Origin of the sequence: uncultured Pseudoalteromonas sp. (assembly GCF_963922945.1) — a bacterium.
Taxonomy (GTDB): Bacteria; Pseudomonadota; Gammaproteobacteria; order Enterobacterales; family Alteromonadaceae; genus Pseudoalteromonas.
Genome location: NZ_CAWUKC010000005.1, coordinates 1 through 97,412, shown reverse-complemented (window position 1 = coordinate 97,412; position 97,412 = coordinate 1). Strand labels below are relative to the sequence as shown.

The window sequence follows — 97,412 nt, the reverse complement described above, 5'->3', positions numbered from 1 at the left end:
TTTTACTTCTACCGTTAAGCCGCCTGCGGCGGGGCCTAAATAAAACCATTTTTGTGAGGTGCTTTCATCTTCTAGGCACACGAGTGAGCTTATAATCACTTTATTGTAAGTAGGCTCTTTAAAAATGGCTTCAAACTGTTTAATGCTTTTATAGCAATCGTTTACGCGCTCAGCTTGGCCTTGTGCTAAATAAGCGGCTTCGAGTCCTAGGGTGTCGTATTGCGTTTCTGCCACGCTTTCTTCGTGAGTTGCAGCGTCATGCGCGGTTTTGGCTGCTTGTTTAGCGCTGCTTAATTGTGCTTCTAGTGCAAATTTAAGGTGTTCAATTACGTGGGTTTTATTCATGAGGGAGCGCTAATAATCAATGCTGTAAACTATGCGGTTAATTTTAACGTTATAAGGCGCTTAAAACCATGATTTTAAGCGCCAATAAATTTACTCAGTTATGTAAGCCCAGATTTAAGGCATATCCATTAATGCTTGGGTTTTTACATCGAGTTTTTCTTCGTAGTTTTCAGCGCTTAATCCTAAAAGCTCAGGCAAGGTCGCGGCAATACAAATAGATGAGAACGTACCTACGACAATGCCTGTAAATAGCGCAATAGCAAAGCCTTGTAATGGCGCGCCCGCGAGGAGCCAAACACTTGCAACCGTAGCAAGTGTGGTGCCCGATGTAATAAGTGTGCGAGTTAAAGTACTTTTTATCGCGCTATTAATAATACTTGCAGGGCTAAGCGCATTATTAGAGTTAACCCTTAAAAGCTCGCGTACTCTATCACCGACTATTATAGAGTCGTTAAGTGAGTAGCCTATAATGGCCAGCAAACTGGCAAGTACGGTTAAATTAAACTCAATGTTTAATAGCGAAAATAGCCCCAGTACCAGTAATAAATCATGCACAAGCGCAACTACTGAGCCCACAGCTAAACGCCATTCAAAGCGCACCGCTAAATAAAGCATGACTGCAACCATAGCTGAAAAGAGTGCTAAACAGCCTTGCTCAAACAGTTCATTACCCACTTGTGAGCCTATATAGGCTGATGATAAAACCTCTGCGTTTATATCTGCGTTTTGAGTAATGGCACTTTGCCAATCATTACTATTTAGAGTTGAAGCGCTGGGCGCTTCGCGTAATTGATAATGGCTATTGCCTTGCGCGGTTAATTCAAACTCGCCATTGTGATTTTTAGCAATAAATGATTGAAGCTCTTTTAGCTCAACACCTTGGCTGGTGGTAAATTCTGTTAGGTAGCCACCGGTAAAGTCGAGGCCAAAATTAAGCCCTTTTTGACTAAGCGTAAAAACCGATAGCAGCATAAATATGGCGCTCAAAAGCATGCCAGAAAAACGCAGGCGTGACCCTGCCTCGCCTTTTAAAAAAGTGTTAAGCATGTGCGTTTACTCCTGCTTTTTTAGCCATTTTTAAATATAACGTTTGGCTGAGTACTTTTGATACGTACACGCCAGTAAATACAGAGGTTATTAAGCCAAGTGCCAATGTAATGGCAAAGCCTTTAACTGGGCCGTAACCTATTCCATATAAAATAAGCGCGGTGATCATAGTGGTTATATTGGCATCAAATATTGTATTGGCCGCCTGTTTATAGCCTTCTTGAATTGCTTGATAAGCAGAGCGACCTTTTCTGCGCTCTTCTTTAATTCGCTCAAATATAATAACGTTGGTATCTACCGCCATGCCAATAGTAAGCACAAGCCCAGCAATGCCCGGCAGGGTTAACACAACCCCTGGTAATAACGACATTAGCCCGACAAGCGACGTTAAATTTAATAACAGCGCTACGTTTGCAATAAGCCCTAAGCGGCGATACCACATTGCCATAAAGGCAAGTGTAATACCCATGCCCAGCATTAATGCAGCTAAACCATTACTAATATTTTCGCTGCCAAGGCTTGGCCCTATTGTTTGCTCATGCACAATAGTAACCGGCGCAGTAAGCGAACCTGCGCGTAATAACAGGGCTAGGTCGGCCGCGGCTTGCTGGCTTTTCATATTAGTAATGCTAAAGCGCGAACTTAAATGCTGGGCAATATTAGCCACATTTATAACTTCACTTTTTTTAACGGTTTCGCCGTTTGCATTTTGAGAATACTCAGAGTAAACCGTGGCCATAGGCTTACCAATATTGGCTTTTGAAAACGCCGACATAGCATCGCCACCCTGCCCATCTAGGCTAAGTTGTACCAGTGGTTTCCCCCAATCGTCGCGCCCTATGTTTGCATTATTGATGTGATCGCCGGTAAAAATAGGCACAGGATCAAGTTTAATAGTACCGCCCGACTGCATGTTAAATGTTTTACCACCCACTTCTTTTAATTGGTAAAACCCAAGTGATGCAGTTGCACCTATGATGCGCTTAGCCTCTGTTGGGTCTTGCACTCCAGGCAGTTCAATACGTATACGTTGTTTACCTTGGCGCTGAGTGACGGCTTCGGTAATGCCTAACTCTTCTATGCGTGAGCGAAGCGTGGTGAGTGTTTGGCTCATTACTTCTTTATCAAAGCTGCTGCGCCCTTGCTCTGAATAGCTAAATATTGCGTTTTTAACCTTGCCGTTATTAGCGGTTGTAACCGCTAAATTAGCAAAGCGACTTTGTAGTTCATCAATCACGGGGTTAAGTTTTTGCACCGCATTTGGCAGCGCGCTAATTTCAAAGCCATGAGCTGTTTGCTGCACTTTAAGGCCGTGCGCTTTTTGCTTTATGATGATTGATTTAGCTTGTTGATATGCACTCACTAATTGCTCATCAACGGCTTTGTCTAAATCTACGTCGAGTACAAATAGCACACCGCCGTTCAAATCAAGGCCGAGCTTTATTGGTGATAAACCAAATTCTTGCAGCCAAAGTGGACTTGTTGCATGTTCTACAATTTTAACTTGCGTATTTGGGAACTGCGCCTTTATGGCCGCTTGCGCTTGGGCGCTTTTAGTTGGCTCGTTTAATAAAATATTGATAGTTGATTGCTTATCAAGTCCTTGTTCAACGTTAAAGCCTTGGTTATTTAAAAAAGTAACTAACGCGTTAGTACTTGGCACAGCTTGAGTTTCGCTATGTAGTGTATTGCTTACATGCAACCACGATTTGTTAGGGTATAAGTTGGGTAAAGCGCTAATAGCTAATAAAATCAGCACAACAAGCATGGCTATATAGCTCAATTTAAATTTAGCCATAAATGGCTTTTGATCTTTTTTTACACTTAACATAATTTTCCTTATTGCCAGTAAATTACTGGCAATGTGCTTTTTAAAGCACAATTAATCTTAAGGCTTAAACGTAAAACGTTAAAACCTAATAAAAATTAAATAAGAAAAATTAAGCGTGGTAAGTAGTGACGGCTCTATAGAGTAAGTTGGCATCTTTCCAGCCACTTAACCGAGACTTTTTACTATGGTACACAAGCGTATACCAAGGCTGAATAGCATTTACAGCTTGAGGGCGTATGAATATTTGTCTAACAAGGCGCTGCGCAAAAAACTCAAAAACAACATCGTACTCTGGTTCACTTTGAGCGGCATGTAAAAATAGCGAAGAATTACTGGCCGTTAACCTTGGTTGATGCGCGTCAAACCCTGTTTGATGTGTTCTTTTGTGCTCATTTCCCTTTACCGATTTTGATATAGGCAGCGTTTTAGCTAAATCAACACTGTCAGCAAGCATACTCAATGAGCTGGTTGCCGTGTTTAATTTATGTGTGGCGCACTGCGCACTACTTTGCACACTAAAAAGCGCACAAAACAGCAAAAAAGCAGTTATAAACACACGAACGTTAAACATGGTTGCTTCAAACTAAAATAAGGGATGCGTAGTATATATGGGCAAGTATTTAAAATACAATGCTAATTAATTAAGTATTTGATATAACTGAGACCCTTAATGCGCTCCAAGCACAGTACAGAAAAACGCGCCGATGCCATGACCTTAAAGCAAAGCATTAAAACACTGTGGCCTTACATTACTAAATTTAAAGGGCGAGTATTTATTGCACTTTTAGCGCTTATAGGTGCTAAAGGCGCGACACTGTTAATGCCTTGGGCATTAAAAGAGATTATCGATTCGGTAGATAAATCAATTAATCCCGTTTTAGTTATCCCAGCGCTACTACTGCTAATGTATGGTGGGCTAAGATTCGCCAGTGTATTTTTAGGTGAAATTCGTGATGCGGTGTTTTCACGTGTAACAGAGCACGCTATGCGTGACATTGGCTTAAAGGTATTTAAACATTTACATTCGTTAGAGCTTGCCTTTCACCTAGACAGACAAACAGGCGGAATAAGCCGTGATATAGAGCGCGGTACTAGTGGGCTAAGCTTTTTAATGCGTTTTTTAATGTTTAATATTGTACCCACCCTTTTTGAAATACTCACCGTTGCTATTATTTTTGGGTCGCTATTTTCTGTGTGGTTTGCGTTAATTACTTTATTAGCGGTTGCTATTTATATAACTTTTACCGTAACAGTTACGCAGTGGCGAAACCGATTTATACGCGAGGCAAACACAGCCGATAATTTAAGTAATACCCGCGCCATAGACAGCCTGCTTAATTTTGAAACCGTAAAATATTTTAATAACGAAGAATTTGAGGCAAAAACATACGACTCCTTTTTAGCAAACTGGGAAACCGCTCGTTTAAAAAATAGAATGTCGTTACTGGCGCTTAATTCTGGCCAAGCATTCATTATTGCAAGCGCCATTACAGCGCTTATGTGGTTAGGCGCCAAAGAAGTAGTAACAGGCGCTTTAACAATTGGCGAACTTGTTATGATAAACGCCTACATGATCCAATTATTTTTACCGCTTAACTTTTTAGGGTTTGTGTATCGCGAAATAAGGCGCGCCCTAACCGATTTAGAAAACATGCTGGGCTTACTCAATAAAAAGCCACAAGTCATTGAGCGACCCCATGCCCAAAATCTCATAGTTACTCGCGGCGACATAGCGTTTAATAATGTAAGCTTTAGTTACAATGCCAATCGTCCAATTTTAAAAAACATTAGCTTTAAAATAAAAGCTGGCAGTAAAGTCGCCGTTGTAGGTGCAAGTGGTGCAGGTAAAAGCTCATTGGCACGATTACTTTATCGCTTTTACGATGTGAGCTTAGGCACTATTACTATAGATAACCAAGCAATAGACTCCGTTACACTTAATAGCCTGCGCAGTGCTATTGCTATAGTGCCACAAGACACTGTGCTATTTAATACCAGCATACGAGAAAACATCGCTTATGGCAGACCCACAGCAAGCGATGCTGAAATAGATAAAGCGATAGAAATGGCTCATTTAAAAGACTTTATATCAACATTAGAAAACGGCGATCAAACACGCGTTGGTGAACGCGGTTTAAAAGTATCTGGCGGAGAAAAACAACGTATTGCCATCGCACGGGCAATTTTAAAGCGCTCTCCTATTTTAATTTTTGATGAGGCAACCTCAGCGCTCGACTCGCATGCCGAGCAGGCTATATTGAACGCAATGCGTGCAGTTACTCAAAACCATACCAGTATTGTCATTGCACATCGGCTTTCTACCATTATAGACGCCGATAACATACTGGTATTTAATAAAGGTGAGCTGGTAGAGCAAGGTACGCACTCAGCGCTTTTATCAAAAAACGGGCAGTACGCTCAAATGTGGCATTTACAACAGCAGGAAGATTAATTAACTTGAACTTTGGTTAATTACAGCCATTTACTGGCGATACTGCCGCTTTACCTTTAGAATACGGCCTTGAAATTTTATTCAATAATTTACATATATTAAGGCGAAACGCAGATGGGAAGAGCTTACCAAAACAAAAAAGATTCAATGGCTAAAACTGCGGGTGCTAAAACTAAAGTTTATTCTAAGTACGGTAAAGAAATATACATTTGTGCTAAAAATGGCGGCGTAGATACAGACGGCAACCTTGCACTACGTCGTTTAATTGAACGCGCTAAAAAAGACCAAGTACCTGCACACGTTATTGAGCGCGCAATAGAAAAAGCCAAAGGTGGCGGTGGTGAAGATTATGCAGCCACACGTTACGAAGGCTATGGGCCGGGTAACTGTATGATTATTGTTGACTGTTTAACAGACAACAACAAACGTACGTTTGCTGATGTACGTATTTGTTTTACCAAAGCAAACGCTAAAATTGGCGCGCAAAATTCGGTATCACATTTATTTGATCACCTTGCAATTTTTGTGTTTGACGGTGATGACGACGAAGCTGTATTAGAAGCATTAATGATGGCCGATGTTGATGTAACTGATGTAGAAGTAGAAAACGGTAAAGTGACCGTATTTGCACCGCATACAGAATACAACAACACCCGTACAGCGCTTGAAGAAATGGGCATTAAAGACTTTGACGTGGACTTGATCTCGTTTGTACCACAAGTTGAAGCTCCAATCGAAGGCGAAGACGTAGAAGTAATGGAGCGCTTTTTAGCTATGCTTGAAGATTGTGACGACGTACAAAATGTATATCACAACGCGCAATTTTAAACTTTACTAAACGTATTTATTTTAAGCCAACAGCCATGTTGGCTTTTTTATTGTAAAAGGCATGTAAAAACCTATGAATACCCTTGCAGAGCTTAAAGCTGGCAAACTAAAAGGCGCTAAACGTTTACAACTCGTTGAAGAGTTAGTTGAATTTCCTGCTGAAATTTTTACCCTGGCAAATACTCTCGAAGTACTCGATTTATCAAATAATAAGTTATCGGATTTGCCTGCTGAGTTTGCGTGTTTACACCGTTTAAAGCGGGTATTTTTATCGTTCAATCAATTTAAGCATATCCCTGATGTACTCGCTAAGTGTCCTGAATTAATTATGGTTGCATTTAAAGGCAATAAAATTTCAGAGTTTGCATTAAACAGCCTACCTAAAAATATTGAGTGGTTAATATTGACCGATAACAGGTTAAGCGAATTACCAACGGATTTTGGTAATTATACCCAGCTTAAAAAGCTCGCGCTGGCTGGCAATGAGTTAACACATTTACCAACAAGTATGGCTAACTGTACTAATCTAGAGCTTGTGAGGCTCTCTGCGAATAATCTAACAAAACTTGATAATTGGCTATTAGCATTACCAAAACTTGCATGGCTTGCCTTTGCAGGTAACGAGTTTAATAAAGCGCAATGCTTAACAAAAAGCAGCTTACAAAACACGCCTCTTGAAAATTTTCAACTTGAAAAAGTTATAGGCACAGGCGCATCAGGCGTTATACACCTTGCAAAATCACAACATCAAAACGTAGCGGTAAAACTATTTAAAGGGGCTATAACAAGTGATGGCTACCCACTCGATGAAGTAAACTGCTGCTTACAAGCAGGCAATCATAATCATTTAATTAATGTATTAAGTTACATTGAGCAAGGTGCTGATCTTGGCTTAGTAATGGAATTGATAGGTACCAATTATGCTAATTTAGGTTTACCACCAAGTTTAGAAACGTGCACACGTGATACATTTAATGACGGTTGTAATTACCCTATTGAAGCTGTTTATAAAATAGCAAAACAGATGGCTAATACGCTTACTCACCTGCATGCTAATAACGTAAGCCATGGCGATATTTACGCCCATAACACCATGATAAATGAACAATACGATGTTTTATTTGGCGATTTTGGTGCTGCTACTAATTTATCCATGCTTAGCGAACATCAGCAACAAAAAATACAGTTAATAGAAGTACGCGCTTTTGGATGTTTAATTGAGGATTTACTCAGTACTGTAAGCTTTAGCAATAAGCAAACCGAACTGTTTGATAAAATGTCCGATATAGCAGCGCGTGCTCTAAATAGCACTATTGTATCTCGCCCTAGTTTTAAAGCGCTAAGCGCTGTATTAAACAACTTGGTATAAAGTAATTAAAACAAAAAAAGCCTGCATAACGCAGGCTTGGTTGGATAAAGCTAAACTTTTACAGGGTCAATTATAAGTACTGACCTAATGCTTTAACTTGGTCTAACATGCGGTTTGAGAAACCCCACTCGTTGTCGTACCAGGCCATTACTTTAACTAGTTTGCCTTCAGCTTTGGTTTGCGTTGCATCAAAAATAGATGACGCTGGGTTATGATTAAAATCAATAGATACAAGCGGAAGCTCGTTGTATTCTAAAATTTCTTTCATTGAACCTGTTGCTGCGGCTTTCATTACGTCGTTGATTTCTTCAGCAGTTGTTTCGCGCTTAGCGATAAACGTAAAGTCTACTAAAGAAACATTAATAGTTGGTACACGTACCGACATACCGTCTAATTTACCCGAAAGCTCAGGAAGTACTAAGCCAACAGCTGCTGCAGCACCTGTTTTAGTTGGGATCATAGATTGTGTTGCACTACGCGCACGGTATAGGTCTGGGTGATAAACGTCAGATAAGTTTTGATCGTTTGTGTAAGCATGAATGGTAGTCATGCTACCTTGCTCAATACCTACTGTATCGTTAATTGCTTTAGCAATTGGCGCTAAACAGTTAGTAGTACAAGAAGCGTTAGAAATAATATTGCTATCAGCGTTAATAACATCGCTGTTAACACCGTGTACTACCGTTGCGTCTAAATCTTTACCCGGAGCAGATACGATTACTTTTTTAGCACCTGCTGCAATGTGCTTAGCGGCGTCTTCACGCTTAGTGAAAAAACCAGTACATTCTAAAACGATATCTACGTTTAGCTCTTTCCACGGTAAGTTTGCAGGGTCACGCTCTTGCGTCAAAGTAATTACGTCGTCACCAATCAGCATCGTGTTATCTGATAACGTTACTTTTTGAGAAAATTGACCGTGAACCGAGTCAAATTGTGTTAAATGCGCATTTACGTTAGCCGGTGCTAAATCGTTAATTGCTACAATTTTGATTTCACTGTTTTGTGCTGACTCGTAAAGTGCACGTAATACGTTGCGACCGATACGGCCATAGCCATTAATTGCTACATTAATCATTTATTAGACTCCTATTTAACTTCACTTGCTTGTCGAGCAAGCGCTTCAATGGCTTGCCAGTCTTTGTTTTCAATTAGTTGTTTATCTAGCATCCAAGTACCACCAACACAAATAACATTGTTAAGCGCTAAATAGTTAGGCGCCGTTGCTAGACTAATGCCACCTGTTGGGCAAAAAGTAATGTGTGGTAATGGGCCACCAATCGACTTAAGCATTGCCGTACCGCCTGCAGCCTCTGCAGGAAAAAACTTTAAGTACTTAAAGCCGTGGCTTGCAAGCTGCATAACTTCGCTTGCAGTTGCCGCCCCAGGTAAAAAAGGAATGTCTGAATCTTTAGCTAACGCTAATAATTCATCACTCACACCTGGGCTCACCATAAAATCTGCACCCGCTTCTACTGAAGCATCAAAGCTTTTTTTATCAACCACGGTACCTGTACCAACATAAGCCTCTGGTACTTCTGCTTTCATTAATTTTACAGCTTCAACTGCAACGGGTGTGCGTAGCGTAATTTCGAGGGCTTTTAAACCACCGTTGTATAACGCTCTAGCGAGTGGTGCTGCATCTTCTAGTTTTTCGATTACAACCACTGGCACCACAGGTGCCGACGCTAAGATTTTTTCAATACTCATTACTTGTTCCTCATTACCCAGTGTGTGGCAATTATTATTCAAGTCCAAAAGCACTCGCACCTAAATCGGCGCTGCTTACAATATTTCTAAATCCAGTAAATAGTTCTCGGCCAGTACCAAAGGTTAAGCTTGGTTGGCTAAGTTGTACGTCACGCTTAGCAAGGTCTTCGTCACTAACGTGTAGTTTTAATATTCCCTCAGGTGCATTGAGAGTTACTAAGTCACCTTCATGAATTTTTGCAATAATGCCGCCTTCTACCGCTTCTGGCGCTAAGTGAATAGCAGCAGGCACTTTACCTGAAGCACCCGACATGCGGCCATCTGTTACAATAGCGACTTTAAAGCCTTGATCTTGTAGGGTGGCCATTACAGGCGTTAACTTATGAAGCTCTGGCATGCCTTTCGCTTTAGGGCCTTGCTCTTTAATGACGGCAATAAAGTCTTGGTTTAACTCACCACGACTGTACGCGTCTTGCAGCTCGCCTTGTGAGCTAAATACCTTAGCTGGTGCAGTCACCACTTGGTGCTCTGTGGCTACCGCAGAGACTTTGATTACGGCTTTACCTAAGTTACCAGTTAAAAGCTGCAGACCGCCTTGCTTACTAAATGGGTTATTAATAGGACGCAGTACTTCTTCATCGAGTGAGTTTTCTGGGCAGTCTACCCATTTAACTTTTGAAGGACCTGTTGAGTCGCTCATAATTAAGTTGACGTCTTTATCTAAACGCGGCTCCATCATGTAAGGCGCTAAGCCTTCGCCAAGCATCGTTTTAACATCGGTATGCAAGTAACCTGCGCCGGCTAGTTCACGGATTAAGAAACCCATACCACCTGCAGCTTGAAAATGGTTAACATCGGCTGAGCCATTAGGGTAAATACGCGTAAGTAGTGGAACGACTTCTGATAAATCAGACATGTCTTTCCAGGTCACTTGTATGCCTGCCGCTTTTGCAATGGCAACAATATGAATAGCGTGGTTAGTAGAGCCACCTGTTGAAAGCAGGCCAACTAGGCCGTTAATAATGGTTTTTTCGCTAATAACATCTGCTAAACACGGGCTTTCTTTATCGTCTGTAAGCTGCTTAAGCATGGTTTCTACAGCATTACCTGTAAGTCCATCACGAAGCTCTGTGTATGGGTTTATAAAAGAGCTACCAGGAAGGTGTAAGCCCATTATTTCCATAAGCATTTGGTTTGAGTTAGCAGTACCGTAAAACGTACACGTTCCTGCGCTGTGATACGAGGCGCTTTCAGCTTCTAGTAAGTCTTCGCGGCTTACTAGGCCTTGTGCAAACTTTTGACGAATACGTGCTTTTTCTTTATTAGGGATACCCGATTGCATTGGGCCAGCAGGCAAAAAGAACACAGGTAAGTGACCAAATGATAAAGCACCAATTAATAAACCAGGGACAATTTTGTCACACACACCTAAACAAAAAACGCCGTCGAATACATCATGTGATAGTGATACCGCAGTAGACATTGCAATAACGTCACGAGAAAAAAGCGATAATTCCATGCCATCACGCCCCTGCGTAACGCCATCACACATTGCTGGTACGCCGCCTGCAACTTGTGCTGTTGCGTCGTACTTAGTTGCAAGGTCTTTAATTAAATCTGGGTAGTCTTTGTATGGCACATGGGCCGAAAGCATATCGTTATATGAGTTGATAATAGCAAGATTAGGCTGCTCATCAGCCTTTAAGCGTGCTTTGTCATCGCTGCTACATGCAGCCATAACGTGAGCGATGTTTCCGCAACCTAGTCCAGCACGGACTCTTGTTTGTTTTTTTGCGTGCGAAATACGATCTAAATAATCTTGACGGGTTTGTTTACTGCGTTCAATAACGCGCTGGGTGACTTCTTCAATGCGAGGGTGCAACATAATTTAGCTCATCTCTATTAGTTAGAGGAAAAAGGCTCAGTAGCAATTACAGACTCCACGTAAATAACTGCACTGAGCATCTTTGATTTACCCGTTCAAAGGTACGCTATCAGGGAGCCTCTCACAACAACCCTGACACCGGTGTCACTGTATTAACTCATAGCATTGACACCGGTGTCAACCCTGAGTAACAAAATTAGTGTAAAATTTTAACGTGACTAATTAATGACCATGCTAATTTTAGTGTATTTGTTAAATTACGCATAAAAAAACCCGAATAAGCGTCACTCATATTCGGGTTTACTGTGAAAAACAAAAATTATTTTAAAGTGGCTGTCGACTCGCGAGTGATTAGTCGCGATTCAAGTGTAACTTGAAACGGCTGCTCTTGAGGTTGCGAGATATGCGATATAAGTTGGGTTACCGCTTGCTTGGTCATTTCTTCTACAGGTTGTGCAATCGTCGTTAAGCCTGGCCATATATGGCGCGCAATAGGTGCATTATCAAACCCGGCAATAGATATATCATCCGGTACCCGCAATTGGCGCTGTGTGGCAAGCTTTAGTACCGCCGCGGCCATGTAATCATTTGAAGCAAACACTGCAGTGGGGCGTGGCGATAAGTCTAAAATACTCCGTGCGCTGTCAACACCTGAGTGATAACTAAAATTACCCTCTTCGACTAAACGCTCGTCAAATTCTATTCCATGGCTTGCCAGTGCACGTCTGTATCCTTTAAAACGTTGCTGAGTTGCACTGTGATCAGGGTGACCTTTAATAAACGCAATTGATTTATGGCCAAGCGAAATTAAATGTTCTGTGATCTCAAAGGCGCCCTGCTCGTCATTACTACGTACAGAAATTGAATCATCTTCTAATAGTGCAGATGCAACACGGGCATAAGGAATTTTTTTAGTTTTTAAAAAGTTAACCAGTGTTTCAAAATCCCCAAACGGTGGCGTAAGCACAACGCCATCTAGGCGCGAGGTTTGGAGTAACTGGTCTATATCGTTAATTAAATCTTCACCCCGTAATTCACATGGGTGAATCAATAAGTTGTAATTATTTTCTTTACAGGCAGCAAGCGCACCAGTTTGTACGCGTGTGATATAGCTTTTACTGGGGTTGTCGTATAAACAGCCAATAATAAAGCTACGATTTTGAGCCAAGCCGCGCGCAATGGGATTAGGTGTGTAATCAAGCTCTTTAAATACTTTGAGTACTTTTTCTCGCGTCGCAGCACTCACATTAGGCTCATTATTTAACACTCGAGATACGGTTTTTTTAGAAACCCCCGCATGGGTGGCGACACTATTTATGGTTACTTTTTTCATTTGTCCGTTATCCAAATACAACCATTAAGTAAGTTTATTTGCTGTTATATAAACACGCACCCGCCCCAATTAGCGGTATGTTATCTTGCGTTACTAGCGTAACAGGTATTTGCCCTGCATATTGCGACATAACCCCTTTTTGCGAAAATCGTTCTACAAAACGACTTTCAAGTAAGCGAGATTGCATGCGCGGTAAAATACCACCGCCTATAAACAAACCACCTAATGCGCCATATACAACGGCTAAATCACCGGCAACACTGCCAATCCAATCACAAAACTGATTAAGCGTTGCATCACATACCTCGCACTCACCACTGTTGGCAAGGCTACTAATTTGCGCTGCATCTAAGTTTTTAGCTGGAACCCCTTTCACTGCTGCCATTGCTTTGTATAAATGAGCAATACCAGGGCCTGAAAATACAGTTTCGATTGACACGTGTGGGTGTTCTTTACGTAGCTCATTTATTAATAAAGAGTCAAGCTCGTTTACTGGTGCAAGCGTCATATGGCCGCCTTCAGAGCTCAGTACGGCCGTAGATTGCGCTGTACGCACCAAGCACGCAGCACCAAAACCAGTGCCTGGGCCCATTACACCAATATTGGCATTCGCGTCAGCTTGGCCAGGCTTGATTGTAATATTTTGAGTAGCATCTAAATAAGGCGCTGCGTAGGCAAATGCTGCAAAATCATTAATGACTTCTAATTGTGTTAAATTAAAGTGGGCTTTAAACTCATTTACACTAAAATGCCAGCCAAGATTAGTTAGGTGAACCTGCCCTGCTTTTATTGGCCCCGCAACGGCTAAACAAGCACGAGTTGGCGTAACATGAGGAATTGTTGCTAAATATTGTTCAAGTGCGCTTTCTAAAGAGCCAAAATTAGCACTGGGAAATATGTTAATATGCTCAATAACAAATTGGTTTGATTGCTCGTTAAAATCGGTGATTAATGCAAAGCGAGCGTTAGTACCGCCTATATCGGCGACTAAAATGGGAGTAAACTGGGCAGACGAATTTTGGCTCATGGTATTATCTCTTTTGTGTAAGCGGCTTATGCTTATTATTCTACAACGACAATACGTTGTTATTTATACACTTTGAGCTATCACCTCAAAGTAGCTATCACAGTAAAAAAGGCTGCTATATAAATAGCAGCTAATACGTTTTGACAACAAAATGATAAAACGTGGGCATTATGACACCGGTGTCAGGATTAGATCAATAATAAATCGTAAAAAGCTTGAAATAATTCATTAATAGTCGAAAATGACACAATTATTTAGCACTTAATTAAGTTGTAACAATGAAAGGTAAAGCCACCTCTTTTGACATTGCCCATTATGCAGGGGTTTCACAATCAACGGTATCTCGCGCTTTACGTAACAGCCCGCTTGTTAACGAAGAAACGCGAAAGCGCGTTCACGATATAGCAAAGCAACTTAATTACAAAGTTGATAAAAATGCCAGTAATCTTCGCACTCAGCAAAGTAGTACACTCGCGCTTTTATTATTTGAAGACCCAACATCAGACGAATCACAAATAAACCCTTTCTTTTTGTCTATGTTGGGCAGTATTACCCGTGCCTGTGCAAAAGAAGGTTACGATTTATTAGTGTCGTTTCAATCAGCCAGCGCTGATTGGCAAGCTGATTACGAAGATAGCCACAGAGCCGATGGCATAATTTTACTCGGCTATGGTGATTACATAGACTTTCAACCCAAATTTAAAACCTTACTAGAGCAAAACACCAAATTTGTATGCTGGGGCGCCACCGTCGATAACCGCCCTGATCTGACTGTATGCTGCGATAATTACGGCGGAGGTAAACTAGCCGCCGGTCATTTGATAGCTAATAACCGTACCGATTGTGCATTTATTGGTGATGCGTCTGATCATAGCCCAGAGTTTTTTGCTCGCTTTCAAGGGTTTAAAGACGAGTTACTGACACATGGTATAGCTGTAAATGAGCGAAAAATGGCCAATGCTATTTCCACTGAAGAATCTGGTTACCATGCCACACGCTCACTTATTGCTAATAACATTAAATTTAACGCTTTATTTGCAGCCAGTGATCTGATCGCTATTGGCGCAATTCGCGCTTTAAAAGAAGCAAATATTAATGTTCCAAACGATGTAGCCGTTGTCGGTTTTGATAATATAGCCATTGCTAGCTACATAAATCCACCCCTTACTACCATAGCGCAAGACACCACCGTTGCAGGGCAAATGCTGGTAGAAAACCTTCTTAAATTGATTCGTGAAGAAGACGTACAAAGCACCCTTTTACCACCCGTATTAATTGCTAGGGGGTCTAGTTAATAACTTTTAACTCAACTTCTTCATGCTTTTTAAGCATTAAACCTCTATTTAAGTACAAAAAAGCCACGGCTATTAACCGTGGCTTTAAGTTTAGATTTTGAACTAGCCTTATTTCAAAGCTTTCTCAACAACAGGGTAATGATCCCATACTTGTTTATCACTGAGTGAACGGACTAATTTAATATACTCAGCGTGAGTCCATGCCAATGGGGTTGCTGAATTAGTCCCCTCGCCTAGCTTGTAACCTGCTTTATTTACGCCTACGCCATCCCATACTTGCTCGGGTAACATAAGGCCGTTATTAGCAAATTGCTCTAAGCCTTTTACATAGCTGTTTTTAATTTGTGCTTGTTTAGCATCATCCAGTGCATTGTTTGCATTGGCAGCAGCTATTTCGTAATGCCCGCGCTCACCGGTGAAAAATGGCCAAACACGTCCACGTTGTCCAGGGGTATTGCTGCCGCCCTCTGCGTAATTTGTGCCGGTTACTTCATCTTCACCGTAACCATCATTACCGTAGCGGCGGTAGCCTGCAAATGTGCCGCTGCCATCGTCAAAGCTAAAGCTATATTTAACTTGTAGGTTATCTTCAAGCGTTTCGTCATCATACTCAGGCAATGTTTTAACAATGCTTTCATCATTTGCACCGCGTACGCCATAGCGTACTAGTTCTAAAAAACCGCCATCTAAAATTTGCTTTTTATTAAATCCTTCACGGCCATTATTCGCATTAATTTTAGTGTCTGAGTTTGCATCAGTGTCTTGGCCTATACGAATAAAGTATTCACCATCGCTATTTTCGCCCTTTAAGTTGCCTTTCGTGGTAAACATTTGCGATTCTATGTTATTGCTGTATTTTTTAGCCGTAGCCAGGTAGCGTTTTGCGTTTTTATCATCGCCACTGAGTGTTGCAATATCACTGGCTGTAATTAGGCCTGCCACTACAGCCGCCGTTGTTGATGGTGAATAACCCTCTTGCTCCTCCCAACGCTCTTGCTGTGTTGCAGGTGGTGTAATTTGCGTGTCGTTCCACAAAATCTTAGCAAGGCCACCCTCAACTAAAAAATCTGCCGCTGGTTTTAACATTTTGCCATACCAACTTTTTAGCTCTTCATCGCTAAGTACATTGGCTTTGTGTAACTTCCAGGCAAGCATAATAGGCATAGCGGTTTGATCAAGCTGAACACCTACCCACTCAAGCTCACCATCTACGTGTGTTTTTTGTAAAAACCAGCCTGTATCGCCTTTGTTGCCCGGAGTTTTACTATTTACTTGTACTTTTTCAAGGTATTCGAATGCTGTTTTTGCGGTGGCAGTATCGCCAAGCGCCATAAACGCCATAGCGACTTGATAAAAGTCACGCACCCATACCGCTTTATAACCGGTTGAGCCTTCTTTTGCCGAAACGGTTTCGCCCCACGGGTTAGATAAAGAGGCTATTAATGCCCCTGCATGTGTTTTATCTTCTTGCGCCTTTAATACCATGGCGCTGGTGTATAAAAGCTTGCCGTTATCGGCAGTTTGCTCAACCATGTTATTTAGCGGCTTAAGGCTTTGTAAGTAATCTTGCCAGCCCAGCGCTTCACCTTTGCCGTTATAATGATCAAGTACGGCTTGATAGCCTTTTGCTAAGCTTTTTTTACCTTCATTGAAACTTTGCTGCTGCGTTTTACCAAAACTCAATGCTAAATCAAAGGTGGTGTTAGCGCTTATTTCGCCAAGCTCTGCCAGCATGCTTACGTTACCTGCAGTTTCGCCAGTGTTAGAGTACTGAGAATTTAACGCTTGAGTTGTTTTAAGTGCGTTAATGCCGTCACTTTTGCCTGTAAATCCAACTGTTTTAGCCGTAAAAGGAGTTGCTGATTGAAGTGTTAAATAATTATCACCTTCCCATGCAACTAGACCTTGCTCTGTTGTTTTAGCAAAGTCACCAAGTCCGTTGTTGTTAATGTACGGATTAACTGACACATACGCTTTTAACCCTTCAAGTTCAGTGTTAAAAACACTGCGAACAAATAAAGTTTGCCCGTCAGGATCAGTAAAAATGTGTTTTTCTAGGCTAAAACGCCCTTGTTTATCAGTGCTCGTTACTTTGTAGGCAAGCGAAAGTGGGCGGCCTTGCGCATCTTTGTATAAATAATCAATGGTGACATCTAAATCATCGGCTTCACTAACGGTAAAATCTTTACCCGTTACAACAAACTGCATGTCTTTTATTTGCGCTTGGTGAATAAGCCCAAACATGGTTTCGGTGATCATGCCTTTAGCAATTGAAAACCATACTTTAGACACATCGCCCGTGGCAGCTAAATCGCTATATTGGCCGTTTTGGTATTGCTCGTATGATGTACCAATACCGGTTTTACCCGCATAAGCCCAAAATGGCTCTACACCTGGTGCGCCAGGTGCCGATTTAACTTGTGCTGTGGTACTTTCATTCGTTGTACTTGTGTTTTGAGCGCCACAAGCTGTTAAGCCTAATGTTAAAAGTGAGGCGGTTATAAGGTTATATTTTTTCATTGTGTGTCCTTAATGTGAATTTTTAACGCGCATTACAGTAATAGCAGCAACAACAAACGAGGCTGCACCAATTAATAATGCGTAAATAGGCTGATTTGAAAATGCGTGACGTAAAATAAGCCCTAAAATACTGGCGGCAAGTAACTGAGGTATAACTATAAAAAAGTTAAAAATACCCATGTAAACGCCCATTTTGTTACTCGGTAGAGCATTACTTAACATGGCGTAAGGCAGCGATAAAATAGACGCCCACGCAAAGCCCACACCAATCATAGGAATAAGTAACATTTTAGGGTCTTGAATAAACATAAAGCTTGCAAGCCCTAATGCGCCCAGTAATAAATTAAAACAATGCGCGCCTTTTAATCCCATTTTTTTAACTAGAAACGGAATACACATCGCCGCAATAGCGGCAAAACCATTGTACGCGGCAAATAGAATGCCTACCCAGTCTGCACCATCGTTAAATGCTTTAGAGGTGGCATCGCTACTACCATAATGAAAGCTTGTTACTGCGGCTGTGGTATAAATCCACATAGCAAATAACGTAAACCAGCTAAAAAACTGCACCCAGGCAAGCTGCTTCATGGCCTCTGGCATAGTAAATACATCTTGTATTACTTGGTAAAAACCACCTTGTGTTTTATTGGCACGTTTAAGCGCTGCTGCAATCCACTGCACAATACCAAACGCAAGTAAGCCACCAGCAAGTAGGTAAAGCTCTTTTTCAAGGGATAGCCCCATTACTAATGCAAGGGTTGTTAAACCCAGCACCACAAAAATAATGGCCCCCTTATTAAAGTTAATATTAACCACGTTACTAGTTGTAGCTTGAGCGCTTTGTTTTTCAAAAGCCGCTAGTTGCTCTGGGCTGTATTCTTTAGTTCGCGCCACGGTCCAAAGCACCGCAACAAGTAATACCACCCCACCCCAATAAAATGAGTATTTAACAGACTCAGGAATTTGCCCTGGCGCTGCGGTATTGCTTACATCAAACCAGTTAGTCATCATCCATGGTAATGCCGAAGCTAACACCGCACCAATACCAATAAAAAAGCTTTGTAAACCGTAACCTGTCGCACGTTGTTTTTCAGGCAAGTTATCGCCTACAAGTGCTCTAAACGGTTCCATGGTTACGTTGATTGACGCATCCATAATCCATAACATACCCGCGGCAATCCAAAGCGTTGGTGAATGCGGCATAATAAATAGCGAAAGCGTTGTGAGCACAGCCCCAACAAAAAAGAACGGACGACGACGGCCAAAGCGCCCCCACGTTTTATCGCTCCAATAGCCTATAATAGGCTGTACAATTAAGCCTGTAAGTGGGGCTGCAACCCATAAAATAGGAATATCATCAACTTGTGCGCCTAATGTTTGAAATATTCGGCTCACATTGCCGTTTTGCAGGGCAAAACCAAACTGTATGCCTAAAAAGCCAAAGCACATGTTCCATATTTGCCAAAAACTTAAATTTGGCTTATCGGTATTATTATTCTGATTATTCATTATTAGCCTTATTTGTTAATACTGCGCTGCTAAATGCATCAAGTGTGAGGTTAAATGTAGCGCCTTGCGCATGAGCTTTAAGCTCGGTGGTGTGATTCTCAAGTAAATCATTTAATAGCGTATTTTCACTCATTATACCTAGTTGTGCCTTTGATAAATTAACCGTAACTGTTTGTGGCTGCGCGCTAAAGTTACTTAACACATACACACTTTGCTGCCCTAAAGAGCGAGTAAAACCAACTACACGTTCACTGCCTTCAGTCTTAAGAGGTGACATTTCCCCCCCTACGACAGCAGGTAAATTGTTAAGAGACATAACGGCTTTGTAGTAGTCGCGAAGTGCTGCTTGTTCTGCAGTTAAATTAGCGCCATCAAATTTTCCGTTATTCATCCATGCTTGGTGTGCTGGTACGCCAATGTAGTCAAAAATACTCGTGCGTGTAGGCGCGCCAAATCCTGCGTTTTCAGAGCCGTCTTCTCCCACATCTTGTGCAAAATATAAAAGTGTTGGCGCGCGGCTAATAAGGTTAGAAACAACTAAAGCAGGTTTGCCCCACTGTGCATTACCGGCAAAGTCTGGGCTTGCAATACGTTGTTCGTCGTGATTTTCTAAAAAGTGCAGCATATGTTGCTCTATATCGAGCACACTTTCATGCGCATCAAAAATACTATTGGCAGGTTGTTTACCTTGCATTATCGCTTTTAAGGTATCGTAGAAGCCGACTTTATCGTAAAGATAATCCATTTTACCTTGCTGAATATAAGCGCGATACATTAGCGGGTTATACACTTCGGCTAATAAAAAGGCGTCACTTTTTTGCATTTTTATTGACGAGTTTAAAAAGCTCCAAAATTCAACGGGGACCATTTCGGCCATGTCATATCTAAAGCCATCAACGCCTTTATCTAGCCAAAAAAGCGCAATATCTCTAAACTTGTACCAGCTATCGGGTAGTTCTTTATCTTGCCAAAACGCGTAATGAGCACGGTAGTCTTTATCTTTAAAATCGTCTGGCAACTGAGCAAAATCATAACTACCATCTGGCTTTACACCATAATTTACTTTTACAGTTTCATACCAATCGTTGATATCGGGTTTTGGTGCACGGGCTCCGTTACCAGTCCATTTAGCAGGTGTTTCGTCAAAAAAACCATCCGCAAGGGGGTGAGTATCTCCACCTAGCACTGTGTATGTGGTAGAGGTAGGCACTTGAAAGGATTGGCCTGGAACATAATAAAAGTTATTGTTTTTAGTGTACACTTTAGTCGTGTCGTCTTGCTCGCCAAAGTCTTTTACCCCTTTAGGTTTACCAAGCGATTGATAGTTGCGAGCAACGTGGTTAGGCACTATATCAATAATGACTTTCATACCGTGGCTATGTGTACGCTCTATAAGTGCAGTAAATTCATCCATGCGGTTTGATACGTTAACGGCTAAATCGGGGTTAACGTCGTAGTAATCTTTAATCGCATACGGTGAACCCGCGCGTCCTTTTACTACATCGGGGTCATCTTGTGAAATACCGTAGTCGGTATAATCGCCAACTAGGGCGTGGTGTAACACACCAGTATACCAAACATGCGTGGTACCTAGCTCTTTAATACCTTCAAGAGCTGCATTGTTAAAGTCGGCAAATTTACCTACGCCGTTTTGCTCTTTAGTGCCCCAAGGCACATTGGCTGTTTCGGTATTGCCAAACAAACGAGTAAACACTTGATAAACAACAGGTTTTGTAAGCTCATTTTGAGCCTGTGCTGGCGCTTCGCTCTGTTCTGATTTGTTACTCTCTGAACACCCAGCACCAACAAGTGCACTGCACAGTACTGCGGATATGTAAACTGAATTTTTCATTGTGTGTCTTATTGTCGGTATTGTTATTAACTTTATATTAAAGATTACTGCAGCAACCATACAGTTGCTGCATACGTATTCACGCCATTATTGTGATGCATTTATAACAAGTACCGTTGCGCTCATAGCGGGTAATTCAATGGTTTTACCAAGCTTCTGTGTTTTTTGAGTAAATAGGTTAAATGCTGTTGTGTTGTGAGGCATCACCTCTTGCATATACTCAATGTTTTTTTGTAGCGCTTGTGTATTTTTATTCATAAATACCAACACAGTTTGCTCGTCGCTAATACGGGCATAACTATACACACCTTGTTGAGGTGTAAAATGTACAAGCTTTCCTTTATCTAGTGCTGAGCTGCTTTTTCTAAAGTTAAGCAAGGTGCTAATTGTTTTGTGCATGTCTTTTTGCTGCGCCGTGAGCCCTTTACCTGTAAATGCATTACTCGTTTGGCCTTTAAAGCCACCCGGGAAGTCGATTCTAATATCACCATGATCTTTACTTGGGGTGTTATCTAATAGTACTTCGGTACCGTAATACATTTGCGCTATGCCACGGGTTGTTAAAAACAAGGTCATCGCCATTTTTGTTTTAGCAAGGTCTTGGCCAAGTTCAGTATATACGCGGCTCATATCGTGGTTATCGGCAAATACCATAATATTATTGGTATCTGGGTATAAAAAATCATTTGCTAACGATTCATACACTTTAACCCAACCGGTATTCCAACTTTCATCTTCATTTAGTGCTTGAATTACTGACTCCTGTAAAGAAAAGTCCATCACGCTTGGTAAGCTTGATGTATAGCCATCTTGGTTATGCTTGCCACGTTGCCAGTAAGAGGCAATAGCTGGGTTAGATGTCCACTCTTCGCCAACAATATTAAAGTCTGGGTACTCTTGCATTATGGCTTTTGTCCAATCACTCAAAAATGCTTTATCTGAATATGAGTAGGTATCAACACGTATGCCGCTTAAATCGGCGTATTCAATCCACCAAATCGCATTTTGAATTAAGTATTCACTTACCAGTGGTTGGCGCTGATTTAAATCAGGCATGGTTTCTACAAACCAGCCATCGTTAAACTGGCGCTTATCGTATTCACTGGCGTGTGGGTCTTGTATGGTTTGGCGAGCATGGCTGGTGGCATTTTTGCCTTTATTAAACTCACCATTAAAGTTAATCCAATCTTTAGTGGGTTTATCTTTAACCCATGTATGCTCAGAGCCAAAATGGTTAAGTACCATGTCCATTACCAGCCCTATACCTTGCTCTTTTGCTTTTACTGATAACGTTTTGTATAACTGGTTTGAGCCCATACGAGGGTCAACATTATAAAAGTCAGTAATTGCATAACCATGATAAGAGTAATCTGGCATGTTGTTTTCAAGCACTGGGGTAAGCCAAAGCTGTGTAACACCTAAATCGTTTAAATACGGTAATGCGTTTATCACACCTTGAATGTCACCACCGTGGCGCCCGCCTTTTATACTTGGGTTTGCCGCCTCCAACATGCTTGGCACCGTATCGTTTTGCTCATCACCATTAACAAAGCGATCCGGATTAATTAAATAAAGCGTATCGGCCGATGTAAAACCTTGGCGTTTTGCGCTGTTTTTATCGCGTTCAAGCAGTGGAAACTCAAAGTTATTGCTTGTTTTGCTGCTATTAAATTTAAGCGTTCCTGCTTTAGCGGCATCGGTAATGGTAATATTTAAAAATACATAATTTGGGTTATCGGTACGGGTTACCTTATTTAACTTAACGCCGTTATATTTAGCTAATTTAATTTGCTCGTTTGCAATATTTTGCTCATGCACCATGATGGTTATAGTGTTTTTGTTCATACCAACCCACCAATTGGCAGGTTCAACGTCAAGTGCATAGCTAATGGTTGGTAAGGTGCACGCACTTACAAGTAAAAGTTTATTTAAAAATTTCATCATTAGGCCTTTTTAATTTTTGCTAAAAATTCTTTATGAGTGGGTAACTGCTCTACCGTTGAGGAAATAAGCGTTTTTAATGTGGAAAATAAATCGTTAAGTTGTTCACTACTGAGTGAGTCAACAATACTATTGTAATCATCGGGAGTAAGGCCTTGGCCTATAAACACTTGCTGCCAAGCAACTTCGGCAAATAGTTCATCGTTTTCTCGTACTACTTGGCCCGTGTGTTTAAATAGATTAAGTTTATGTGCTAATGAGTCGGGAACATCCATTTGCTTGCATTGACGCCAAAACGCCGAGTCTTCTCGCTCTGTTAACTTATAATGCAAAATTATAAAATCACGAATGTGTTCTATTTCGTTTACACTTTGCTTATTAAATTCACTAACTAACACATCGCTAATCCCATTATGTGGGAACAACTTTATTAATCGGGTCACGGCGCTTTGTATTAAATGAATACTGGTTGACTCTAACGGCTCTAAAAAGCCACTGGCAAGGCCAACCGACACCACATTTTTATGCCATTGTTTTAACCGCCGCCCTGTTTTAAATTTAATCACGCGTGGCTCAGTAATCGGCTCGGCGGGTAAATTATTTAATAATAACTGCGTTGCCGCATCGTCAGATAAATAACGACTACAGTACACCAAGCCGTTACCGATTCTGCTTTGCAGAGGTATTTGCCACTGCCAGCCCGCGCTGTGTGCAATTGAACGCGTGTAAGGTTTTAGCTCGTCTATACCTTTTGACTGCACCGCCACCGCGCTATCACATGGTAAATAATGAGACCAATCTACATAGCCTGTGTTTAATGTTTGCTCTATTAACAAAGCACGCTGACCGGTACAGTCTATAAACAGATCGCCGTTGATTTCGGTGTCATCATCAAGTATGAGGCTTGTAATATTGCCTGAGTGCGTACATTGGTTAACCTGCTCAATTTTAGCGTCTACGAGTTTAACGCCACGCGAAGTAGCAAGCTTTTTTATGTACTCGGCATAGCGTGTTGCATCAAAGTGATACGCATAACTTAAACCTGGTAATTGCGTGTTAGGTATAGTATTTAAAGGTGCAAATTTATGCTGTTTGGCTGCCTGGTAATTTAACGAAAAATTCCATAGGCTATCTTCTGAACCACTAATATGCCCTTTTACCCAAAAATTGTAAAAATCGCAAAAGGGGAAATCTTTTCCAAATGAGCCAAAAGCATGCATGTAGCTATGAGAGGTGTTTTTCCAATTTTCGAACTCAATTCCTAATTTTATAGATGCATGTGTAGCGTTTATAAAATCTTGCTCGTTTATACCCAGTGCGTTGTTAAGTTGAATAATAGGGGGGATAGTTGCTTCACCTACGCCTATCGTGCCAATAGTGCTTGATTCTATAAGCGTTATGTTAATCACTTTACCTAACACTTTATTAAGTAGTGCTGCGGCTATCCAACCGGCTGTTCCACCGCCTGCAATGACGACGTGTTGTATTGGCTTCATATTGTTGCTCACTTTTTTAAATCAGAATTTAAAAAGGTTGATAAAACTTAGGTAAAGTAGCTATAAAAAAGCCCTTGTAAAACTAATTACAAGGGCTAATATCTTAACTAAATTTCAGTTAAAGCTTGTAGCTAAATCCAAGAATAAAGTTACGCCCATAATCTTGGTAATCACGCACTTGTAAAGCATTATCACCACTTAGTGTTGTAAATGGTTCTTCAGTGATATTTTGTACTTGGAATGTAACATTTAAGCCATCTAAGCTCTCAACACCTGCTTCGCCAAAATCGTAACCAACTTGTACGTCCCAAATTGTTTCACCTAAGATATTCACTTGCTGAGTTTCATAACCTGCGTTGTAAATATCACCTTTAAAGTCACTACGTTTACGCATACTAGTACGTGCTTGGAAGCCATAGTTTTCATAATAAAAAGTTAAGCTTTCAATTTTATCCGACAAACCAGGTAATTCGTATTCATTACCGTTTTGATCTTCAATATCTTGTTCAATTCCTGTATGGCTGGCAATTAAACCAAAACCTTCTAATGAATCACTAAAAATATTAAACGGTAGAGCAAGAGACAATTCATAGCCCCAAAGATCTCCACCACCGCCATTCACTTTACCTGATCCAGTACCGGTACTATTCTCTGGTATCTCACCCGTTGAAGGGTTAGCAACTCCTGACATATCAACTTCGTATACACCATCAAATATCCATTGGCTTAAGTCTTTATAAAATACAGCCGCTGAGAAGTATCCTTCTGCACTAAAGTAGTTTTCATAAGTAAAATCAAAACCCGTTGCTTCTTTTGGTTCAAGTGTAGGATTACCACCAGATACTGACCAATAGTTGCCATTCTCATCAGGACGCTCAGAATTATAGCTCGCATTAACAGAAGCATTCATTTCATCTAGGCGGGCTCGTGAGATAGTTTTAGCGGCACCAAAACGCACAGTTTGATTTTCATCTAGCGCTAAAGATAAATTAAGACTAGGTAAAACATGACTATAATCGTGTGACACATTGTTAGGAACGGCTTCAACTAGACCAGTCACGTCATTCGGCACAGCCGCAAAACCTTTCGAAGATTGCTCAGTTCTAACATAGCGAACACCAAAGTTACCTGTTAATGGTAGTTCACCTACTTCAGCATTAATATCAGCTTGAACAAAAAACGCCGTAACTTTTTCTTGAACTGTGTACGACTGCGTAGTGTGTTTTATATCCGTTAAACTTTCTTGAATTGAGTCATAATATCCATCGTCAACTAGTGCACGGGTATCATAGGCAATCATATCCCCCATACCGATAAAGCCTAAGCTAGCTGTTCCGAGGCGATATTGCTCTGGAACGACAAGCGTACCAGGATTATCTAATGAGAAATCGCTTAATGTTAAGTAATACCCTTCAGACTTTTTACTCTTCTCGCGGTCGCGATATGACATACCAAAACTTACTTTGCTTAAGTAATCGTTTTCTAATAGCTTACTTGCTGCTAGTTTTAAAGTATGTAGTTCATCATTAACTTCAGGTGCATTAATAAAGCCATCTTGTGCGGTGTTTTGATAAGCCGTATCATTTAAGCCGTACTTATTATTTAGCGCTGAGCTGGTTCCCCATGACAAAGGGCCACCTAACTGAATTAAAGCATAATCACTATAATCTAACTCGTGGCTAAATTTGGCACCGGTATTGCCGCCATCAAGTGAGTAACCAATGTTGTCAGCAATACCGTTTGCATCGCCACGGCCTGTGCCAGAATAACTTTGTAAGCTCCAGTCCTTACGCTCAACTTCAGATAAGCTCGCATCAAACTCTACCGACCATGAATCGTCAATGTCATATTTAGTATTAAATCCAAATTGCGTTAATTCAGCATCACGTTCTTCAACATCATTGCGAACTACAACGCGTTGACCTTGCGTTGTTGCACTGGTGATAAAGCCAGACTGTTCATCTACAGTAACACTATTCGGGTCGATGCTACCTTGACCCCAGGCGAAAGGTACTTCAATACCACGTAAGATTTTTTCATCGTTAAAATCTACATATAACGCATCAAACGTCATGTTTAGACGATCATTTGGTGCAGCTTCCACTACTAGCATCGCTGAATCACGTTCAAGTGTTGATGAACGTACGAATGGTTTAGCTCCGCCTAAGATTGAATAATTCTGTCCATCAACGTCGAATTCAGGGTATCCCCAAGAATTCCAGCGTTTTTCTTGGTTTGGTGAGCTCATCGTGTTGTAAGCAAATGCAACACCTATAGTGTCATCTGCAAACTGATCAATGTATGAAACCGTGCCACGAAAGCCTTTATCATCACCATCAGGATTTAGCTTATCAAAACCTGACTGCTCTAACTGACCATTAAACATGATCACGCGCTCGCCTTTACTTAAAGGCTTTACCGTTTGCATGTCGATTACACCGGCAATACCTTCAGCTTCAATACTGGCACTTGGTGTTTTATATACAGTAACGCCGCTCATTATTTCTGATGGGTAAAGGTCAAACTCAACACCACGGTTGTCACCAATCGATACTTGCTCACGACCATTAAATGTTGTTGCGCTTTCGTTTTCGCTAAAACCACGAACACTTACACGACTAGCACGGCCATCAAGACGCTGGGCTGTTAAACCTGGTAAACGTGCGATTGACTCTGCAATAGATGTATCTGGAAGTTTACCAATGTCTTCAGCAGAAATTGACTCAACCACCTGTGTTGAAAAACGCTTAGTATTTATTGATTCTACAACACTACCACGAAAGCCTTTTACTTCGATAACTTCTACGTCATCGTTTTTAACTATTTCTTCTTGTGCTGCTACAGGGGCAAAGCTTGTAAAACCTGCAGTTGCCATTGCTAACGTTAATATACTTGGTTTGAACATAGACATGATGTTTTTCCCGTTACCCATATTGTGATACTCGCTTCTTTATTTGAGTGATAGTCAAACTGGCGAGCTAATTTTGTTGTCAGCGTCAATATTAACGCTCGAATTATTTTATTAACAACTTTATGCATACGTATTCAGAACTATGCAACGCCTTTCAAATTAACAATTAATTCACAAAGTGAGAGCTAACCTATTGATTTTATATTTATTATTATGGTGCAGCATGATTGTTAATGGGTTTAATAAAAATACATATATTCGCACTGTAGAAAACCCATGATACAGCGTGTAAATAGCGTTAAATAAAACATTTTTTAATATTTACATAAGTTATTTTAATAATTTCTATTTATGAAATTGGTAAGACCAATCATCGCTTTCACCAATACCGTGCAAGCCTTTTAAAATAAGCACCAAAACAGATCGTGCTATTTTATTTATAAGTAAAAAGCATGATTGGTAAAGTTAGCAATAAAAATACATCACCTTAAATACACCTTCTTAAAAGTACATTTAACTAAGTAAATTAGCTGCATACGTATGCAGGCTTTTTACAGAGTAGCCCCCTTCACGTATGCTTTTTGAAAATTTAGTGATTGTGTTAATCAAACTAATAACAATATAAATACTGTGTGGAACGACGGAGAAAAGCATGGCCCAACAGCAGTGGTATAAAGGTGCGGTTATTTATCAGGTTTACCCGCGAAGCTTTCAAGACAGCAATAACGACGGTATTGGTGATCTTAAAGGGATAATTAATCGCATCGATTACATCAAAAGCTTAGGTGTTGATGCAATTTGGATTTCTCCTTTTTTTAAATCACCAATGAAAGACTTTGGCTACGATATAAGTGATTATCGCGATATAGACCCACTGTTTGGTGACTTAAACGACTTTGACGAATTAATAAAAGAAGCCCACGAGCGTGACATCAAAATTATAATTGACCAGGTGCTCAGTCATACATCAGACCAACATCAATGGTTTTTAGACAGCCGCGAAAATCAAAACAATGATAAAGCAGACTGGTATGTATGGGCGGATGCTAAAGACGATGGTACAGCACCTAATAACTGGCTATCTATTTTTGGTGGCGGTGCATGGCAATGGGAGCCTCGTCGTGGTCAGTACTATTTGCATAACTTTTTAACCGAACAGCCCGATTTAAACTTTCATAACCCTGATGTAAGAAAAGCAGTACTTGATAATGTTGAGTTTTGGCTTAAAAAGGGCGTAGATGGTTTTAGGCTTGATGCTATTAACTTTTGCTATCACGATGCTCAGCTACGCGATAATCCAGCAAAGCCTAAAGATAAGCGCCAAGGCCGTGGCTTTAGTGAAGATAACCCATATGCTTTTCAATATCACTATTACAACAATACACAGCCAGAAAATATTGAGTTTATGCAAGATATACGAGCATTACTTAATAAGTACCCTGGTACAGTATCGTTAGGTGAAATTTCATCAGAAGATTCATTAGCCACAATGGCAGAGTATACTCAAGGCGGCGATAAGCTGCACATGGGTTATAGTTTTGAGCTATTAACAGATGATTACTCAAGTGAGTACATTAGAGAAACAGTGCAAACACTTGAACAGCGTATGACTGAGGGTTGGCCATGCTGGGCGTTTAGTAATCACGATGTGGAACGTGTTGCGAGCCGCTGGAGCCAAAATGGTGAAATAAACCCAGCACAGTGCAAAATGCTTACTGCCCTACTAGCCTCGTTACGTGGTAGTGTATGTATGTACCAAGGTGAAGAGCTTGGCTTAGGTGAAGCTTCTGTTGCATTTGAAGACTTACAAGACCCTTACGGCATTACTTTTTGGCCAAACTTTAAAGGCCGTGATGGCTGCAGAACACCAATGCCGTGGGATGACAATGGCTCAGAACATGCAGGCTTTAGTGATGCAAAACCGTGGTTACCTGTAGATAACGCGCACACTCAACGTGCTGTATCTGTTCAAGATAAAGATTCAGACTCTATACTTAATGCTTACCGGGAGTTTATGGCATGGCGTAAACAGCATGCTGTGTTACTAGAAGGTGATATTGAGTTTATTAATACACAAGAGCCTATACTCGCCTTTTACAGAACGCTAAATGAGCAGACAATGCTGTGTGTGTTTAATTTAGCACAAACCAATCAAACACTTGAGCTGACTAAAACAGTGACTGAAGCGCATGACTCACTATCTCATTGTAGTGCTACTTTAGAAGGTAATACGTTAAGCATAAGCGGTTTTGGGTGCTATTTTGCTTTTGTAAATTAATAACGCCTTACATATAACTTAAAGCCCGATTTTATCGGGCTTTTTTGTGCGCTCAAATTGTGGGCTGCTATAGCTGGCATTAAGACGAAATACCGGCCACTAAAACACTAATTTAACCTTTTTAATGTGACTGTGTTTTACTATTTAAATAATCAGTAAGCGCAAATAATACACCAGAGCTGACAAAGGTTACGTGGATTAACACTTTCCAAAATAACTCATCACTTGAATGAATATTTGAATTAATAAATACTTTTAAAAGCTCTACTGCCGATATAGCGACTATTGCACTGATCAACTTCATTTTTAAACCAGAGAAGCCAACCTTGCCCATCCATGATGGCCTATCTTCATGGCCATCAATGTTAAGCTTAGATACAAAATTTTCATAACCACTAAAAATTATAATAAGTAATAAACCTGCCAATAAGGCGGTATCAACCAGCGTAAGTATACCTACTAATAGCTCTTGGTTAGTCGCGCTAAAAGTGGCAATTCCCATTAAATAAAGCTGCTTAAAAAACTTAATAAGCAGTAGTATTACAGCAAATAGTAAGCCCACAAAAAACGGCGCCAGTAACCAACGACCTGTAAATATAAATGACTCTAAGCCCTGCTCTACTTTATGTATTTTACGGGCCGTATTAGTTGCTTTTGCTTGATCTTCCAACATTAATCTATCTTTTTATAAAAAAGCGACATTAGCTTATAATTTATTTAAGCACAATTACTTATATATTTATTTTTGAGTAATTTACTCATCTTGACGATAAAAATTTTTCGTTATCTTTTATTTTCAATTCGATTAAAAATCAGTATACCAACAGAGTTGTTCTGCATTGGGCACTATTTAAGTACAACATTAAAATGTATTTAAATCGTCAAACCATTTATTTAGGAATAAACAAATGAATAAAGCATTGCTAGCATTAATAGTAGTACCTCTTTTTGCTGTATCTGCAACATATGCAGTCGCAGACGATGCACCAGCGGCGTCTGCACAAACAATAACAGAATACACAGATATGTGTGTAAGTTGGGCTAAAGACGACGATGTAAGTAACGAAGACTTATATGCATATGTATTACAGTGCGTAAATGATGAATTAGAGTCTGAGGGCTATAAAAAGGTCGCGGCAGTTAAAATTTAAATATATTTATTAAGACTATGTAGCTAACGAGCCATTGCGACACTTAGCTTAATATAAAAAACCGGAATGACATACACTGTTCATTCCGGTTTTTATTAATAAAAGAGCAAGTAACGGGTTAGCTACTCTTCTTCTTTTTTAGCTTTAGTCTTTTTTGCAGGCGCTTTTTTAGTAGTAGCCTTCTTTTTAGGAGCCGCTTTTTTCTTTGCTTCTTCTACCCATTTACCCGCTTCGTAGTGTGCGGTCCAGCCTGTGGCTTTTCCGTCGACTTCAGTCATCACGTATTGCGCTTTATTTTTACGGCTATAACGTACTACCGCTAAATTACCATCAGGATCTTTTTCTGGTGCATCCGCTAAATAATAAAACTTAGGTGAAATACGGTCCCTAAAACGCTTGAGCTCGGCCACTTTAGGCGCGCGCGTCTCGCGTGATTTAGGAAAAGTATTAGCCGCTAAGAAAATACCTGCAGCCCCGTCACGTAAAACAAAATAAGCGTCTGACTTTTCACATTCAAGTTCAGGTATGTGCACAGGGTCTTCTTTAGGTGGCGCAGCTTCGCCGTTTTTAAGTAATTTACGCGTGTTTTTACACTCTTCGTTGTTACACCCAAAGTACTTACCAAAACGCCCCGATTTGAGCTCCATATCTGAGCCACACTTATCGCATTCGATAATCGGACCATCGTAGCCTTTAATTTTAAAGGTACCTTGCTCAACAATATGCCCTTTACACGCCGGGTTGTTACCACACACATGAAGCTTGCGAGTTTCATCAATTAAATAGGAGTCCATCGCCGTTTCGCATATTGGGCAGCGCTTCATTTGCATTAGAGTTTCAGTTTCAATGTCTTCAACATCTGCAGCCACCGCTTCATCACCTGATACTAGGTTCATCGTTGTGGTACAACGCTCTTTTGGCGGCAAATTGTAGCCTGTACATCCTAAGAACACACCTGTAGACGCTGTGCGGATACCCATTTTTCTACTACACGTAGGGCAGTCAATATCGGTTTCGACCATTTGGTTAAGACGCATACCGCCCTGCTCTGGCTCACCTTTGGCAATATTTAATTGTGTAGAAAAATCATCATAAAACTTATCAAGTACCTGCGTCCATACACGATCACCTTCGGCGATGTCATCTAAGCGACCCTCCATTTTTGCAGTAAAGTCAAAGTTCATTAAATCAGTGAAGTTTTCTACTAAACGGTCTGTGACTATTTCACCCATTTTTTCAGCAAAAAAGCGACGATTTTCTACTCTTACATAACCACGGTCTTGAATTGTAGAAATGATAGATGCATACGTAGACGGACGACCAATACCCCGTTTTTCAAGCTCTTTGACTAAGCTTGCTTCACTAAAACGCGCTGGCGGTTTAGTAAAGTGCTGTTTAGGATCAAGCTCAATTAAGCTCAGTACTTCGCCTTCTTTAACAGCAGGAAGAGACTGATCTTCTTCATTCTTTTTACGCACTACTGGTTGTACTTTAGTCCAACCATCAAAGCGTAATACTCGACCTTTTGCTTTAAGTTGAAAGTCGCTTGCGGCCACAGTAAGCGTTGTAAGATCATATTCTGCAGGTACCATTTGGCAGGCAACAAACTGACGCCAAATCAACTCGTATAGCTTTTTAGCGTCCGCATCAACACCTTCTACATGTCCAGAAAGTACTGTTACGCTTGAAGGACGAATCGCTTCGTGCGCCTCTTGCGCATTACCCTTTGAGCTGTAACTTATAGGCTCTTTAGGCAAATATTTTGCACCAAACTCTTGGGTTACATAATCACGACACATGTCAACCGCATCTTTTGACAAATTAGTTGAATCGGTACGCATATAAGTGATGTAACCACCTTCGTATAAGCGCTGTGCAAGCATCATGGTCTTTTTAACGCCGTACCCTAAGCGAGTGCTTGCAGCTTGCTGCATTGTTGAGGTAATAAAGGGTGCACTTGGGCGACTTTTACTTGGTTTTTCTTCAACGCTTATAACTTTATATTCAGCTTTTTCTAAGCTATTTACTGCAGCTGTAGCTTGGGCCTCATTAACTGGCTTAAAGGGCTTGCCTGCTTGCTTGGTGACTTCTAAGCGTAATTGTGCCTCAGTATTTCTAACATCGGCGTGGATATCCCAAAACTCTTCTGGAATAAACGCTTTAATTTCACGCTCTCGCTCAACTAATAAACGCACCGCAACCGATTGCACACGCCCAGCAGAAAGCCCGCGCGCTACTTTAGCCCATAACAATGGCGATACCATAAAGCCAACTACACGGTCTAAAAAGCGGCGTGTTTGCTGTGCATACACCATATCGGTATTAAGCTCACCGGGTGTTTCAAACGCTTGTTGAATGGCATTTTTTGTAATTTCGTTGAATACAACGCGCTTGTACTTTTCTGGCTCACCGCCAATGATTTCTTGAAGGTGCCAAGCAATAGCTTCCCCTTCTCTATCCAAATCCGTTGCAAGATAAACTTGGTCTGCATTTTCGGCCAGCTTTTTAAGCTCTTGAACTACTTTCTCTTTCCCTGGCAAAACTTCGTAATGTGGTTGCCACCCCTTTTCAGGGTCGATCCCCATACGTGCAACTAAATTCGTGTAATCTCGTTGCTGTTTATACGCTGCTTTTTCTTCAGGTGCCATTTTTCGAACTTCAGCAGGCGTTTTTGTCGCCGGTACTTTAGCTTTGCTCGAACCTGAAGTAGGTAAATCACGCACATGCCCAATACTGGACTTTACGATGAAGTCTTTACCTAAGTATTTATTAATTGTTTTAGCCTTAGCAGGTGACTCTACAATTACTAGCGATTTGCCCATAGTTGCCTATTTCTAACCAAATATTTAAATGTGTTTTGCCGACATAAACGGCGCGAATATTTATAGGTATATCTACAAACACCTATTGTTACAAGCTTTTAATACAAACTTTTCAGTATTTACTGAATAAACAAACAATTTTTGTTGTTAAATTATACAAACGGGTGTTTTTACAATAATTGCTGTGGAATATATAGAACACAAATAAAAAAGCCAACCTTAAAGGTTGGCTTTTTTTAAATTCCACCCATTATAAATCGTCAATTACACTTACAGAAAGCGTGCTTTCTAGCCCAGAAGGTGCTTCAGCTGTAACAGTTAAAATGCCGCTAAACTGCTCATTGCCACCATCTAAGTCTTCACGCGTAATACCAAAAGATAAACCAACAGGTACGATGCTTGTTGTATTTGGATAAGTATAGTTATCAGTGCCTGTCAAAATGCCATTGTCTGTGTTAATAGAAATGGTTGTTTCAGCAGGCATTGGATTGTTATAAATGTCTGCTATAAATACCGTAAGCCCTAAACTAGCTGTTCCAGATGCAGTTTGGGTTAAGTCTATTGCATCAACCTGACACATAAGTGCACTGGTTGGGTCGTTTTGGACAAGGCGCACCAGTGGGCTAGCAGGGTCGCTGTTAACACGTACCTCTGAGGCCGTTGCCCCTGCAATAGCAGAGCAATCATCAGCGTATGTGACTAACCTAAAGAAAGCCGTATCACCCGACATCACAATTTCTTGGTTTTGAAACACGTTAACCATTTGACGGCTACAAATACCCGCAATTTCGTCTTCTTCACGGCACAGTAAGCCATTATATAAACCATTTTGTGTGGTCCATGTACCATTACCATCAAAATCTACAAACTCTTCAAACTCATCACCTGTAGAGTTATCGCGTGAACATGGATCTGTACCATCATTACAGTCTTTGCCCCCGTAAGTGCCATCTTCGTTGTTATCGATAAAGGCTTCTGGAATATCAAATAAGTCATCAAAAAAGTCTTCACTGTCGAAGTAACCGTTACCATTTAAATCAGAAAAGGTTTCTTCACCAATGGCATAAGCATGAACAGTAGCGCGTCCACCGAGTGGTAAATCTACAGTTAAGTCATTATTTAGGATACCCAATGGGCATGGTAAGCCGCCATCACACTTTTGCGCAATCGTATTTTCGTACATTGAATCTGTAAACGGACGTGGGTTACTACTGGTCCACGTCACACTACATGCACCATTGGTTGTGGTACAGCTAGGCTCTATAACCCCCCCCTCAGTAATAAAAGTAACAGCAGTTCCATCTGGTACTGGATTATTAAAATGATCAGCCAAACGAGCATTAACCGATACTGTATTGCCATCAACATTTAATGCGTGTGGGTTGAAAATAGAACGGGATAACGAAAAACTATTTTGATCTGCAATACCAGTACTAACTACCAAAATATCTGAAGGCGCCGTTACAATAACCGTATCGCCGTTAACCTCTTCTTCGCTAGATGCAATAACGCGTACAGGTGTAGCAATTGAACCAGATTGAACAGAAGTCGTTACTTCACCGCTGGCATTAGTAATTGCACTAGCAGTACCTAATGTTATTCCACCAACAGCGGTTGATAGTTCAAAATTAACCGTTCTTGACGCCAAATCGTTACCATTTGAGTCAACAAGCTTGAATGTTATTTCTGAAATTTCAGTTCTATTAGCACCACCCGTGCCTTTTAACGCAATAACAGGCTCAGTTACTTCTACGAATTGTAAAAAACCAATATTTGCGGGTGATACATTAATAGTGGTACTTGCAGAAACCGTATCGCCACCGGTGATCACGGTAGCCGTAATTATGTCGCCACCCACACAAGTAAGCGGACGGTATGTAGAGCGTGCAAAGCCGCCAATGCTGGTTACTGTTTCGTCTATAAGTGCTTGGCCAGAGCCAACACAACCAGATGAAAATTCAACAGTAAGTGGTGTGGTATATAGCTCACCGTCTTTTGAGATTTCAATTGAGATAAGCGCTGTTGCACCTGCAGCTAATAACTCATTGTTTGCAAGTGAGCTGCTAATAGCAATTTCAACATCTACAGCAGCAATTTGAAATGCCTTGGTTAAATTGCTCTCAAGCACTGACACAGTAATTTCACCGGCGCCTACATCTTGACCTGGCACTATATCTAATAACGCAATACCGTTTTCATCGGTAATAGCCGTGCCTGTTGATGGAGTAATTGAACCAATAGTTGTACTTGCTGTCACTAAAGTTTGCGTGAGTGGCGTTGTCGAATTCTCGTTAGTCACTTCGATGTAAAGAATCGCTGTTGAATCACCAGAAATACTTGTCACTGTCTCACATTGGCTTGCATCTCTTTGCGTTTTAAAATTTGCAGGGCAGTTTTCTAAAATTGAAAAATTGATATCTGCTGTGCTTTGATCTGGGTTTACAGCGTCACCTTTAGTATAAAACCCCAAGGTTTGTTCAACACCTTCGTACTGAGCTGTAACAACGCCTGCCCCTTCGACGGTACCAGAGGTTAAGTTAATTGATGCAACGCCTCTTTCATTAGTTAGTGCAGTACCAATACTTGGTATTAAATTACCTAGCGTAGAAGTAAAGTTTACTACAGCTCCCTCAACCTGATTGCCATCACCGTCAAGAATAGTGGCTTGTATAACCGCACTATCGGCTGCACTTATTGTGCTGATTTCAGATAGCGTAGATGATGATTTGAGACTTAAGCCAATTGAAAAGTCTAATGACTCACCTTGAATAGGCGCATCACCTTCGGTTGTAAACGTGTAACCTTCTGAGCTAAAAATAGTATTCTCATTATCAGTATAAGTGGCAACAATAGAGCCCGCTCCCGCTTCAGTCCCTGCAAGCAAATTAATTGTTGCTATACCTTGCTCGTTCGTCAAAGCGGTACCATTAGTTGGGTTGATAGTGCCCAAACCAGTGAGTACAAATTCAATTAACTCATAAGCTGCTGGCTCATTATCAATCAATAGCTCTACTTGAGCAGTAGCAGGGTTTAAATAGTCAACACTTCGAGTTGCTCCACCTGATGAATCAACAAGCGTCACACTTAATTGCGGATCTGACGATTGAGCACCATCTGACTCAAACGCAAATGTGTCTGTATAACTTGCTCCATCGATTGTATATGTTGCTGTTACCTCACCGGCTCCAGCGTTCTGCCCTGCGCTTAACTCTATCGTTGCTACACCGTCAGATTGTGTTAACGCCGTACCAGTTGTTGGGTTTAGCTCACCGATTGCATCAGTCAGAGTAAAAGTAATTCGCTCGCCCGACACTGTGTCACCATCATCGTCTTTCAATGTTGCTCTAAGTTCGAGAGGAGCCGCGGCAGTGACTGTGTTTGACTCAGTATCACTTGATTGTATGTAACCTTTAAGTGTTACTGTGTAAGTAGATGTTTCTGATGAAGAATCACCATCATCGCCAATGGTGCCGTCTTTTTCGATTGTTCCACCACCACCACAAGCGCCAAGCATGATGCTAAATAGTGTAATGCTGAGTAGTCGCGTTAAAGGCATGGACCTCTCCCTAGCGTTGTTATTATTTACTGATAATTGTTTACCTAATATTAACCTATAACTTAGTCTAATATCACAGTTTTTTATCACTTTTTTATGTAAAAAATCCCGCAAAGGTTATTTTTTTCTGTAGTAAATATTTCCTTGCTGGTAGTCTATGGCAAATTTGAAAAAATAGATTAGGGAATATGTCTAAAATACGTTCAATGAGTTTAACCACCCGTATCATGATAGGTATGGGACTTGGTATTGCAGTAGGCTTTTTATTTCAAGCTATTTTAGCTGGTGAAGACGATTATCTAATTCCTCTTGGGTTATTCTCTTTGCCAATTAAAGCTTTTTTTGTGGATGGCCTTTTCCATGTTGGCGGACAAATTTTTATTGCCAGTTTAAAAATGTTGGTAGTACCGCTGGTTTTTGTATCTCTTGTATGTGGTACATGTAGTTTAAGTGATCCTAAAAAATTAGGCCGTTTAGGTGGTAAGTCTATAGGCTTATATTTAGTGACAACTGCCGTGGCTATTACGGTTGCTATCTCACTGGCTTTACTGTTTAACCCAGGTCAGGGTATTGCTCTGCCATCAGATGCAAGTTTTAACGCAAAAGAAGCCCCTACACTCGCTCGCGTTATTATCGATATGTTTCCTACTAACCCATTTGAAGCAATGGCTAAAGGCAATATGTTGCAAGTTATTGTGTTTGCGCTTTTATTTGGTGTTGCAATGGCACTAAGTGGTAAGGCAGGTAAGCGTGTAGCGGCCGTATTTGAAGATTTAAACACGGTTATTTTAAAACTTGTTACATTACTAATGAATATTGCACCTTACGGCGTGTTCTTTTTAATGGCTAAGCTTTTCACAACGATTGAAATGGGCTTAATTGTGAGCCTTGCCAAATACTTCTTAGTGGTTGTAGCTGCATTACTTATTCATGCTTTTGTTAACTACAGCATTATTTTAAAAGCGCTAACAGGTCTAAATCCGCTAATTTTCTTAGCTAAAATGAAGCATGCATGTTTATTTGGCTTTAGTACTTCAAGCTCTAGCGCGACGATGCCTATTACACTTGAAACCGCGACCAAAAAACTCGGAGCAAATAACTCAGTTGCCTCTTTTACTATTCCGCTTGGTGCCACCATTAACATGGACGGCACAGCCATTATGCAAGGTGTTGCAACGGTATTTATTGCACAAGTGTTTGCTGTTGATTTAACAATATCTGATTACTTAATGGTTATTTTAACCGCTACGCTTGCCTCGGTAGGCACCGCGGGCGTACCAGGCGTAGGTTTAATTATGCTTGCCATGGTACTTAACCAAGTAGGTTTACCAGTAGAAGGGATTGCCATTATTATTGGTGTTGACAGATTACTCGATATGACGCGCACAGCCGTTAATATAACGGGTGACTGTATGGTGACCTGTGTGGTTGCAAAATCAGAAGGTCAATTAGATGAAACGATATTTAACGACCCGAACGCAGCTAAAGACTTAGAAGATTACCACAAATCTACTGAGTAATTATTCAAGCCCATAAAAAACCCTTGCTAAGCAAGGGTTTTTTATTACTTTTAATAACGCTTTATGGGTTCATTACTTTAAAGCGCGACATTAAATTAACGCCTGCTTTATTGATAGAACTACTAAGCCCAATTGCTAACTTATCACTTAATCCTTTCTTAATTTTGTATTTAACTTTGTATATTTGACGCTCATCTTGTTGCTCTAATAACGCATCATCACTGGTTTTAATGATATCAACTAAGCCCTTTTCAATTGCTTGTGTTGCAAACCAGTGCTCGCCCGTTGCCACATTATCAATATTAAGTGTTGGCCGTTGGCTGCTTACAAACTCTTTAAACAAACCATGTGTTTGCTCTATTTCGTCACGAAACTTTTCGCGGGCTTTATCTGTGTTTTCTCCAAATAATGTGAGTGTACGTTTAAATTCACCTGCTGTAATTTGCTCAAACTCCACATCATTTTTCTTTAATATTTTATTAAAATTAGGTATTTGTGCAATTACACCAATAGAGCCAACAATAGCAAAAGGAGCGGCTAATATTTCATCCGCTACGCAGGCCATCATGTAACCGCCACTAGCTGCAACTTTATCTATAGATACAGATAGTTTAATCCCTGCTGTTTTAAAACGCTGTAATTGCGATGCAGCTAAACCATAGCCATGTACCACTCCGCCACCACTTTCTAAGCGAACTAAAACTTTATCTTTTTCAGGGTTAGCAATGGCAATAATTGCAGTCACTTCTTCGCGTAGGCTTTCAACTTCGTGTGCATCCATACTACCTACAAAATCAATAACATATAAGCGTGGCTTTGGCTCATCATTTGCTGCTTTTTTAGACTCGACTTTTTGCGCTTTATGATGCGCTTTTAACTCTTTTTTAGTTAACGTGTTTTCTAAAAAACTATTTTTTAGATTATCTAATTGCTCAGACAAATCGTCTATTTCTATCGCCCCTTTTTTAGCTTTTGGCTTGACCGCTGAGCCAACAATAAGCGTTAAAATAATTGCAATGGCAATAACAAAGGTAACCGTTTTAGCAAAAAACAAACCGTATTCGTATAAAAATTCCAACTGGTTTCTCCATTTATAAATTTAAGCTAATTTATCATGCTTTATCACAAAAAAAAGCCACTAAACAGTGGCTTTTCAAGGTTAATAAGGTTTTTGCTGATCAATCAGTCACCACCTCTGGGTTACTGACTAATAACATACGACCACGTGCCGCTAAATAAGTCGCTACTTGCAGCTGCATTTCAGCGTTTGCGGCAGCACTGCCTTCAACAGTAGCCGCTTTAGCTTCATCTTGCGCTGGTGTTAAAATAGAGCCATGATGCCCTTTAGTGAATTTAACTAAGTAGCTTCCAGGGGTTTCACTTGGTGCTTGCGAAGTACTTACTGTTTCAAGACCCATTAAATTAGCTAAAGGAATTGTGCCCGATATAGGATTATTTGCAGCCGCTGGCGGTATAACTTGATCAGGTTTGTTATCAGCGCCATCGCCCACAACCACATTAGTGTATACAGGTGTACCTAATGCATTTACCGCTGCAGCGTAATTTGTTGGGTCGCCACTATCAAGTGCGGTTTGCGCAGCAAAAGCAAACTCGCTCATTACCCCTTGGATATTAGCAAGTTTTGTGGTTTCTCCTGCTGTAGTGAGTGAGGTTACATACGCCTGATAACCACAGGTTAAAAACGCTTCCATATCTGGTAGGAATGTACCACAGTTTGAAATAGCGTCTGCTTGTAGAAACTCATTAAATTCTTGTGATTCTGCAGTACCAGCCTGCGATAATACAGAGCCCTGAATAAATGGCCCAAACGCAGCTGACTCAAGTAAAAAGCTTGCGATACCACCACCGCCACTAGCAAGTGCTACGGTGTTGACCTTAAATAACGGGTCAACTGTGTCTGCAAGCGGGCTATTAGCCTGTGCTATAAATGCAGGTGCTACAATAGAGCCTAATGAGTGCCCTACATAGGTTACATCTTGAGCATTAATTGTTGCATCATTAATAAAGTTTAACCCTAAGCGTAAGCCTAATAAATCTGCAGATGATTGGCGTAAGCTATCACGCGCAACTAATAGCGAATTTAGGTTCATGTAGCTAAGCACTGACCCTGTTGTTGCATTAAAGTCATCTGTACCATCTGCATCAACATCTACACCACGTTCGCCATGGCGAGGGTGATCGATTGCGGCGGTAGCAAAACCTTGAATTGAAAGCTGTGCAGTTAGCGCCAACATGCTTTCTTTGTCGGTTGTTATACCGTGTTGCATAATAACAACGGGCCAGCCTGCTTCTGGCATTTCAATGGGTTCAAGGCCTTGTGAATCACGAATAAAGTTAATAACCGGTAAAATAGGTTTAGTTATTTGCACTGGCACATTCGCCATGCTTTGCACTTTAGGAATGGAGTTATACTTAGTTAAATGGCGGGTAGAGTCTAAACCTAAATCGCGAAGCTGACCATTACTTAATGCAGCACAAAGTGCATCATTTTCACTAATTGGCTCTGCAGGAAATGCTTCCCCTGCTGCTGCTTTGTAGCCTAAAATAGCTACCGCGTTGTCACACATACCTTGCCAATATGTATCATTTAAGTCGCTTATTTCAGTACCGGTTGGCGTCCCTAAATACATGGGCAGCATTACGCTACCTTTTAAGTATTGCACACCAGAGAACGCATCCGATACGCTAACACCCGCAGCTGCAAATACTTGCTGTACATTTATCATTGCTTGTTCAGGTACATTTACCATTGGCTTTGGTAAAGCATCGTTTTGCAAGCTCGCTGCTAGTAAGTTTTTAATTGTACCAAGTACAGGCCCTGCTGACTGGATGGTCATTGCCGCAGAGAATATAATGTCGTCTTTGGTGATGTCACCTGAACTTACCACTACATTTTCATAACTATTTACAGCTGCTTGAAGGCCCAGCTGAGCATCTGTGATTAGTGGGGCTTCTTCACTGACTAAAGCATAAGTAGAAGATGGTTGAATAGAGCGCCCTTGAGAATCTTTTAACCCTGTGGTTAATACATTTATGTATGAACTACCCGGTGTGAATGGCTTTAAGGGTACAACAGCCACAGCGTCGCCAGAGGCTTGAGTAATAAAGTCTACCCCGTAGGTTAATTCGCCAACCAGTTTACACGCTGTACCAGCTGCAACCGTTGCACAGTCTGGATCGGTTAAGCTTGCCCCCATCACCACTTCAAAAATCCTTACTGTACCAGGCGATGCTGCAGAGGTTTCATCTAACGATACGCCAGTAGGGAAAGTTAAATCAATTTTGTAAGGTACCTGTGATGACCAGCCATCCAGCGCGCCTAGGGCTAGCTGTGGGTCTGTATAAGCAGTACGAGGTACTGAAACATTATCGTCATCTAATTCCCCAGGAATATTAATTGTGCCATCTTGTGTGCCGCTCATTAATAAATCGTTAGGAACAGATAAAACCCCATTAGCAGGGTCAAAAGTAACCGTAGCATTTGGAATTACGGTTGCAGTGTCGTTTTTAACATCTTCTAATGTTTCTCCGCCGCCACAACCTGCCAAGGCAGCTGTAACCGAGAGTGAGAGTAGCATTTTTTTCATATTTTTAGCTCCGCACATATCTTTATTTTTATAGTGTGTTCGTTCAAAGTAAGTGTGTTTAATCAGTGTAGTAAAGTTAAAACAATGTAATCAGTTTATTAATGAGACATTAGACCAGTTAAACTTAACGTAAAGTTTATAATTCCGCCACCTAAATTTTCAATAAATTCGATTACTTGACGATTTGCTATGTTAAAATCAAAAAAATTTTATAAATTGGTATTTATATGCAAACTTATCAAGCAACTCCAAATGCACTTCAAAATAAAGTAATTTTAATTACAGGTGCCGGCGATGGTATTGGCCGTGTAGCAGCAATTACCTACGCAAAGTATGGCGCCACAGTTATTTTACTTGGTAAAACAACAAATAAACTCGAATGCGTTTACGATGAGATTGTTAATGCTGGTTACCCTCAGCCTGCTATTGTGCCAATGGACTTAAAAGGCGCGACAAAACAAAACTACCGCGATTTAGCAGCCACAATTGAAAGCCAATTTGGTAAATTAGATGGCTTACTCAATAATGCGGGTATTTTAGGATCGCTTGGACCACTTGAGCACTTTTGCTCTTCTACGTTTGAAAACATCATGAAAGTGAATGTGACAGCGCAAGCTATGATCACTAAAGCACTATTTCCTGTACTGCGTAAATCAGATAATGCTTCTATCGTTTTCACCTCATCAAGCGTAGGCCGGAAAGGCCGTGAATTTTGGGGCCCTTATGCAATTTCTAAGTTTGCAGTGGAAGGTATGATGCAAACGTGGGCCTGTGAAGTAGGCAAAACGAATATCCGCGTCAATTGTATCAACCCTGGCGCTACACGTACTTCTATGCGTGCTGCCGCCTATCCAGGGGAAGATCGCGATAAACTTGCAACCCCAGAAGATTTAATGCCAACGTATCTATATTTAATGAGTGATGACTCAAGTGATGTAAACGGTGAATCTCTCGATGCACAACCAAAAAGGTAAGATGCATTTTTAATTATAAAAAAAGCCGCAAAAACTGCGGCTTTTTTGTTAGTAATCTATTTTAAAAGCGATATTACTTACGTTTAGTTTGCTTAACGCGCTGGTTATGCTTTTTAACAGCTTTGCGAATTTGGTTAATTTTAGCACGCTTATCTTTGCGTTTTTCAGGCATTACCGACAGTTTAGTTTGTGTTTCACGGCCTAATTTAACGGTTTTACGCAAATAATTTACGGTTTCTAAATCAAGCTCCGCCCAACCACCTTGTGGCAAACGCTTATCTAGCTCTAACTTTCCATAGCGAATACGTATAAGACGAGACACTTCTACATCTTGCGATTGCCATAAGCGTCGTACTTCGCGGTTTCGACCTTCATTTAGCGTTACATTATACCAACGGTTAATACCTTCCCCCCCCATCGGCTTTACCGTTAAAAATTTAGCGGGGCCATCATCAAGCTCAACTCCACGAGTCAAGTTTTTAATAGACTCATTGGTTACCTCACCAAATACTCGGGCTGAATATTCGCGTTCAACTTCATAACTTGGGTGCATTAATCGATTAGCCAATTCACCATCATTGGTAAATAACATTAAACCAGCCGTATTAATATCCAATCGGCCAACAGCAATCCAGCGCTCACCGTCTATACGTGGTAAACGATCGAAAACAGTGCGGCGCCCCTCAGGATCCTTGCGTGTACTCAACTCCCCCTCAGGTTTGTTATACATAATGACACGGCAAATACGGTCTGCTTTTTCTTCAATCTTAACAGTATGGCCATCAACACGTATTTGGTCTGTCTCCTCAACACGGTCACCAAGTTTAGCCACTTTACCATTAACACTAACGCGATTTGCATCAATATACTTTTCCATTTCACGTCTTGAGCCTACGCCAGCACGGGCTAGGACTTTTTGTAACTTTTCACCTTGAATACTCATTCGGATGGTTCTCTCACAGAAGGATCACTTAATAACTGGTTTATTTTGCTTTGCTGCTTCTGAGGCAATGCAGGGAGCTCATCTAAACCGGCTAACGAAAAATAATCTAAAAATAATTTTGTAGTTGCATAAAGTGCGGGTTTACCCGGTACCTCTTTGTGCCCTACGACTTTAACCCACTCTCGCTCAAGGAGGGTTTTAATAATTGCCGATCCGGTTGTTACACCTCTTACTTGCTCTATTTCACCACGCGTTATTGGTTGCCTATAAGCAATTAACGACAATGTTTCTAATAGTGCGCGAGAATATTTAGGTGCCCGTTCTTGCCATAAATTACTAAGCCAAGGGCTTAAACTACTACAGGCTTGAAAGCGATAACCACTGCCTACTTCAACGAGCTTAATACCACGCGTTTGGTAGTGAGTATGTATAGCCTCAATTGCAGTGTTAATTCGTGACATAGAAATAGCTAAATCAGCAAGTACTGTATCTTTTAAGTGGCGTTTACTAACAGGTTTGTCTGCGACAAAAATAGCCGCTTCAATGATTTCAATTAATTGTTCATCACTAACTCGACGACCTGCCATACTGACCTGCTTTGCCCTTCAAAATACGTAGCTATCTATTATGACAGAACATCGCGAAAGGGGGAAAATATATCTGCTTTTAAACCTAATTAAATGCATAAAAAAAGCCAGCAATTAAGGCTGGCTTTTGTGTGTATCGTATTTAGCTAATATTAGCTGTTTTTAAAATGCTTTAATGCATCATCTTCAGCAACGGATTTACCGTATTTGTTAATATAGCCTTTAAACTCAGCTTTACTGATGCGTTTATCATTGTTGCCATCCATGTAACCAAAATGGTTTGAAATATCATCATCATCAGCTTCTTCTACTGAGATATAACCATTTCTGTCGTTATCTAAACTTCTAAAATCATTTTCAATTTTATCAAACTTAGCTATTTTAGCTTTAAATGCCGACTCACTTACTTCGCTGTCAGTCGCCACCTTGCCGGTATTTAACTGCATGTAAGTGTTAAATTCCTTACGACTGATCTCGTTATCCATATTGGTATCAATATTTGAAAAGTGGCCCCAGATGCTATCGTCATCTGCTTCTACTTTTGAAATATAACCATCACTGTCGTTGTCTAAACTTGCAAAATCACTATCGATTTTTTCAAGGCCTTGGTTTGAGGCACAAGCGGCTAAACTTAACGAAGCTAAAATAGTTGTTGCGAGTGTTAACTTTTTCATAAGACGTATCCTTGTAGTTAGTAAATGTCACTTTTACTAATACAAGTCCAGTGCCAAAGTGTACAAGCCGTCTACAATCAATAGGTTACGTGCATTTAGGTTATTTTATATACATTAATCAATTACTTAGCTTTGCAATGATTGCTGCATAGCTTGTAATTTTTGCAAAAAAATACCCAGTATAAACTGGGTATTATTTTAATCTACATGCTACCGCGCAATTAGATTGCTGCGTTTTGGTAACGCTTTACAAACTCAGTAACATTTTGACCGTTACACTTTAACGAGTTTAAGTTACCAATTTTTTGGCGAACAGGCGCAAGACCTTGCTTTAACGCAGTGATACATAACTGTGTTTCTTGATGTGCATCTTTTGCAAACACTTCAACTTTAGTTTCAGCAGCTTGGTTAGACGTTACTTTTTTAGCAATATCACGGATATCTTGTCCATTGCATAAAATACTTTCAGAAAAACGCGATAAGTAAACACCATGCTGTGCTGCTTCTTTACGAGCCGCACTAAAACCTTCATTTGCACTTAGTACACATAATTTAGATTCAAGCTTGTTATCTTGGCTAAAGTATACATTGCCTTTTGCTGATACAGAAACTGAGGCTAATAAAGCAGTAGCTAAAAGTATTTGTGTTTTCATGAGAGAGATCCTAATTGAACGACTAAACGAGTAATTTTTGCGCATTATATATTCAATTATTACGAGATCAATTGAATTTTTTATTTATTTTAATAATTAATAAAGCATTTACAATGTTTAAACTTTAAACACCATTTGTTCAACATTTGTGCAGCTATTTTCTCATTTCGAGCGTGTTATATGGGCTCATTTACTGATACAATTTAGCTATAAAGTCAGTGTCTAATTAAGGGTAAATTATATGAAGGTTATTTCTTTCAATATCAATGGTCTGCGAGCTCGCTTACACCAATTACAAGCAATTATAGATAAACACCAGCCAGACATTATTGGTTTGCAAGAAATCAAAGTTCATGATGAAGCTTTTCCCCTCGATGATGTACAAAAAATGGGTTACCACGTTTATTTTCATGGTCAAAAGGCTCACTATGGTGTGGCAATGTTATGCAAAAATGAGCCGAAATCGGTCTTAAAAGGTTTTGCCAGCGACACAGAAGAGGCCCAAAAACGCATGATAAGCGTGACTATAGAACAAGAAAATGGCCGCGACCTAACGATAATGAATGGTTATTTCCCACAAGGCGATAATATAAATCACGAAACAAAATTCCCTTATAAGCGCCAGTTTTATAAGGATTTAATGACCCATTTAGAAACAAACCATACACCAGATCAAGATGTCATCGTGATGGGCGATATCAATATATCACCTACCGACTTAGATATTGGTATTGGTGAGGTGAACGCTAAACGCTGGCTTAAAACAGGTAAGTGCTCATTTCAACCTGAGGAGCGCGAATGGCTTGCTAAATTGCTAGATTGGGGTTTTAAAGATACATTTAGAGAGCAACACCCCGATACAGACGACAAGTACTCGTGGTTTGATTATCGCTCTAAAGGATTTGTAGACAATCGTGGTTTGCGCATTGATGTTGTGCTTGCTACTCCTGACCTTGCCGAGCGCTGTATTGATACCGGTATAGATTACGAATTACGCGGCATTGAAAAGCCCTCTGACCATGCTCCAATCTGGTCAACTTTTAAATAGTTACTATGCTATCGATTGAAATACAAGGGCTGCTTTGGGCCCTTGTTATAATTATCACCTTTGTTAGCTTTGAAAAAAGTACCTATAGAGCACTTTATAGCACGCCTGAGCGCCAAATAGGGGTACTTGCAGCTGCCTTAGTGTTTGCCATATTGTGGCAAATTAAAGCGGGTATATTGACTGGGCTAGATTTACATATTTTAGGTGTAACAGCTACGACGCTTATTTTAGGGTGGCGCCTTACTATTTTAAGTAGCTTGCTGGCAAGTGTATTATTAGTATCATTTGCAGAGGTTGACCTTAACCTTTTACCCATGCAAATACTCATAGGTGCTTTTATCCCTACGTTATTAAGCTACCTTGGCTTTATAATGAGTTACCAGTATTTACCGCGCCACTTTTTTGTTTATATTTTTGTTTGCTCTTTTATATTGGCAGGCTTTATTGCGTGTCTAAAAATAAGCCTAGGGGCTATATTTTATTTGTTGATAGGGCAATATAATTGGCAAGAGCTGGCTGAAAATTATGTATACCTAAGTGCTATCATTTGGTTCCCTGAAGCAATGCTCAATGGTATGGCCATTACGCTTTTAATAACTTATCGACCACACTGGGTTAAAACTTTTTATGATAAGGACTACCTAGACTCATGAGTCTGCAATACCAATGCCCTTTATGTAATAATGAACTTATAAAACATGGTTCGTCACTACGGTGTGACAACAACCATACATTCGATTTTGCTAAAGAAGGCTATGTAAATTTATTACCTGTACAGCACAAAAACTCCAAGCAACCTGGTGATTCACTTGAAATGGTACAAGCAAGGCGCGCTTTTTTAGAGCGTGGCTTTTATGCATTTTTACAGCATGCATTAAGTGACCTAATTAGTGATCTCAAACCGGATGTATTAGTAGACTTAGGATGCGGTGAAGGATTTTATACGCATGCCATTGCCGATAAAATAGAGGCGCAGGTATACGGCGTCGATATTTCTAAATCAGCCGTAAAATATGCAGCAAAGCGATATCCACAATGCCACTTTAGCGTTGCGTCAATCAGTCAAGCACCGTTTAAAGCAGCCAGTGCAGACGTGTTACTGAGTGTATTTGCACCTATATTTGAGCAAGAATTAGTGCGCTTAGCTGCGCCAAATGCTTCACTGGTAGTTGCAAGCCCAGGGCCATGGCATCTGAAAGAGCTTAAGGATTATATTTATTCAGATGTAGCTCAACACACTGAAATTAACACCCCAACCGGCTTTATAAAAGCAGCTCAACAGCTCATCACTGAGCACGTTAAGCTTAACTTCGCTGATATTAAAAACCTAATAATGATGACACCGTTTGCGTGGAAATTTAGACCCGAGCACTGGAACGCACTCGAACAAAAAGGTGAGCATACCGTCACCTTGTCATTTTATATTACTCAATTTACTAAAATTGCTCTTTAGTAAACGCTTTGTCCATTTTATCAAACATATCTTTTAACAAATTAGCAAGCTCCATATAACGGGGCTTGTTTTCACTTAGCTGGGCTTGGTAGCCATTAGCAACCATTTTAGTATACAGCTCGTTATACCATTTTTGCATACTTGGCTCTAGCGGGGTTTCAGCGCGCTTACCTAGCCAAAATAATCCCTGTAGTGGTAAGGATAAAAAGAATAGAGCGCTTGCGATAGCTTGCGGTAAAAAATCAGGGCCTAAGTAATTAAGCTGAAAAAATAGTGTCAACATGGCTAAAATTGGCATTACAGTTATTGCTAATTCTGTTGCCTTTATTACTTTAAATTCGCTGAATAAAGGTGCAAGCTCTTTGCGCATAGGCCATTTTTTGGCGTACACCCTACCCGTTTGTAATTGTGACATCACACTTTTTTGCATCATGACTCCTCACATCTAAGCTTAAAACCCGTAGCGTTTGCTCGCCACTGAGTAATTAAGTGTAACACAAATAAGTAGCTTAATACTGAAGTAATAAAAGTTAATCTTTTTGTATATATAAGCAACTAAACACTAAACTAAATTTAATAACTGGGTTAAAATACTCCTTTTATAAATTAGACTTTAGTCGCTCTTTTATCACCTTTATGGTGGCTAAGTTTACCTTTAATTTGCACCTTAAGTGTATTGTTCACATCTTAACCTACACTTACTAAATTTATTGTTTATGGAAACTGTATCTATGCCAACTACGCCCTCTAAATCACAACACGTTTTAGTATTAAACTGTGGTAGTTCGAGTTTAAAATTTGCCATTATTGATGCTGATAACGGGCATGAAATCATTTCGGGCTTAGCTGAGCGTCTAGGTTCAGAAAATCCATCTATTAAATATAAATACCAGGGTGAAAAAACTGTTATCACCTTAGCTGCTAATCAAGCACATGGTGAAGCAATTAATACGCTTGTAAGCCTTATAAAAGATCACCATTTAGATGAGCATTTAATTGCAGTAGGCCACCGTGTTGTGCACGGAGGTGAGCATTTTACTGAGTCGGCATTAGTAAATGATAAAGTTATAGCGGGTATCTCCGATGCATCAAGCCTTGCTCCTTTACATGGCCATGCAAACTTACTCGGTATTTCATCAGCGCAGGCTTCGTTTTCAGGTTTACCACAGGTTGCTGTTTTTGACACTGCGTTTCATCAAACTATGGACAAAATAGCCTACTTATATGCTCTACCTTATAAATTATACACAGAGCATGGTGTTCGCCGTTACGGTATGCATGGCACGAGCCATTATTATGTAGCAGGGCAAACTGCTAAGTTACTTAATAAACCTGTTGAGCAAAGTAATTTTATTAGTGCACATTTAGGTAATGGCTGCTCAGTATGTGCGATTAAAGGCGGTAAAAGTGTTGATACTAGCATGGGCCTAACCCCGCTTGCTGGGTTGGTCATGGGCACTCGCAGTGGTGATATCGACCCAGGCTTATTCAACTTTTTAACCACGCAACTTAATTACGATGCTAAACAAATCGACAACTTACTAAACAAAGAAAGCGGCTTATTAGGTATTAGTGAATTGTCTAACGATTGTAGAACCATTGAAGAAGCCGCAATAGCTGGCCACGAGCAAGCTACCCTTGCGCTTGATATTTTTTGCTACCGCCTTGCGAAACAGATTGCCGCCTACATGGTGCCATTACAAACACTAGACGCTATTATTTTTACCGGCGGTATAGGTGAAAACTCAGACATTATTCGCGAAAGAGTTATCGAACAACTGGCGTTTTTAGGTGTTGACTGCGATAAGCAAGCCAATTTAGACGCGCGATTTGGGAATGAAGGTGTCATTAGCTCTGAAAAAGCAACAACTAAAGCGATTGTTATGCCGACTAATGAAGAGTGGGTTATTGCCCTTGATGCCGCTAATATTGTGAAGGAGCTTTAATTATGGCACGTCGTATTATGTTAATACCCGTATCTACCGGTGTTGGTTTAACATCGGTTTCGGTTGGTTTAGTACGAGCACTTGAGCAAAAAACAGTTAAAGTTAATTTTTTCAAGCCAATCGCACAGCCTCGTACCGGCGAAACAGGCCCTGAAAAATCAACGCAAATAATTATGCAAGGCTCATCTATCAAGCCGCCTACCCCATTTGCTTTAAACTATGCAGAGCAAATGATTGGTGATGGTAAAGGCGATGATTTACTCGAAGAAATAGTTGAAAGATTTGAAAGTAAAATCAACGATGACGAAGTCGCTATTATTGAAGGCATGGTCCCTACCCGCCGCCAACCTTATGCTGGGCGCGTTAACCGTGAAATAGCTCAAACACTCGGTGCTGATATTGTTTTTGTATTAACCCCAGGTAATTACACTATTACGCAAATTGAAGACCGTTTAGAAATTGCTGCTGGCTATTATGGTGGTATTGATCACCCACGTGTTTTAGGCTGTATTTTTAATAAAGTAAATGCCCCGCTTGATGAAGAAGGTCGTGCTCGTGCTGATTTGGTTGATTCATTTAAACCAGATGAGCTTGATAATGAACTAAATCGTTTAGCTTCTTTGCCAATTTTTAGAAAAAACCCGTTTATGCTGTTGGGTGCTATTCCGTGGGACTTTGATTTAGTTGCACCTCGCGTAAAAGATTTAAGCGCGTATTTAAAAGCCACAATAATTAACGAAGGCGACATGCTGCACCGTCGCTTGCGCCGTATTACGTTTTGTGCACGTACTGTATCAAATATTCTGAACCATTTTACACCTGGCGCACTTTTAGTTACCCCTGGGGATCGATCTGACATTCTAGTTGCGGCATGTTTATCAGCCATGAATGGCACTAAAATCGGTGCTATTTTACTTACTGGTGGTTTTGAACCAGAGCCACGTATCATGGCGCTGTGTGAGCAAGCAATGCAAACAGGCTTACCTATTTTAGCCACAGAGGCCGATACATGGCGTACATCACTCCTACTGCATAATTTTAATATGGAAGTACCTAGTGATGATGACCAACGCATTGAAAAAGTGAAAGATCACAACGCAGAGTATATCGATTCTGATTGGCTTGATTCGCTTGCACAAAATGTTGGCAAAACACGTAAGCTTTCACCACCAGCATTTAGGTACTTACTGACCGATAAAGCCCGTAAAGCAGCTAAAACAGTGGTGCTGCCTGAGGGAAATGAGCCGCGTACTATTAAAGCCGCCGCTATTTGTGGCCAACGTGGTATAGCAAAAACTGTATTACTTGGCGATCACGATGAAATCATGCGCATTGCTGAACAACAAGGTATTGAGCTTAACGAGCATGTCACTATTGTAGAGCCAAAAACAGTGATTAACGACTATATTGCACCTATGGTCGAAATTCGTAAGAGTAAAGGTTTAACTGAGGTAGTAGCACAAGAACAATTACAAGATAATGTCGTACTTGGCACTATGATGCTTGAACAAGGAAAGGTCGACGGCCTGGTATCTGGCGCTGTTAACACCACTGCAAATACAATTCGCCCACCGCTACAGCTAATTAAAACCGCTCCAGGGTCGTCACTTGTATCGTCTGTGTTTTTTATGCTGCTTCCTGACCAAGTACTGGTGTATGGTGACTGCGCGATTAACCCCGACCCTAATGCAGAGCAATTGGCCGATATTGCCATTCAATCAGCTGATTCAGCTGCCGCATTTGGCATAGAGCCGCGTGTCGCCATGATAAGCTACAGCACAGGGACCTCTGGCTCGGGTGCCGATGTTGAAAAAGTGCGTGAAGCCACAAAAATTGCTCAACAAAAACGCCCAGACTTAATTATTGACGGCCCATTACAATACGACGCTGCCATTATGGAAAATGTTGCGCTTAAAAAGGCGCCAAATAGTCCAGTAGCCGGTAAAGCAACGGTATTTATTTTCCCTGACTTAAATACCGGTAATACCACTTACAAAGCCGTACAGCGTAGCGCCGAATTGATCAGTATCGGACCTATGCTTCAAGGTATGCGTAAGCCTGTTAACGATCTAAGTCGCGGTGCACTTGTAGATGACATAGTGTACACCATTGCCCTTACCGCTATTCAAGCAGCCCAAGTTGATGCGGCCAAAAACGCATAAACTAAAACAGTGTTATTTATAGCCTAGCTAATATTTATTTATAAATTATATAGTTAGGCTATTTATACCTACCAATTCCCATACTTATCCACAGAAATTGTGGGTAAGTTTTAAACCTTAAACTAAACTTCTACCAACACATCCATTTAGTCGTCATTACACCTTTAATTTAAATTCAATAATCTATACTATTAAGCTATCAATAAGCTGTATCGCAGGCGTTTAATGTCAAAACAAACATTACAATTACACAACACGCTTTTATCCGTTCACAGCTTAGAAGTTGACTCTCAAATACCTCCATCATTATTACAGCAGCCTTTATTTTTTATTTCGAAAACTCATGATGAGTTATCAATTGTGTGCCCCAGTGAGTTCGAAATTAAAAGTTTAGATACAGAGCCAGGCTGGCAAGCTTTAGAGGTCGTTGGCCCCTTAGGGTTTTCGCTTACAGGGATTATGGCTAATATATCTGGGGTATTAGCTAAGGCTAATATCTCTATTTTTTCTATTTCAACGTACGATACAGACTATATTTTGGTAAAAAGACACACTGCGCAGCAAGCCGTCACTGCACTTAAAAACGATGGTTATAATGTGGTAGTAGATCAGTAAATGAACACAACAAAAATCGAGTATTTAGCGCTAAATAAATTACCTGCAAGTGCATTAAAAATCACAAGTCCATTTAGTGGCAAAATCATTGATTTAGATTTGCACCCTGAGCCTTTTTTTAAGTTCTCGACATTGGGACCCACTCTACTTGTAGCGCTTAGCAGCCATAAAATTTTGGCTCCTTTTGATGGGACTTTGATACAGGTTAAAAATGCAGGAAGTGAGTTTATTGTGCAAGCAAACAATGGTCTAAAAGTACTTATTAACCTCTCACTATCAGCGCAACAAGAGATTAAACACACCCATATTGCACAGCTAAACGGTAGTAAAATAATTAAAGGCCAACTACTTGCTTACTTTGATTTACGCGAATTGCAATCGCCTTTACTAGCGAGCCTAGTGCTTTTAAACGGCCACAACCTTGGCACTTTTCATTACTCACACACGCAAGTAAATGCGGGTGTAGATCCTCTTTTAACTATTATTAAGAAGAATTAAACCTATGATCACTCTTTACGGCATTAGTAATTGCGACACGATTAAAAAAGCTAAAAAATACTTAGCTGACAATAATATAGACTTTACCTTTCATGATTACCGAAAAGACGGTGTAAACGAGCAGCTAGTAAGCGAATTCGCTGAGCATATTGATTGGGAATCGTTAGTAAATAAACGTGGTACAACTTACCGCGCCCTATCTGATGAGCAAAAGCAAAATCTAAGTAAAGAGACTGCAATTGCCCTGCTCGTTGAGCAACCAGCAATGATCAAGCGACCTGTACTTGTTAATAACAGCGGCTATCATTTAGGATTTAAAGCGGCGCAATACGATGAGATATTTAAATAATGACAAATGATGTAATAGCATTAGCGCAAGCGCTTATCCAACGCGAGTCGGTTACCCCTGAAGATGCGGGTTGCCAACAAATGATGAACGAACGCTTAAAAGCCTTAGGCTTTAATATTGAGTCGTTATTTTTTACCGATACACTCAATACTTGGGCCCGAAAAGGTAACGAGTCGCCACACTTTTGCTTTGCAGGGCATACCGATGTAGTTCCTACAGGCCCTGAACAAAACTGGCAACATCCTCCGTTTTCAGGCTTAGTTAAAGAGGGGCTATTGCATGGACGTGGCGCCGCTGATATGAAAGGCTCCTTGGCTGCGATGCTTATAGCTACTGAGCGTTTTGTTTCTAAACATCCTGATCATAAAGGCTCGATTTCATTTTTAATTACCTCTGATGAAGAAGGTCCCTTCATTAACGGTACAACCAAAGTAATAGACACGCTGGAAGCGCGCGGTGAAAAAATTGACATGTGCTTAGTCGGCGAGCCGTCATCACGTGATGTACTAGGCGATGTTGTAAAAAATGGCCGTCGAGGCTCCCTCACTGGCTTTTTAAAAGTCAAAGGTGTGCAAGGCCATGTAGCTTATCCGCATTTAGCGCAAAACCCAATTCATTTGGCTGCACCGGCCATTACTGAACTTAGTCAAACCGTGTGGGACAACGGCAATAAATTTTTCCCTGCTACCAGCTTTCAAGTATCTAATATTAATGGCGGGACAGGTGCTGGCAACGTGATCCCTGGTGAGCTTGAGGTACAATTTAATTTTAGATTTAGCACTGAAGTGACCCACCAGCAACTACAAGAACGTGTAAATACTATTTTGCGAAAACACGATTTAAATTACGAATTAAGCTGGATAGTCAACGGTTTGCCTTTCATTACTGAACACGGACCTTTAGTCGATGCCACTGTAAGCGCTATAAAATCGGTTACTGGTATAACAACTAACTTAGAGACAACAGGTGGCACCTCCGATGGGCGCTTCATAGCGCAAACGGGCGCAAAAGTGATTGAGCTTGGCCCACGTAACGCCACGATCCATAAAGTGGACGAATGTGTAAGCACTGATGATCTAATTGCCCTTACAGATATCTACGAGCAAATTTTGGAGCAATTGTTAACTTAATGACATTAGATTCACGCACACCAACAAAGTGTATCACTGGGCACAGTGATACACACCTCACAGCGATTCAAGCACATCGTTTACATACCCATATTATTGATGATTTTTTAGCATTACAAAAAGGGGCTAAACGTGCCGGTTTTGAGCTGACTATTGCCTCTAGTTTTCGTGATTTTGATCGCCAAGCACTGATATGGAATAACAAATTCTCAGGACAACGCCCCGTATTAAATAAACAGCAAAAGGCTGTTGATTTAACACAACTTAGCGACTTAGAAAAATGTATAGCTATAATGCTTTACTCTGCTCTACCAGGTGCTAGTCGCCACCATTTAGGTACTGACCTGGATGTGTTTGATAGCGCTGCTATTAGCGATGACTATAAACTGCAACTAACCCCTGATGAATATCAGCAAGGAGGGCCATTTGCACCGCTTAGCCAGTGGCTTGATGATAACTTAACTAATTATGGGTTTTATCGGCCTTACAAACAGGATTTAGGGGGGGTAGCGCCAGAGCTTTGGCATATAAGTCATATTGAGCAATCACATAAATTAGTAAACGAATTGAGTGAAGCGGTTCTTTATGAATGCATAAGCAACAGCAACTTACTGGGTAAGTCGGCTATTTTAGGTAACTTACCAATACTCTATAAGCGCTTTATAACTAATGTAAGCCCACCTTAAACGGGCTTATTTTTTATTTAAAATAAACACTAAAACAGCACCTAAAATTATTGAACTTGCGATTAAAAACTCAAGAGTCAATTGTTCAGATAAAAATATGACCCCTGCAAACGCTGCAAGTACAGGCACACATAACTGCACCACCGCCGCTTGCGTGCTTTTTAACAAAGGCATAGCTACATACCAAATACTGTATCCAACTCCTGAGGCAATAGCCCCTGAGGCACCTGCTAATAATACACCTTCAATACTTAGTGATTTTAAGTGTGTCATCCCCACAATTACGAGAATAGGTAACGCAACTAAGCTTCTAATAAAATTAAATGTTGTGGTTCGTAGTGGCGATATACATACCTTCCCGCGAATACTATAAACACCCCAAGCAATACCGCTTATTGCCATAAGCGATGCACCAAATAGTGAGGGTACAGCGGCAGAAGGTAACATTAAATACACAAACCCAGCTAAAGCTAAAACAAAAGCCCCCCACTGAACCTTACTCAATTGCTCTTTTTTATAAATTCCCCAGCCTATCATGGTTAGTTGTACGGCCGAAAATAAAATAAGTGCGCCTGTGCCCGTATCAAGCTCAACATAGGCTATAGAAAAACACAGTGCATATACCAACAAACTTATACTGCTTCGCCAGCTCCCTTTATCGCTTAAAATCGCATCATCGAGCATCGCTTTACGCTTAAGGTTTTGCGTGTATAAAAACATAATTAATCCTAAACACACTGCGCCACTTAATAACCTTACAACAGTAAAATTCCACGCATCAATATACCCATGAGCTAGCGCCATACGACAAAGTAAGGAGTTTGCAGCAAAGGCAATTAATGCCAATAGAGTGTATAAAGTGGCTTTCAAAATTGCTCCTTATCTAACCATTTCAATGAGGTGATTTAAATTAGCCTGTTTAGCATCATGGCTGCATTTAAACAGCTGTGCTAGTAAGGTGTAAAGTAAGACCCTTGTATTTATTATACTTTTTACTAATGCGTTATATCTATACTTACTGCTAAAGCGCTGAGCTATTGCCTTTAGAAACTCATATTCACAAACTATTCATTCTAATTTGCCTACCTTGAACACAGTATGCAGATAAATAAAAAACACGATTTAACTCTTATGTACCTAAATACCTAATGGGATTCTACGTTTTTTTACACTATTTCACACAAACCAAAAACCAGAGTATGTTAACCTTTAAAACCTAACTATATAGGAGTGCTCAGTGCGCCAAAGTATAATTTTAAGTATTTGTTTTATATTAAGTGGATGCAGCACCATAGGCTTTAATGATTTATTTAATGACTATGCAAGTCAAATGACGCCTGTAAGAAGCGCAATTCAAAATAACGATATTAAAAAAGCTCAAACACTTACAGCTAACAATAGTAAGTTACACAGTAGTTATTTACTTAATCAATTAGAGCAAGCCCGTTTAAAAGACCTTGCTAACGAGCAAACACTTTCACAACAACAATATGAAAACGTATACAGCAAAGTGCAAACAGAGCGAGAAGCAGCAAAAATTCAATTAAGTGCAGGGCTTGAGCAAAGCAATGCCCTTTTTACTAACGACTCTGCTATTACTTATGTACCGCCAGCGTATGAAATGAGCATGCTGCATAGCTATAAAGCACTTAATTATGTATACAACAGTGATTTAGAAGGCGCCTTAGTTGAAATACGCCGAGCTAACAAAGTCCAAGTTGATGCGCTTGCTGATAATCAAACACAAATAAACGACGCTATAGAGCAAGCCCAACAACATTACCCAAGTATGAGTAACGTAACGCGCGGGGTTAAAAATGGCTTTCAAAATGCATTTACGTTTTATTTATCAGCGTTGCTGTACCAAAGCGATAAACAATATGATGATGCTTACATTGACTATAAAAAAGCACTAGAGATTCAACCTGACAATCACTACCTGCAACAAGATGTAATGCGTTTAGCTAAAAAACAAGGCTTTAACCAAGATTTAGAAGAGTTTGAGCGTCGCTTTAGTCCTTTAAAGCCACTACCCGCTCAACACGGTGAAGTCGTTATCTTGGTTGAACAAGGCTTAGTGCCCAAACAAGATGAATTTAAATTACGTTTGCCTATTTATACTTCTCGGGGTGATGCGCGTTTTTATAGCTTAGCAATGCCTGTTTATAAAGATAATGCCTATATCTCTACCTTAAATGCCATAAATATAGGTGCGCAAAATTTACAGCTCAACCCACTTGTGCACATTGAGGCACTAGCGGCTAAAACATTAGAGCAACAAATACCGGCTCGGGTATCTCGACAAGTATTACGTTTAGTAGCCAAAGAAAAAGTGCGCGCAGAGCTTGCTCGTAGTACAGGCAATGTAGGTAATATTATTGCAAATATTTATAATTTAGCGTCGGAGCAGGCCGATACACGTAGCTGGCTTACACTGCCTAATCAAATAAGTGTGGCACGTAGCAACTTAAATGCAGGTTCCCACACACTTTTAGTAGGTAACCATGCGCCTATTAATTTTACCGTTAGTAAGCAAGGGTTAACTTTAATTTACCTAACCTCTATTAATAACTATTTTAACTACCATGTGGTTCAACTTTAGGAGTCATCATGAAATATACTTTGCCATTAGTAGCTGCATTAATGCTGGGTGCATGTGCAAGCCAACCTGATACATCAGGTATTTCGGTTGAGCAAAGCAAAGACACATTTAACGAGCAGTTACATGTTGATAATCCTGCTCTGGGTGAAAAACTTGCCATTACCGATGTTAAAACACGCCAAACTAACCAGTTGACCGATGTAGTAGTAACACTAAGCAGTCAATATAAAAAGTCGCAGTATTTACAATATAAATTTAACTGGTACGACAAAGACGGGTTTGTAATTAAAGGAAACCATTCACCTTGGCAAGCCTTAACACTGTTTGGTTTTTCTAAAACACAATTACCCGGCTTAGCGCCAACACCAAATGCGGTTACCTTTTCGCTTGCTGTTAGAGAAGTGTCAACCGACGCACAAGAATTTAAAGAATAAGGGTTAAAAAAATGATCACTACGCAATTTAAAACGTTATCTAGTTACGCTGTTATTAGCCTAAGTGCACTCATATTAAGCGGTTGCGCTAATAAAGCAGTAGTTAGTTATGGCGATGCGCAAGCAGTAGAAACAACCGATATTAACTTTGGCTCAACGGACCTACAAAAAGTAGCCAGCCAAATGACCGACTCACTCCTTAGCTCGCCAGTGGTAGGCACAATGACGCAAAACAAACGCCCTGTGGTATTTGTTGAACGCATTAAAAATAAAACCAGCGAGCACATAGACACTGAATCTATTACCGACTCTATCTCTACTCAACTTTTGCGCAGCGGTAAGTTTCGTTTTGTTGATATGACCCGTGTTGAATCCGTGCGCGAGCAGCTTAATTTTCAAAACGAAGATGCCCTTGTAAACCCTGCAACTGCCGTTGCCTTTGGTAAACAAATTGGTGCACAGTACATGTTGTACGGCAACCTTTCGAGCATTGTTAAGTCAAACGCTGATAAGTCTGATGTGTATTACAAATTTACCATGCGCTTAATGGATATGGAAAGCGGCCTAGTAGAATGGGCAGATGAGACAGAAATTCGTAAAACGAAAGAAAAATCGACATTTGGTTGGTAATTAATTGCCATATACCTACTTAAACTAATACGTATATGGCAACCAACAGGAGGTTATTATGAAAACTATAACGCTTTTAATGTGCACTTTACTTATATTTAGTGCACCCAGTTTTGCAAACTATGAGCGAAACAAAGCCGTGCCTGTGCAGCAGGTCTTATTTGGTGATGTTAAATCTGTACGTAAAATTACCGAACAAGAGCTTGTACAAGACAAAAACAATGGCTGGAAAACCTTTGGCGGCGCCCTGCTTGGTGGTGTTGTAGGTAATCAGTTTGGTGGTGGGAGCGGTCGTACCGTTGCTACTATTTTGGGCTCAGTTATTGGCGGAAGCGTTGCCCACAATAATCAGCAAAAAAGCTATTACAAGCAAACCCACTTAGTAGAGTTATTGATTGAGGTAGAAAATGGCGATCAATACATGGTGGTGCAAGAGCAAGACCAGTCAATGCGCTTTAGCAAAGGTGATAATGTACGCCTAGTGTATTTGAGTGATAATACTGTAAGAGTTGACCGCGCATACTGATAGTATTTATTCATATTGGCATTAAAAAAACGAGCTATTGCAGCTCGTTTTTTGTTTACGGGCAAGGATCACGTTTGCCTGTAATCCTTAAAAAAGCGCTGCATTTTTAACATTGCACTCGATAAATCGTCTTTGTTAGGTAAAAACACTAATCTAAAGTGATCAGGCTCTGGCCAATTAAATGCTCGCCCATGCACTAATAATATTTTTTCTGCTTTGAGTAAATCAAACATCATTTTTTCATCATCTATGACATTAAAATGAGCCGTGTCTACTTTAGCAAATGCATACAGCGCCCCTTTGGGTTTTTTACAGCTAATCCCCTCAATGGCATTTAATCCACGCCACGCAATATCTCGTTGCACATATAAACGCCCACCGGGGTCAATTAAGCTATCTATTGATTGCACGCCACCTAATGCTTGTTGTATTGCATACTGTGCAGGCACATTAGCGCACAAACGCATAGACGATAAAATATCTAGGCCTTTTCGTAAGTCTTCCATAGCCGAGGTACGCCCGCTGAGAACCATCCAGCCCATTCTAATACCCGCCGCACGGTAGGTTTTAGCTAAACCATTAAAGGTAATAATCGGCACATCATCACATAGTGCACCAATTGAGCTGTGTGTAATGCCATCGTATAAAATCTTCTCGTAAATTTCATCGCTGAGTAATAAAAGTTTATGCTCGCGCGCTACATCAATTAGCTCTTTTAGCAAATCATCGCTATATACTGCCCCTGTAGGGTTATTAGGGTTGATCAGAACAAGCGCTTTTGTTTTTGTGGTTATTTTACTTTTTATATCAGCAATGTCCGGAAACCAATCTTGCTCTTCGTCACATAAATAATGCACAGGGTTACCCCCTGCTAACTTAACTGATGCAGTCCACAGTGGGTAATCTGGGGCAGGAATGAGTACTTCATCATCGTTATTTAATAACGCTTGGGTGATCATTTGAATCAGCTCGCTCACCCCATTACCAATATAAATATTATCAACATCAAGGTTATGTAAACCCCGTTGCTGATAATGTTGATAAACCGCCACACGGGCCGAATAAAGACCTTTAGAGTCACAGTAGCCCTGGGCTGAATACAAATTACGGATAATGTCTCGGTGCATATCTTCTGGCATATCAAAGCCAAATGCTGCAGGGTTGCCGATGTTGAGCTTAAGTACTTTTTGGCCTTCGTCTTCCATTTTTTTGGCTTGGGCTAAAACCGGTCCACGAATGTCGTAACATACACCTTCTAATTTGTGACTCTTTTTAATATCTGACATTTTTACCTCTTTGGGGCGAACTGGCTTAATGAAACAAAATATTTAACTAGAGGCGGATGTTTTTAATGCGGGGTATAGCCTAATGGCTCGGTTTAAAGTGATCGTTGCCCAAGGTGCCTTGGGCAACGTACTAGTAACTTTACTGTAGAGTGACTAAACACGCCCTAGTTAGGTTTAGACTACCTCAGTAAAGATATAAAATGCCAGTCTAATTAATTGCTTAATACTGAAATAAATTCACGTTCATAAAAAATTAAAAAAATTATGACCACGCACGCAATTGAGCTTGTGAACCATTTACTTGCGCCATTAAACCCGTTGATGCCTCAATAGCTTGCTCTAGTTTATCTTCGCTAAGGTTTAGTTCAATTTGACGGGCTACCTCAGACAAACTTGTCGCGCCAAATTGCGCAGCATTCGATTTTAAACTATGGGCATGACGAATCGCCGCCTCTTTATCACTACCTATGGTTGCAAGAACTTCATTACCAAGGCGCTCAAATTCACTACAGCAAAACTCAAGCGTGTCTTTAAATTGTTCGCCAAGTAACGATTGCATGCTGTCTAAGGCTGCCTCATCTATTTGTATTTCTGTCATATATAAGCCCTTTTAAACATTCCGTGTCATTTTATAATTAATAGTATTACTGTATATCTATGCGTAAAAAAATCCAACTTTATTACTTATAAATGTATAATTAGCAAAAGACTCTCGCAATAAAAAGTTTAGATCATGACACGTCAAGTTTGTGAACGCTGCCTGTTTACACCCTCAACCTGTATTTGCAATGCCGTTAAACGATTAAAAAATAAAGTTAGAGTTATTATTCTACAACACCCAAGTGAAGAAAAAATAGCGAAGAATACGGCTAAATTAGTTAATTTAAGCCTAATTGATTGCGAAATAGTCAAAGGTGAAAATAATAGCGACTTTGCAATACTAAAAAGCCTCCCTTTAGAGTCAACAGTTCTACTTTACCCTAATGAGCAAGCTATAAATTTAGATGAACAAGCTCACAGCGCTGAGCTTAGCAATATCACGCATTTAATTGTAATTGATGGCACTTGGAAAAAAGCCTACAAGATATTACAGCTCACTACATTATTAAATCAGTTTAAAACCGTCAGTTTTAAGCAGTTACCTACTAACCGTTACGCAATTAGAAAAGCCCCTAGAGCCGATAGCCTCTCAACACTTGAGGCCGTTGCACACAGTTTGTTTTTAATAGAGCAACTAAGCCCCGCGCCACTTTATAATTTATTAGATGAATTAATACAAAAACAAACCCAACATATGCCAAAGCACGTAAAAGCACGTTACTTAAGTTAACTGCAACTAGATTTTAATGCGAAACTTTCAAAACCGATTAAAACGGGGCTTTACTCGCCAAGGTCCTGACTACCGCTTTGACGACCAAGTTGACTTTAGCGATATAAGAGACACCTTTGGCTTTAGATCTATGGTGGTAGGTAAATGGGTAACTAAAGAAGAGCGTTTTATAAGTGCTAATTTAATTTACGATGCTCTGGCCGACCTCGCTCAAATACTGCATTTGCCACCAAAAGCGATTGGCCTTCGCGGTAAACTTAATTTTGCATTTGGTCACGGTGGTCAAAAAGGTGTTCAAGCGCATTATAACGCAGCCTCACAAACGCTTGCCCTTGCTAAAAATGCGGGCGGTGGTGCACTAGCCCACGAATGGTTCCATGCATTTGATCATCACATAAGCGAGCATTTATTTAAAGCAAAACCTCGCTTTGGATTTGCATCTAAGCTTTGGCTTTGTAACACACCTAACTTAACTCACCCGCTTAATAATGCGCTTAATAATTTTTACAAAGAAATATTTTTGGATGAAGGCGGGCAAGATGCGAATGAGTTTGTACAAATATGCATAAAACACGACCAAGTACATAATATGAATTACATGAGCATGCCTGAGGAACTAGCAGCGCGCTGCTTTGAAGCATGCATAGATGCCCACAGCACTATTCAAAATAGTTTTTTGGTGAGTGGCTTAAAAAACAGTAATTTAATTTACCCAAATAAAGAGCACATTAATAGAGCAAATAAAGCGCTCAACCAGTATTTTGAGTTACTAGGCTATGCGCTTCATAACACAAAATAACTCATAAACTACCTTGTAATACCTATTCGCAATAGTCCTCAATCATTTTGCGCATTAATATAAATTTAATTTACGTGAAAAGTCTTATATTTAATCTACCCTATACTAAAGCATTAATAATTTTAAAATAAGTAGCATTTAAATGGTAAATACTGATCCTACACATAAAAAACGCAGCGCTGTCTCTTTAATTTATATTGTGCCCTTAACAGTTATAGCTATTTTATCAATCTGTATTCACTTTATGCTTGATGAAGTAATTGCAGCACAATCTGATACTGGCAAACTTGTCAATATAAGTGGTCAACAAAGAATGCTTTCACAGCGGGTGAGCATGTTTACTTTAGAGTATTTAATGTATGGCTCGCAGGATTCAAAATTACTGGCCATTAATGCTTTAAACTCTTTAAAAAACAATCATAAATACTTATTAAGTGAGCATTATGGCTCACAGGTATTAGGCGATGAAAGCCCATTATCTGACGAGTTGTTAGCAATGTATTTTAAAGAGCCGGTTAATGTAGATAAAAAAATAAGTATGTTTTCAGATAGAGTTGAAGAGGTACTGAAGATAAAAACACAAACACTTAATTTAGATAAAGCCCAAGAAAGTTTTTTTTCTTTAGCAAAAGAGCCACTTTTAAAAGCATTCAATACAGTGGTTATGCAGTACGAAAAAGAAAGTGTTGATCGGGTTAAAAAGCTTCACACTATTCAAGGTATTGTAATTATTGTAATTTTACTATCTATTGTAGTAGAGCTTTTACTTGTTTATAAAGCCAGAAATAAAAAACAGATTTAATATTAGTTCGCTCAATTAAGTAATTAAGCGTTTAAACTATCTAACAAAGCGGGCGTTTAAACGCTTAATAGTTTTATATTGTTATAAGTTATCGTCACTAATACGGCTTGCTACCGCACTACTTTGATCTTTATATTTTGCATCTTTACGAATGTTGTATGGCTTTTCGCACGGGCCTGAAAGCATTTCAAAGCTCATTGCACCAATTTTCATCATGGGGCGCAGCGCCAGTGGTAACTTACCTGAGTTATAAAATTCTAAAACAATATTTCCACTCCAACCTGGGTCAATTCTGTGCGCGGTTACATGCACCATTAAACCTAAGCGGGCTAGTGATGAACGACCATCTAACCAGCCTACTATATCGGCAGGAAGTGTTACTTTTTCATGGGTAATAGCCAGTGCAAGTTCACCTGGGTGCAAAAAAAACGCTTCGCCGTCGGCAAGCTCAATCTCTTCACTCATTATTGATTCCATGGCTTTATTTAACTGATCTTTTGGGCCACTTAAATCTACATACGCTGCATTATGCGCGTTAAAGGTTCTAAATTTGTTGCCTAAGCGCAAATCGGCAGTCACGCCTGAAATCATTTCGCTCGTTGGCGCAGGTTCAATAATTATGCGCCCGTCATTTAAGTATTCTTTAATATGGGTATCTGAAAGTCTCATTTTTATTAATCTTCTGTAATCACAATTTCAACACTGCTTTGGTGCTGCTGATAAAAAAGCGTGCTGGCAATCAGTCTTGCCGCAGCACTGTATGTATTGCTAATAGCCGCGGTGTTATCGCTGGCAATAAGTTTACCCTGCTCTGAATATTCACGAATATCTATAGCAAGTGGAATATGGCTTAGTACCGGTACGCCGTGTTTATGGGCAAGCTTTTCAGCGCCGTCTTTACCAAATACATGGTTTGCTTCACCGCAATGAGTACAAATGTAATGGCTCATATTTTCAATTAAACCAAGCACTGGGACGTTCACTTTATTAAACATAGCAATACCCTTTTGTGCATCGGCTAAAGCTAAGTCTTGTGGCGTAGTCACAATAACTGTACCGCTGGCAGGCACTTTTTGGCTCATTGTTAGTTGTATATCGCCCGTACCTGGTGGCATATCAACAATTAAATAATCAAGCTCGCCCCAGTCTGTTTCGTTTAATAACTGATTGAGCGCACCCGATGCCATTGGGCCCCGCCATACAGTTGCATCATCACTTGGTACTAAAAAGCCAATTGACTGCGCTTTAATGCCTTTGGCATCAAATGGCTGTAGTAATTTGTTATCTTTGGTTTGTGGCTCTGCGCCTACAAGCCCTAAAAGCATTGGGATAGACGGCCCATAAATATCAGCATCTAAAATCCCTACTTTTGCGCCTTCATGTTTAAGTGCGCCGGCCAAATTAACCGCGGTGGTTGATTTCCCCACACCGCCTTTACCCGAGGCAATAAGCACAATATGTTTAATGGTTTTAAATTTAGCAGGCTCTTTTATAGCCACCACAGAGTCTATAGTAACCGGTGTATTTATACTTTTACTAACGTGCTGCTCAACTAACGGCATTTCTGATTGCGCCGCAAATGGCAGCGTTATTTTAATGTGTATTGATTTATCGTCATTTTGTGAAATGGTCTCAATAAAACTTTCATCAATACCTACGGCAAATGCCGCACTTCGATACGCCGCTAAGGCAGTAATAATCGGTTGTTTTTGCACCGATTTAGAGGAGAATAGTTTTGACAGTCCAAACATAGCAATTAAATAGCGTTTCTTTGATGAAAAGTGCCCCAGAATTATGTAACATTCAGGGCATTAACACCAGTCAATTAACAAAAATCCATAAGCTGTGCGTACCGTTAGTCCAAAGCTTATGGATAAATTAATGATAACCGCCTTTTTTGTAGTAAAAATGGTGATTTATCCTCAATTCGGAATGATTATGACGCAGCGAAAGATCCTCATTACCAGCGCATTACCTTATGCAAATGGCCCTACTCACTTAGGTCATTTATTGGAATATATTCAAACTGATATTTGGTCACGTTTTCAAAAGCTACAAGGCCATGAAGCGTATTATGTTTGCGCCGACGATGCTCACGGCACGCCAATTATGCTTAATGCGCAAAAGCAAGGGATCACGCCTGAAGATATGGTTAAAAATGTAAGCATTGAACGCCAACGCGACTTTGCCGACTTTAACATTAAGTTTGATAAATATCACAGTACCCATAGCTCAGAAAATAAAGAGCTGAGTGAGCTTATTTATAATCGCCTTAATGATGCAGGCCATATTAAAAAGCACACTATTTCACAGTTATTCGACCCTGAAAAAGGTATATTTTTACCCGATCGCTTTGTAACAGGCACTTGCCCTACCTGTAAGTCTGAAAATCAAAATGGCGATAGCTGTGATTCGTGTGGCGCAACTTACAGCCCAACCGAACTTATTAATCCGCGTTCTGTAATGTCAGGTGCCGAGCCTATTTTAAAAGATTCTGAGCATTACTTTTTTGACCTGCCAGCATTTGAAGGCATGTTAAAGGAGTGGTTACACTCTGGTACTATTCAGCAAGAAATGGCTAACAAGTTAGATGAGTGGTTTACCGATGGCCTGCAGCAGTGGGACATTAGCCGTGATGCCCCTTACTTTGGCTTTGAAATTCCAAATGCACCAGGTAAATACTTTTACGTATGGCTTGATGCACCGATTGGTTACATGGCAAGCTTTAAAAACCTATGTGACGAAAAAGGCATAGACTTTGATGCATTTTGGGCTGAAGGCTCTGATGCTGAGCTATACCACTTTATTGGTAAAGACATTATTTACTTCCACAGTTTATTTTGGCCAGCCATGCTAGAGGGCGCTAACTTTAGAAAGCCAACTAACGTGTTTGCACATGGCTTTGTAACTGTTAATGGCGAGAAAATGTCTAAGTCTAAGGGTACGTTTATAAAAGCACGTACTTACCTTGATAACTTAGACCCAGAATACTTACGTTATTACTACGCAGCTAAATTAAACAGCGGCATTATTGACCTTGATTTAAACTTAGAAGACTTTGCACAACGTGTAAATTCAGACCTAGTAGGTAAAGTAGTCAACATAGCAAGCCGTTGTGCAGGCTTTATTACTAAAAAGTTTGATGGCAAGCTAAGTAGCACCATTATGCAACCTGAGCTTTTGGCTGAATTTCAAGCTGCTGCTCCAAGCATTACTGCCCACTATGAAAACCGTGAATACAGCCGCGCGATTCGTGAAATTATGGCGCTTGCCGACAAAGCAAACCAATTTATTGATGCCGCAGCACCTTGGGTACTTATTAAAGACGAAACAAAACAGCAAGAGGCGCACGACGTATGCTCGCTTGGCCTTAACTTATTCCGTGTTTTAATTACCTACTTAAAACCTGTATTACCAGGTATGGCTGCAAATGTAGAAGCCTTTTTAAATGACGAGCTAGCGTGGGATGGTGTTCAAAATGCACTAGTAAACCACCCTATTAATAAGTTTAAGCCGTTAATGCAACGTGTAGAAATGGATAAAGTGAACAAAATGGTTGAAGAATCAAAAGAAAGCCTAGAATCAAAAGTTACAATTGACCCAAATAGCCCTCTTGCAAAAGAGCCAATTAGCGACGAAATTGAATTTGATGACTTTGCAAAAGTAGATTTACGTGTTGCTAAGATTGCTAAAGCAGAGCATGTTGAAGGCGCCGACAAACTACTTAAACTTACACTTGATTTAGGCGGCGAAACACGCCAAGTGTTTGCGGGGATTAAATCGGCCTACGCACCAGAAGACATTGAAGGCAAGCTTACTGTAATGGTTGCAAACCTTAAACCACGTAAAATGCGCTTTGGTATGTCAGAGGGTATGGTATTAGCTGCAGGCCCTGGTGGTAAAGAAATTTACATTCTTAACCCAGACGATGGCTCAGAGCCAGGTATGCGTGTAATGTAATTTATTACTTATAAAAAACCGCTGATATTTCAGCGGTTTTTTTATGAGAAAAGAAACGTTTATACTAGCTTGTTTAATTAAGAGCTCTATTTTGAGCATGCAATAGTATGTTAATAACCAGAAAAAATTCGCTATTAAGTTATTAAAAATGAGAGCTTTTTAACGCAGGGAGCTACACGTTTAACCCTAAATGATTAAGTGTTATTGCCAATTGCTGTTACACGTATGACCCTTTATTAAATAAAGTGAAGTGACATTATGAACAAAATTTTAAATGCCAACAGAATAAAAATAAGCAATCAAATTAAGCAGCATAAGCTAGTTGCCATACTTCGCTTAAAACAACAAAGCGATGTAGCTGCTTTAATTAATTGCTTAGTCAATGCAGGCATTAACGCGCTAGAAATCACCTCAAATACACCTGGCTTTGCACAAGAAATAGCAAAAGCACGCGCAACTTATAAAAATACACTCATTGGCGCGGGTACAATAATAAATACTGCCCTTGCACAACAAGCAATTGATGCCGGTGCACAATTTATAGTTACACCAAATACTAATCAAGCCGTTGTAGAGCTTGCCCACCGCCATGGTTTACCTGTGTTAATGGGGGCACTCACTCCTACCGATGTTGCCAATGCCATAGAGTATAACGTCGATATTATTAAGGTTTTTCCTGCAGGCAGTATGGGGGTTAATTACTTTAAAGCGCTAACGGGGCCTTTTTCTGATGTGCCGTTAATGCCCGTGGGCGGTATAAATATTGATAATTTAACACAATGGTTTGCAGCGGGGGCATGCGCAGTGGCGGTGAGTAGCGATTTTAGTAAGCCGATAAATACACCTGAGCAACACATTGAACTGACCAATTTAGTTAATTGCTATATAAGCAAACTACCAAAAAATTAACCTAGCATTAGTGCTGGTTATTACCTAACCACGGGTAATTTATCAAGCTATAGATACTTATTGAACGGCTAAAGTTAACGGAAAAGCAAGTACACAAAAACGACAAAAGCAAGCCATGGGTAAACACAGCTCACTTTATAATGTGAATAAAAAACTCTTGAGCTAAGCGATGGCCAGCTTTAGGTATTTATTACATGCGTTGATTTTTTTGAGGTTAATATATAAGCTCGTGTATGGTCGTAAACTAAGTTAAAGGTAAACGCGTAGCAAGTTACAAATAACGTAACCCCTATATCCATTAGTAATGCCTGCCACAAACTTACTTTTAAAATGTACGCCATAATTGGCACTGTCAAAACCAATAAGCCACCTTGAAATAAAACAACATGGAACAGCCTAAACAATAACGAGCGTTTTTCTTTAGCGCCGGTGGCCACTCGGTCAAAAAACCAGTTAAAAATAAAGTTCCAACACATAGCTATAGTTGCAATTATTATCATAGTGCCCGATAAAGCCCCAATTGCATGATCTGTAAATAGTGCTAAACCTAAAATTGATAACGACACGGCTAAAACCTCAAACAAAACTGCCTGAAATATTCGCTCTGTTGCCCCCATTCTCTCTGTCATAATGTCCTCTTCTATATCTTAATATTTAAGTGCAGTAATAATGACAGATTTATAGCGATACAAAAGTTAGCAGCCATCACTTATTGTGATAGTATGAATTTATCGCGCTAAATAAAGTAGAATAAAATGTACAGCTTAGAGCAACTAAAAATATTTGTAACCGTAGTAGAAACCGGCTCTTTTTCAGCAACAGGGCGAAAATTAAATCGAGCACAGTCAGGTATTAGCCAAGCAATTTCTAACCTTGAAATTGCAATAAATCAACCATTGTTTGACCGTAGCAAAAACACTCCCACATTAACAAAAAGTGGAAAAACCCTACTCCCCCTGGCTTATTCAATACTGCACCAACAAAATTATTTCGATCAAAAAGTTGAGTCTCTTGCTAAAAACTACGAGCAAGACGTCGTAATTGCTATTGACGAAAGCATCAGTAATCGCGAAATATTAAAAATAATAGCCCCCCTTGCACAGCACTACCCTATTACAAACTTTGAGCTAATATCGGTCACTACGTTTGATGTAGAAGAGCTTGTAAAAACCGGTAAAGCACAAATAGGTATCATATATAGTGATGGTGAATTGAAGGTAGATATGGACTTTTTTTTGCTAGGCCAAGCTCGATTTTTAACAATTGCATCACCGCAACATGCGCTTGCTAAACTTAATAAAGTAAATAGCAATGACTTAAAAGCACATAGGCAATGTGCTCACCGTAGCCTTAATCAATCAGAGTTATGGTTTAGCTACGCTATAAGCGCTAAGGTTTGGTACGCCAATACTCATCAAACGCTCATAGATTTAGTAATACAAAATGTGGGCTGGGCACTGGTACCTGAGTTGGCTATAAAACAACAACTTAAACAAGGGGACGTGGTTGCTCTACCTGTAGTACATGAGCAAGGCGGTTGGCTGACACCTGTAGGCTGTGTGATATCAAGAAGCAAACCTACAGGCCCAGTAACGGAAAGTTTACTGACCCTTTTACAGCAACATTTTTTAAAAGAAGATGGGTGGCAAGCCAAAGCTTAATAGTACTTATAAAGCGTTATATACCCAATTTCTTTTTGATTTTAGTTTGCCACTCAAGCGCAAGCTCGGGTAGTTCAACTGCCGCTAATAATACGTTTTCATAATCTGGATAGTGTTTATCAAAGAACGCCTGAAACAACGTTTTAACCGAAATATTATGCTCAGCTTTATGTTCAATAGTCACTGCATCGCCCGTTTTAGCAGCGCCTTGTTCCAGCACTCTAAAATAAACACCCGTGTGATAATACTGAGTAAACAGTTTTAGGCTTTGTTTATTATTCAGTGCAATGGCCAATTTAAAGCACGGGACACGGGGCTGGCTTACTTCAAGTAGTGCGCTGCCAACGCGAATACGATCGCCAATATGAATATTAGCTTCATCTAGATCTGAAATTGTAAAGTTTTCACCAAAAACGCCAACAGCTAAATCATCATTCTCAAGGGTGCGCCTCCAGTAATCATAATGATTGTGAGAAAACGCATAAACCGCCTTATCTACCCCGCCATGGTTAACTAGATCAGCTTGCTCATCACCTATTATATTTAGCTTTTCAATAACAACCGACTCACTAGTTGGGGTTTTAAAAATACCGGTTTTAACTTCTTTGCCATTATGAACAATCGTTTTTATTTTAGAGATATTGGTAGAAATTATATGCATTTACTTAGTTGCATCCTGTTCGACATTTTGCCATTTATCCAGCGCTTGCTTGTCGCTTTGCTTAAACTCAACCCAGTTTGATGAGTCTTTAAAATGCTCTTTTTTCCAAAACGTGGCGTGGTTTTTTAAGTAATCCATTATAAATTGTGCGCCTTCAAAGGCGGCTTGGCGGTGGCGGCTGGTTACGCCAACAAATACAATTTGCTCACCAAGGGCTAAATAGCCTACTCGGTGAATAATACTTATGCGGGCAAGTTGCCAACGTGTTTGGGCTTGCTCGGCTATCGATTGCAGTAGTTGCTCAGTCATCCCTGGGTAGTGTTCAAGCTCAAGCGCGATTACGTTATCGCCGCTGCTAAATTCTCGCACCAGCCCTGTAAAAGTAACCACGGCACCATCACTTTTGTTATTACTGCAAAGTGCGTTATGTTGCTCGCCTACTGAAAAATCCTGCGTTTGTACGTTAATGCTTATACTCATTAGCCACCTGTCACGGGGGGGAAAAAAGCAAGTTCATCCCCAGCTTTTACCAGCTCATCGCTTGATGACATAGTTTGATTAAGCGCACACAATACATCACGCTGTTCAAGCCATGCCTGCCAATGTGGGTTTTGCTCAACTAGCATGTGTTTGAACGCTGCAATGCTAAGGGTGTGTGCTATATCAACGGTTAACTTATCGCACTTTAAGCGCTCTTTTAGTTGGCCAAAAAACAATACATTTACTTGCCCTGCATCAGTAACATTTAAATTAGTCTCGCTGCCAGCTGCCATGCTTGCCTCCTGCTTTTTGTGTTACACGCATACCGTGAATTTCCATAAGCGGATCGGCAGCTTTACACATATCAAACAGTGTAAGGGTCGCTACTGATACAGCGGTGAGCGCTTCCATTTCAACGCCCGTTTTACCTGCTAATTTACAGTAGCTGGTGACTTTAATTTGGCTATGTGTTTCATCAAGTTCAAAATCAACGGCCACTTTACTCAGTGCCAGCGGGTGACAAAGCGGAATTAAATCGGCGCACTTTTTAGCGCCCTGAATTCCCGCAATTCGGGCAACGCCTAGCACGTCACCTTTTTTATTTTGATTAAGCAACACTTGCTCAAAAGCCTGTTTGCTCATTTTAATGTAGGCCTCGGCAGATGCATCGCGCAGAGTAACCTCTTTTAGCGATACATCAACCATGTTTGCTTGGCCATTTTCGTCTACGTGGCTCAGCATATTATTGCTCTCGTGATTCGCATTTTTTACCAATCGTAATATGTGGGGCAAAGTTACATGGCTTGTGCATTGAGTCTAACTGATCTTTTATAATACCAGTCCAAGCAGTTTTACATGCGCCCGTAGAGCCTGGCATACAAAAAATAACGGTGTTATTGGCAAGGCCTGCCAACGCACGCGATTGAATAGTTGAGTTACCAATTTCGCCGTACGAAATATGTCTAAATAGCTCACCAAAGCCATCTACGCTTTTATCAAACAGCGGTGCAAATGCCTCAGGTGTTGAGTCGCGCTCGGTAAAGCCCGTACCACCGGTGACTAAAATGGCGTGAATGGTGTCATCGGCAATCCATTGTGAGGCGACTGCTCGCATTTGATAAACATCATCTTTAACTATGTCTCTATCCGCTAAGTGATGGCCAGCCTCAGTTAGCGCTTTAATTAAATAGTGGCCTGAGGTATCTGTAATTTCATCACGTGTATCGCTTACGGTCATGACGGCGATGTTTAATGCGATTTGTGACTCAGTTGTGTGGCTCATAGGGTTCTTCTCAATAAATTAGGTTTGTGTTGGTCATATTGCTCGCTAACAGCTTTAAATTGCACCGGTGTATTGGTATTAACAAGTGCGTGTGCTTTATTACATTTTAGCGTTTGCACACCAATACTAAGGGTAAACTGTTTAATTGATTTATGACTCTTTGCGTTTATGAGTAATTGTTTTAAATGACGTTTAACGCTTTGGGTGTTACGAATATACAGGGGTAACGGTTCATTTTCAAAGTGCCACGCATGTATTTGTGACTGATGTGTTTGAAAGTGGGCATTATCGCTTGCTACGGATACAATTTGCGCTAACAACGTGCAAGTAAGTAATGGCATATCAACAGCGGTTGCAAGTATATCTTGCTCTGTTGCCATTAAGGTTGAATAAATCCCTCCAAGCGGGCCAGAATCTGGATAAATGTCGGGTATGTATTGCGCATTAGCACTTTGTACATTACGGCTTATAAGCACATCACTTGCTCCTGCTACTGTTAATAACTCACAGGCATTTTGCAGTAATGTTTTATTTTTTAAAATAAGAGTGGCTTTATCGCTGCCCATTCTTGATGATTGCCCTCCGGCGAGTACAACACCCGTAAATACGGCTTTATTGCTCATTTTAGCCGCCCAACATTGCTAAATGGGTTGTGGCGCCCGTTAAGCGCTTATCAAGCTCATGGCTAATGGTTTTATTGCCCATGGCTGCTTGTATTGCATTTATAGTGGCTTGTGTATCTTGCGCATTTAAATGCGCTCGTAAGTCTATCCCTTGCTCGGCAAACAAGCACAAATGTAATTTGCCTAATGACGATACTCTTAATCGGTTACAGCTTTTACAAAAATCTTTACTGTAGGGCATAATTAAACCAATGCGACCAGCAAAATCGGGATGACAAAACTCCTCTGCAGGGCCGTTTAATTTACCCCTCACTACCTGTAACCAACCTTGTGCTAAAAGCTGCGTTTTAACACTTTGCCCGCTTAAATGGTTTTGCTCAAAAAAGGTGGTACCATTGCCTGTTTCCATTAATTCAATAAAGCGTACCGTCACTTTTTTATGTTTTACCCAGTCTAAAAAATCATTCAATTGGTTTTTGTTAAACTGCTTAGCCATCACAGCATTTATTTTTATGTCTTTTATGCCCAGCTCAATTGCTCGGTCTATCCCTTTTAAAATATGGGTTAGCTTGTCGTGTCCTGTAATTAATTTAAACATGCTCGGGTTTAAGCTATCAATACTAATATTAAGCGCATCTAAGCCAGCACTGTAAAACTCATCAATTTTATTAAATAAGTTAAAACCATTGGTTGTTATGGCGACTTTTTCTATGCCTGGCGTGTTTTTACATTGCTTTATAATGTCGGTTACATCACTGCGTAAACATGGCTCACCGCCGGTAATGCGCACTTTTTTAGTGCCTAATTGCGCAAACGCATTTACTAAGGTGTTTATTTCGCTTTTATTTAAAAAGTTACGCGGGGTATCGCACTGATAGCCGTTTGGTAAACAATATGTGCAACTAAAGTTACACACATCGGTAATTGAGAGGCGCAAATAATTAAACTGCCGACCAAATTGATCATTAAGCATATGCTTCCTTGTTTTTTTACATTTCAACTGCAACATCAATACTGTTAGCGTTTTTTGTACCATGTTGCTTTATTAATTGGCTTAACTGCGTTTTACACGAACCACAATTTGTACCGCATTTTAGTTTAGCCCCCAATTTATCTACTGTATTTTCACCACTTTTAATAGCGTTTATAATGGGTTGCTCACGTACTTTAAAGCAACTACATACTTGTGCGCCTTGAGTAAATTCTTCATCAGGCGTGGCATACAACAATGACTGTAATTGGCTAAAGGTTATTAAAGGCTCTGCAAATAAATGATTTATCCACTCAAGTGATATGTCTTTTTGAGCTGACGAAACCACCGCCACAAACACTAACTGCTGGTTTTGAATACACTGCACATGCATTGCTTTTGCACTGCCCATTGCCGACCACTGCCCTTGTAACCCTGTCAGTATTTGGCAATAATAAAGCAAATCATTTTGCGGCTCATTGAGCGCTAACTGGTAATTAACACAATGACTTGCGTTAACTTTAAGCCAAAAATCACTGTTAATATTAAGCTCTGTTTTGCTAAAAATTTGCATGTACTGAGCAAACTGCGCTTTAACTAAATCAACAGCACCATGCTTACATTCAGCTTGGCCCGAAATAGGGTCAACAACCGATTGATAAAGCCCACTTACCGTAGCGGATGAGGCAAATTGCTTATTCCAGTGAATAGGCATAAAACACTCACCTTTACGCACGGCATCCGTTACTTTTGCATGCGCTGTAACCTGCCCAGTTTTAGCATTTGCGGTTATTAAGTCGTTTTCTTTTACGTTTAATTTGCTGGCATCAATGGGGTTTATTTCAATGTATGGGCGCGTTATATGAGTAGAAAGCGCTGTACTTTTTCCGGTGCGGCTCATTGTATGCCACTGATCGCGTATTCGCCCTGAGTTCATTACAAACGGGTAATCACTTGATGTTTGTTGCACAGGAAGTTTGGGCGTTATAGGTATAAAACGGGCTTTTTTATCTGCGGTGCTAAATTGATTATTAACAAAAACCTGCCCGTTTTTATAGGGCTCATTTTTTAGTACCGGCCACATAACCGGTTTTAAGTTATCGTATTGCGCTTTTGTGAGCCCAACTAAGCCAGAAAGGTTTAATAATCGACTGCCGTTATTTTCAAAATCAGTCAGTTGTGCCCATTCTTCAAAAATGCCGCTGGGGTCTATAAAATCAAATCCTTCAAAACCCATTTTTTGGGCAACTAAACACATTATTTGCCAATCATTTTTAGCCCCCGAAAAGGGCTCAACTAGCGGTCGCTGCCTCGATATTCTGCGCTCGGAGTTAGTCACTGTGCCGTTTTTTTCGCCCCATCCGGTTGATGGAAACGCCACATTAGCAAATTTTAGCGTATCACTTTTGGCAATACAGTCAGACACAACCACCAGCTCACATTGCTCAAGTGCATTTTGTATTGCTGCATTGTTAGGCAGGCTCACCATAGGGTTGGTTGCCATTACCCAAATAGCTTTTATTTTCCCTTTGGCGATTTCATCAAACATATCAATTGCATTACAGCCTGCTTTTTTAGCGATTGTGGGTGATTGCCAAAAACGCTGCACTAACTGTTGATGCGCGTCGTTTTCAATGTCTAAATGTGCTGCTAATTGATTTGCCAAGCCCCCAACTTCACGCCCACCCATGGCATTGGGTTGCCCAGTTATAGAAAACGGCCCACAACCAGGCTTTAGCAATTTACCAGACGCTAAATGCGCATTTATAATAGCATTACACTTATCAACCCCTGAGCTTGATTGGTTAATGCCCATTGAATAAAAACTAATGGCGGTTGGACTTTTTGCAAATAAGGCGTAAAAGTCTTTCACTTGCTGCGCGTCGATATCACAAAAATCACTTACTTCTTTAATACTCCACTTTTTCGCCTCTGCAAGCGCACTATCAAAGCCGTTTGTATGCGCGTTTATAAATTGCGTATCTAAATAGTCATGTTCATTTAAATAATTAAGTAAGCCGTTATAAAGTGCTGCGTCGCTGCCTGGTTTTATACTTAAAAAGGTGTCGGCAAGTTCGGCTGTATCGGTTTTTCGCGGGTCGATAACCACGACTTTCATGTTTGGATTAAGCTTTTTTGCGCGCTCCATACGCTGGTATAGCACCGGGTGTGTCCACGCGGCATTAGAGCCAATTAAAATAAGTAGCTCAGTTTGCTCTAAATCTTCGTAGGTACATGGCACTACGTCCTCACCAAACGCTCGTTTATAACCGGCCACTGCCGATGACATACACAGCCTTGAGTTTGTATCTATATTGCCCGAGCCTATGTAGCCTTTCATTAGTTTATTGGCAACGTAGTAATCTTCGGTGAGTAACTGCCCCGATACATAAAACGCAACCGCACCCGCCCCATGCTCTTTAATAATAGCGTTAAGTTTAGTGGCAACGTGTTGTGTTGCAGCGTCCCAGCTAGCAGGTTCGTTATTAATAAGGGGCGATGTTAAGCGGTTATCGTTGCCGGTGGTATCAAGCAGGTGCGTGCCTTTAACACACAAGCGGCCAAAATTAGCGGGATGTTCGCGGGTGCCTTCAAGTTTTGTTGGGGTATTATTTAATAATGAAATATCAACCCCACAGCCTACGCCACAATAAGCGCAAGTAGTTTGTTTAAGCAAAGGCTTATTTGAACATGTGTTTAAAGATTCCATACTGCTCTCTTATTGTGAGTGTTAAGCGCTCTGTGATACAGGTTCATCGACAGGGATAATGTTGGCAATTTTATTATTAAGTGCACTACTAATAACGCTTTGCACTAATCTTTCACAGCCTCCACAACCCGTACTTGCTTTAGTGGCTTGTTGCACCTTATTTAGATCGCTACAGCCTTGTATAACCGCGTGTTCTATAGTGTGTTTTGTAACTTTGTGGCACGCGCAAATAATGGCATCACGTGGTAAATCATCAGCGCTTAGCTCACTCGTTTCACCTGCAAGCGGCATTATTAACGACTCTGCAGGCACACTGAGCTCAATACTGTTTAAGTGGTACTGTAATAAGTTATCGTATTCGCTGGTATCGCCAACCAGCACAGCACCTATAAGTTTGTTGCCTTGCTCATTGGTGACTACTTTTTTGTAAATACCGTTTGGCTGATCTTCAAAATAATAGCTAATTGCGCCTTCAGTGCGTGCGTGGGCATCACCAATTGAACCTACTTCAACACCCATTAATTTAAGCTTAGTGCTCATGTCGGCACCACTAAACTCATTAATATCTGATTTTAAATGATTTAAAACATGCCCCGCGGCTACTTTTGCCATAGCGTAGCCAGGTGCTACAAGGCCAAAAATAAAGTTATTCCAAAGGGCGCACTCGCCTATGGCGTATATGTTTTTATCACTCGTTTGGCAATGGTTGTTAATAACGATACCGCCGCGCTCACCTATTTCTAAATTAAACTCCCGGGCTAGGTTATCGTATGGGCGAATACCGGCCGAAAATACAATCATGTCGGTTTCTAGGGTTTGCCCGCCTTTAAAGCACATTTTATAGCGGCTGCTTTCCCCCTCAATAATTTGATCTGTCGCCACCGAGGTATGAACCGTAACGCCGAGCTCTGTAATTTTATTTTTCAGTAACCGCCCACCAGCCCCGTCTATTTGTGCACCCATAAGTTGTGGCGCAAATTCTATTACATGGGTTTGCAAACCAAGCTGTTTTAACGCGTTGGCTGCTTCTAGCCCTAATAAACCGCCACCAATTACCACACCCACTTTACTGGCATGTGCTGATTTTTTTATGGCGTGTAAATCGTTAATAGTTCTGTAAACTAGGCAATGCTCACGATCTTTACCTGGAATCGGTGGCACAAATGCAAATGACCCCGTTGCCAGTACTAACTTGTCGTACGCAAATGTTTTGCCTTTGGAGGTAGTAACCGTTTTTGCTTCACGGTTTATATCAACCACTTTTGAATGGGTATGAAAACACACTTGCCAATCTTGATAGGTTTTACTGCATGTAAGTGCTAAATCGTCTTCGGTTTTACCTTTAAAAAATGACGAAAGCTGAACACGGTCATAAGCGAGGCGGTCTTCACCGCTGAGTACGGTAATATCCATGTTTTGAGTATCACCTTGTTGTGATACTAGCTGTTGTACAAAATGATGCCCCACCATTCCGTTTCCGACGATGACAACACGCTGCTTGCTTGGCATTAAACTCACCTGTTTTGTTTAAAGTACCAACCCATAAATTAATACTTCAAACGTATAATTTGTTATGAAGTTGTTATAGCAATATGCAAGCCAGATATATAAACTTTAAATTTCATAAGCTTACAAAAATCATTACAGAAAAGATAAAGTGAAAGCACCACAAGCTGGCGCTATTGCACCAACTTGTAACGCTTTAGATTACGAGGATTAAACTGTGCCTAAGCGTTTAAAATTTAGCGCTTACCCAAACCCAAAGTTTTTGGGTATCAACTTTGCCTGCAGCGCTATCGCCTGCAGAATAATCGGCATATTTAGCGCCAATGGCATAAGTTTTATTAATAGGTTTAACGTATTGCACATTAAGCTCTGAGCCTAAATCATCAACGCCATTAACGCTGTCGTTGGCATCATAGTTGTGATACGCCACTAACCATTTACCGCCGTAAGCTTTACCATTTAAACTTACATAAGTGTCATCAAGCCCTTGTGCAGGTGTTGCTAAAAACGTATCCGCCCAACCATTAAATTTATGCATTGTGGCAAGCGGCGTAGCAAAGCCATACCCACCATTATCAGAGCCTAGCGACTCAATACCGGCTTTTAATGTAACGGCTTCAATGCCTAAATCGGCTAAATCAATACCGCCTTCAAGTGCGTAGTAATCGGTGTCAAAATCACTCACATTCGTTGAGGCAGATTGCCTTGCATATTCTGCTTTATAATAAACCTTAGTATCGCTGAGTGTTTTATTCCCCTTAAATGAAACACCATAGGTATCTAAGCTGTCATCATCTACTGCGTCGTTACTCAGTAAGTAACTGTATAAAACCACTTTACCTACGCTTGTTTTAAAGCTTGCATTAATAAGGTGATCGGATGAATCAATATCTTTGCTATCGGCAAAAATACGGTTGCGCTTGCTTATGTAGCTATAGTGCAAGTTAATATTATTAAATGTATAATTAAGCGTTGCCGCATCAAAAGTTTGCCAGTCTTGCCTAAAGCCAACGTGCCCTACAAATCGCTGCCCATCAAGCGCTATTACTTGCCTACCGACTTTAACTGATAACGCATTTTTAGCGTACTTAACAAAAGCCTGATCGACCTCTGTGGTTTCAGGGTCAGCTATTACTGAATAATTAGTATTTTTGCCCAAGGTATTGTTGTAATCGTCTACACCTAATAGGCTTCGGCTATCTTCTACCTCCAATAAAGCAGAAAAACCATTTACCTCGTCGGTTTTATGCGTAAGTCGGCTGCGCAGCGTTAGGCTACTGGCATCTTTTAATGCGTTATCTTGCTCAGCACTTTCAAAACGCAGTCTAAAATTAAGGTCGGTTTGCGCTGCAACACTAATTGAAGGCGCAGCAATGCACCCTATCATTAAAATAATAGGTAAGTTATTTTTATAATTTAACATGTTGGTCTCTTAGTTTTTAATTATGAGCACGCACAATAAAATAATAAATAAACACAGAGAAATGCTCTTCCAGACTAATACGGGATCGCGTTTCATTATAGGAATTTTGTTGGCTGAACTCTGTAATTGTGGATTAGGTTTACTAATATCTGTTAAAAAGTCAGAAAATGCGTGGTATCTGAGCTCTGGTTTTGGTGCAAGTGCTTTCATTAAAGCCTGATCTAACCAAAAGGGTATATCGGCTCGGTACTTGCGAATACTTGTGTATTGCCAATGGCTGTAATCAATAGGGGTATGATTTATTGGCAATGTTTTGTAAGGCAGCTTTGAGCACAATAGCTCGTAAGCAATTACCCCAAGCGAAAACATATCGCTTTTAAAATCAGCATGTAGCGAAATAAGTGTTTCAGGAGCCGTGTAATCAATAGTACCTTGCGGGCACTCATCGGCTATTTGCATAACCGACTCATTCATAGCTGCAACACTCACAGTTCCATAATCAATCAATGTTACTTTACCGTGAGCGTCTATCATCACGTTATCGAGTTTTAAATCACGGTGCACCATATCTAATCGCTGAAAAGCCCTGAGCGCATGCACTATTTGTTTAACAATACTGCGTACTTTAGCTATTTCTAAATACGGTACATCGTGTTTATAATCACTGAGGGTTTGCCCGTCCATGTACTCGCAAATATGATATAAAAACCGACTTTGCGACTGCGTATTTAAAACCTTCATAACATTTGGATGATCAATACGTTGCCCTACCCACCCTTCGCGTATAAAACCTTGAAGATAGTGTACATCGTCTTCAAAATTTACCGACGGTGCCTTTAATACAACCGGTGGCGTATCTGGCGCTTGTTGCACTAAGTAAATGTGAGAACGGCTACTTTCGTTAATTTTACGAATTACCGTGTATCCATCAATTACTTGTCCAACGTTTAACGCGGGTGGAATTTTGCGCTGCGTTAACGTTTGATAAAGCTCATCTAGATTCTGCTGCGCAATACTGTTTACTTTTACGAGTAAACAGCTCACGTTATCATCGCTTCCTTGTGCTATGGCACGTGAAGTTATGGCTTTTGCAGCAAACTCTAAATTGTTGTGGGCGTTTATTTCGTTAACTATTTCACTGTAAGGCAGTACATCGTGTACACCATCGCAAGTCAATATGTAAATATCATCGGCTTTTAATTCGACTTCGTAAACATCAATTTCTTGGTGTGGCTGAGCCCCTAAAGCACGCGTAAGCGTATCATTTACTTTATGGTCGCGTGTTATCGCTTCTATTTGATTATCACGTAAACGCGTAATGCGAGTATCCCCTAAATGAAATATATACCCCGTAGCCGATTTTAAAATAAGCGCCGTAAAGGTGGTCATCCAATCTGCTTGGCGTTGCCCTAAGTGGTTATAGTTAACTGATTGCGAATATAACCACTGATTCAAACTCGCCAATACCTTAGACACTGATTTTTTAACAGCCCAGCTGTCGGGAGTATTTAAATATTCATTTATAAAATGAATAACACTAAGCTGCGATGCTTGTTTGGCATTCTTTGCTGATGAACACCCATCTGCTATGCAAGCAACAGCCCCTTTTGTTTCTTTTTGTTCGTGTTCAGTATTTAAAGCCGCAAACGCATCTTGATTTTCATCTTTTATGCCTGCGTCACTGTGCCCACCAAAAGAAACATCCAGCGTATTATTACGAACTTGAGCGTGTTGGGTTTCATAAAACATTGTACATGCTACCTTAAGTAACTGAGATTAGTTCAACTGAGCCATCTTCGTTTACTTCTGTCATGTGGCCATCTGGTTCTTTCATAAAAAATAATGCAGCTAAACCTAACAATGCACTGGCAGCGATAATCATAAAGAAGGTTTGATAATCAACTAATGATAGCGCCGTTAAATATACAACCGCCCCTACGTTACCGTATGCACCGGTCATACCTGCAATTTGCCCAGTTAAACGGCGTTTAATGAGTGGCACAGCAGCAAAAACAGCGCCTTCGCCCGCTTGTACAAAGAACGAACACGCCATAGCAGCCGCTACCGCAAGCCAAAGTGGCCAGCTAGCATCAACTAACCCCATTACAAAGTAACCAACAGCTAACCCCGCAGTCAGTACAATAAGCGTTTTACGACGGCCCATTCTATCTGAGATCCAGCCACCACCAGGGCGCGAGGCTAGGTTCATAAATGCATAAGCAGATGCAAGTAAACCCGCGTACACCATATCGAGGCCAAACACCTCACTAAAAAATAACGGTAACATTGAGACTACAGCCAGCTCTGAGCCAAAAGTAGTAAAATAAAGAATATTTAACACAGCAACTTGCTTAAACTCATAACGGTGCGATTCTGGCACGGGTTGTTTAAAAATATGGCCATTAATGTCGTAAGTTTTATAAATTTCATACAGGTATAGCAGTACTAAAAATGCATATGTGCCAATCACAAAGTTTTCAGAGAGTAAACTTGCACCCGATGGCGATAACTTCCACGTAAGTAACGCTAATGCGCCGTACATAGGCAGTTTCATAATGAGTAATAATACAAAGTCACCTTTGCTTGTAACTTCCATTGCGCCAACTTTTTTAGGCTTAAAGTAAGTGCCGCCTTTAGGTGTATCCGATACATTTAAATACCAAATTACACCAAAAATCACACTTAACACACCAGTTAAGCCAATCGCGTAGCGCCAGCCATCGTCGCCACCAAACATAAGCGCTAACACCGGCAATAACATTGCCGCGGCTGCCGAGCCAAAATTACCCCAGCCACCATAAATCCCCTCAGCTGTGCCAAGCTCATTGGCCGGAAACCACTCGCTCACCATACGAATGCCCACTACAAAGCCCGCACCAATAAAGCCCATGGCAAAACGCGCGATAGCGGCTTGCTCAAATGTACTGGCCATTGCAAACATAAAACACGGAATGCTACATAAAATGAGTAAGGCTGCATAAACAATACGCGGGCCAAATTTATCTGTTAGCATACCTACCACAACACGCGCCGGAATAGTTAAAGCGACATTTAAAATTAATAGTGTTTTTACTTGTGCCATAGTAATACCTAGCGAGCCCGCTATAGCACCTAGTAATGGCGCATGGTTAAACCATACAAAAAAAGAGATAAAAAACACCATCCAGCTTAAATGCAGTATTTTCATTTTTCCGCTAAACGATATGAGATTAAACCCAGTATTCGGTTGCATGTTTTTTTCCTTGTAACGATTATTATTTTAAGCAGTGAGTACGACTTTGGTAGTAATAACACTGCGACGATTGTTAAATTAACGTTAACCAATTTCAGCAATTACTAAGCCAATAATTATTAGTTATGTTTTTCAATGGTTTATATTTTTGGGAAATATTATTTTTTTTGCTTTGCACTATTTCAGCAGCCTTGTTGGGCGTAAACAGTGCAAATAATTTTTAAGCTTTACTTGCTCTAGCTTTTAACTACTTGGTACTGTTACAAAAAATTATGAGAAAAAATAAATGCAAAAACAGCCTTTAACCTATCAGCAGCAATTACGCTATTCTCGCCATATTATGCTTCCTCAGCTGGATATAGATGGACAAGAAAAAATATGGCAAAGTCATGTTCTTATCGTGGGATTAGGTGGATTGGGCTGTCCAGTTGCGCAGTATTTAGCCGCATCAGGCGTAGGGCGTTTAACACTTGTTGATAACGATGTGGTTGATGCAACTAACTTGCAAAGGCAAGTGCTCTATAAACAAAGCGATGTAGGGAGCTTAAAAACCCACAGTGCAAAAAAGCAATTAACCCTTTTAAATAATGAAATAGAAATACACACCATTGATGAGTTTTTAGATGAAAGCTCGCACCTTGAGCAATTACTTAGCAAAGTGGATGTTGTTATTGACTGCTCTGATAACTTAGCAACACGTAATTTACTCAACAGTGCTTGTTATAATACCAATACGCCTTTAGTTTCGGGCTCTGCTATTAGGTTTGAGGGGCAAGTTGCTTGTTTTACAATGGCCCCAAATAGCCATTGTTACGGGTGTGTGTCACAGCTCTTTGGCGAACAAACTCAAAGCTGCTCAGAGTCGGGCGTGCTCTCCCCTATTGTAGGTCTTATCGGCAGTATTCAAGCAACTGAAGCCCTTAAAATTATTGCAGGGCTTAACAGCAAACTCACTGAGCAGCTATTACTTGTAGATGGCTTGAGTATGGAATTTAACCGTTTTAACATTGTTAAAAATAAGCACTGCTCAGTTTGCAGTGCTTAACTGAATACATTTAAACTGCATGGATGATGTTTAAAATTTAACTTAGCGTCTCTAAATTATTTATTGTTAAATAAACCTGCTCACTAAGTTGCACTGTGCTTTGTTGCCATTGCCTTTTAGAGACCACGCAATACAACATTTGCGTATCTACATTTACAGTAAGTAACCACTGATCATCGAGTTGCTGAGCATTTTCCAGAACCCCTGTTAGTATGTTTGCACTGCTCTCGTTGGCCGGCTTTGCCTTACTGTAGGTAATTTGACTGCTTTCTATAATTAATTTATAGCTTTGTTTTACAAGCGAAGGCAATACATATAAGTGCTGTAAGCTATTACTAAGAGCAAGCTGGTATAGACCAAAAGCATCATTAAACTCAGCCTTGCTGTAGCTAAGGATACTCAGTGGCGTTTGGCTCTTATTTGTATAAATACTTTGCACCACTTGTTGTGTTGCCCCAAACTTGAGCACTTTGCCTTTCGCTATATGTATTAATGTATCGCAACAATAAAGCAGCTCTTTTAAAGAGTGGCTAACAATAATAAATTTAATACCATGGGATTTATTGAGTTGTTGCACTACCCCCAACATAGTAAAACGCGTTGACCAATCTAGTGCACTAAATGGCTCATCAAGTAAAATAACTGATTGCCCACTTAGCAGTGTTCTTGCAAAAGTTACGCGCTGGCGCTCACCGCCCGAAAGCCCCACCACATCACGATTCAGTAAAGGGTTTAGTGCTAATAGATCAATTACCTGATCAGGCGTTAGGTTGTTACTTTTATTTTTACAATGCTTGTGAGTAAACAGTAAATTACCCATTACATCTAAATGTGGAAATAGCGGACACGACTGCAACTGCAAAGTAAGAAGGCGTTTATCAGGGTTTAAATGAGTAATGTTGTGATCGTTTATACACACATTTTGCGAGTCAGATAAACCCGCTATAGCTTGCAATAAACTCGACTTACCTGAACCCGAAGGGCCAAACACCCCTAAAATATCAAATTGATTTATCGTTAAATCAATATTTAGTTCAAAATCATCAAAATGCTGATGACATTTTATTTTAAGCACGATTAGCAGCTCCGTTTATAACGGTTTTATTAAATTTAAACAGCAACACTAAACACGCAAACGAAATAGCCAGTAATACCAAGGATAATTGGTGAGCTGCCCCATAATTAAGTGACTCTACATGGTCGTACAACGCAATAGACACCACTTGGGTTTCGCCTTGTATATTGCCACCAATCATAAGCACTAAGCCAAACTCCCCCAATGTATGGGCGAAGCCCAGTGCAAAGGCACTGCCTATACTTGGCTTTAATAGCGGTAAAGTTAAATACATAAATCGTTTAAATGGGCTAATACCCAAAGCAACTGCCGCTTGATTGTAAGTAGTATTTATTTGTTTAAAACCAGCAAGTAAAGGCTGCATCACAAACGGAAGTGAATAAAATAGTGAGCCAATAACCACTCCCTGAAAACTAAACGCGAGCTGTGTACCCGTGAGCCAAAACCAAAACTGACCAAATGCGTGAGTAGGTGAAAACAATACCAATAAATAAAAACCCATTAGCGTAGGTGGCAGTACCAAAGGCATGGCTATAAGCGCTTCTAATATAGGTTTTAGCTTACCTTTGTAACTGGCAAGCTGCCATGCAAGCGGAATACATATAATCAACAAAATAGCAGCCGTTATAAAGGCAAGTTTAATGGTAAGCCACAGCGCCGTAATATCACTTGCTAACATCACTGCCCTTTGCTTTGTAGCCTAGCTCTAATAGTGTTTTTGCAGTTGAGGGATCATTTAAAAAATCCATAAACTTTTTCGCCGTCGTTAAATGCTTAGAAGTGCTAATAATGACGCCTTGCTGCGTTATCTCAGGGTAATTTTTAGTGTCGATAAGCGAGTAATTTAAGTATTTTTTATTTTTAGTTTTACCATAAGCCGACTTTAACGTAGATAGCGCGACCAAGCCTTTAGCGGCATTACCTGTTTCTACAAACTGAAACGCATGGGTAATATTATTTGCATACACAAACTCATACGGTGTTTTTATATAATTTTTAGCATAGTGTGCTGATGCTTGCCCATAAGGTGAAAACCGAGGATTAGCAATGGCCAATTTATTATTAATCACTGAGTTGCTTGGCTGCCAAAGTGCTAATAAGCCTATTGCATAGGTAGTTAAGCTATCTTTAATCGCAAAGCCGTCATTTATAAGTGCTTGTGGACGCGTCGCATCGGCTGATAAAAAAATATCATATGGTGCTCCATGCATAATTTGCGAATGCAGTACCCCACTAGAGGCAGCCGATATTTTAAAGTTAATATTTTTCAGGGCAGGACTCGCTACCAAGGTTTGCAGCACAGGTTTAAAATTGCTCGCCACTGCGATATGCAGTGTTTCTTTTGCGCTAATGCAGTTGCTAAATAGCACTAACAGTAACAATAAATAACCACACCATGTATTGTAAAGCTTTAACATTATAAGTATTGTTTTAAAAATCAGAGACATTATAAAAAACAATATATATGAACGATGTATGCAATGCACCTGGTTTATTACCAGTAGAAACCGCAATAAGTAACATGCTAAGCGCTATTAGCTTTAATAAAGGCACCGAAACTATTTCTATTATGCGCAGCGCTGGCCGTGTTTTAGCAAGTGATATTAAATCTAGTATTAATGTGCCTGCTCACGATAATTCAGCAATGGATGGCTATGCACTATGCCTAAGTGAAGGGCTAACCACCTATCAGCAAGTAGGCAGCGTGTTTGCAGGGCAAACCTTTGAAGGCACTTTATCTGCCGGGCAATGCGTTAGAATAATGACCGGCGCGGCACTGCCCCCAGGCGCTAATGCAGTTGTGATGCAAGAAAACGCCACTGCAGATAACGACAAAATAACATTTACAGGTAATATTGAGCTCAATAATAATGTGCGCTTTGCCGGTGAAGACATTGCTAAAGATAGCGTTGTTTTTAAAGCAGGCAGAAAACTAAAAGCAGTCGATGTAGGCTTACTTGCCTCTATTGGTATTAACCAAGTAAGTGTATATGAAACACTTAAAGTTGCGGTGTTTTCTACAGGAGATGAACTTATAGAGCCTGGCAATGCGCTTCCTGCTGGCGCTATTTATGAAAGTAATCGAGCAGTTATTTTAAACGAGCTTAATGATAACAATATAGAAGTAATTGATTTTGGCATTATCGCTGATGATAAAAGCCTGATTAAAAAAACATTTTTAAAAGCAAATGAGCAAGCAGACGCTGTAATAAGCTCTGGAGGCGTATCGGTTGGTGAAGCCGATTTTACCAAAGAAGTATTAAATGAGATTGGCGATATCCATTTTTGGAAAATTGCCATGAAACCGGGTAAACCCTTTGCGTTTGGTAAATTACCTAACAGCTACTTTTTTGGTTTACCAGGTAACCCAGTATCAGCGGCTGTAACGCTTGAGCGACTTGTAAAACCCGCCCTTACAAAGCTTTCAGGAAATGAGCAAACTGCTAAGTTACGTTTAAAAGCGACTACAACCACACTGATTAAAAAGCGCCCCGGCCGTACCGACTTTCAACGCGGTATTGCCAGTACCGACGAAAACAATAACCTGTTGGTAACGCCTATAAATAAGCAAGGCTCGGGAGTTTTGTCATCGCTTAGTCAAGCCAATTGCCTTATTGTGGTACCAGCCGAAAGTGGCAATATCGAAAAAGACGAAACCGTAGAAATAGAGCTACTATAACTAATACCAATTTGTTTAGTTAGCAGTATATAAGGACAAGTAATAAAAAAGCCCAGCAAGTATGTGCAACTTGCTGGGCTTAAGTTTAGGTTTAAACCGCGATTAAAATAACGACTCAAACTCACCATTAGGAAATAACACCCCAGGGATACCACGCACTGCGGTTACATCTGCAATTTTAGTATCGCCTAAATACAACCCGCCGTTGTAGTTACTGCCAGCTTGTTTTACATCAAGCCAGCGGCCGTTTTCACCTTTAGCGGTTAAGCTAATGTTGCTATTTACTTCTCTAATACGTAAATCTAAGGCCTTTTGTTTAACACTAATAAATATATCACTACTAGTTAGCTGCGATAAATCAATAACATCACCTACGTACGCTAAGCTAAAATCACTTGCACCACCTAATGGCAAATCAAGCTCTAAGCCAAACATGAGATCATCGTTTTCAGCACCTGAAAGGGGTGATGCTTCTAATGCCGTAATATGAAAAGGCGTTATTTGAATATCACTTTGAAACTGCCCTTCAAATTCAAATGAAGATAAAGAGGTCACTTCCTCTGCAAACGCCGATACAAATCGATTCAGATCCAATGATAACTGCCCTGTAAGCTCGCCTGCTTGTTTAGTAATAGCAACATCAGTACTTAAATTTGCAATACCCGTTTGCGCATCAGGTAATAACTCGCTTTGTTCACTTGTCCCATCCAGCTCAATCAGTAGCTCACTAACATCAACATTCAAGCGTGTATCACCGTTCACTACAAAAGCACTCATTACCCCTTCAATTTTATCACCTAACACACCACTGACTCTGAAAGTAGGAATAGACATATCTATGTTCACAGGTAGTCCATCGTAAGTACCTGTAATTAGCCATTTGTAGGGTGATGTTGAGTAGCTAATATCAAGATTACGTAACGTGTATTGCCCATCATTTGCAGAAACTTCCGCAAGTGGCGAGTAATTAATGAGCACTTCGTTAATTACTTCAGCAAGTACAGTAATCGCTTTTTGTGTATCATCGTCAAGAGCACTTTCGAGTTGTTCCAGTTTAGCGTCTATATCATCAGCATAAGTTGTTTCTTGTAAACGAATAACACCCAGTGCGTCTCTAATATTTTCAAGTAATTCGCGCGACTCGAGTGCTTGCTCAGCTTCTACTTTTTGTTGCCAATTGGTATAGCTTGTCACACTCGCAATAGTTTGCTTAACCTCACCTGCAACACTTTGAATCAAACCATTGCCCTGCTGACTGTATAGATTATCTGCAAGGTATTGATCAGCTAAATTACTGTAGGTTTGCCATGCACTGGTGTCATCCTGCTGAGTGATAAAATCATTAAATGCAGTGGCTAAGTCAAAGTCATCAACAGACACGCCAGCTACAATTGCACCATAGGTAAAGGCGTTAGCTACAATTTCAGCCTCTAACGTATTACTTAAACTGCTGTGTGTGAGTTGATAAAACGGGCTTGCTGATAAGCTCGCAAGAGTTGCATCATAATTAGCGGCAGTGATCGCTGTACTCATTGGCGAGAAAAAGACTTCGTTAACGCCAGGCGCAACATAAGCACGGGCGGCATAATTTAAATTAACGCCAGTTATCTCTTCAAAATCAATTAAACGGTTCTCGTTTATATCGTTTACATCGCCGCGCAACGTTCTGCCGCAGCCTGTAAAGCGTGGGCATGGCAAAGCACTATCGTCAGGTATAAATTCAAATGTATAAAAATTAAGAGGCGATACGCTCACGCTAGCGGTATTTATATTTTCAACTGCAACAGATTCAACGACATTGCCTTGGCTGTCTAATTGATTAAGCGTACCTTTAGCTGATTGCCACTGAGGCACATAAAAGTTTACGGTAGAAGTAGATGCAACGCTTATTTCAACCGCTTCGTCACTGCTATCATTTGAAGAGCCGCCACAGCCACTAAGCGCTACAGCAACTGACAAAGGTAAAAGTTTTTTTAACATCTTCATTCCTTAAAACTTAATGTTCATGTACCAATTTACATTCGCATAATAAGCTTTATCTAAATCTAAGCTGTCGGTTTGTAAATTAAGGCCAAAGTACTCGTTTTCAATTCCGACTAAAAACGCTTCACTTTTTGTTTCATAGCCAGCTTGTACTTTCCAATGATCCCAAAAGTGAATGCGCCCTTTTAATTGGCTAAACGTGTCTTCATCATATTTCTTTACGATCAACGCCGTTGAATATCGATTATTGATTCGATAATCTGCAAAAGCGGCAATACGCATTTCCATATCAAGTGTGTGCGACTGGGTATTACCAAAAGCAGATGTTTGTAGTGCCACAGTCGGTGTAGAAACCACATCACCATTTTCATTTTCACTAAATGGAACTTCTGTTGTTTGCCCTTTTACCGAGCCGGTATCATCAAAATCCGTTTTATAAAGTAGATCTTTTACACTTAAGCCTACTTTTAAATCGTCATTTACTTGCCAATCAGCAAAAATATCTAAGCTATAACCTAAGCCTTCTGGGTTTTCAGAGGGGGTAAATTTTTTAAATAAAATATCTTTCGAAAAATTATAATCAGCTGTAATACTACCCTCAACCTCGTCACTAAACACTCGCCCATCTACAGACGCATCTTGAAAATGTGTACTAGCAAACACAGATACTTTTGGCGTAATCGTTAACGCGTTTTTATCTAAAAACTTAAAATCGTATGAAACAAATACCCCATTAGAGGTAACTTGTTTTGCATCTAATTGGTACGTGTAAAATCGCTCTTCAAAGGGTAAATCGTTTTTTTCTAAATAAGTATAAAGTGCAGTATCAGGGTCAAAACTAAGTACATAGTCATAACGGCTTTGCAAACCCACTTTAAAGTTGTTGTAACCTACACCAATTTCAAAAATATTATAAGTAAATGCACTATCGCCAGACTTAATAGGCTCGTCAAAATCATCTACAAATGCTTGTACTGGCTGTGCCTCAGTGTAAATTTCGGCGTCAAAGTGAGTAAATATTTGAAATTGATTATTTGCAGAAGCTAGAGGTGAAAGTAGAGCAGTTGAAAATCCTAACAAGAGAATTTTTTTTTTCATAATTTAATCGCTTTCTATAAAAAAAGGGAAAAGCACAGCGCTTTTCCCTTTTATAGTTTAAGTATTAGTTAGATGAGTCAATTAAAGTCACATCTGTGTACTCAATTACTTCATCATCAATGTAAGTAATCGAAACACCATTTGTAACTTTAGTTGCGGTACCAAAGGTCATCATCATGCCATCGTACATGGCTTTAACATCGCCCATGTAACCAGCTGATTCAGTACCCGACATAGTCAGCGTGTAACCCATAGCAGCATCGCCATTGACTTTGATTTCAAGCATAGTCATGTCTTCATCACCGCTGCCATCAACCTCAGACATTACGCTAAAGTCTAAGTCACCAGATACGCCAGCTAGTTCTAGCATAGCCATATCAGTTTCATCCATGCCGCTAAGGTTTAGCGTACCCATAAAGCCTGAGTCACCGTCCATAATCTCAACACGGTTCCAAGCTTGCGCCATAGTCAGCTCAGCATCGTCAACCGTATCTGCTGTTACAGCACCGTCAAAAGTAAATACTAAACACGAATCAATTTGTGTTGAATCGGTAATAGTACCATCAGCAAATGCTTGACACTCTGCTAGTGCATCAGCGGCTACATCGCCTGTTACAAGCTCAACAGTCGCATCGCTGTCGGTTTCTAGCATGCCACCCCAAGCAACTACAAGCTGGTCATCTTGATACGCTGCTGATGCAGTGATCTCGCTGCCAGTCGTTGAGTTTGTAAGCATTAGCGTTAAGTCGTCTAGGCTGTAATCGTAGTCCCACTCAGGGTGTGTTGTTGAAGTACCTTGACCAGAATTCCCCATATCGGCAAGCTCTTCAAATACATCAAATAACACTTCAGCTGTATCGTAAAGTGCATCGCCACCCGTGCTTGTTAATACCGTCATGGTAGAAAGTGACATTGACGTTTCTTTAACAGATGCTGTAGCCACTGCAAGGTCTGCTTCTGCTTGTAAGCTAAGCGCAGTCACAAGTTGCTCGTTTGCAAGTTCAGCTTGTATTTGTGCAGCTTCTGCCATCGTATTTGCGCTTGCAATTAAGTCATCAGCTTCAGTCATATCAGCTTCAGTTACTGCTAAAGCATCATACTCTTTTGCAGCTTCTAAGGCTTGTGCAATCGCAAGTTCAAGTGCATCTACAGCAGCAGAAAAATCAGAAGCAGCAGTCACCGCAGCATCAACTAATTCAACAGTTGCTTGTGCATCGTCACCCGAGTCAACGGCAGCTTGCGCAGCATCAAGTGCACTAGTTGAAGCGGCTTCAGCTGTATCTGCAGCTGTTTTCTTTTCACTTGCAACATCGGCTGTATCCATAGCAACTTCTTTAGCGGCTGCTACTTCAATCTCATACTCAGTAACAGCAGCTTCTGCATCAGCTACTAATTGCGCAATTGCTGCATCATATGCGCTTACGTTTTCAACCTCTACTAAAGCTGCATCTTGTAAATCAGTTGCAGTATCAAGTACACCTTGGTAATCAGAGCTTTGAGCTACAAGTAAAGCCCCAGTGCTAACATAGCCTTGTGCTTGCACATATACTTTGTTTGTTGCTGTTGCTAAATCAGCTGCTTTTGCCTCATTTTCAAGTGCAGCTACAGCAGCAACAAATGCAATTGCAGAGTCGGCATCGGTAACTGCATCACCACCTAGCGCTTGAACATCAGCAAGCATTGCTTCAGCAGCATCTACCGATGCTTGAAGCTCTGTAAGCTCAGTAGTAGATGCATCAATTTGTGCTGATAAAGCAACTGCTAAATCAGCAAAAAACTCGTCACCAGCCACACACTCATCGCCTGTACAACCAAGCTCTTCTAAGGCTTCTTGTACAGTACCTGCAAGCTCTGCTAATTCAGCATCACTGGCTGCGCCGTTTTTAACTGCCTCATCTTTTGCAGCTTTTGCTTTAGCTGCAATACCAGCAGAGTTTTGCGCAAATGCAGAAATTTCGCCAGCTGTTGCATCAGGGTTATTAGCTAAGTAGGCTGCTTCTAATGCCGCTTTAATTGCATCTTCGTCGCCCGTTGCAATAGCTACAAATACGCTTGCAGTGCTAGACACCACAGTTTGTAATGTTTCTGCGATATCTGTCGTGCTTAAAGTACCTGCTTCAATGCCTGCGGCAATACTTGTCATAGCATCCGAAATTGACGGTAAACCCTGAATAGAAGAAGACAGCTGCGCGATCATTAACACGCCTTGCGAAAGCGCTTCTTCACCATCAACATCACTTAAATCTACAGCACCACCATTAGATACATCACCAATTAGAGCTGATAATAATACGGCTGCATCTGGGCCCATTACCTGAATAACCGTATTTAAGCTTGTATCAGCAATTGCATCTGCATCAACCTCACCTTCAGCTTCAAGTAGGGCTTGAGCAACTAGCGTAGTTAAAAAAGTTACATTGGCTTTAAACGAACGCGCTACATTTGCATCACCTGCAGCACCACTTGCACCAGAGCTATCAGCTTCTGCTGGGGCAACGTATTTAACAACAGAGAGCTCTAGATCTGCTTTATACCATTCGCCAAATTCAATATTAGTATCACCATCATTTACATCATCAGCCTCTGGTGCGTCATCATAAACGCCACAGCCAACATATGCATCACAACGTAAGAAGCTATCATCACCTTCTTCAGCAGTAGCGACAGTTATATAAACAGGTCCTGTAAAGTCGTCTTCAAGGTAGATGCTGTAACTACCGTCATCGCCAGTTACTAAAGCATCAGGGTTTCCTGCAATTTTACTCGCTTCTACAGCTGCATCTGCTGCTGCTTGCGATGTTGCTTCACCCGTAAATGTTTCAGCTTCAGCTGATGCTTCTAATCTAAACGCAACAGGAACACTTTCACCTGACGCGTCTAATGTCATCACGCTAACAACGGCACCTTTCATCGCGCCTTTAACAGCTTTACCTGTTATTTCTACGTTAAATTGCGCGTCATCAGATGAAGTAACAGATTCAACGGGAGGAACATAAGTGTTTCCGTCGTTGTCTGAACCACAACCCGCTAAACCTAAAGTAAGTGCAACCGAAGCTGCAATTGGGGTAATTTTAGTCATACGCTGTGCCATTTATTTCTCCTTGATAGCCTGCAATGAGTATCAGAAATTTATTTATTAAATATTCAAGTGAAAGTTTACAAAAAAACATAAACAGTCACACAATAACAACCTTTGTTACTTATAGATTAAAGTAACATTAAGTAGTGAGTTTTTGCTACATTTTTATACGTTTTAAGTACAAGTTTTTACCAAAAATTTAAACGACGCTTCTTCATAGGCTTTACTATTTTTCAATAACATATGTTAAAACCATTAAGAAGCATCGCTCTGGCGTACCATATATTCACTATATTAAGTGAATATTACATTTAATTTAGTTTGTTAATAATATTCTTCAAGTAAATGCGGCAGATACGATAAAAAAAACGCCCGTCGAAGCTAATATAATGAAAAAGGATTAATTTTGTAGTTTTTTGGAAAGGAGTTTTTTAAACACAATGTTTACGGTGTTTAGGTTTAACTAAACATGTTAAGAGTCAATAACGACTGGGGTTATCGTTAATGACTCAATATAAAACATTAAAATCAGCTTACTGCAAAGCCCTCACTACGCCTTCCATAAGTACGCGGGCGCTGCGGCTCATACTTGCTTTGGTTACTTGCCAATCACCGTCTATTATTCTAGCTTGTGCGCCTACTTTAAGTGTGCCTGAGGGGTGACCAAAGTTAACTTCGTTTAACGTACCGCCACCAGCGGCTTTATTTACCAACGTACCTTCAATAGCCGCGGCTGCGCCTATAGCCACTGCAGCTGTGCCCATCATCGCATGATGAAGCTTGCCCATAGACATAGCACGCACTAATAAATTAATTGTTGCAGCTTCAATAAACTTTCCGCTGGACGCGTTATAATCTATTGGTGCTGCAACAAAAGCCACTTTAGGCGTATGTTGGCGTGTTTGCGCTTCGTTAATATTAGCTATTAAGCCCATTTTTACTGCGCCATGAGCGCGTATTGTTTCTAGTTTTTTAAGCGCAGCAGTATCATTATTTATGTCATCTTGTAGTTCAGTGCCGGTATAGCCAATGTCGCTTGCATTAATAAACACAGTAGGTATACCCGCGTTGATCATGGTGGCTTTTAAAGTACCAACTCCCGGTACATCTAAGTCATCGACTACATTACCTGTTGGAAATAATGCGCCTTCGCCGTCTGCTGGGTTCAAAAACTCAAGTTTTACCTCAGCCGCAGCAAAGGTAACACCGTCGAGCTCAAAGTCACCGGTTTCTTGTACTTCGCCATGGGTCATAGGCACATGCACTAAAATACTTTTTTTAATATTAGCCTGCCACACGCGCACAATAGCAACACCGTTATCAGGTACTCTGCTTTTATCCACTAAGCCATTCGTTATTGCAAACGCACCCACTGCGCTGGTTAAATTACCGCAGTTACCGCTCCAATCTATAAAGGGTTTATCTATTGCCACTTGGCCAAATAAATAATCCACATCGTGATTAGGTTGCTCGCTTTTACTTAATATAACCGTTTTACTGGTACTTGACGTAGCACCGCCCATGCCATCAGTTTGTTTACCGTAAGGATCGGGGCTGCCAATTATGCGTAACAGTAAATTATCGCGCGCCTCACCCGCCACTTGGGCGGGTTTTGGTAAATCGGTTAACTTAAAAAACACGCCTTTACTGGTGCCGCCACGCATGTAAGTTGCCGGTACTTTAATTTGTGGTTTAAACATAGTGCTCCTCCTTATGCAGACTGTGTTGCTTCTAAAAAGTCTTGTGCAAAACGTTGCAATACACCACCAGCAGCATAAATAGAAAGCTCCTCTTGGGTATCCAATCTACATTTCATAGGTACCGTTAATACCTCACCATTTTTACGCGTAATTACTAAATCAAGTACAGCGCTAGGTGAAGGCTTGCCTTTTACATCAAAAGTTTCGCTGCCATCAATATTGAGTGTTTTGCGAGTCGTACCGGGTTTAAACTCCAAAGGTAATACACCCATACCAATTAAGTTTGTACGGTGAATACGTTCAAAGCCCTCTGCAGCTATCACTTCAACGCCTGCAAGCCTTACACCTTTGGCGGCCCAATCGCGAGACGAGCCTTGGCCGTAATCTGCACCCGCTACAATTATAAGCGGCTGCTTACGCTGCATATAAGTCTCGATCGCTTCCCACATACGTATGTTAGTGCCTTGTGGCTCTAAACGCGCGTATGAGCCTTGTTTAACCTCGCCGTTTTCATCACGTACCATTTCGTTTAACAATTTTGGGTTTGCAAACGTGGCGCGCTGTGCGGTTAAGTGATCGCCTCGGTGGGTTGCATACGAGTTAAAATCCTCTTCAGGAACATTCATTTTCGTTAAGTATTCACCCGCCGCACTGCTTGCCATAATTGCGTTTGATGGCGATAAATGATCCGTTGTAATGTTATCGCCAAGTACAGCAAGCGCGCGCATGCCGGTCATGGTGCGCTCACCTGCAAGGGCGCCTTCCCAGTATGGCGGTCGGCGAATATAAGTACTTTGCTCGCGCCAGTTGTATAGCGGGTCGTTGTCTTCACCGTAATCAACGGTTAAGTCAAACATAGGCTCGTACACTTTTCTAAATTGCTCTGGCTTAACGCTTTGCTTGATTACTTCATCTATTTCTTCATC

80 protein-coding genes and 1 pseudogene are annotated in these 97,412 nt (G+C 40.5%); 30 read left to right on the top strand and 51 right to left on the bottom strand.

The window, feature by feature from the left end; all coding sequences use genetic code 11:
* From AABI99_RS02270 to AABI99_RS02255, 4 genes are all read right to left on the bottom strand, one after another.
* A partial coding sequence (locus tag AABI99_RS02270; RefSeq protein ID WP_338363055.1) for a transcription elongation factor GreAB occupies positions 1-345 on the bottom strand: 345 nt, incomplete at its 3' end.
* A 114-nt stretch (positions 346-459) separates the two neighbouring features.
* Entirely contained in the window at positions 460-1,392 is a 933-nt protein-coding gene (secF, locus tag AABI99_RS02265; protein WP_338363054.1) for a protein translocase subunit SecF, read from the bottom strand.
* Positions 1,385-3,223, bottom strand: a complete 1,839-nt coding sequence (gene secD / locus AABI99_RS02260) for a protein translocase subunit SecD (RefSeq protein ID WP_338363053.1) — start codon at positions 3,221-3,223, stop codon at positions 1,385-1,387. The genes secF and secD overlap by 8 nt, the downstream gene beginning before the upstream one ends.
* A gap of 109 nt (positions 3,224-3,332) precedes the next feature.
* Positions 3,333-3,794 carry a hypothetical protein gene (locus tag AABI99_RS02255; RefSeq protein ID WP_138540708.1) on the bottom strand — a complete coding sequence of 154 codons (462 nt, stop codon included), beginning with the start codon at positions 3,792-3,794 and terminating at the stop codon, positions 3,333-3,335.
* Positions 3,795-3,893: 99 nt separating this feature from the next.
* Here AABI99_RS02255 and AABI99_RS02250 point away from each other — a divergent pair, with 99 nt between their 5' ends.
* From AABI99_RS02250 to AABI99_RS02240, 3 genes are all read left to right on the top strand, one after another.
* Positions 3,894-5,675, top strand: coding sequence for an ABC transporter ATP-binding protein/permease (locus tag AABI99_RS02250; protein ID WP_338363052.1), 1,782 nt, complete (start codon positions 3,894-3,896; stop codon positions 5,673-5,675).
* A 114-nt stretch (positions 5,676-5,789) separates the two neighbouring features.
* Positions 5,790-6,503 carry a YebC/PmpR family DNA-binding transcriptional regulator gene (locus AABI99_RS02245; RefSeq protein ID WP_338363051.1) on the top strand — a complete coding sequence of 238 codons (714 nt, stop codon included), beginning with the start codon at positions 5,790-5,792 and terminating at the stop codon, positions 6,501-6,503.
* A 73-nt stretch (positions 6,504-6,576) separates the two neighbouring features.
* Positions 6,577-7,872 (top strand): leucine-rich repeat-containing protein kinase family protein, encoded by a 1,296-nt coding sequence (locus tag AABI99_RS02240; RefSeq protein ID WP_338363050.1) that lies wholly within the window; start codon positions 6,577-6,579, stop codon positions 7,870-7,872.
* A gap of 70 nt (positions 7,873-7,942) precedes the next feature.
* Here the strand turns inward: AABI99_RS02240 and gap are convergent, their stop codons facing one another.
* The 5 genes from gap to glk form a co-directional block, all read right to left on the bottom strand.
* Positions 7,943-8,947, bottom strand: coding sequence for a type I glyceraldehyde-3-phosphate dehydrogenase (gene gap, locus AABI99_RS02235; protein ID WP_338363049.1), 1,005 nt, complete (start codon positions 8,945-8,947; stop codon positions 7,943-7,945).
* An 11-nt stretch (positions 8,948-8,958) separates the two neighbouring features.
* Entirely contained in the window at positions 8,959-9,579 is a 621-nt protein-coding gene (eda, locus tag AABI99_RS02230) for a bifunctional 4-hydroxy-2-oxoglutarate aldolase/2-dehydro-3-deoxy-phosphogluconate aldolase (protein WP_338363048.1), read from the bottom strand.
* 34 nt (positions 9,580-9,613) lie between these two features.
* Positions 9,614-11,464, bottom strand: a complete 1,851-nt coding sequence (gene edd / locus AABI99_RS02225) for a phosphogluconate dehydratase (RefSeq protein WP_338363047.1) — start codon at positions 11,462-11,464, stop codon at positions 9,614-9,616.
* Positions 11,465-11,783: 319 nt separating this feature from the next.
* On the bottom strand, positions 11,784-12,797 hold the full coding sequence (locus AABI99_RS02220) for a LacI family DNA-binding transcriptional regulator (RefSeq protein WP_338363046.1): 1,014 nt from the start codon (positions 12,795-12,797) through the stop codon (positions 11,784-11,786).
* 34 nt (positions 12,798-12,831) lie between these two features.
* Positions 12,832-13,824, bottom strand: coding sequence for a glucokinase (gene glk, locus AABI99_RS02215; protein ID WP_338363045.1), 993 nt, complete (start codon positions 13,822-13,824; stop codon positions 12,832-12,834).
* 278 nt (positions 13,825-14,102) lie between these two features.
* On the opposite strand from glk, the gene AABI99_RS02210 reads away from it, so the two are divergent.
* Complete coding sequence (locus AABI99_RS02210) at positions 14,103-15,119, top strand: LacI family DNA-binding transcriptional regulator (RefSeq protein ID WP_338363044.1); 1,017 nt, start codon at positions 14,103-14,105, stop codon at positions 15,117-15,119.
* Positions 15,120-15,227: 108 nt separating this feature from the next.
* Here the strand turns inward: AABI99_RS02210 and AABI99_RS02205 are convergent, their stop codons facing one another.
* The 6 genes from AABI99_RS02205 to AABI99_RS02180 all read right to left on the bottom strand — a co-directional run bounded on the left by AABI99_RS02205 (position 15,228) and on the right by AABI99_RS02180 (position 27,348).
* On the bottom strand, positions 15,228-17,639 hold the full coding sequence (locus tag AABI99_RS02205) for a glycoside hydrolase family 15 protein (protein ID WP_338363043.1): 2,412 nt from the start codon (positions 17,637-17,639) through the stop codon (positions 15,228-15,230).
* Between the two features lie 9 nt (positions 17,640-17,648).
* On the bottom strand, positions 17,649-19,148 hold the full coding sequence (locus AABI99_RS02200; protein WP_338363042.1) for an MFS transporter: 1,500 nt from the start codon (positions 19,146-19,148) through the stop codon (positions 17,649-17,651).
* Positions 19,141-21,000 carry an alpha-amylase family glycosyl hydrolase gene (locus tag AABI99_RS02195; protein ID WP_338363041.1) on the bottom strand — a complete coding sequence of 620 codons (1,860 nt, stop codon included), beginning with the start codon at positions 20,998-21,000 and terminating at the stop codon, positions 19,141-19,143. Before AABI99_RS02195 ends, AABI99_RS02200 begins: the two co-directional genes overlap by 8 nt.
* An 87-nt stretch (positions 21,001-21,087) precedes the next feature.
* A complete protein-coding gene (locus AABI99_RS02190) occupies positions 21,088-22,944 on the bottom strand; it encodes a glycoside hydrolase family 13 protein (RefSeq protein ID WP_338363040.1) in 1,857 nt (618 codons plus the stop codon).
* Entirely contained in the window at positions 22,944-24,437 is a 1,494-nt protein-coding gene (locus tag AABI99_RS02185) for a tryptophan halogenase family protein (protein ID WP_338363039.1), read from the bottom strand. Before AABI99_RS02185 ends, AABI99_RS02190 begins: the two co-directional genes overlap by 1 nt.
* A gap of 118 nt (positions 24,438-24,555) precedes the next feature.
* The gene (locus AABI99_RS02180; RefSeq protein WP_338363038.1) at positions 24,556-27,348 is read right to left on the bottom strand and encodes a TonB-dependent receptor; all 2,793 of its coding nucleotides are present in this window, start codon (positions 27,346-27,348) and stop codon (positions 24,556-24,558) included.
* 652 nt (positions 27,349-28,000) lie between these two features.
* Here AABI99_RS02180 and AABI99_RS02175 point away from each other — a divergent pair.
* Complete coding sequence (locus AABI99_RS02175) at positions 28,001-29,626, top strand: alpha-glucosidase family protein (protein WP_338363037.1); 1,626 nt, start codon at positions 28,001-28,003, stop codon at positions 29,624-29,626.
* A gap of 121 nt (positions 29,627-29,747) precedes the next feature.
* Here the strand turns inward: AABI99_RS02175 and AABI99_RS02170 are convergent, their stop codons facing one another.
* A complete protein-coding gene (locus tag AABI99_RS02170; RefSeq protein ID WP_338363036.1) occupies positions 29,748-30,299 on the bottom strand; it encodes a TIGR00645 family protein in 552 nt (183 codons plus the stop codon).
* A 235-nt stretch (positions 30,300-30,534) separates the two neighbouring features.
* Between AABI99_RS02170 and AABI99_RS02165 the strand changes: the two genes are divergently transcribed.
* Positions 30,535-30,777: a hypothetical protein gene (locus AABI99_RS02165; RefSeq protein WP_338363035.1), complete on the top strand. Its 243-nt coding sequence runs from the start codon at positions 30,535-30,537 to the stop codon at positions 30,775-30,777.
* Between the two features lie 122 nt (positions 30,778-30,899).
* On the opposite strand, the gene topA is transcribed toward AABI99_RS02165, so the two are convergent.
* Both topA and AABI99_RS02155 read right to left on the bottom strand, forming a co-directional pair.
* A complete protein-coding gene (gene topA, locus AABI99_RS02160) occupies positions 30,900-33,599 on the bottom strand; it encodes a type I DNA topoisomerase (RefSeq protein ID WP_338363034.1) in 2,700 nt (899 codons plus the stop codon).
* Between the two features lie 250 nt (positions 33,600-33,849).
* Entirely contained in the window at positions 33,850-37,155 is a 3,306-nt protein-coding gene (locus AABI99_RS02155) for an invasin domain 3-containing protein (RefSeq protein ID WP_338363033.1), read from the bottom strand.
* A gap of 188 nt (positions 37,156-37,343) precedes the next feature.
* Here AABI99_RS02155 and AABI99_RS02150 point away from each other — a divergent pair, with 188 nt between their 5' ends.
* The gene (locus tag AABI99_RS02150) at positions 37,344-38,675 is read left to right on the top strand and encodes a dicarboxylate/amino acid:cation symporter (protein WP_338363032.1); all 1,332 of its coding nucleotides are present in this window, start codon (positions 37,344-37,346) and stop codon (positions 38,673-38,675) included.
* A 61-nt stretch (positions 38,676-38,736) separates the two neighbouring features.
* On the opposite strand, the gene sohB is transcribed toward AABI99_RS02150, so the two are convergent.
* Both sohB and AABI99_RS02140 read right to left on the bottom strand, forming a co-directional pair.
* Complete coding sequence (gene sohB, locus AABI99_RS02145) at positions 38,737-39,753, bottom strand: protease SohB (RefSeq protein WP_338363031.1); 1,017 nt, start codon at positions 39,751-39,753, stop codon at positions 38,737-38,739.
* Positions 39,754-39,853: 100 nt separating this feature from the next.
* Complete coding sequence (locus tag AABI99_RS02140; protein WP_338363030.1) at positions 39,854-42,283, bottom strand: VolA/Pla-1 family phospholipase; 2,430 nt, start codon at positions 42,281-42,283, stop codon at positions 39,854-39,856.
* Positions 42,284-42,510: 227 nt separating this feature from the next.
* Here AABI99_RS02140 and AABI99_RS02135 point away from each other — a divergent pair, with 227 nt between their 5' ends.
* Entirely contained in the window at positions 42,511-43,257 is a 747-nt protein-coding gene (locus tag AABI99_RS02135; RefSeq protein ID WP_055015002.1) for a YciK family oxidoreductase, read from the top strand.
* Between the two features lie 73 nt (positions 43,258-43,330).
* On the opposite strand, the gene rluB is transcribed toward AABI99_RS02135, so the two are convergent.
* The 4 genes from rluB to AABI99_RS02115 all read right to left on the bottom strand — a co-directional run bounded on the left by rluB (position 43,331) and on the right by AABI99_RS02115 (position 46,114).
* On the bottom strand, positions 43,331-44,200 hold the full coding sequence (rluB, locus tag AABI99_RS02130; RefSeq protein ID WP_338363029.1) for a 23S rRNA pseudouridine(2605) synthase RluB: 870 nt from the start codon (positions 44,198-44,200) through the stop codon (positions 43,331-43,333).
* Positions 44,197-44,787, bottom strand: a complete 591-nt coding sequence (gene scpB, locus AABI99_RS02125; protein WP_338363028.1) for an SMC-Scp complex subunit ScpB — start codon at positions 44,785-44,787, stop codon at positions 44,197-44,199. The genes rluB and scpB overlap by 4 nt, the downstream gene beginning before the upstream one ends.
* Positions 44,788-44,939: 152 nt before the next feature.
* Positions 44,940-45,461, bottom strand: a complete 522-nt coding sequence (locus AABI99_RS02120; RefSeq protein ID WP_338363026.1) for an EF-hand domain-containing protein — start codon at positions 45,459-45,461, stop codon at positions 44,940-44,942.
* A 221-nt stretch (positions 45,462-45,682) separates the two neighbouring features.
* Entirely contained in the window at positions 45,683-46,114 is a 432-nt protein-coding gene (locus tag AABI99_RS02115; protein ID WP_338363025.1) for an exonuclease III, read from the bottom strand.
* A 241-nt stretch (positions 46,115-46,355) separates the two neighbouring features.
* Here AABI99_RS02115 and xthA point away from each other — a divergent pair, with 241 nt between their 5' ends.
* The 3 genes from xthA to AABI99_RS02100 are packed head-to-tail and all read left to right on the top strand — an operon-like array spanning position 46,356 to position 48,615.
* Positions 46,356-47,162 carry an exodeoxyribonuclease III gene (gene xthA / locus AABI99_RS02110; protein WP_338363023.1) on the top strand — a complete coding sequence of 269 codons (807 nt, stop codon included), beginning with the start codon at positions 46,356-46,358 and terminating at the stop codon, positions 47,160-47,162.
* 5 nt (positions 47,163-47,167) lie between these two features.
* Positions 47,168-47,815: an energy-coupling factor ABC transporter permease gene (locus tag AABI99_RS02105; protein ID WP_338363022.1), complete on the top strand. Its 648-nt coding sequence runs from the start codon at positions 47,168-47,170 to the stop codon at positions 47,813-47,815.
* Positions 47,812-48,615, top strand: a complete 804-nt coding sequence (locus tag AABI99_RS02100) for a putative RNA methyltransferase (RefSeq protein WP_338363020.1) — start codon at positions 47,812-47,814, stop codon at positions 48,613-48,615. The genes AABI99_RS02105 and AABI99_RS02100 overlap by 4 nt, the downstream gene beginning before the upstream one ends.
* On the opposite strand, the gene yfbV is transcribed toward AABI99_RS02100, so the two are convergent.
* Positions 48,599-49,045 (bottom strand): terminus macrodomain insulation protein YfbV, encoded by a 447-nt coding sequence (yfbV, locus tag AABI99_RS02095; RefSeq protein ID WP_338363056.1) that lies wholly within the window; start codon positions 49,043-49,045, stop codon positions 48,599-48,601. The genes AABI99_RS02100 and yfbV overlap by 17 nt on opposite strands.
* 301 nt (positions 49,046-49,346) lie before the next feature.
* Between yfbV and AABI99_RS02090 the strand changes: the two genes are divergently transcribed.
* From AABI99_RS02090 to AABI99_RS02060, 7 genes are all read left to right on the top strand, one after another.
* Complete coding sequence (locus AABI99_RS02090; RefSeq protein WP_338363018.1) at positions 49,347-50,561, top strand: acetate kinase; 1,215 nt, start codon at positions 49,347-49,349, stop codon at positions 50,559-50,561.
* Positions 50,562-50,563: 2 nt separating this feature from the next.
* Positions 50,564-52,723, top strand: coding sequence for a phosphate acetyltransferase (pta, locus tag AABI99_RS02085; protein ID WP_338363017.1), 2,160 nt, complete (start codon positions 50,564-50,566; stop codon positions 52,721-52,723).
* A gap of 225 nt (positions 52,724-52,948) precedes the next feature.
* Entirely contained in the window at positions 52,949-53,338 is a 390-nt protein-coding gene (locus AABI99_RS02080) for an ACT domain-containing protein (RefSeq protein ID WP_338363016.1), read from the top strand.
* Positions 53,339-53,836, top strand: a complete 498-nt coding sequence (locus tag AABI99_RS02075; protein ID WP_338363015.1) for a PTS glucose transporter subunit IIA — start codon at positions 53,339-53,341, stop codon at positions 53,834-53,836.
* Between the two features lie 4 nt (positions 53,837-53,840).
* Complete coding sequence (locus tag AABI99_RS02070) at positions 53,841-54,185, top strand: ArsC family reductase (protein ID WP_338363014.1); 345 nt, start codon at positions 53,841-53,843, stop codon at positions 54,183-54,185.
* Positions 54,185-55,315: a succinyl-diaminopimelate desuccinylase gene (gene dapE, locus AABI99_RS02065; protein ID WP_338363013.1), complete on the top strand. Its 1,131-nt coding sequence runs from the start codon at positions 54,185-54,187 to the stop codon at positions 55,313-55,315. Before AABI99_RS02070 ends, dapE begins: the two co-directional genes overlap by 1 nt.
* Positions 55,315-56,001, top strand: coding sequence for a M15 family metallopeptidase (locus tag AABI99_RS02060; RefSeq protein WP_338363012.1), 687 nt, complete (start codon positions 55,315-55,317; stop codon positions 55,999-56,001). Before dapE ends, AABI99_RS02060 begins: the two co-directional genes overlap by 1 nt.
* 6 nt (positions 56,002-56,007) lie before the next feature.
* Here AABI99_RS02060 and AABI99_RS02055 read toward each other — a convergent pair whose 3' ends face one another.
* Positions 56,008-56,871 (bottom strand): DMT family transporter, encoded by an 864-nt coding sequence (locus AABI99_RS02055; protein ID WP_338363011.1) that lies wholly within the window; start codon positions 56,869-56,871, stop codon positions 56,008-56,010.
* A 367-nt stretch (positions 56,872-57,238) separates the two neighbouring features.
* Between AABI99_RS02055 and AABI99_RS02050 the strand changes: the two genes are divergently transcribed.
* From AABI99_RS02050 to AABI99_RS02035, 4 genes are read left to right on the top strand one after another with little or no spacing between them, the layout of a single operon-like run.
* Entirely contained in the window at positions 57,239-58,603 is a 1,365-nt protein-coding gene (locus tag AABI99_RS02050; RefSeq protein ID WP_338363010.1) for an adenine DNA methylase, read from the top strand.
* An 8-nt stretch (positions 58,604-58,611) separates the two neighbouring features.
* Entirely contained in the window at positions 58,612-59,037 is a 426-nt protein-coding gene (locus tag AABI99_RS02045; RefSeq protein WP_338363009.1) for a YcfL family protein, read from the top strand.
* An 11-nt stretch (positions 59,038-59,048) separates the two neighbouring features.
* Positions 59,049-59,666, top strand: coding sequence for a penicillin-binding protein activator LpoB (gene lpoB, locus AABI99_RS02040; protein ID WP_338363007.1), 618 nt, complete (start codon positions 59,049-59,051; stop codon positions 59,664-59,666).
* A 58-nt stretch (positions 59,667-59,724) separates the two neighbouring features.
* A complete protein-coding gene (locus AABI99_RS02035) occupies positions 59,725-60,192 on the top strand; it encodes a glycine zipper 2TM domain-containing protein (RefSeq protein WP_338363005.1) in 468 nt (155 codons plus the stop codon).
* Positions 60,193-60,260: 68 nt separating this feature from the next.
* On the opposite strand, the gene AABI99_RS02030 is transcribed toward AABI99_RS02035, so the two are convergent.
* Together AABI99_RS02030 and AABI99_RS02025 are read right to left on the bottom strand one after the other, a co-directional pair.
* Positions 60,261-61,478, bottom strand: coding sequence for a pyridoxal phosphate-dependent aminotransferase (locus tag AABI99_RS02030; protein WP_338363003.1), 1,218 nt, complete (start codon positions 61,476-61,478; stop codon positions 60,261-60,263).
* Between the two features lie 262 nt (positions 61,479-61,740).
* A complete protein-coding gene (locus AABI99_RS02025; protein WP_338363001.1) occupies positions 61,741-62,076 on the bottom strand; it encodes an Hpt domain-containing protein in 336 nt (111 codons plus the stop codon).
* 135 nt (positions 62,077-62,211) lie between these two features.
* On the opposite strand from AABI99_RS02025, the gene AABI99_RS02020 reads away from it, so the two are divergent.
* The 3 genes from AABI99_RS02020 to AABI99_RS02010 all read left to right on the top strand — a co-directional run bounded on the left by AABI99_RS02020 (position 62,212) and on the right by AABI99_RS02010 (position 64,409).
* Complete coding sequence (locus AABI99_RS02020; protein ID WP_338363000.1) at positions 62,212-62,808, top strand: tRNA-uridine aminocarboxypropyltransferase; 597 nt, start codon at positions 62,212-62,214, stop codon at positions 62,806-62,808.
* Positions 62,809-62,824: 16 nt separating this feature from the next.
* Positions 62,825-63,607 (top strand): CLCA_X family protein, encoded by a 783-nt coding sequence (locus AABI99_RS02015; RefSeq protein WP_338362998.1) that lies wholly within the window; start codon positions 62,825-62,827, stop codon positions 63,605-63,607.
* Between the two features lie 142 nt (positions 63,608-63,749).
* On the top strand, positions 63,750-64,409 hold the full coding sequence (locus AABI99_RS02010) for a type IV pili methyl-accepting chemotaxis transducer N-terminal domain-containing protein (protein ID WP_338362996.1): 660 nt from the start codon (positions 63,750-63,752) through the stop codon (positions 64,407-64,409).
* Between the two features lie 81 nt (positions 64,410-64,490).
* On the opposite strand, the gene dcd is transcribed toward AABI99_RS02010, so the two are convergent.
* Positions 64,491-65,078, bottom strand: a complete 588-nt coding sequence (gene dcd / locus AABI99_RS02005) for a dCTP deaminase (protein WP_338362994.1) — start codon at positions 65,076-65,078, stop codon at positions 64,491-64,493.
* A gap of 5 nt (positions 65,079-65,083) precedes the next feature.
* Positions 65,084-66,160 carry an iron-sulfur cluster carrier protein ApbC gene (gene apbC / locus AABI99_RS02000; RefSeq protein ID WP_338362992.1) on the bottom strand — a complete coding sequence of 359 codons (1,077 nt, stop codon included), beginning with the start codon at positions 66,158-66,160 and terminating at the stop codon, positions 65,084-65,086.
* A 187-nt stretch (positions 66,161-66,347) separates the two neighbouring features.
* Between apbC and metG the strand changes: the two genes are divergently transcribed.
* Positions 66,348-68,369 (top strand): methionine--tRNA ligase, encoded by a 2,022-nt coding sequence (gene metG, locus AABI99_RS01995; RefSeq protein WP_338362991.1) that lies wholly within the window; start codon positions 66,348-66,350, stop codon positions 68,367-68,369.
* A gap of 258 nt (positions 68,370-68,627) precedes the next feature.
* Entirely contained in the window at positions 68,628-69,278 is a 651-nt protein-coding gene (locus AABI99_RS01990; RefSeq protein WP_338362990.1) for a bifunctional 4-hydroxy-2-oxoglutarate aldolase/2-dehydro-3-deoxy-phosphogluconate aldolase, read from the top strand.
* A gap of 179 nt (positions 69,279-69,457) precedes the next feature.
* Here AABI99_RS01990 and AABI99_RS01985 read toward each other — a convergent pair whose 3' ends face one another.
* Positions 69,458-69,907 (bottom strand): PACE efflux transporter, encoded by a 450-nt coding sequence (locus tag AABI99_RS01985; RefSeq protein WP_338362989.1) that lies wholly within the window; start codon positions 69,905-69,907, stop codon positions 69,458-69,460.
* A gap of 126 nt (positions 69,908-70,033) precedes the next feature.
* Here AABI99_RS01985 and AABI99_RS01980 point away from each other — a divergent pair, with 126 nt between their 5' ends.
* The gene (locus AABI99_RS01980; protein ID WP_338362988.1) at positions 70,034-70,939 is read left to right on the top strand and encodes a LysR family transcriptional regulator; all 906 of its coding nucleotides are present in this window, start codon (positions 70,034-70,036) and stop codon (positions 70,937-70,939) included.
* A gap of 16 nt (positions 70,940-70,955) precedes the next feature.
* Here the strand turns inward: AABI99_RS01980 and AABI99_RS01975 are convergent, their stop codons facing one another.
* From AABI99_RS01975 to AABI99_RS01920, 12 genes are all read right to left on the bottom strand, one after another.
* On the bottom strand, positions 70,956-71,600 hold the full coding sequence (locus tag AABI99_RS01975) for an MOSC domain-containing protein (protein ID WP_338362987.1): 645 nt from the start codon (positions 71,598-71,600) through the stop codon (positions 70,956-70,958).
* Positions 71,601-72,080, bottom strand: coding sequence for a molybdopterin synthase catalytic subunit MoaE (moaE, locus tag AABI99_RS01970; RefSeq protein WP_338362986.1), 480 nt, complete (start codon positions 72,078-72,080; stop codon positions 71,601-71,603).
* Entirely contained in the window at positions 72,080-72,373 is a 294-nt protein-coding gene (locus tag AABI99_RS01965) for a MoaD/ThiS family protein (RefSeq protein WP_338362985.1), read from the bottom strand. Before AABI99_RS01965 ends, moaE begins: the two co-directional genes overlap by 1 nt.
* Positions 72,351-72,821: a cyclic pyranopterin monophosphate synthase MoaC gene (gene moaC, locus AABI99_RS01960; protein WP_305398435.1), complete on the bottom strand. Its 471-nt coding sequence runs from the start codon at positions 72,819-72,821 to the stop codon at positions 72,351-72,353. The genes AABI99_RS01965 and moaC overlap by 23 nt, the downstream gene beginning before the upstream one ends.
* 1 nt (position 72,822) lies before the next feature.
* Complete coding sequence (gene moaB, locus AABI99_RS01955) at positions 72,823-73,362, bottom strand: molybdenum cofactor biosynthesis protein B (protein WP_338362983.1); 540 nt, start codon at positions 73,360-73,362, stop codon at positions 72,823-72,825.
* Positions 73,359-73,985 carry a molybdenum cofactor guanylyltransferase gene (locus tag AABI99_RS01950; protein ID WP_338362982.1) on the bottom strand — a complete coding sequence of 209 codons (627 nt, stop codon included), beginning with the start codon at positions 73,983-73,985 and terminating at the stop codon, positions 73,359-73,361. The genes moaB and AABI99_RS01950 overlap by 4 nt, the downstream gene beginning before the upstream one ends.
* A gap of 1 nt (position 73,986) precedes the next feature.
* Entirely contained in the window at positions 73,987-74,958 is a 972-nt protein-coding gene (gene moaA / locus AABI99_RS01945; protein ID WP_338362981.1) for a GTP 3',8-cyclase MoaA, read from the bottom strand.
* 16 nt (positions 74,959-74,974) lie between these two features.
* A complete protein-coding gene (locus AABI99_RS01940) occupies positions 74,975-77,665 on the bottom strand; it encodes a molybdopterin-dependent oxidoreductase (RefSeq protein WP_338362980.1) in 2,691 nt (896 codons plus the stop codon).
* Between the two features lie 21 nt (positions 77,666-77,686).
* Positions 77,687-79,174, bottom strand: coding sequence for an FAD-dependent oxidoreductase (locus tag AABI99_RS01935; protein WP_338362979.1), 1,488 nt, complete (start codon positions 79,172-79,174; stop codon positions 77,687-77,689).
* A 226-nt stretch (positions 79,175-79,400) separates the two neighbouring features.
* Positions 79,401-80,594, bottom strand: coding sequence for an alginate export family protein (locus AABI99_RS01930; RefSeq protein WP_338362978.1), 1,194 nt, complete (start codon positions 80,592-80,594; stop codon positions 79,401-79,403).
* Between the two features lie 9 nt (positions 80,595-80,603).
* On the bottom strand, positions 80,604-82,343 hold the full coding sequence (locus AABI99_RS01925) for a bifunctional protein-serine/threonine kinase/phosphatase (RefSeq protein WP_338362977.1): 1,740 nt from the start codon (positions 82,341-82,343) through the stop codon (positions 80,604-80,606).
* Positions 82,344-82,356: 13 nt separating this feature from the next.
* Positions 82,357-83,826: a NarK family nitrate/nitrite MFS transporter gene (locus tag AABI99_RS01920; protein ID WP_338362976.1), complete on the bottom strand. Its 1,470-nt coding sequence runs from the start codon at positions 83,824-83,826 to the stop codon at positions 82,357-82,359.
* A gap of 286 nt (positions 83,827-84,112) precedes the next feature.
* On the opposite strand from AABI99_RS01920, the gene moeB reads away from it, so the two are divergent.
* Positions 84,113-84,871, top strand: coding sequence for a molybdopterin-synthase adenylyltransferase MoeB (moeB, locus tag AABI99_RS01915; RefSeq protein WP_338362975.1), 759 nt, complete (start codon positions 84,113-84,115; stop codon positions 84,869-84,871).
* A gap of 37 nt (positions 84,872-84,908) precedes the next feature.
* Here moeB and AABI99_RS01910 read toward each other — a convergent pair whose 3' ends face one another.
* Genes AABI99_RS01910 through modA form a run of 3 tightly spaced genes read right to left on the bottom strand, consistent with a single transcriptional unit; the run spans position 84,909 to position 87,364 of the window.
* Positions 84,909-85,946, bottom strand: a complete 1,038-nt coding sequence (locus AABI99_RS01910; RefSeq protein ID WP_338362974.1) for an ATP-binding cassette domain-containing protein — start codon at positions 85,944-85,946, stop codon at positions 84,909-84,911.
* Entirely contained in the window at positions 85,939-86,625 is a 687-nt protein-coding gene (modB, locus tag AABI99_RS01905; RefSeq protein WP_337849573.1) for a molybdate ABC transporter permease subunit, read from the bottom strand. Before modB ends, AABI99_RS01910 begins: the two co-directional genes overlap by 8 nt.
* Positions 86,612-87,364, bottom strand: a complete 753-nt coding sequence (gene modA, locus AABI99_RS01900) for a molybdate ABC transporter substrate-binding protein (protein WP_338362969.1) — start codon at positions 87,362-87,364, stop codon at positions 86,612-86,614. The genes modB and modA overlap by 14 nt, the downstream gene beginning before the upstream one ends.
* 47 nt (positions 87,365-87,411) lie before the next feature.
* Here modA and glp point away from each other — a divergent pair, with 47 nt between their 5' ends.
* A complete protein-coding gene (glp, locus tag AABI99_RS01895; RefSeq protein WP_338362968.1) occupies positions 87,412-88,626 on the top strand; it encodes a gephyrin-like molybdotransferase Glp in 1,215 nt (404 codons plus the stop codon).
* Between the two features lie 102 nt (positions 88,627-88,728).
* On the opposite strand, the gene AABI99_RS01890 is transcribed toward glp, so the two are convergent.
* The 5 genes and pseudogenes from AABI99_RS01890 to AABI99_RS01870 all read right to left on the bottom strand — a co-directional run.
* Entirely contained in the window at positions 88,729-90,606 is a 1,878-nt protein-coding gene (locus tag AABI99_RS01890) for a hypothetical protein (protein ID WP_338362966.1), read from the bottom strand.
* Positions 90,607-90,615: 9 nt separating this feature from the next.
* Positions 90,616-91,707, bottom strand: a complete 1,092-nt coding sequence (locus AABI99_RS01885) for a hypothetical protein (protein ID WP_338362965.1) — start codon at positions 91,705-91,707, stop codon at positions 90,616-90,618.
* 64 nt (positions 91,708-91,771) lie between these two features.
* Positions 91,772-94,798 carry a hypothetical protein gene (locus AABI99_RS01880; protein ID WP_338362964.1) on the bottom strand — a complete coding sequence of 1,009 codons (3,027 nt, stop codon included), beginning with the start codon at positions 94,796-94,798 and terminating at the stop codon, positions 91,772-91,774.
* Positions 94,799-95,319: 521 nt separating this feature from the next.
* The gene (gene prpF / locus AABI99_RS01875; protein WP_338362963.1) at positions 95,320-96,486 is read right to left on the bottom strand and encodes a 2-methylaconitate cis-trans isomerase PrpF; all 1,167 of its coding nucleotides are present in this window, start codon (positions 96,484-96,486) and stop codon (positions 95,320-95,322) included.
* A gap of 11 nt (positions 96,487-96,497) precedes the next feature.
* A pseudogene (locus tag AABI99_RS01870) lies at positions 96,498-97,412 on the bottom strand (Fe/S-dependent 2-methylisocitrate dehydratase AcnD); the annotation flags it as partial.

What these genes read in the sequence shown, in the direction of transcription:
- secF (WP_338363054.1), bottom strand. Translation starts at nt 1,392, where the DNA reads ATGCTTAACACTTTTTTAAAAGGCGAGGCAGGGTCACGCCTGCGTTTT.
- AABI99_RS02030 (WP_338363003.1), bottom strand. Translation starts at nt 61,478, where the DNA reads ATGTCAGATATTAAAAAGAGTCACAAATTAGAAGGTGTATGTTACGAC.
- AABI99_RS02025 (WP_338363001.1), bottom strand. Translation starts at nt 62,076, where the DNA reads ATGACAGAAATACAAATAGATGAGGCAGCCTTAGACAGCATGCAATCG.
- eda (WP_338363048.1), bottom strand. Translation starts at nt 9,579, where the DNA reads ATGAGTATTGAAAAAATCTTAGCGTCGGCACCTGTGGTGCCAGTGGTT.
- AABI99_RS02240 (WP_338363050.1), top strand. Translation starts at nt 6,577, where the DNA reads ATGAATACCCTTGCAGAGCTTAAAGCTGGCAAACTAAAAGGCGCTAAA.
- moaB (WP_338362983.1), bottom strand. Translation starts at nt 73,362, where the DNA reads ATGAGCCACACAACTGAGTCACAAATCGCATTAAACATCGCCGTCATG.
- AABI99_RS02155 (WP_338363033.1), bottom strand. Translation starts at nt 37,155, where the DNA reads ATGCCTTTAACGCGACTACTCAGCATTACACTATTTAGCATCATGCTT.
- AABI99_RS02200 (WP_338363042.1), bottom strand. Translation starts at nt 19,148, where the DNA reads ATGAATAATCAGAATAATAATACCGATAAGCCAAATTTAAGTTTTTGG.
- modA (WP_338362969.1), bottom strand. Translation starts at nt 87,364, where the DNA reads ATGTTAAAGCTTTACAATACATGGTGTGGTTATTTATTGTTACTGTTA.
- scpB (WP_338363028.1), bottom strand. Translation starts at nt 44,787, where the DNA reads ATGGCAGGTCGTCGAGTTAGTGATGAACAATTAATTGAAATCATTGAA.
- AABI99_RS01965 (WP_338362985.1), bottom strand. Translation starts at nt 72,373, where the DNA reads ATGGCAGCTGGCAGCGAGACTAATTTAAATGTTACTGATGCAGGGCAA.
- AABI99_RS02105 (WP_338363022.1), top strand. Translation starts at nt 47,168, where the DNA reads ATGCTATCGATTGAAATACAAGGGCTGCTTTGGGCCCTTGTTATAATT.
- AABI99_RS02100 (WP_338363020.1), top strand. Translation starts at nt 47,812, where the DNA reads ATGAGTCTGCAATACCAATGCCCTTTATGTAATAATGAACTTATAAAA.
- rluB (WP_338363029.1), bottom strand. Translation starts at nt 44,200, where the DNA reads ATGAGTATTCAAGGTGAAAAGTTACAAAAAGTCCTAGCCCGTGCTGGC.
- gap (WP_338363049.1), bottom strand. Translation starts at nt 8,947, where the DNA reads ATGATTAATGTAGCAATTAATGGCTATGGCCGTATCGGTCGCAACGTA.
- AABI99_RS02140 (WP_338363030.1), bottom strand. Translation starts at nt 42,283, where the DNA reads ATGAAAAAAATGCTACTCTCACTCTCGGTTACAGCTGCCTTGGCAGGT.
- moaA (WP_338362981.1), bottom strand. Translation starts at nt 74,958, where the DNA reads ATGCTTAATGATCAATTTGGTCGGCAGTTTAATTATTTGCGCCTCTCA.
- AABI99_RS01985 (WP_338362989.1), bottom strand. Translation starts at nt 69,907, where the DNA reads ATGACAGAGAGAATGGGGGCAACAGAGCGAATATTTCAGGCAGTTTTG.
- AABI99_RS01950 (WP_338362982.1), bottom strand. Translation starts at nt 73,985, where the DNA reads ATGAGCAATAAAGCCGTATTTACGGGTGTTGTACTCGCCGGAGGGCAA.
- AABI99_RS02015 (WP_338362998.1), top strand. Translation starts at nt 62,825, where the DNA reads ATGCGAAACTTTCAAAACCGATTAAAACGGGGCTTTACTCGCCAAGGT.
- AABI99_RS02210 (WP_338363044.1), top strand. Translation starts at nt 14,103, where the DNA reads ATGAAAGGTAAAGCCACCTCTTTTGACATTGCCCATTATGCAGGGGTT.
- AABI99_RS01930 (WP_338362978.1), bottom strand. Translation starts at nt 80,594, where the DNA reads ATGTTAAATTATAAAAATAACTTACCTATTATTTTAATGATAGGGTGC.
- AABI99_RS02195 (WP_338363041.1), bottom strand. Translation starts at nt 21,000, where the DNA reads ATGAAAAATTCAGTTTACATATCCGCAGTACTGTGCAGTGCACTTGTT.
- apbC (WP_338362992.1), bottom strand. Translation starts at nt 66,160, where the DNA reads ATGTTTGGACTGTCAAAACTATTCTCCTCTAAATCGGTGCAAAAACAA.
- AABI99_RS02080 (WP_338363016.1), top strand. Translation starts at nt 52,949, where the DNA reads ATGTCAAAACAAACATTACAATTACACAACACGCTTTTATCCGTTCAC.
- AABI99_RS02115 (WP_338363025.1), bottom strand. Translation starts at nt 46,114, where the DNA reads ATGAAAACACAAATACTTTTAGCTACTGCTTTATTAGCCTCAGTTTCT.
- AABI99_RS01925 (WP_338362977.1), bottom strand. Translation starts at nt 82,343, where the DNA reads ATGTTTTATGAAACCCAACACGCTCAAGTTCGTAATAATACGCTGGAT.
- moaE (WP_338362986.1), bottom strand. Translation starts at nt 72,080, where the DNA reads ATGAGTATAAGCATTAACGTACAAACGCAGGATTTTTCAGTAGGCGAG.
- AABI99_RS02070 (WP_338363014.1), top strand. Translation starts at nt 53,841, where the DNA reads ATGATCACTCTTTACGGCATTAGTAATTGCGACACGATTAAAAAAGCT.
- AABI99_RS01890 (WP_338362966.1), bottom strand. Translation starts at nt 90,606, where the DNA reads ATGTTAAAAAAACTTTTACCTTTGTCAGTTGCTGTAGCGCTTAGTGGC.
- AABI99_RS01975 (WP_338362987.1), bottom strand. Translation starts at nt 71,600, where the DNA reads ATGCATATAATTTCTACCAATATCTCTAAAATAAAAACGATTGTTCAT.
- AABI99_RS02175 (WP_338363037.1), top strand. Translation starts at nt 28,001, where the DNA reads ATGGCCCAACAGCAGTGGTATAAAGGTGCGGTTATTTATCAGGTTTAC.
- glp (WP_338362968.1), top strand. Translation starts at nt 87,412, where the DNA reads ATGAACGATGTATGCAATGCACCTGGTTTATTACCAGTAGAAACCGCA.
- lpoB (WP_338363007.1), top strand. Translation starts at nt 59,049, where the DNA reads ATGATCACTACGCAATTTAAAACGTTATCTAGTTACGCTGTTATTAGC.
- pta (WP_338363017.1), top strand. Translation starts at nt 50,564, where the DNA reads ATGGCACGTCGTATTATGTTAATACCCGTATCTACCGGTGTTGGTTTA.
- topA (WP_338363034.1), bottom strand. Translation starts at nt 33,599, where the DNA reads ATGGGCAAATCGCTAGTAATTGTAGAGTCACCTGCTAAGGCTAAAACA.
- AABI99_RS02045 (WP_338363009.1), top strand. Translation starts at nt 58,612, where the DNA reads ATGAAATATACTTTGCCATTAGTAGCTGCATTAATGCTGGGTGCATGT.
- AABI99_RS02165 (WP_338363035.1), top strand. Translation starts at nt 30,535, where the DNA reads ATGAATAAAGCATTGCTAGCATTAATAGTAGTACCTCTTTTTGCTGTA.
- AABI99_RS02010 (WP_338362996.1), top strand. Translation starts at nt 63,750, where the DNA reads ATGGTAAATACTGATCCTACACATAAAAAACGCAGCGCTGTCTCTTTA.
- AABI99_RS02170 (WP_338363036.1), bottom strand. Translation starts at nt 30,299, where the DNA reads ATGTTGGAAGATCAAGCAAAAGCAACTAATACGGCCCGTAAAATACAT.
- AABI99_RS02180 (WP_338363038.1), bottom strand. Translation starts at nt 27,348, where the DNA reads ATGTCTATGTTCAAACCAAGTATATTAACGTTAGCAATGGCAACTGCA.
- AABI99_RS02185 (WP_338363039.1), bottom strand. Translation starts at nt 24,437, where the DNA reads ATGAAGCCAATACAACACGTCGTCATTGCAGGCGGTGGAACAGCCGGT.
- AABI99_RS02205 (WP_338363043.1), bottom strand. Translation starts at nt 17,639, where the DNA reads ATGAAAAAATATAACCTTATAACCGCCTCACTTTTAACATTAGGCTTA.
- AABI99_RS02135 (WP_055015002.1), top strand. Translation starts at nt 42,511, where the DNA reads ATGCAAACTTATCAAGCAACTCCAAATGCACTTCAAAATAAAGTAATT.
- dcd (WP_338362994.1), bottom strand. Translation starts at nt 65,078, where the DNA reads ATGAGACTTTCAGATACCCATATTAAAGAATACTTAAATGACGGGCGC.
- prpF (WP_338362963.1), bottom strand. Translation starts at nt 96,486, where the DNA reads ATGTTTAAACCACAAATTAAAGTACCGGCAACTTACATGCGTGGCGGC.
- AABI99_RS02220 (WP_338363046.1), bottom strand. Translation starts at nt 12,797, where the DNA reads ATGAAAAAAGTAACCATAAATAGTGTCGCCACCCATGCGGGGGTTTCT.
- AABI99_RS02020 (WP_338363000.1), top strand. Translation starts at nt 62,212, where the DNA reads ATGACACGTCAAGTTTGTGAACGCTGCCTGTTTACACCCTCAACCTGT.
- AABI99_RS02060 (WP_338363012.1), top strand. Translation starts at nt 55,315, where the DNA reads ATGACATTAGATTCACGCACACCAACAAAGTGTATCACTGGGCACAGT.
- AABI99_RS02035 (WP_338363005.1), top strand. Translation starts at nt 59,725, where the DNA reads ATGAAAACTATAACGCTTTTAATGTGCACTTTACTTATATTTAGTGCA.
- moaC (WP_305398435.1), bottom strand. Translation starts at nt 72,821, where the DNA reads ATGCTGAGCCACGTAGACGAAAATGGCCAAGCAAACATGGTTGATGTA.
- AABI99_RS01885 (WP_338362965.1), bottom strand. Translation starts at nt 91,707, where the DNA reads ATGAAAAAAAAAATTCTCTTGTTAGGATTTTCAACTGCTCTACTTTCA.
- modB (WP_337849573.1), bottom strand. Translation starts at nt 86,625, where the DNA reads ATGTTAGCAAGTGATATTACGGCGCTGTGGCTTACCATTAAACTTGCC.
- AABI99_RS02075 (WP_338363015.1), top strand. Translation starts at nt 53,339, where the DNA reads ATGAACACAACAAAAATCGAGTATTTAGCGCTAAATAAATTACCTGCA.
- metG (WP_338362991.1), top strand. Translation starts at nt 66,348, where the DNA reads ATGACGCAGCGAAAGATCCTCATTACCAGCGCATTACCTTATGCAAAT.
- AABI99_RS02250 (WP_338363052.1), top strand. Translation starts at nt 3,894, where the DNA reads ATGCGCTCCAAGCACAGTACAGAAAAACGCGCCGATGCCATGACCTTA.
- yfbV (WP_338363056.1), bottom strand. Translation starts at nt 49,045, where the DNA reads ATGCAAAAAAGTGTGATGTCACAATTACAAACGGGTAGGGTGTACGCC.
- AABI99_RS01940 (WP_338362980.1), bottom strand. Translation starts at nt 77,665, where the DNA reads ATGGAATCTTTAAACACATGTTCAAATAAGCCTTTGCTTAAACAAACT.
- AABI99_RS02150 (WP_338363032.1), top strand. Translation starts at nt 37,344, where the DNA reads ATGTCTAAAATACGTTCAATGAGTTTAACCACCCGTATCATGATAGGT.
- glk (WP_338363045.1), bottom strand. Translation starts at nt 13,824, where the DNA reads ATGAGCCAAAATTCGTCTGCCCAGTTTACTCCCATTTTAGTCGCCGAT.
- AABI99_RS01990 (WP_338362990.1), top strand. Translation starts at nt 68,628, where the DNA reads ATGAACAAAATTTTAAATGCCAACAGAATAAAAATAAGCAATCAAATT.
- AABI99_RS01935 (WP_338362979.1), bottom strand. Translation starts at nt 79,174, where the DNA reads ATGCCAAGCAAGCAGCGTGTTGTCATCGTCGGAAACGGAATGGTGGGG.
- secD (WP_338363053.1), bottom strand. Translation starts at nt 3,223, where the DNA reads ATGTTAAGTGTAAAAAAAGATCAAAAGCCATTTATGGCTAAATTTAAA.
- AABI99_RS01880 (WP_338362964.1), bottom strand. Translation starts at nt 94,798, where the DNA reads ATGGCACAGCGTATGACTAAAATTACCCCAATTGCAGCTTCGGTTGCA.
- AABI99_RS02245 (WP_338363051.1), top strand. Translation starts at nt 5,790, where the DNA reads ATGGGAAGAGCTTACCAAAACAAAAAAGATTCAATGGCTAAAACTGCG.
- edd (WP_338363047.1), bottom strand. Translation starts at nt 11,464, where the DNA reads ATGTTGCACCCTCGCATTGAAGAAGTCACCCAGCGCGTTATTGAACGC.
- AABI99_RS02190 (WP_338363040.1), bottom strand. Translation starts at nt 22,944, where the DNA reads ATGATGAAATTTTTAAATAAACTTTTACTTGTAAGTGCGTGCACCTTA.
- AABI99_RS02090 (WP_338363018.1), top strand. Translation starts at nt 49,347, where the DNA reads ATGCCAACTACGCCCTCTAAATCACAACACGTTTTAGTATTAAACTGT.
- AABI99_RS01980 (WP_338362988.1), top strand. Translation starts at nt 70,034, where the DNA reads ATGTACAGCTTAGAGCAACTAAAAATATTTGTAACCGTAGTAGAAACC.
- dapE (WP_338363013.1), top strand. Translation starts at nt 54,185, where the DNA reads ATGACAAATGATGTAATAGCATTAGCGCAAGCGCTTATCCAACGCGAG.
- moeB (WP_338362975.1), top strand. Translation starts at nt 84,113, where the DNA reads ATGCAAAAACAGCCTTTAACCTATCAGCAGCAATTACGCTATTCTCGC.
- AABI99_RS02120 (WP_338363026.1), bottom strand. Translation starts at nt 45,461, where the DNA reads ATGAAAAAGTTAACACTCGCAACAACTATTTTAGCTTCGTTAAGTTTA.
- xthA (WP_338363023.1), top strand. Translation starts at nt 46,356, where the DNA reads ATGAAGGTTATTTCTTTCAATATCAATGGTCTGCGAGCTCGCTTACAC.
- AABI99_RS02255 (WP_138540708.1), bottom strand. Translation starts at nt 3,794, where the DNA reads ATGTTTAACGTTCGTGTGTTTATAACTGCTTTTTTGCTGTTTTGTGCG.
- AABI99_RS01920 (WP_338362976.1), bottom strand. Translation starts at nt 83,826, where the DNA reads ATGCAACCGAATACTGGGTTTAATCTCATATCGTTTAGCGGAAAAATG.